The sequence below is a fragment of the Spirillospora sp. CA-142024 genome, from assembly GCF_050942325.1.
In the GTDB taxonomy this organism is placed as follows: domain Bacteria; phylum Actinomycetota; class Actinomycetes; order Streptosporangiales; family Streptosporangiaceae; genus Spirillospora.
Genome location: NZ_CP192077.1, coordinates 2,361,116 through 2,473,798, shown reverse-complemented (window position 1 = coordinate 2,473,798; position 112,683 = coordinate 2,361,116). Strand labels below are relative to the sequence as shown.

At 72.1% G+C, this 112,683-nt stretch carries 106 protein-coding genes (2 of these 106 only partly in view); 37 read left to right on the top strand and 69 right to left on the bottom strand.

Annotation, left to right across the window (positions count from 1 at the left end; genetic code table 11):
* A protein-coding gene (locus tag ACQPZP_RS11935; RefSeq protein WP_433477694.1) for an alpha/beta hydrolase crosses the window boundary here: on the top strand, window positions 1–1,353 show its 3' portion. 189 nt of this gene lie to the left of the window's left edge; only the last 1,353 of its 1,542 coding nucleotides appear in the window; the start codon falls outside the window, past its left edge; the stop codon is at window positions 1,351–1,353.
* Window positions 1,354–1,401: 48 nt separating this feature from the next.
* Here the strand turns inward: ACQPZP_RS11935 and ACQPZP_RS11930 are convergent, their stop codons facing one another.
* The 3 genes from ACQPZP_RS11930 to ACQPZP_RS11920 all read right to left on the bottom strand — a co-directional run bounded on the left by ACQPZP_RS11930 (window position 1,402) and on the right by ACQPZP_RS11920 (window position 4,752).
* Window positions 1,402–1,836 carry a nuclear transport factor 2 family protein gene (locus ACQPZP_RS11930; RefSeq protein ID WP_433477693.1) on the bottom strand — a complete coding sequence of 145 codons (435 nt, stop codon included), beginning with the start codon at window positions 1,834–1,836 and terminating at the stop codon, window positions 1,402–1,404.
* Window positions 1,837–1,880: 44 nt separating this feature from the next.
* On the bottom strand, window positions 1,881–3,329 hold the full coding sequence (locus ACQPZP_RS11925) for a sulfatase family protein (RefSeq protein ID WP_433477692.1): 1,449 nt from the start codon (window positions 3,327–3,329) through the stop codon (window positions 1,881–1,883).
* Window positions 3,330–3,438: 109 nt separating this feature from the next.
* A complete protein-coding gene (locus ACQPZP_RS11920; protein ID WP_433477691.1) occupies window positions 3,439–4,752 on the bottom strand; it encodes an NYN domain-containing protein in 1,314 nt (437 codons plus the stop codon).
* A 425-nt stretch (window positions 4,753–5,177) separates the two neighbouring features.
* On the opposite strand from ACQPZP_RS11920, the gene ACQPZP_RS11915 reads away from it, so the two are divergent.
* On the top strand, window positions 5,178–6,065 hold the full coding sequence (locus ACQPZP_RS11915; protein WP_433477690.1) for an endonuclease/exonuclease/phosphatase family protein: 888 nt from the start codon (window positions 5,178–5,180) through the stop codon (window positions 6,063–6,065).
* On the top strand, window positions 6,062–7,090 hold the full coding sequence (locus ACQPZP_RS11910) for a hypothetical protein (protein WP_433477689.1): 1,029 nt from the start codon (window positions 6,062–6,064) through the stop codon (window positions 7,088–7,090). Before ACQPZP_RS11915 ends, ACQPZP_RS11910 begins: the two co-directional genes overlap by 4 nt.
* On the opposite strand, the gene ACQPZP_RS11905 is transcribed toward ACQPZP_RS11910, so the two are convergent.
* From ACQPZP_RS11905 to ACQPZP_RS11890, 4 genes are read right to left on the bottom strand one after another with little or no spacing between them, the layout of a single operon-like run.
* Complete coding sequence (locus tag ACQPZP_RS11905) at window positions 7,068–7,991, bottom strand: ABC transporter substrate-binding protein (protein ID WP_433477688.1); 924 nt, start codon at window positions 7,989–7,991, stop codon at window positions 7,068–7,070. The genes ACQPZP_RS11910 and ACQPZP_RS11905 overlap by 23 nt on opposite strands.
* A gap of 16 nt (window positions 7,992–8,007) precedes the next feature.
* Complete coding sequence (locus ACQPZP_RS11900; protein ID WP_433477687.1) at window positions 8,008–8,694, bottom strand: ABC transporter permease; 687 nt, start codon at window positions 8,692–8,694, stop codon at window positions 8,008–8,010.
* On the bottom strand, window positions 8,691–9,338 hold the full coding sequence (locus ACQPZP_RS11895; RefSeq protein ID WP_433477686.1) for an ABC transporter permease: 648 nt from the start codon (window positions 9,336–9,338) through the stop codon (window positions 8,691–8,693). Before ACQPZP_RS11895 ends, ACQPZP_RS11900 begins: the two co-directional genes overlap by 4 nt.
* Window positions 9,338–10,507 carry an ABC transporter ATP-binding protein gene (locus tag ACQPZP_RS11890; RefSeq protein ID WP_433477685.1) on the bottom strand — a complete coding sequence of 390 codons (1,170 nt, stop codon included), beginning with the start codon at window positions 10,505–10,507 and terminating at the stop codon, window positions 9,338–9,340. Before ACQPZP_RS11890 ends, ACQPZP_RS11895 begins: the two co-directional genes overlap by 1 nt.
* A 159-nt stretch (window positions 10,508–10,666) precedes the next feature.
* Between ACQPZP_RS11890 and ACQPZP_RS11885 the strand changes: the two genes are divergently transcribed.
* A complete protein-coding gene (locus tag ACQPZP_RS11885) occupies window positions 10,667–12,130 on the top strand; it encodes an aromatic amino acid ammonia-lyase (protein ID WP_433477684.1) in 1,464 nt (487 codons plus the stop codon).
* 22 nt (window positions 12,131–12,152) lie between these two features.
* Here ACQPZP_RS11885 and ACQPZP_RS11880 read toward each other — a convergent pair whose 3' ends face one another.
* Window positions 12,153–13,166 carry a LacI family DNA-binding transcriptional regulator gene (locus tag ACQPZP_RS11880; RefSeq protein WP_433477683.1) on the bottom strand — a complete coding sequence of 338 codons (1,014 nt, stop codon included), beginning with the start codon at window positions 13,164–13,166 and terminating at the stop codon, window positions 12,153–12,155.
* 178 nt (window positions 13,167–13,344) lie between these two features.
* Between ACQPZP_RS11880 and ACQPZP_RS11875 the strand changes: the two genes are divergently transcribed.
* Complete coding sequence (locus ACQPZP_RS11875) at window positions 13,345–13,869, top strand: cysteine dioxygenase (protein WP_433477682.1); 525 nt, start codon at window positions 13,345–13,347, stop codon at window positions 13,867–13,869.
* Window positions 13,870–14,013: 144 nt separating this feature from the next.
* Here ACQPZP_RS11875 and ACQPZP_RS11870 read toward each other — a convergent pair whose 3' ends face one another.
* Window positions 14,014–15,174, bottom strand: coding sequence for a hypothetical protein (locus ACQPZP_RS11870; RefSeq protein ID WP_433477681.1), 1,161 nt, complete (start codon window positions 15,172–15,174; stop codon window positions 14,014–14,016).
* Window positions 15,089–16,240 carry an acyltransferase family protein gene (locus tag ACQPZP_RS11865; protein WP_433477680.1) on the bottom strand — a complete coding sequence of 384 codons (1,152 nt, stop codon included), beginning with the start codon at window positions 16,238–16,240 and terminating at the stop codon, window positions 15,089–15,091. Before ACQPZP_RS11865 ends, ACQPZP_RS11870 begins: the two co-directional genes overlap by 86 nt.
* 190 nt (window positions 16,241–16,430) lie before the next feature.
* Between ACQPZP_RS11865 and ACQPZP_RS11860 the strand changes: the two genes are divergently transcribed.
* A complete protein-coding gene (locus ACQPZP_RS11860) occupies window positions 16,431–17,198 on the top strand; it encodes an SGNH/GDSL hydrolase family protein (RefSeq protein ID WP_433477679.1) in 768 nt (255 codons plus the stop codon).
* 3 nt (window positions 17,199–17,201) lie between these two features.
* On the opposite strand, the gene egtD is transcribed toward ACQPZP_RS11860, so the two are convergent.
* The 4 genes from egtD to egtA are packed head-to-tail and all read right to left on the bottom strand — an operon-like array spanning window position 17,202 to window position 21,447.
* Complete coding sequence (gene egtD / locus ACQPZP_RS11855) at window positions 17,202–18,158, bottom strand: L-histidine N(alpha)-methyltransferase (protein ID WP_433477678.1); 957 nt, start codon at window positions 18,156–18,158, stop codon at window positions 17,202–17,204.
* A gap of 11 nt (window positions 18,159–18,169) precedes the next feature.
* Window positions 18,170–18,916: an ergothioneine biosynthesis protein EgtC gene (gene egtC / locus ACQPZP_RS11850; protein WP_433477677.1), complete on the bottom strand. Its 747-nt coding sequence runs from the start codon at window positions 18,914–18,916 to the stop codon at window positions 18,170–18,172.
* On the bottom strand, window positions 18,917–20,251 hold the full coding sequence (egtB, locus tag ACQPZP_RS11845; RefSeq protein ID WP_433477676.1) for an ergothioneine biosynthesis protein EgtB: 1,335 nt from the start codon (window positions 20,249–20,251) through the stop codon (window positions 18,917–18,919).
* A complete protein-coding gene (egtA, locus tag ACQPZP_RS11840; RefSeq protein ID WP_433477675.1) occupies window positions 20,248–21,447 on the bottom strand; it encodes an ergothioneine biosynthesis glutamate--cysteine ligase EgtA in 1,200 nt (399 codons plus the stop codon). The genes egtB and egtA overlap by 4 nt, the downstream gene beginning before the upstream one ends.
* Before the next feature lie 255 nt (window positions 21,448–21,702).
* Between egtA and ACQPZP_RS11835 the strand changes: the two genes are divergently transcribed.
* Window positions 21,703–22,923: an RNA polymerase sigma factor gene (locus ACQPZP_RS11835; protein ID WP_433477674.1), complete on the top strand. Its 1,221-nt coding sequence runs from the start codon at window positions 21,703–21,705 to the stop codon at window positions 22,921–22,923.
* Window positions 22,924–22,939: 16 nt separating this feature from the next.
* Here the strand turns inward: ACQPZP_RS11835 and ACQPZP_RS11830 are convergent, their stop codons facing one another.
* Window positions 22,940–23,626: a rhomboid-like protein gene (locus ACQPZP_RS11830; RefSeq protein WP_433477673.1), complete on the bottom strand. Its 687-nt coding sequence runs from the start codon at window positions 23,624–23,626 to the stop codon at window positions 22,940–22,942.
* Between the two features lie 24 nt (window positions 23,627–23,650).
* Window positions 23,651–25,270, bottom strand: a complete 1,620-nt coding sequence (locus tag ACQPZP_RS11825) for an MFS transporter (protein WP_433477672.1) — start codon at window positions 25,268–25,270, stop codon at window positions 23,651–23,653.
* A gap of 140 nt (window positions 25,271–25,410) precedes the next feature.
* On the opposite strand from ACQPZP_RS11825, the gene ACQPZP_RS11820 reads away from it, so the two are divergent.
* Both ACQPZP_RS11820 and ACQPZP_RS11815 read left to right on the top strand, forming a co-directional pair.
* A complete protein-coding gene (locus tag ACQPZP_RS11820; protein ID WP_433477671.1) occupies window positions 25,411–26,076 on the top strand; it encodes a TetR family transcriptional regulator in 666 nt (221 codons plus the stop codon).
* A 101-nt stretch (window positions 26,077–26,177) separates the two neighbouring features.
* Window positions 26,178–27,605 (top strand): glutamate decarboxylase, encoded by a 1,428-nt coding sequence (locus tag ACQPZP_RS11815; protein ID WP_433477670.1) that lies wholly within the window; start codon window positions 26,178–26,180, stop codon window positions 27,603–27,605.
* A gap of 59 nt (window positions 27,606–27,664) precedes the next feature.
* On the opposite strand, the gene ACQPZP_RS11810 is transcribed toward ACQPZP_RS11815, so the two are convergent.
* Genes ACQPZP_RS11810 through ACQPZP_RS11800 form a run of 3 tightly spaced genes read right to left on the bottom strand, consistent with a single transcriptional unit; the run spans window position 27,665 to window position 31,567 of the window.
* Window positions 27,665–28,837, bottom strand: a complete 1,173-nt coding sequence (locus ACQPZP_RS11810) for an acyl-CoA dehydrogenase family protein (protein WP_433477669.1) — start codon at window positions 28,835–28,837, stop codon at window positions 27,665–27,667.
* Window positions 28,838–29,944 carry an acyl-CoA dehydrogenase family protein gene (locus ACQPZP_RS11805; protein WP_433477668.1) on the bottom strand — a complete coding sequence of 369 codons (1,107 nt, stop codon included), beginning with the start codon at window positions 29,942–29,944 and terminating at the stop codon, window positions 28,838–28,840.
* Complete coding sequence (locus tag ACQPZP_RS11800) at window positions 29,945–31,567, bottom strand: AMP-binding protein (RefSeq protein WP_433477667.1); 1,623 nt, start codon at window positions 31,565–31,567, stop codon at window positions 29,945–29,947.
* Window positions 31,568–31,806: 239 nt separating this feature from the next.
* Between ACQPZP_RS11800 and ACQPZP_RS11795 the strand changes: the two genes are divergently transcribed.
* Entirely contained in the window at window positions 31,807–32,430 is a 624-nt protein-coding gene (locus ACQPZP_RS11795) for a TetR family transcriptional regulator (RefSeq protein ID WP_433477666.1), read from the top strand.
* Between the two features lie 37 nt (window positions 32,431–32,467).
* On the opposite strand, the gene ACQPZP_RS11790 is transcribed toward ACQPZP_RS11795, so the two are convergent.
* Window positions 32,468–33,463, bottom strand: coding sequence for a CU044_5270 family protein (locus tag ACQPZP_RS11790; protein WP_433477665.1), 996 nt, complete (start codon window positions 33,461–33,463; stop codon window positions 32,468–32,470).
* On the bottom strand, window positions 33,460–34,038 hold the full coding sequence (locus ACQPZP_RS11785; RefSeq protein ID WP_433477664.1) for an RNA polymerase sigma factor: 579 nt from the start codon (window positions 34,036–34,038) through the stop codon (window positions 33,460–33,462). The genes ACQPZP_RS11790 and ACQPZP_RS11785 overlap by 4 nt, the downstream gene beginning before the upstream one ends.
* A gap of 164 nt (window positions 34,039–34,202) precedes the next feature.
* On the opposite strand from ACQPZP_RS11785, the gene ACQPZP_RS11780 reads away from it, so the two are divergent.
* Window positions 34,203–34,436, top strand: coding sequence for a DUF397 domain-containing protein (locus tag ACQPZP_RS11780; protein WP_433467787.1), 234 nt, complete (start codon window positions 34,203–34,205; stop codon window positions 34,434–34,436).
* 80 nt (window positions 34,437–34,516) lie between these two features.
* On the opposite strand, the gene ACQPZP_RS11775 is transcribed toward ACQPZP_RS11780, so the two are convergent.
* The 11 genes from ACQPZP_RS11775 to uraD all read right to left on the bottom strand — a co-directional run bounded on the left by ACQPZP_RS11775 (window position 34,517) and on the right by uraD (window position 45,846).
* Window positions 34,517–35,860 (bottom strand): hypothetical protein, encoded by a 1,344-nt coding sequence (locus tag ACQPZP_RS11775; protein WP_433477663.1) that lies wholly within the window; start codon window positions 35,858–35,860, stop codon window positions 34,517–34,519.
* A 130-nt stretch (window positions 35,861–35,990) separates the two neighbouring features.
* Entirely contained in the window at window positions 35,991–37,007 is a 1,017-nt protein-coding gene (gene alc / locus ACQPZP_RS11770) for an allantoicase (RefSeq protein ID WP_433477662.1), read from the bottom strand.
* Complete coding sequence (gene allB, locus ACQPZP_RS11765) at window positions 37,004–38,323, bottom strand: allantoinase AllB (RefSeq protein ID WP_433477661.1); 1,320 nt, start codon at window positions 38,321–38,323, stop codon at window positions 37,004–37,006. Before allB ends, alc begins: the two co-directional genes overlap by 4 nt.
* On the bottom strand, window positions 38,308–39,111 hold the full coding sequence (locus ACQPZP_RS11760; RefSeq protein WP_433477660.1) for a hydroxypyruvate isomerase family protein: 804 nt from the start codon (window positions 39,109–39,111) through the stop codon (window positions 38,308–38,310). The genes allB and ACQPZP_RS11760 overlap by 16 nt, the downstream gene beginning before the upstream one ends.
* Window positions 39,108–41,420 carry a xanthine dehydrogenase subunit D gene (gene pucD / locus ACQPZP_RS11755; protein ID WP_433477659.1) on the bottom strand — a complete coding sequence of 771 codons (2,313 nt, stop codon included), beginning with the start codon at window positions 41,418–41,420 and terminating at the stop codon, window positions 39,108–39,110. The genes ACQPZP_RS11760 and pucD overlap by 4 nt, the downstream gene beginning before the upstream one ends.
* Window positions 41,421–42,770 carry an 8-oxoguanine deaminase gene (locus ACQPZP_RS11750; RefSeq protein ID WP_433477658.1) on the bottom strand — a complete coding sequence of 450 codons (1,350 nt, stop codon included), beginning with the start codon at window positions 42,768–42,770 and terminating at the stop codon, window positions 41,421–41,423. It abuts the gene before it with no gap.
* On the bottom strand, window positions 42,767–43,252 hold the full coding sequence (locus tag ACQPZP_RS11745; protein ID WP_433477657.1) for a (2Fe-2S)-binding protein: 486 nt from the start codon (window positions 43,250–43,252) through the stop codon (window positions 42,767–42,769). The genes ACQPZP_RS11750 and ACQPZP_RS11745 overlap by 4 nt, the downstream gene beginning before the upstream one ends.
* Complete coding sequence (locus ACQPZP_RS11740) at window positions 43,252–44,130, bottom strand: FAD binding domain-containing protein (RefSeq protein WP_433477656.1); 879 nt, start codon at window positions 44,128–44,130, stop codon at window positions 43,252–43,254. The genes ACQPZP_RS11745 and ACQPZP_RS11740 overlap by 1 nt, the downstream gene beginning before the upstream one ends.
* A gap of 14 nt (window positions 44,131–44,144) precedes the next feature.
* Entirely contained in the window at window positions 44,145–45,005 is an 861-nt protein-coding gene (gene pucL, locus ACQPZP_RS11735; protein ID WP_433477655.1) for a factor-independent urate hydroxylase, read from the bottom strand.
* Window positions 45,006–45,320, bottom strand: coding sequence for a hydroxyisourate hydrolase (gene uraH, locus ACQPZP_RS11730; RefSeq protein WP_433477654.1), 315 nt, complete (start codon window positions 45,318–45,320; stop codon window positions 45,006–45,008).
* 52 nt (window positions 45,321–45,372) lie between these two features.
* Entirely contained in the window at window positions 45,373–45,846 is a 474-nt protein-coding gene (uraD, locus tag ACQPZP_RS11725; protein WP_433477653.1) for a 2-oxo-4-hydroxy-4-carboxy-5-ureidoimidazoline decarboxylase, read from the bottom strand.
* 95 nt (window positions 45,847–45,941) lie between these two features.
* Here uraD and ACQPZP_RS11720 point away from each other — a divergent pair, with 95 nt between their 5' ends.
* On the top strand, window positions 45,942–47,381 hold the full coding sequence (locus tag ACQPZP_RS11720; RefSeq protein WP_433477652.1) for a PucR family transcriptional regulator: 1,440 nt from the start codon (window positions 45,942–45,944) through the stop codon (window positions 47,379–47,381).
* A 6-nt stretch (window positions 47,382–47,387) separates the two neighbouring features.
* On the opposite strand, the gene ACQPZP_RS11715 is transcribed toward ACQPZP_RS11720, so the two are convergent.
* The 7 genes from ACQPZP_RS11715 to ACQPZP_RS11685 all read right to left on the bottom strand — a co-directional run bounded on the left by ACQPZP_RS11715 (window position 47,388) and on the right by ACQPZP_RS11685 (window position 54,485).
* Complete coding sequence (locus tag ACQPZP_RS11715; protein ID WP_433477651.1) at window positions 47,388–48,248, bottom strand: alpha/beta fold hydrolase; 861 nt, start codon at window positions 48,246–48,248, stop codon at window positions 47,388–47,390.
* A 37-nt stretch (window positions 48,249–48,285) separates the two neighbouring features.
* Complete coding sequence (locus tag ACQPZP_RS11710) at window positions 48,286–49,020, bottom strand: Clp protease N-terminal domain-containing protein (RefSeq protein ID WP_433477650.1); 735 nt, start codon at window positions 49,018–49,020, stop codon at window positions 48,286–48,288.
* Window positions 49,021–49,069: 49 nt separating this feature from the next.
* Window positions 49,070–49,996 carry an NAD-dependent epimerase/dehydratase family protein gene (locus tag ACQPZP_RS11705; protein ID WP_433477649.1) on the bottom strand — a complete coding sequence of 309 codons (927 nt, stop codon included), beginning with the start codon at window positions 49,994–49,996 and terminating at the stop codon, window positions 49,070–49,072.
* A complete protein-coding gene (locus ACQPZP_RS11700; RefSeq protein WP_433477648.1) occupies window positions 49,993–51,498 on the bottom strand; it encodes a class I adenylate-forming enzyme family protein in 1,506 nt (501 codons plus the stop codon). The genes ACQPZP_RS11705 and ACQPZP_RS11700 overlap by 4 nt, the downstream gene beginning before the upstream one ends.
* A 79-nt stretch (window positions 51,499–51,577) precedes the next feature.
* Window positions 51,578–52,732, bottom strand: a complete 1,155-nt coding sequence (locus ACQPZP_RS11695; protein WP_433477647.1) for a cytochrome P450 — start codon at window positions 52,730–52,732, stop codon at window positions 51,578–51,580.
* Complete coding sequence (locus tag ACQPZP_RS11690) at window positions 52,729–53,481, bottom strand: glycosyltransferase family 2 protein (RefSeq protein WP_433477646.1); 753 nt, start codon at window positions 53,479–53,481, stop codon at window positions 52,729–52,731. The genes ACQPZP_RS11695 and ACQPZP_RS11690 overlap by 4 nt, the downstream gene beginning before the upstream one ends.
* Before the next feature lie 2 nt (window positions 53,482–53,483).
* Window positions 53,484–54,485 carry a 3-oxoacyl-ACP synthase III family protein gene (locus tag ACQPZP_RS11685; protein ID WP_433477645.1) on the bottom strand — a complete coding sequence of 334 codons (1,002 nt, stop codon included), beginning with the start codon at window positions 54,483–54,485 and terminating at the stop codon, window positions 53,484–53,486.
* Window positions 54,486–54,674: 189 nt separating this feature from the next.
* Here ACQPZP_RS11685 and ACQPZP_RS11680 point away from each other — a divergent pair, with 189 nt between their 5' ends.
* The gene (locus ACQPZP_RS11680) at window positions 54,675–55,859 is read left to right on the top strand and encodes a cytochrome P450 (RefSeq protein WP_433477644.1); all 1,185 of its coding nucleotides are present in this window, start codon (window positions 54,675–54,677) and stop codon (window positions 55,857–55,859) included.
* A 9-nt stretch (window positions 55,860–55,868) separates the two neighbouring features.
* Here ACQPZP_RS11680 and ACQPZP_RS11675 read toward each other — a convergent pair whose 3' ends face one another.
* Window positions 55,869–56,270 (bottom strand): hypothetical protein, encoded by a 402-nt coding sequence (locus tag ACQPZP_RS11675; protein WP_433477643.1) that lies wholly within the window; start codon window positions 56,268–56,270, stop codon window positions 55,869–55,871.
* 146 nt (window positions 56,271–56,416) lie between these two features.
* Here ACQPZP_RS11675 and ACQPZP_RS11670 point away from each other — a divergent pair, with 146 nt between their 5' ends.
* The 8 genes from ACQPZP_RS11670 to ACQPZP_RS11635 all read left to right on the top strand — a co-directional run bounded on the left by ACQPZP_RS11670 (window position 56,417) and on the right by ACQPZP_RS11635 (window position 64,782).
* On the top strand, window positions 56,417–57,577 hold the full coding sequence (locus ACQPZP_RS11670) for a steroid 3-ketoacyl-CoA thiolase (protein ID WP_433477642.1): 1,161 nt from the start codon (window positions 56,417–56,419) through the stop codon (window positions 57,575–57,577).
* Between the two features lie 73 nt (window positions 57,578–57,650).
* A complete protein-coding gene (locus ACQPZP_RS11665) occupies window positions 57,651–58,640 on the top strand; it encodes an MBL fold metallo-hydrolase (protein WP_433477641.1) in 990 nt (329 codons plus the stop codon).
* A gap of 25 nt (window positions 58,641–58,665) precedes the next feature.
* Window positions 58,666–58,833 carry a hypothetical protein gene (locus ACQPZP_RS11660; protein WP_433477640.1) on the top strand — a complete coding sequence of 56 codons (168 nt, stop codon included), beginning with the start codon at window positions 58,666–58,668 and terminating at the stop codon, window positions 58,831–58,833.
* Window positions 58,834–59,017: 184 nt separating this feature from the next.
* A complete protein-coding gene (locus ACQPZP_RS11655; RefSeq protein WP_433467760.1) occupies window positions 59,018–60,289 on the top strand; it encodes a cytochrome P450 in 1,272 nt (423 codons plus the stop codon).
* 36 nt (window positions 60,290–60,325) lie between these two features.
* The gene (locus ACQPZP_RS11650; RefSeq protein WP_433477639.1) at window positions 60,326–61,561 is read left to right on the top strand and encodes a cytochrome P450; all 1,236 of its coding nucleotides are present in this window, start codon (window positions 60,326–60,328) and stop codon (window positions 61,559–61,561) included.
* Window positions 61,562–61,589: 28 nt separating this feature from the next.
* On the top strand, window positions 61,590–62,873 hold the full coding sequence (locus ACQPZP_RS11645) for a glycosyltransferase family 4 protein (protein WP_433477638.1): 1,284 nt from the start codon (window positions 61,590–61,592) through the stop codon (window positions 62,871–62,873).
* 42 nt (window positions 62,874–62,915) lie between these two features.
* Window positions 62,916–63,677 (top strand): class I SAM-dependent methyltransferase, encoded by a 762-nt coding sequence (locus ACQPZP_RS11640; RefSeq protein WP_433469949.1) that lies wholly within the window; start codon window positions 62,916–62,918, stop codon window positions 63,675–63,677.
* A complete protein-coding gene (locus tag ACQPZP_RS11635; RefSeq protein ID WP_433477637.1) occupies window positions 63,667–64,782 on the top strand; it encodes a prenyltransferase in 1,116 nt (371 codons plus the stop codon). The genes ACQPZP_RS11640 and ACQPZP_RS11635 overlap by 11 nt, the downstream gene beginning before the upstream one ends.
* 6 nt (window positions 64,783–64,788) lie before the next feature.
* On the opposite strand, the gene ACQPZP_RS11630 is transcribed toward ACQPZP_RS11635, so the two are convergent.
* The gene (locus ACQPZP_RS11630; RefSeq protein ID WP_433479592.1) at window positions 64,789–65,445 is read right to left on the bottom strand and encodes a class I SAM-dependent methyltransferase; all 657 of its coding nucleotides are present in this window, start codon (window positions 65,443–65,445) and stop codon (window positions 64,789–64,791) included.
* A 275-nt stretch (window positions 65,446–65,720) separates the two neighbouring features.
* Between ACQPZP_RS11630 and ACQPZP_RS11625 the strand changes: the two genes are divergently transcribed.
* From ACQPZP_RS11625 to ACQPZP_RS11615, 3 genes are all read left to right on the top strand, one after another.
* Window positions 65,721–65,912, top strand: coding sequence for a ferredoxin (locus tag ACQPZP_RS11625; protein ID WP_433477636.1), 192 nt, complete (start codon window positions 65,721–65,723; stop codon window positions 65,910–65,912).
* An 84-nt stretch (window positions 65,913–65,996) separates the two neighbouring features.
* Entirely contained in the window at window positions 65,997–67,847 is a 1,851-nt protein-coding gene (locus tag ACQPZP_RS11620) for an endonuclease/exonuclease/phosphatase family protein (protein WP_433479591.1), read from the top strand.
* 130 nt (window positions 67,848–67,977) lie between these two features.
* Window positions 67,978–68,163, top strand: coding sequence for a hypothetical protein (locus tag ACQPZP_RS11615; protein WP_433467754.1), 186 nt, complete (start codon window positions 67,978–67,980; stop codon window positions 68,161–68,163).
* Window positions 68,164–68,388: 225 nt separating this feature from the next.
* Here ACQPZP_RS11615 and ACQPZP_RS11610 read toward each other — a convergent pair whose 3' ends face one another.
* Both ACQPZP_RS11610 and ACQPZP_RS11605 read right to left on the bottom strand, forming a co-directional pair.
* Complete coding sequence (locus ACQPZP_RS11610) at window positions 68,389–70,923, bottom strand: hypothetical protein (RefSeq protein ID WP_433477635.1); 2,535 nt, start codon at window positions 70,921–70,923, stop codon at window positions 68,389–68,391.
* 109 nt (window positions 70,924–71,032) lie between these two features.
* Window positions 71,033–71,599 (bottom strand): DUF1707 SHOCT-like domain-containing protein, encoded by a 567-nt coding sequence (locus ACQPZP_RS11605; RefSeq protein ID WP_433477634.1) that lies wholly within the window; start codon window positions 71,597–71,599, stop codon window positions 71,033–71,035.
* Window positions 71,600–71,805: 206 nt separating this feature from the next.
* On the opposite strand from ACQPZP_RS11605, the gene ACQPZP_RS11600 reads away from it, so the two are divergent.
* Both ACQPZP_RS11600 and ACQPZP_RS11595 read left to right on the top strand, forming a co-directional pair.
* Window positions 71,806–72,390 (top strand): Uma2 family endonuclease, encoded by a 585-nt coding sequence (locus ACQPZP_RS11600; RefSeq protein WP_433477633.1) that lies wholly within the window; start codon window positions 71,806–71,808, stop codon window positions 72,388–72,390.
* 61 nt (window positions 72,391–72,451) lie between these two features.
* On the top strand, window positions 72,452–73,150 hold the full coding sequence (locus ACQPZP_RS11595; protein ID WP_433477632.1) for a cupin domain-containing protein: 699 nt from the start codon (window positions 72,452–72,454) through the stop codon (window positions 73,148–73,150).
* Window positions 73,151–73,160: 10 nt separating this feature from the next.
* Here ACQPZP_RS11595 and ACQPZP_RS11590 read toward each other — a convergent pair whose 3' ends face one another.
* A complete protein-coding gene (locus ACQPZP_RS11590; protein ID WP_433477631.1) occupies window positions 73,161–73,646 on the bottom strand; it encodes a MarR family winged helix-turn-helix transcriptional regulator in 486 nt (161 codons plus the stop codon).
* A gap of 65 nt (window positions 73,647–73,711) precedes the next feature.
* Here ACQPZP_RS11590 and ACQPZP_RS11585 point away from each other — a divergent pair, with 65 nt between their 5' ends.
* Window positions 73,712–74,563 (top strand): LLM class F420-dependent oxidoreductase, encoded by an 852-nt coding sequence (locus tag ACQPZP_RS11585; RefSeq protein WP_433477630.1) that lies wholly within the window; start codon window positions 73,712–73,714, stop codon window positions 74,561–74,563.
* 54 nt (window positions 74,564–74,617) lie between these two features.
* Here ACQPZP_RS11585 and ACQPZP_RS11580 read toward each other — a convergent pair whose 3' ends face one another.
* The 14 genes from ACQPZP_RS11580 to ACQPZP_RS11515 form a co-directional block, all read right to left on the bottom strand.
* Complete coding sequence (locus tag ACQPZP_RS11580) at window positions 74,618–75,622, bottom strand: sugar phosphate isomerase/epimerase family protein (RefSeq protein WP_433479590.1); 1,005 nt, start codon at window positions 75,620–75,622, stop codon at window positions 74,618–74,620.
* Window positions 75,622–76,761 carry a Gfo/Idh/MocA family protein gene (locus ACQPZP_RS11575; protein ID WP_433477629.1) on the bottom strand — a complete coding sequence of 380 codons (1,140 nt, stop codon included), beginning with the start codon at window positions 76,759–76,761 and terminating at the stop codon, window positions 75,622–75,624. Before ACQPZP_RS11575 ends, ACQPZP_RS11580 begins: the two co-directional genes overlap by 1 nt.
* Window positions 76,762–76,836: 75 nt before the next feature.
* Window positions 76,837–77,901 (bottom strand): ABC transporter substrate-binding protein, encoded by a 1,065-nt coding sequence (locus ACQPZP_RS11570; RefSeq protein WP_433477628.1) that lies wholly within the window; start codon window positions 77,899–77,901, stop codon window positions 76,837–76,839.
* Window positions 77,902–78,055: 154 nt separating this feature from the next.
* On the bottom strand, window positions 78,056–79,078 hold the full coding sequence (locus tag ACQPZP_RS11565) for an ABC transporter permease (protein WP_433477627.1): 1,023 nt from the start codon (window positions 79,076–79,078) through the stop codon (window positions 78,056–78,058).
* Between the two features lie 56 nt (window positions 79,079–79,134).
* Window positions 79,135–80,658: a sugar ABC transporter ATP-binding protein gene (locus ACQPZP_RS11560; RefSeq protein WP_433467744.1), complete on the bottom strand. Its 1,524-nt coding sequence runs from the start codon at window positions 80,656–80,658 to the stop codon at window positions 79,135–79,137.
* Between the two features lie 28 nt (window positions 80,659–80,686).
* The gene (locus tag ACQPZP_RS11555; protein ID WP_433477626.1) at window positions 80,687–81,880 is read right to left on the bottom strand and encodes an ROK family protein; all 1,194 of its coding nucleotides are present in this window, start codon (window positions 81,878–81,880) and stop codon (window positions 80,687–80,689) included.
* 215 nt (window positions 81,881–82,095) lie between these two features.
* Window positions 82,096–82,704, bottom strand: coding sequence for a GTP-binding protein (locus ACQPZP_RS11550; RefSeq protein WP_433477625.1), 609 nt, complete (start codon window positions 82,702–82,704; stop codon window positions 82,096–82,098).
* Window positions 82,685–83,080, bottom strand: a complete 396-nt coding sequence (locus tag ACQPZP_RS11545) for a DUF742 domain-containing protein (protein WP_433467741.1) — start codon at window positions 83,078–83,080, stop codon at window positions 82,685–82,687. Before ACQPZP_RS11545 ends, ACQPZP_RS11550 begins: the two co-directional genes overlap by 20 nt.
* Window position 83,081: 1 nt before the next feature.
* Window positions 83,082–83,525, bottom strand: a complete 444-nt coding sequence (locus ACQPZP_RS11540) for a roadblock/LC7 domain-containing protein (RefSeq protein ID WP_433467740.1) — start codon at window positions 83,523–83,525, stop codon at window positions 83,082–83,084.
* A complete protein-coding gene (locus ACQPZP_RS11535) occupies window positions 83,522–86,176 on the bottom strand; it encodes a sensor histidine kinase (RefSeq protein WP_433477624.1) in 2,655 nt (884 codons plus the stop codon). Before ACQPZP_RS11535 ends, ACQPZP_RS11540 begins: the two co-directional genes overlap by 4 nt.
* Window positions 86,177–86,281: 105 nt before the next feature.
* Window positions 86,282–86,923, bottom strand: a complete 642-nt coding sequence (locus ACQPZP_RS11530) for a GTP-binding protein (RefSeq protein WP_433477623.1) — start codon at window positions 86,921–86,923, stop codon at window positions 86,282–86,284.
* Window positions 86,904–87,284, bottom strand: a complete 381-nt coding sequence (locus ACQPZP_RS11525) for a DUF742 domain-containing protein (RefSeq protein ID WP_433477622.1) — start codon at window positions 87,282–87,284, stop codon at window positions 86,904–86,906. The genes ACQPZP_RS11530 and ACQPZP_RS11525 overlap by 20 nt, the downstream gene beginning before the upstream one ends.
* A gap of 3 nt (window positions 87,285–87,287) precedes the next feature.
* The gene (locus ACQPZP_RS11520) at window positions 87,288–87,743 is read right to left on the bottom strand and encodes a roadblock/LC7 domain-containing protein (RefSeq protein ID WP_433467737.1); all 456 of its coding nucleotides are present in this window, start codon (window positions 87,741–87,743) and stop codon (window positions 87,288–87,290) included.
* Complete coding sequence (locus ACQPZP_RS11515; RefSeq protein WP_433477621.1) at window positions 87,740–90,295, bottom strand: sensor histidine kinase; 2,556 nt, start codon at window positions 90,293–90,295, stop codon at window positions 87,740–87,742. Before ACQPZP_RS11515 ends, ACQPZP_RS11520 begins: the two co-directional genes overlap by 4 nt.
* A gap of 352 nt (window positions 90,296–90,647) precedes the next feature.
* Between ACQPZP_RS11515 and ACQPZP_RS11510 the strand changes: the two genes are divergently transcribed.
* Window positions 90,648–91,484, top strand: coding sequence for a sirohydrochlorin chelatase (locus tag ACQPZP_RS11510; protein ID WP_433477620.1), 837 nt, complete (start codon window positions 90,648–90,650; stop codon window positions 91,482–91,484).
* Window positions 91,485–91,512: 28 nt separating this feature from the next.
* Here ACQPZP_RS11510 and ACQPZP_RS11505 read toward each other — a convergent pair whose 3' ends face one another.
* Both ACQPZP_RS11505 and ACQPZP_RS11500 read right to left on the bottom strand, forming a co-directional pair.
* Window positions 91,513–92,310, bottom strand: coding sequence for an enoyl-CoA hydratase/isomerase family protein (locus tag ACQPZP_RS11505; protein WP_433477619.1), 798 nt, complete (start codon window positions 92,308–92,310; stop codon window positions 91,513–91,515).
* Between the two features lie 4 nt (window positions 92,311–92,314).
* Window positions 92,315–93,217, bottom strand: a complete 903-nt coding sequence (locus ACQPZP_RS11500; protein ID WP_433477618.1) for an SDR family oxidoreductase — start codon at window positions 93,215–93,217, stop codon at window positions 92,315–92,317.
* A gap of 243 nt (window positions 93,218–93,460) precedes the next feature.
* Here ACQPZP_RS11500 and ACQPZP_RS11495 point away from each other — a divergent pair, with 243 nt between their 5' ends.
* Window positions 93,461–94,528: an NAD(P)H-dependent amine dehydrogenase family protein gene (locus ACQPZP_RS11495; protein WP_433477617.1), complete on the top strand. Its 1,068-nt coding sequence runs from the start codon at window positions 93,461–93,463 to the stop codon at window positions 94,526–94,528.
* A gap of 112 nt (window positions 94,529–94,640) precedes the next feature.
* On the opposite strand, the gene ACQPZP_RS11490 is transcribed toward ACQPZP_RS11495, so the two are convergent.
* Complete coding sequence (locus tag ACQPZP_RS11490; RefSeq protein WP_433477616.1) at window positions 94,641–95,315, bottom strand: DedA family protein; 675 nt, start codon at window positions 95,313–95,315, stop codon at window positions 94,641–94,643.
* A gap of 151 nt (window positions 95,316–95,466) precedes the next feature.
* On the opposite strand from ACQPZP_RS11490, the gene ACQPZP_RS11485 reads away from it, so the two are divergent.
* From ACQPZP_RS11485 to ACQPZP_RS11460, 6 genes are all read left to right on the top strand, one after another.
* Complete coding sequence (locus tag ACQPZP_RS11485) at window positions 95,467–96,375, top strand: glutathione S-transferase family protein (RefSeq protein ID WP_433477615.1); 909 nt, start codon at window positions 95,467–95,469, stop codon at window positions 96,373–96,375.
* 62 nt (window positions 96,376–96,437) lie between these two features.
* Entirely contained in the window at window positions 96,438–97,109 is a 672-nt protein-coding gene (locus tag ACQPZP_RS11480) for an AIM24 family protein (protein ID WP_433467729.1), read from the top strand.
* 195 nt (window positions 97,110–97,304) lie between these two features.
* Window positions 97,305–101,027, top strand: coding sequence for a multifunctional oxoglutarate decarboxylase/oxoglutarate dehydrogenase thiamine pyrophosphate-binding subunit/dihydrolipoyllysine-residue succinyltransferase subunit (locus ACQPZP_RS11475; RefSeq protein ID WP_433477614.1), 3,723 nt, complete (start codon window positions 97,305–97,307; stop codon window positions 101,025–101,027).
* A 127-nt stretch (window positions 101,028–101,154) separates the two neighbouring features.
* Window positions 101,155–101,334, top strand: a complete 180-nt coding sequence (locus ACQPZP_RS11470; RefSeq protein ID WP_433467727.1) for a DUF6104 family protein — start codon at window positions 101,155–101,157, stop codon at window positions 101,332–101,334.
* Between the two features lie 90 nt (window positions 101,335–101,424).
* Complete coding sequence (locus ACQPZP_RS11465) at window positions 101,425–102,252, top strand: DUF4097 family beta strand repeat-containing protein (RefSeq protein WP_433477613.1); 828 nt, start codon at window positions 101,425–101,427, stop codon at window positions 102,250–102,252.
* Between the two features lie 7 nt (window positions 102,253–102,259).
* Window positions 102,260–102,985, top strand: coding sequence for a PadR family transcriptional regulator (locus ACQPZP_RS11460; RefSeq protein ID WP_433477612.1), 726 nt, complete (start codon window positions 102,260–102,262; stop codon window positions 102,983–102,985).
* Window positions 102,986–103,012: 27 nt separating this feature from the next.
* Here ACQPZP_RS11460 and ACQPZP_RS11455 read toward each other — a convergent pair whose 3' ends face one another.
* The 4 genes from ACQPZP_RS11455 to ACQPZP_RS11440 form a co-directional block, all read right to left on the bottom strand.
* Window positions 103,013–103,981, bottom strand: coding sequence for a zinc-binding dehydrogenase (locus ACQPZP_RS11455; RefSeq protein WP_433477611.1), 969 nt, complete (start codon window positions 103,979–103,981; stop codon window positions 103,013–103,015).
* A gap of 76 nt (window positions 103,982–104,057) precedes the next feature.
* Window positions 104,058–104,810, bottom strand: coding sequence for an amino acid ABC transporter ATP-binding protein (locus ACQPZP_RS11450; RefSeq protein ID WP_433479589.1), 753 nt, complete (start codon window positions 104,808–104,810; stop codon window positions 104,058–104,060).
* Window positions 104,811–104,890: 80 nt separating this feature from the next.
* Window positions 104,891–105,802: an amino acid ABC transporter permease gene (locus ACQPZP_RS11445; protein WP_433477610.1), complete on the bottom strand. Its 912-nt coding sequence runs from the start codon at window positions 105,800–105,802 to the stop codon at window positions 104,891–104,893.
* A 4-nt stretch (window positions 105,803–105,806) separates the two neighbouring features.
* The gene (locus tag ACQPZP_RS11440) at window positions 105,807–106,718 is read right to left on the bottom strand and encodes an ABC transporter substrate-binding protein (RefSeq protein WP_433477609.1); all 912 of its coding nucleotides are present in this window, start codon (window positions 106,716–106,718) and stop codon (window positions 105,807–105,809) included.
* Window positions 106,719–107,089: 371 nt separating this feature from the next.
* Between ACQPZP_RS11440 and ACQPZP_RS11435 the strand changes: the two genes are divergently transcribed.
* Window positions 107,090–108,280 (top strand): NAD(P)-dependent malic enzyme, encoded by a 1,191-nt coding sequence (locus ACQPZP_RS11435; RefSeq protein WP_433477608.1) that lies wholly within the window; start codon window positions 107,090–107,092, stop codon window positions 108,278–108,280.
* Between the two features lie 50 nt (window positions 108,281–108,330).
* Here the strand turns inward: ACQPZP_RS11435 and sodX are convergent, their stop codons facing one another.
* Window positions 108,331–108,729: a nickel-type superoxide dismutase maturation protease gene (sodX, locus tag ACQPZP_RS11430; RefSeq protein WP_433477607.1), complete on the bottom strand. Its 399-nt coding sequence runs from the start codon at window positions 108,727–108,729 to the stop codon at window positions 108,331–108,333.
* 185 nt (window positions 108,730–108,914) lie between these two features.
* On the opposite strand from sodX, the gene sodN reads away from it, so the two are divergent.
* Window positions 108,915–109,316: a superoxide dismutase, Ni gene (gene sodN / locus ACQPZP_RS11425; protein ID WP_433477606.1), complete on the top strand. Its 402-nt coding sequence runs from the start codon at window positions 108,915–108,917 to the stop codon at window positions 109,314–109,316.
* A gap of 155 nt (window positions 109,317–109,471) precedes the next feature.
* Here the strand turns inward: sodN and ACQPZP_RS11420 are convergent, their stop codons facing one another.
* The 3 genes in view from ACQPZP_RS11420 to ACQPZP_RS11410 are tightly spaced (at most 17 nt apart) and all read right to left on the bottom strand, a layout consistent with a single transcriptional unit that may run on beyond the window.
* Window positions 109,472–109,942: an N-acetyltransferase family protein gene (locus ACQPZP_RS11420; RefSeq protein WP_433477605.1), complete on the bottom strand. Its 471-nt coding sequence runs from the start codon at window positions 109,940–109,942 to the stop codon at window positions 109,472–109,474.
* 10 nt (window positions 109,943–109,952) lie between these two features.
* On the bottom strand, window positions 109,953–111,188 hold the full coding sequence (locus ACQPZP_RS11415) for an enolase C-terminal domain-like protein (RefSeq protein ID WP_433467717.1): 1,236 nt from the start codon (window positions 111,186–111,188) through the stop codon (window positions 109,953–109,955).
* Between the two features lie 17 nt (window positions 111,189–111,205).
* Window positions 111,206–112,683 carry the 3' end of a glycoside hydrolase family 38 C-terminal domain-containing protein gene (locus tag ACQPZP_RS11410; RefSeq protein WP_433477604.1) on the bottom strand. The gene runs 1,597 nt beyond the window's last position, so only the last 1,478 of its 3,075 coding nucleotides appear in the window; its start codon lies off the right edge, out of view; its stop codon occupies window positions 111,206–111,208.

The following is a 112,683-nucleotide window of genomic DNA, read 5'->3' as shown; positions in this document are numbered from 1 at the left end:
GACGACGCCGGCGCCAGGTGCGCGGACGTGAGCGTGCCGCTGGACTACGCCGACCCGGACGGCCGCACCATCACCGTCGCGATCTCGCGTCTGGAGGCGTCCGGTACCGCATCCCGGCTCGGCGCGATGCTCCTCAACGGCGGCGGACCCGGCCCGGCCATCGATCTGCCGCCGTACATGCGGCAGTTGATGGGGAAGGCCGGTCAGCGCTACGACCTGGTCGGCATGGACCCGCGGTCGCTGGGACGCAGCGCCGGCGTCGACTGCGGCTGGCCCAGCGCCACCTGGATCAAGGGCCCGGGGGCGACCCGCCGCTCGTTCGAGAGGTCGGTGCGGTTCGCCAAGGACCTGGCGGACCGGTGCGCGCGGACGAACGCGAGCCTGCTGCCCCACATCAGCACCCGCAACATCGCCCGCGACATGGACGTCGTCCGGGGAGCGCTCGGCGAGCGGAAGATGTCCTACAACGGGGCTTCCTACGGCACCTACCTCGGCTCGGTGTACGCGACGATGTTCCCCGGCCGGCTCGACCGCGTCCTCCTGGACAGTTCGCAGGACCCCTACAGCTGGGGGCCGCGCCTGATGGCCGGCACCGAGGACGCCAACGAACGAGCGCTCGCCGACTGGGCCGGATGGGCGGCCGAGCGCGACGACGAGTACGGCCTCGGAGACACCCGGGACGAGGTCCTCGGGCTGGTGGACCGCATCCTCGCGGCGTCCGCCCGCGCACCCCTCGCGATCGGCCCGTACCGGCTGGACGCCTCGATGCTGCCGGTCGTGCTGGTCGACAACCTCGGCACCGACGAGGACCCGGCACGCGCCGGCCTCGCCGAGTCCGTGCGGGTGCTGCGGGAGGCGGCGGCAGGGCGTCCCGCCCAGCCGACCCCGGACCTGGCCGACGAGCTGGCCTACCTGCTGACCGGTGCGGATTCGCGTGACGGCAGCGGCCAGGCCGCCCTCATCTGCGGGGACGTGGCCGCACCCCGCGACCCCGAGCGCTACTGGCGCGACGTCCAGGAGCACCGCCGTACCGCACCGGTCTTCGGAGCGCTCGCCCACAACATCGGCCCCTGCGCCTTCTGGCCGGTGCGGCCCGCCGAGGCTCCGACGAAGGTCGGCGCGGACCTGCCGGCGCTGATGGTGGCCGCGACTGGCGACACGCGGACCACCTACCGGCGAAACCAGATCGTCCACCGCCTCTTGCGCGGCACCCGGATGATCACATTGGACGCCAATGTCCATGCGCCCTACCAGCGCGGATATCCCAACACCTGCGTCCGCGACCGCGTCAACGACTACCTGCTGACCGGCCGCCTCCCGGCCCGCGACCTCACCTGCCCCCCGGAGGGATGATCGCCGCCGCCCTAGGGGCGAGGGGTGGCGTTGCTCACAACACTTGTTCTAAGAACGAGCTGCCGCGCTGTCCGCGTCGGATCGGGGGACGTCCGTGTGGAAAGGGGTGACCTCGGGTAGGGCGGCCTCCCAAAGAGGTACGCCCTCTACCCGTGAGATCCGCCATCCTTGCCGGGTGCGCGTGGCGTGGAGGTGGTAGCGCTCGGCGAAGAGTCGTCCCCGCCCTTCGGGCTGGCCGACGAAGGCGGCGAGCAGGTTGGCGGCGATCGTTGCGGTGTCGCCGTCCACCTCGATGAGGGGGTTGGTGATGAAGCTCTGGGTGAACACACCGGCCGGGCGGATCCTGCGAGCCTTCTCGACGAGGGCGCCGATCCCCTGAACAGCGCCGCTGGCCGTGCTGACCGAGGCGTCTTCGGTGAAGATGGTACGCACCTCCCCGAAGCGCTTCTCGTCCAGCAGGCGCCCGAGATGACGGGCGACCAAGCGCCACCCGCGCCCGCACGGGTACGCCGAACCGGCTGATGGGGTCAGGTGCGGCAGTCGCCGCCGCGGCAGCCGCGGAGGTCGTTGAGCATGTTGTGCAGTCGTTCGAGGCGCTGCGGGGAGAGTTGACCGGCGGTGTTGTCGAGTTCGGCCGGGTCGTTCTTGAGCGCGTAGTACTCCCGCTGGCCGTCGGCGTACTCGACGTAGAGTTCGCCCGCCGTGCGCAGGGCCTCGTAGCTGGGCGGGTTGCCGGCGGCGCGGCCCTGCCGGTCGGGGTCGTCCGGCCGGTTGTTCGGGCCGTGGTGTTCGATGAGCACCGCCTCGCGCTTCGGCGTCGGGTCGCCCTTCAGGGCTGGGACAAGGGACCGGCCGTCCACCGACGCGGGGACGGGCACGCCGCCGAGTTCCTCGAAGGTCGGGCAGAGATCGGTGTTCTGCGTCAACCCGCGGTGGGTGGACCCGGCGGGCACACCCGGCCCGGTCACCATGAGCGGCACCCTGATGTCGGTGTCGAAGGCGGTCTGCTTTCCCTGCGCCAAGCGGTGCTCACCCAGGTGGAACCCGTTGTCGGACGAGAAGATCAGGTACGTGTCGCGGTCGGTGCCGGTCGCCTTGAGCGTCGCCTGGAGACGTCCGATCAGGTCGTCGACCGCCTGGACGGACCGGGCCCGCTTGCGGTACACCGTGTCGATCTTGCGGATCTGTTCCGGCCGGAGGCGCGGGTGCTCCTTGAGCCAGCCCGGCTTGTCGGAGATGTCGGCCTCGTTGAAGGCGGGTCCGCGCGGAGCCCGGAGGCCGGGGAACAGGCCGGCGTCGCGCGGAGCCGGGGTGGCCAGACCGTGCGGGGCGAAGGTCGCGATCTCCATCATGAACGGCCGGCGGTCCTTGGCCGCACGGGTGACGAAGCCCGCCCCCTTGCTCGCCAGGACGTCGGTCAGATAGTCCTCCGGCCGGTTCCCGTACCTAACCTGGCGCCCATTCTCGTTCAGCGTGTAATTGAACTCCGGGTAGCCGTTACCGGCGACGTCCCATTCGTCCCAGCCCGGAGGCACCGGATCGCTCGGCTGATAGCCATTGAGGTATTTCCCCATCATCGCCGTGCGGTATCCGGACTTCCGCAGCGCCGTGGCGAAGGTGGCCTGCTCGTTGCCGCGGCCCCTGAACGTCCGATAGCCGCCGTCCGCGCCCTGATTCGTGAACACACCTGTGTTGTGCGGGTACTTGCCGGTGAAGATGGTGGATCGCGAGGGGCAGCACAGCGAGTCGGTGACGTAATAGTCGCTGAACGTCATTCCCCGCTGTTGCATCTGCTTGACGTGCGGCATGTACTGCACCAGGTTCGACGCGAGGTCGTCGGTGAGCACGAAGATGATGTTCGGACGTTCGGGTGCCCGCACCTGCGATTCCACCTCCTGGCAGGCGGCCAGGGGCAGCGAGGCGAGGGCCGACAGGGCGGCGGCCGCCGGCGCGATCAGCCGGACCGGTCGTCTCATGGGAGCCTCTTCCGTCGACGACGAAGACCAGTGGACCATCCTCGGAAAACTCTCTGGGAGATTCCGAGCCACCGCCTGAGAACGTCCTGAGACCGCCGGAAGGAATCCCTCAGCCGAGCGCGTCCTGGGGGGCTTGGTCTTCGGGGGCCGTTTCGTCCTTTGCGGGGGCTCCCAGCCAGGCCCTGACGGTGGCGATCTCGTCGTCGGAGAGCCCCTCGTCATCGGCCCGGGCGACGACGTTCTTCGTGAAGGCCGTGCCGATCTCCGCCGGGGTGGGCGGCGGCTGCCGGTACAGCGGGCAGCCGCCGTACGAGGTGCCCTGCGCGACGAAGGTGACGCTTCCGCGGCTGATGGGGAACCCCTGGTCACGGAGCCGGTCCCGGGACCAGCGCGTGCATTCGGTCAGGTTGAACTCGTTTGTGCAGGCGTAGTCGGAGAGGGTCTGGTAGATCAGCGGCCACCATTCCTGCGGGAGCCGGGGCAGATTGAGCAGGTCCACCATGCGCTCGACGGGCTCCGGGAGGGTGATGCGCGGCGGAGCGGCGCCGGTGTCCTCGGGCGGAGCATGACGGCTCTGGTCCCACATCCGATGCTGGGACATCTGCAGATCGGGCAGTCTCAAACTGCCCACCGCGCGAGCGAAACTGCCGAAACCGAACCATCGGGTCCTGCTGATCGCGTCGTCCAGTTCGTCGCGCACCTGCTGCGCCACGGTGGCCATGTTCAGGGCTTCGGACGCGTTCTCGTACTCCGTGACGACCATGGACCGGAACGACTCGTACGCGTTCTTCTGGTCGACCGGGACGACGCCGCCGACGGCATCGCCGAACGCGGAGGCCGCGGCGTCGTCGGCGTCATCGTCGACGTCGACCGGCTCGCCCTGGATCAGTGCCAGCAGCCCCTGGTTGCCGAGCGTCCGGTCGGCGATCGAGGTGAACGCCTCCGCCGTGTCCGCGGGTGACACGATCATGGTCCGCCGGTCCGCGCGGCGCAGCCGCTGCAGCAGCGGCGTCATGTCGGAGTCGCCGGAGGCGATCACGAATTCCTCGTAGCCGGGGTCGGCCGACAGGGCGTCGACGGCGTCCACGACGATCCTGATGTCGGCGCCGTTCTTCGTGGCGTTGTAGCGGGGGCAGTCGATCACCTCGAAACCGGCGCGGACGAACGACGTCCGGAACTTGGAGAAGAACAGCCGCGTCGGCTCCCCCGAAGGGTCGCGGTGGCCCACCCATCCGCTCGGATTGAGGTAGCAGCGCAGGATCAGCCAGCGCCGCTCGGCATCGTCCGTCAGCGCCGTTGACAAGTGCCGGAGCCACGTCCCGGGATCGCGCGCGAACCGGATGGCGACCTCCGGGTCCAGCTTGAAAAGCCCGATGAACACATTGTCGAAGTCGAGATAGAGCGCCGTGCGGACATACCTCATGAGCGCAACGTATCAGCAGATCAACGAACAAAGGCTGGGCTGTGCACAAAACAGCATAAGCGCTTCGGGGGACGGCGCGGATCCGGCCGCCCCGAAGTCCTCGTCCTCCACGGTCGCGTCCGGCGCCGTCCGACCCGGCGGGGACGACGCCGCCGAGGATGCGGGCCCGCTCCCCCGGGACGACCGCATCGCACACGACCGGCCCAGGCGGCCGCGCCACTTAATGGCGAGAATGAAGCCTTTCTGAATTCGCCGCAACCGCGAGAGGACAGCGCAATTAATTGCAAAAAATGGACAAGACAGAAAAGACGATCTATGCTCAAAGTCGCAGCAGGATGGGCGGGTGGCGAGATGGTGACGGCACAAGGCGGCCTGCCCCGGCGCTCACCGGCGCCGCGGGCCTCCGGCGGACGGTGATCGGCGGGATGCTCGCACGCGTCCTCCGCCGGCGGTGGTTCTGGCCGGTGGTCGCGGCGGCGGCGATCCTGCTGATCTCCGGGTTCGTCCTGGCCGAGCCGGAGGCGGACGGCGACGGCACGGTCCGCGTGATGACCTACAACCTCCGAGGCGTCAACGACCCGTCGCCCAGGGACTGGAAGACCCGGTTGCCGCTGGTCGAGCGGCTGCTGAACCGGCACGACCCGGACCTGCTGGGCGTGCAGGAGGCGCGGTGGTACCAGGTCCGCGACCTCGCCCGCGCGCTGCCGGACCACGGCTGGATCGGCCTCGGCAGCCAGGGCGGCACCCGCGACCAGTTCCTGGCGATCTTCTACCGCAAGTCGCGGTTCGAGGTCCTGGACTTCGATCACTTCTGGCTCTCCGACACGCCCGCCGTGATCGGCTCGGCCACCTGGGGCAACCGCTACGTCCGGATGGTGACGTGGGCCAAGTTCCGCGACCGCCGCACCGGCACGGTGATGTACCAGGCCAACACGCATCTGGACAACATGTCGGCGACCTCCCGGGTGAAGAGCGCCGGGCTGATCCTCGACCGCGTCCGCAAGTTCCAGGCGGGCGTGCCCGTCGTCCTCACCGGGGACTTCAACTCCGCCGCCGGCGCCTCGCCCGCGTACACGATCCTCACCGGGCCCGGCGCGTTCCGGGACACGTGGACGACGGCCGACCGGCACGGCCCGCAGTACCGCACCGAGAACCACTGGCTGCCCCCGGAACGGGACGGCAAGCGCATCGACTGGATCCTGGCGCGCGGCGCGGTCCGCACGGTCTGGACCGAGATCGACCCGTACCGCGCCCGCGGGATCTACCCGTCCGACCACGATCCCGTGATCGCCCATGTCAAGATCTCCGGATGATCGGTGAGGAGCGGCTCTGCTGGATGAGGGTGTCGGGCTTCCGGGAGGTGCCCGGGTTCGGTGACCTCCCCCACGGCCGGGTGCAGGCCGGCCACCTTCCGCGGGGCGCCCGGGCACGGCTGCTGCGCGGCGGGGTCCTGATCGCCGAGGACCTCCGTGCCGGGGCCCTGGTCAGAGAGAAGATCATCGGGACGCGGCTGGAGGCCCGGGAGAGGGTCGGCGAGTTCCGCCGGGTCGCGGTGGCGACCGGGCACGGCGGGGTCCGTGCGGACGATCACATCGAGGTCTACACACGCGCGGAGCCCGCGGAGGCCGATCGGCACCGGGCCGGGGAGTCCGCCCTGGGGCGCGCGACCGTCCGCGAGACGACCGGGGATCCGCTGGCGGGGCCGGGCGCGCGAGTCGACACGGCCGAGGGAAGGCTGAGAGCGGGCGACCGCGTCCGGATCGTGCGCGGCGGCCGGCCGGTGGCCGAGGCGCTGCGGCTGCTGCTCCTGGCCGACGAGGCCGGGGCGCCGGCGGGCGAGCTGGCAGCGGGCGGACGCGGGTCGCTGTACCTGGGCCATCCCGACCTGCGTCCCGGGGACACCGTCCTGGCCTACGGTGTTCCGGCACCGGAGTGGACGGAGGCGCGAACCCCCACGCTCAGCGTCACGGACATCGCTTCCGCCGGCGCCACGACCCGCGCCGCCGTCCTCCCGATCAGGAGTTACGGGACGCCGTCGAAGGACGGCACCGAAGGGCTGGCGGCCGGTCACAGGGCCCGCGTGCTGCGCGACAAGACCGTCTTGGCCGACGGGCTGACCATCGGCGGCGTCTCCACGCAGGGCTTGTTCGAGCAGGCGATCAGGGCCGACTCCGACTACAAGATGAACGTCGCCATCGACTTCCCCGATCTGCGAGAAGGCGACTGGATCGAGCCCTACCGGGTTCTGCCCGCGCGGGGGGTGACCGCACGCGAAAGCCCGCCGCGAGGAGGGCGGCGGGCTTTCGTGCGGGACGTCAGGCGAGGCCGGACTTCTTGAGCCAGTCCTCGGCGACCTTCTCCTGGTCGTCCTTGTCGATGGAGATGCGCTTCATCATGTCCAGGAGGTCCTGGGTGGTGAGCTTGGCGGAGACGGCGTTCAGGGCCGCCTTCGCCTTGTCGTCCACCGCGGACTTGTTGACGAGCGGCGTGACGTTCTGGGCGCTGAAGACGTGCTCCGGGTCCTCCAGGACGACCAGCTTGTTCTGCTGGATCGTCGGGTCGGTCGTGAACAGGTCCGCCGCCTGGATCTTGTTCTCGGTGAGCAGCTTCACCAGGGTGGCCTGGGCGCCCGCGTCGAACGGCTGGAACTTCTTGAAGTCCAGGCCGTAGACCTTCTTGAGGCCGACGAGCCCCTGCTGGCGGGTCTTGAACTCCGACGGCCCGGCGATCGTGAGGTCCTTGGCGACCGGCTTCAGGTCGGCGATGGACTTCAGGCTGTACTTGGCGGCCGTCTGCGGGTTGACGGTGACGGAGTCCTTGTCCTCGGCCTGCGCGGAGTTCAGGATCTCGACGCCGGCCGGCAGCTTCGCCTTGAGCGCGGCGTTGATCTCTTCGGTGGTCGCGGCGGTGCTGGTCTTGTCGACCGACGTGGTGAGCAGCGCGCCGTTGTACTCGGGGATCACGCTGATGCCGCCCTTGACGACCTGGTCGTAGTAGATCTCGCGGGCGCCGATGTTGAACTTGCGGGTGACCTTGATCCCCTTGGCTTCGAGGGCCTGCGCGTACAGCTCGCCGAGCAGGTTGCTCTCGGGGAAGTTGGCGCCGCCGACGGTGACGGTGCCGTTGCCGCCGCCGCCGGAGAGGGGGTTCGAGTCGTCGCCGGAGTCTCCGCTGCCGCAGGCGGACAGGGTCAGGGCGGCCACGAGGCCGACGACCGCGCCACTGATGAGTCTGTTCATTGTCCTTGTCCTTAGTTCAGGAGGGTCGGGCGGAGCCGAGGAGGCCCGGTGAGATGACGAGGCGGCGCAGCGCCGCGAAGACCAGCTGGACGATCAGTGCCAGCAGCACCACCAGGACGGTGCCTCCGACCACGAGCTGGTAGTCGTTGCGCGCCAGCCCGTCGATGATGTAGCGGCCGAGGCCGCCGAACCCCGGGTAGGCGGCGATGGTGGCGGTGGCGACGACCTGGATCGCGGACGTGCGGAGCCCGAGCAGGATCAGCGGCAGCGCCATCGGCAGCTCGACCCGCCACAGTACGCCCCAGCCGGTCATCCCCATGCCGCGCGCCGCGTCCTTGGCGTCCGCGTCGACCCCGCGGACGCCCTCGAAGGTGTTGACCAGGATCGGCGGCACCGCCAGCGCCACCAGCGCGACGAGGACCGGGGTGATGCTGTACTCGATCACCACGACGAACAGCACCAGCCCGAAGGTCGGGACGGCGCGCGCGATGTTCGCCAGGCTGATCGCGAGGAAGCCGCCCCGGCCGGTGTGCCCGACGACGAGCCCCAGCGCCAGCCCGATGACCGCGGCGCAGAGCAGGGACACGCCGCTGTAGTAGACGTGCTGGAGCAGCCGGTGCGGGATGCCGTCACCGCCGTGCCACTGCGACGACGCCGTCAGCCACGTCCAGAACAGGTCGATCTGGTTCCACAGGTCGTTCATGAGGTCCCCCGGGCTCGGGCCCACGGGGTGAGCAGGCGTTGGACGATGACCAGGATCGCGTCGGTGACCAGGGCCAGCAGGACGATCAGGACGGTGGCGGCGACGATCTGCGTCTGGAACTGCAGCTGGTAGCCGCGGATGATGTCATATCCGAGCCCGCCCTGCCCGATCAGCTGCCCGACGGCGACGAGGCTGATGGACGAGACGGCGGCGACGCGGGTCCCGGCCATGACGATGGGCACGGCGATCGGCAGTTCGACCTGCATGAGCCGCCGCAGCGGCCCGAAGCCCATCGCCGTCGCCGCCTGCCGGACGGGTTCGGACACCGACGCCAGGCCGTCCACGACGTTCGGCACCAGCACCGACAGGCTGTACAGGGTCAGCGGGATCATGACGGTGGAGGCCGTCAGCCCGGTGTACTGGATGAAGATCATGAACAGCGCGAGCGACGGGATCGCGTACATGACGTTCGAGATCGTCAGCGTCGGCGGGTAGAGCCAGCCCCAGCGGCGGCACAGCACGCCGAGCGGCAGCGAGATGACCAGGCCGAACACCACCGGCAGCAGCGCGAGCCGCAGGTGGATGAGGGCGTGCTCGGTGAGCGTGTCGGTGTGTTCGCCGATCCAGCCCCAGTCGATGTCCATCAGCCACCGTCCTTCGACAGGGACGGGGCGTCGTCTTCCGCGTCCGCGCTCTCCGCGTCCGGGCTGTCCGTGTCCGTGCCGTCCTCGTCCCGGGTGCCGTGGGTGGGGACGGCGAGCAGGTCGGTGCCCGCGGCGGTGCCGACCACGGCGCCGGTGCCGTCGACGCCGACCGCCAGGCCGGACGGGGACAGGACCGCCGCGTCCAGCGCGACCCGCACCGAGTCGGTCCCGACCAGGAAGGTGGGGCCGACCGGGCGGAGGCTCGCCTCCCCCAGCGGCCCGGTGACCTGCGCCGGGCGGACCCAGCCCAGCGGGTGCCGATCGTCGCCGACGACGAGCACCCATTCCTGTCCGGCGGCGTCCGAGGCGTCGGCGCTCGCCGGGCGGACCGCGTCGTCGCTCAGCCGCAGCCCGCCCGTTCCCGCGAAGGACAGCGTGCGGATGCCGCGGTTCTGCCCGATGAAGCCGGCGACGAAGTCGTCGGCGGGGTGGGCGAGGAGGTTCTCGGGGCTGTCGAGCTGGACGAGCCTGCCGCCGGTCTGGAACACCGCGATCCGGTCGCCGAGCTTGATGGCCTCGTCGATGTCGTGGGTGACGAACACGATCGTCTTGTGCAACTCGTCCTGGAGGCGGAGGAACTCGTCCTGCAGTTCGGCGCGGACGACGGGGTCGACGGCGCTGAACGGCTCGTCCATCAGCATGACCGGCGGGTCGGCGGCGAGGGCGCGCGCGACGCCGACGCGCTGCTGCTGGCCGCCGGACAGCTGGAACGGGTAGCGCTTCCCCATCGACGGGTCGAGCCCGACCCGTTCCATGAGTTCCGCGGCCCGCTCCCGCGCCTTCTTCTTGTTCCAGGACAGCAGGTACGGAACGGTGGCGATGTTGTCGAGGATGGTGCGGTGCGGGAACAGCCCGGCGTGCTGGATGACGTAGCCGATGCCGCGCCGCAGCTCGGCGGGCTTGCGCTCGCGGACGTCCTGCCCGTCGATGAGCACGCGCCCGGACGTGGGCTCCACCATCCGGTTGATGGTCCGCAGCGCGGTGGTCTTGCCGCCCCCGGAGGTCCCGACGAACACGGTGATGCGGCCTGTGGGGCATTCGAGGCTGACGTCGTCGAGCGCGACGGTGCCTCCGGGATAGCGCTTGGTGACGCCCTCAAAGGTGATCAACGATTCACGTCCTCGCCGGGCGCCCGCGACGCCGATGATCGATTTCGGCCTTCTACCCAACCGTAATGAGTGGGTACCGTCATTTCAGTGCCCCGGCGTGTCCGGAACTTCGGATCTTGAGGATATCTACCGGGAATCTCGGGAAAGTACCGTTGCGGCGTGGAGAACAGCCGAATCGTTATCGATGGGACGAATCTCACGTGTACGCAGGTGGTCCGCGCCGCCCGCGAGGATGTGACGATCGTCATGGCGCCGGACGGCGTCGAGCGGGCGCGCGACGCCTGGCGGGTCGCCCGCGACGTCGCCGGATCGCAGCCGGTGTACGGGCGGACGACCGGCGTCGGCGCCAACCGCGTGGTGGACGTCGAGTGGGAGGACGCCGACGCGCACGGCCTGCGGCTGCTGCGCAGCCACGCGGCCGGGGCCGGTCCGCTGGTCGCGGCGGAGATCGTCCGGGCGATGCTGACCGTCCGGCTGAACCAGATCGCGGCGGGCGGATCGGGCGTGGAACCGGGCGCACTGCAGGCCCTGGCGGACGTTCTCAACCTGGGCCTCCTTCCTCCGGTGCCGGTCTACGGGGCGATCGGCACGGGCGACCTGACGGCGCTGGCGTCGACCGCGCTGTGCCTGCTGGGCGAGCGGTCGTGGCTCGCGGGGCCGGACGGCCTTCAGGAGCGGGGCCCCGGCTACCGGCTCCGCTCCGCCGACGCGCTGGCGTTCATCAGCTCCAACGCGGCCACGCTCGGCGAGGCGGCGCTCGCGGTCGCCGACCTGCGGGAGATGCTCCGCGCGTCGACGGTCGTGGCCGCGCTGTCGCATTTCGCCGTCCGAGGCTCGGAGGAGCCGTACGCGCAGCCGGTCCAGGACGCCTGCCCGCATCCGGGCCAGCAGGAGGCCGCGGCCGCGATGCGCGGACTGCTCGCCTTCGACCAGCCGGCCCCGATGCGCATCCAGGACCCGTACGGGTACCGGGCGTTCCCGCAGGTGCACGGCCCGGCGCTGGAGGCGGCCCGCTATGCCGAGCAGGTCGTGACCCGCGAGATCAACGCCGCCGCAGAGAACCCCCTCGTCGACGTCCCGGCCCGGACGGTCTGGCACAACGGCAACTTCCACACCGCCTACGTCGGGCTCGCCCTGGACGCGGCCCGCGCCGCCCTGTTCCAGACGATGGCGCTCGCCGCCGCCCGCCTCGGAACGCTCGCCGAGCCGTCGTTCACCGGCCTCTACGCGTTCCAGGGCGAGACCGAGGCGTCCTCCGGGATCATGATCCTGGAGTACGTGGCGCATTCGTGCCTCGCGGACGTCCGGCGCCTCGCGACCCCGGCGGCGCTCGGCAGCGCGGTGCTGTCGCGCGGCGTCGAGGAGCACGCGGGGTTCTCCACCCAGTCGGCCCGCGCGACGACCGACGCCGTCGCCGCCTACCGGCTCGGGCTCGGCTGCGAGCTGGTCGCGGCCGTCCGGGCGCTGCGGATGCAGGGGCGGGCGCCGTCCGGCGGGCCGCTCAGGTCGGCGTCCGACATGGCCGCCGCCGTCCTCGACCCGCGGATCGAGGACCGGCCGCTGGACACCGACATCGCCGCCGCCGCGGACCTCCTGCCCGACCTGGCCCGTCTCCACCCTTGACTCCCGGGGGCCCCGCATACGGTCAGCCCGCCGGGACCGTCTCGCCGGTCGAGGCGCGGACGCGAAGGGACGGCTCGCGGACGACACGGCGCTTGCGGGGCTTGCCGTCGATGACGTCCACGACGAGCCGGACGGCGGAGTGCACGATGCCGTCGATGTCCCAGTCGACGGTGGTGAGCGGCGGGGTGAGCAGCGCCGACATCGGATGGTTGTCGTACCCGCAGACGGCGACGTCGCCGGGAACGGCCAGGCCCAGCTCACGGGTGGCGGCGTAGACGCCGTAGGCGATCGAGTCGGCGAAGCAGAACACGGCCGAAGGACGGTCGGGTCCGCCGAGCACCCGCATGGCGACCTCGGTGGACTCGGCGAGCGACTGCGGCACGACGACCACGTCCACCCGCAGGCCCAGCCGCACGGCCTCGGCGTTGACGTACACGTCGGCGGGGCGGTCCGGGGTGCTGGAGAGGGTCGGGGTGAACACGGTGACGCGCTGGTGCCCCAGATCGCGCAGATGCTCCAGGGCGAGCGTGACCCCGCGCCGGTTGTCGAACACGACCTCGCCCTGCGCCTGGCCGCCGTGCAGCGCGTCGCCGATGGAGACGACGGGGATCGCCGCGGCCAGCTCCGACCACAGGGCGGCGGACGGGTCGAGCGGCTGGACGATCAGGCCGTCCACCCGCTGGTCGCGCAGCCGGCGGGCGAGGGCCCGCTCCCGCTCGGGATCGCCGCCCGCGTCCACGATCAGAGCGTACCGGTCGCGGGCGAGCAGCGCCCGGCCGATGCCGACCGCGAGGGACTGCTGCCAGTAGTCCTCCAGCGAGCCGCACAGCAGCCCGACCTGGTCGGTGCGGCCGCTGGCGAGCGCGCGGGCGATCGGATGGGCCTCGTAGCCGAGCTCCTCCGCCGCCGCGCGGACCCGTTCCTGGGTCTCCTCGGAGGTCTGGATACCGCGCAGCGCGTACGACACCGCCGCGGGCGACAGCCCCGTCGCCTGCGCCACTTCCCGGATGGTCGCGCGCTTGCGCTTCTCCGACATCCCTCCAACCCTAGAGGCCGCCGCCGACAAAGCACGGACCGAACTTGACGAACCGGCTTCTGAAGCGGTTCACTGAAACGGTTAACTGATGCGGTTCAGAAGCCTGGCCAGCGGATTCACGCCGAGTTCCGGGCTCAGTGGGCCGCGCGCCACGACAGTTTCGGAGAGGAGCGAACCCGTGTCTTCCGAGGTCCTGCCCCGCGCCGCCGGCTTCGAGAGCCTGCCCGGCCGTCCCCTCGACAAGCGGGAACTGCGGGAACTGGTCGACGACCTGGCCGGGCGGCCGGGACTCTGGCGGCAGCACGTCGCCTTCCCGGAGGGAGAGCGCCACTACGCGTCCCTCTACCGGGACGAGCACGTGGACGTCTGGCTGCTCTGCTGGACGCCCGAGAACGACACCGGCTGGCACGACCACGACGTCTCCTCGGGAGCCGTGCGCGTCGTCGCCGGGTCCATCGAGGAGAACAACCCGCGCATGGGCGGCGAGCCTCTGCGGACCGTCGTCGGAGAGGGACGCTCGTTCTGCTTCGGCCCGGACCACATCCACCGGCTCACCGGGGTGGACGACGCCAGCGTCTCGATCCACGCCTACTCGCCGCCGCTGCAGCGTCTCGGCCAGTACTCCGTCGACGAGTCGGGCCTGATGCGCCGCATGACGGTCGACTACACCGAGGAACTCCAGCCGCCGGAGGAGCCGGCCTGAGGCTGGTGCCTCCGGCGGGCCCGCCCGGGGGCGGCGGGCTCGCCGGAGGGGGCGCGTCCGACCGAAGCCCGCTCACATCGACCGGACGCCCACACTTCCTTCAGCGCGCCCCACCCCAGATGTGTCACACCGGCCCAAATCCCGTCACTCCGGAAGCCGGCGGTCGGTCAGGGCGCACACGGTGATGACGACGGCGAAGCAGGTCGCGGCGCCTCTCAGGAGGCCCGCTTCGTAGTAGGTGTCCGTCACCAGGCTGACTGCGGCGTACCCCGTGACCGCCCCAGCGAGGAACGCCACCGTCGCTTGGACGGCCCAAAGGCCGATCCGCATCGGTTCCAGACCAGCGAGGGCATCTCGCAGACCGCACACGACGGCCACCAGACAGACGAACGATCCGGCGGCTACCGCTATGAGCGGAGTACCGAAGTTGACGCCGTACCGGACCGCCAGCGCGGGGACGAAGAAGAGGAGCAAGGCCCAACGCAACCCGCCGGCGACGGACGAGAGCGCCACCCCCGCTTCTCCAGGGCTCAGCCGTGCTGAGAACCAGCGCGCACCCACGAGAGCGCATGCGGCGACGATCGCACCTGGCAGGCGCCCGCTCAGATGACCGAGGTTGTACAGAAGCGCGGTGTCGTAGACGGTCAACACCAGTTGCCCCAAGGCCCAGACGGACACGGCGAACAGAAGCATCTGTGTGAACGACAAGCGGTCTGGGGCAGGGCCCTCCTGCCTGGCCAGCCAGCGGAGCAGCAGCGGTGTGACCACAGCCGAGATGGCTCGGATCACGATGTCGTCCACCGTGTAGGGGTTGTGCAGGTCCCACTCGACCGTGCAGAAGACGAAGGTGTAGGAGACCGATGCGGTCCACACCAGCCACGAGCTCACGAGACGCCGATACAGATCGCGCGCCAACCATCGCAGCACCGTGACATAGGCCAGGAGGACGACGGGCAACTCAAGGAACGCCTGCACCCGCAGGACCGACGGCGCGAGCAGCTCTGGCATCGGGAAGTGGTTTGCCATGGCGCGCATCGCCGAGCCGTCCGCCAGTGCGAACCAGCCCTCTGGCAGGTACTTCGCAATGAACGAGGCATCGCCGTCGTGTACACGGAGCACGTACACGGTGAAGAGCACCTGGTTCAGGTACACGAGCCCGACGACCAGCCCCAGGAACACTTCTGGACGCGCCCAGGCCCGCGTAGAACCGGGCGAGGAGTCAGGTGCGCGCCGCATCAACCGGGGCGCGATCGCGAGGCTCACTGCCGTTGAGGTCAGTACCGCCCCGTCCACCCCGATCGCCATGGGCGACCAACGTAGACGGTTCCGCAGGCTGCCGCATGGGCTTCAACGACGCCTTGAGGCGGGCGCGCAGCCACGCCGCGCCCGGACGTTCCACCAGCCGATGCACGGCATAGGCGGCAATCAGCGAGGCTCCGACGACCACCGCCAGAGCCGCCCACCTGTCGAGCCCCGGGTAGACCGCGTCCAGCAGCGGTAGCGCGACCTGCGAGTGGACGAGGTACAGCGGATACGTCAGCGCCCCGAGGACGGTCAGCCCGTGCCAGCGCAGCCTCTGCAGGCGGCCCGTCGCGACGAGGATCATCACCGCGAAGATCCCTGTGATGACCGCGCTGACGACGACCTCGTCCGCGCCCCGGAAGACGTGCTCCGCGCGCCAGGCGCCCCAGTGCAGCGCCAGGATGTAGGACGCCGCCACGTATCCCCAGAGCAGCAGCGTCGGCCCGAACCGGTGGATCATGTAGAGCGCCATGCCCGCGATGAAGTAGCAGCTCCAGGTCGGGATCAGCATCACCTGGAGCAGGTCGCTGTCCGCCTCGTCGGCGAAGACACCGCCGAGCATCCAGGCCGCCATGAAGATGAGGCAGGACCGGTAGGTGATCCCGACGCCCGCGAGCACGGCGGCGAGCACGTAGAAGTGCAGTTCGACCCAGAGCGTCCAGTAGACGGCGTCCACGTTCTCCAGGCCGAGTCCGCCCTGCAGCATGGTCAGGTTCGGGATGACCAGGCCGGGAACGCCGTGCCCCATCCGGAACACCGCGTACACGAAGGCGCCGAGCAGCACGCTCACCCAGTACGCGGGCATCAGCCTGACCAGCCGCGAGACCCCGAACTCCCCCGGGCTGCGGCCCCACGCGCTCATCAGGATCACGAACCCGCTGATGACGAAGAACAGGTCGACGCCGAGATAGCCGAACCGGGTGACCGGGGCGATCTCGGGGAACACGTCCCTGGAGGGCGCGGGCCACGGCCCGGCCCCGCCGAACCCCGTGAAGTGGTACAGCACCACCGCCGTCGCCGCCGCGAAGCGCAGCAGGTCGAGTTCGCGCAACCGTTCCCGTCGTGTCACGGCGGAACCGTCCCGTGACGAGGTTTCCCGACCAGAGCCGCAAGGTGAACACCGCATGGAGGAAAGGCCGCCATTGAACATTGCCGGGGCGCGGCCGAACATTGCCCGGGCACGGTCGCGGAGTGCCCGCGGTGGCGGCGGCGGGTCAGTAAGATGCCGGGTGCGTCTCCCGAACAATTGGTGGTTCTCCATGACATCTCGCCGCGCCCGTCGCGGCGCGGCGACTCTGATGCTGTGCCTGGGCCTGGTGGCGGTCGTGACGCTCGCCGGTTGTTCCGTGCTCGCGGGTTCGGTGCACAAGCCGGCCGCGGCGGACGGGCCGGCGAAGAACGACAGGCCTCGCGGCGCCCCGCCCGTGGTGATGTTCCTCGGCGACAGCTACACGGTCGGCGACCGGGGCGTCGAGGCGGAGTCCACCTACGCCTCCGCCACCGCACGGCTGCTCGGCTGGCAGGTCGTCGTCGGCGGCCGGTCCGGCACCGGGTACGTCGTGAAGGGCCGCGGGCCGCACGCGTTCCTCGGCCTGTTCGAGAGCCAGCTCGGCTGGCGCCCGGCGCCGGACATGCTGATCGTGTCCGGCGGCCACAACGACTTCCGGATCCCGCCGGCGCAGGTCGCGGCGGCGGCGCACGTGCTGCTCGAACGCGCCCGGCAGCGCTGGCCCGGCACCCGCCTCGTGGTGCTCGGCCCGCTCTGGGGAACGGGAACGCCGGTGCCGGGCGCGATCGCCGTCCGGGACGCGCTGAAGAACCTGGCCGGCCAGCTCGGCGTCCCGTTCGTCGACCCGATCGGCGAACAGTGGATCACCGGTGACCTGCTGACCGGCCAGGGCAACGCGCCCCGGCTCATCAAGCAGGACCGCACCCATCCGACGCCGGCGGGCCACCTGTACGTGGCGACCCGCCTGGCGGCGGACCTGAAGCGGCTGGGCCTCGCGCACCCCGTCCGGAAGGCCTGAGCGTCAGCCGGACGAGGGCCGTGCGAGGGTGAGGGAGAAGTCGCCCGCCTCGTCCGTCCAGAACTCGGCGAGCTCCATCCCGGCGGCGCCGAGTTCGGCCTCCAGCCGCTCCCGCCGGAACTTGGCGGAGATCTCGGTGCGCATCTCCTCCCCGGCGGCGAACGACACGTCCAGGTCGAGCCCGCCGACGCGGACGTCCTGGGCGCGGACGGACCGCAGCCGCATCTCGATCCACTCCTCGGCCTCGTTCCAGACCGCTACGTGCTCGAACGCGTCCGGGTCGAAGTCCGCGTCCAGCTCCCGGTCGATGACGCGCAGGACGTTGCGGTTGAACTCGGCGGTGACGCCGACCGCGTCGTCGTAGGCGCGGACCAGCCGCCCGGCGTCCTTGACGAGGTCGGCGCCGAGCAGCAGGAAGTCGCCCCCGGTCATGGTGGCGCGCACGCCGCCGAGGAACCCGATGCGTTCGGCGGGCGGCATGTTGCCGATCGTCCCGCCGAGGAAAGCGATGAGGCGCCGCTCACCGCCGGGCAGCAGGTGCAGGTGCTGCTCGTAGTCGGCGACGACGGTCCGGACGGTCAGCCCGGGATGGTCGGCGGCGATCCCGGCCGCGGCGTCCTCCAGGAAGTCTCCGCTGACGTCCACCGGCACGTAGGAGCCCAGCGTTCCGGACAGCGCGTCGAGCAGCAGCCTGGTCTTCTCCCCGGACCCGGCGCCGAGTTCGAGCAGGGTGCGGGCGCCGGTGGCGGCGGCGATGTCGGGCGCCCGCGCGGCGAGGATCTCCCGCTCGCGCCGGGTCGGATAGTACTCCTCCAGCTTGGTGATCTCCTCGAAGAGCGCGCTGCCGCGCTCGTCGTAGAACCACTTGGGCGGCAGGGTCTTGGGCGTGCCGGTGAGCCCCTCCCGGACGTCCCGGCGGAGCGTCTTGGCGAGGTCGTCGGCGGTCAGGAACCGGTCCACGTGGTTCTCCTTCAGAGCGGGTCGATGCGGACGCCGGACGCGAGGCCGGCGGTGACGAGCGAACGGTCGGGGACGCGGCGCCAGCCGGCGTCGTCGTCGAGCGGTTCGGACGCGATCCGGATCGCGTCCCCGTCCTCGCGGACGAACAGGGAGTCGCCCCAGGTGGTGGCGGCCAGGGACGTCCCGTCGGAGGCGAGCAGGTTGTAGCGGCCGGGCGCGAGCGCGGTGATCGCGGCCAGGGCCGCGGCCAGGCCATCGCCGAGCGGCGCGCCCTCCCGCCAGTGCCGGACGGCGAGGGCGAACAGCGGCGCCGAGTCGACGGGCGCGCGGGCGTCGGGCATGTCGGCGACGTCTCCGGCCAGCTCACGGAGCTTGGACTCGACGCCGCCGTAGCCCTCGATCTTCCCGTTGTGGCTGAACAGCCATGGCCCGGCGCGGAACGGCTGGGCGCACGACTCGTCCACGGGGAACCCGGCCGTCGCCGACCGGATCGCCGCGACCGCGCAGGACGCCCTGACCGCCCCGGCGACCTCGCGGAACGACTGGTCCGTCCAGATGGGCTGGGCCCGGCGGAATCGGACCGGTTCCGCGAGCGGAGCGCCGTCCTGGTACCAGCCGACGCCGTACCCGTCGGCGTTGAGGAGGTTTCCCTGAGTCATGCGCGGCGCGTATGCCTGGGTCTCCAGGGAGTACTGCCCGTCGTAGACGAGCGAGTGCAATGTCCGTTCCGGCCCCAGGTAGCCGAGATGACGGCACATTCAGCGGACCTCCCCCGGGGTGCGGGCACAGCGGAACCCGGAGAAGATCTGCCTCCTGATGGGGTAGTCCCAGTTGCGGAACGATCCGCGTATGGCGAGCGGATGCGTCGCCCAGGAGCCGCCCCTCAGCACCTTGTAGTCGGGCCCGAAGAAGACCTCCGAGTACTCCTTGTAGGGGAACGCACGGAAGCCGGGGTATCCGTGGAAGTCCGACGACGTCCACTCCCACACGTCCCCGAGGAGACGCCTCACCCCGTACGCCGACGCACCGGACGCGTAGGAGCCGGTGTTGGACGGACGGAGCGTCCGCTGGCCCAGGTTGGCGCGTCCCTCTTCGTAGACGTCGCCCCAGGGGTAGCGGCGTGACCGCTCGGTGGCCGGGTCCCAGCGGGCGGCCTTCTCCCACTCGGCCTCGGTCGGCAGCCGTTTCCCGGCCCAGCGCGCGTAGGCGTCGGCTTCGTACCAGCACACGTGCTGGACGGGCTCGCCGGGCGGAACGGGTTCGGTCCGCCCGAACCGGCGCCGCACCCACTGTCCGCCTTCCCGGTCCCAGAAGGCAGGGGCGCGCTTGCCACTGCTGTTGCGCCACTTCCATCCGGCGGGGTCCCACCAACGCGGGTCGTCGTAGCCACCGGCTTCGATGAACGCGATGTAGGACGCGTTGGTGACCGGTTCCACGTCGATGTAGTAGGCGGGCAGGTCGACGATGCGCACGGGACGTTCGTTGTCGTACGCCCATGGGTCGTCCGAGGTGCCCATCTGGAACGGCCCGGCCTCGATGAGCACCTCGTCCACGCCGGAGCCCTCACCAGGCTTCTGCAGAGGCTCCGCCAAGGGGTCGAGCAGGGCTGGGGTGCCGCGGCGCAACTGGTGCGTGGCGAGCATGGTCTCGTCGTGCATGTGCTCGTGCTGGACGACCATCCCGTACACGAACCCACCCGACGTGAGCGGATCCGGGGTGTCGAACCGCACCGACGACAACGAGTCGAGCACCTTGGACCGGACCGTGCCGATGTAGGCGTGGGCCTCGTCCGGCGACAGGAGCGGCAGGGTCGGCCGTTCGGCGCGCGGATGCTCGAACGCGTCGTACAGGTCGTCGATCTCCGGACGCATCGCCTCCTGCCCGCCCGCCGTGCGCAGCAGCCACAGTTCCTCGTAGTTGCCGACGTGCGCGAGGTCCCACACGAGCGGCGACATCAGCGGCGACACCTGAGCCGTGAGGTCGTCCCCGGCGAGGACGTCGGTGGTGAGGCCGAAACTACGGTCCCGGACGGCGCCGAGCTCGTCGGCGATGAGTTCCTTCAGCGCGGCCTCGTCGGCGAACGGGACGCTCATGTCCGATCCTCCAGTGCGAAATGTGGGGAGTCGTCGGCGGGGCTGCGTCCTCGCTCGACGTACCGGTGGGCGTAGTCCTCGACCAGCGGGACCAGGCAGGAAGCGCCGAGCCGCGGCAGCGCCTCCAGCGCCGCCGCGAAGCACGCCCGCGCGGCGGCGGCCAGCGACGCGTCGGACAGCCCGCACCGGGCCGCCTCCGCCCACCGGTGCGCCACCGGCTCGGCCGCGGCCTCGGCGGCGCGCGACGCGGCCGGGTCGTCCAGCAGGGCGGTGGCGACGGCGACGGGGACCGGCCAGTACGGGCCGGGCAGCGCGTCGATCATGCGCAGTTCCAGCCAGCCGCGCGGCCGGACGGGCGGGAACAGCGTCGACAGGTGGTAGGTCAGGTCGTCCTCGCCGGGCTCGCCCTTGTCGAGCCACTCCAGGAACGACATGCCCGGGTCGGACACCCACTCGCCCTCCGCCGTGTGGACGAGCATGACCTGGGCGTCGAGCGCGTACCGCGTCCACGCCTCGGCCGGGTCGCCGTCCGCCCCGTCCCGCAGGACGGGCAGGGTGCGGCACGGGTCCAGCTCGGTCCAGATGCCCTGCCGGGACGAGCGCAGCCCGGTGCGGCGGCCGGCCCGCAGCGGCGAGTTGGCGAACGCGGCGACCAGCACCGGCCCGAGCGCGTGCGCGAGCCGCCAGCGGCGGGACGCGTCCGGGGCGTCGGCGCCGATGTCCAGGTTCACCTGGACGGACGCCGTCGAGCACATCATCGCCAGCCCCGCGTCGCGGAAGCCGCCCGCGCGGAAGTAGTCGCGCATGCAGGCGTAGCGGGGATGGTCGGCCTGGAACCGGGGGCGGCGGACCGGGTCGACGCCGTGCCCGTCGAGCGCGAGCCCGTCCGGCGCGAGCACCTCCCGCACGTGGTCGACATCCCGGCCGAGCGCCTTGTAAAGGCCGTCCAGCGTGTCGAACGGGGCGGAGCTGAGCTCCAGCTGCCCGCCCGGCTCGTAGGTGACCTTGCTGCCGCCGGGCGGCGGACCGGCCCGGTCCACGAGGGCCCGCACCCGATCGCCGGAGACGTGCGCGGCCGCATCGGCGGCGTCGACGACGAGCCACTCGGTCTCGGCGCCGACCGTCCCGGGCGGGCCGGTCTTGAAGCAGACACCGCGTATGTGCTGGTAGACGTCGTCCACTGTCAGCCGGGTCACCGTTGACTCCTCAAGTAACTCGATAACAGGTTCGAATCCTTCCCTGCTGAACCGGATCAGGAATCCGCTAATTTTCGTGAACTTCCTTAAATCTCCGTGAACGTCACTGTCCGCATGCGCACCAGCTACCTTCCGTGCCGTTCGGCGTCACGCCCGCCCCCGGACCTCGCACGGGTTGACAGAAGACGCTAGAGTCCCGTCAACCAGCGAAATGCACGATTTGTCGGAAGTCGGACGACCGGACGGGGAGGTCACATGGGCGGGGACCTGGGCTCTCTCTACGACGTGCACGCCGACCGCCTGTACGCGTACTGCTGGTCGCTCGTCGGCGACCGGCTCGCGGCGGCGGCCCTCGCCGACACCTTCAGCGCGGCCGTGCACCAGCCGCCGCGCGGCGACAGCGTGCTCTGGCTCTACTCGCTCTCCCGGACGGCGTGCGCCGAGCACGGCGCGTTCACCGGCGAGCTCGGCGGACGGGGCGAGCCCCTGTTCACCGGCTCCGACCCGCTGCTGCGCGCGGCGTCGGGGCTGCGCTCCGACCACCGGGAGGTGCTGCTGCTGTCGGCGGGCGAGTGGCTCGAAACCCACGACATCGCCCGCGTCCTCGGCCTCGCCCCGGACACCGTCGCGCAGCTGCTCAACGCGGCGCGGACGCGGCTGGAACGGGCGGTCCTCGACGTACTGATGCGGGGAACGACCGAGCCGCAGTTGGAACTCATCTCGGCGTTCGAGAAGGGGCGGCTGCCGCGCCTCCTCGCCAAGCGGGCGCCCTCGCGCGCACCCCGCGAGCTGCGCGACCCGGTCCTCGCCGCGTCCGAGGAGGAGGCGGACCGGCCGCTGCCGACCGTCGCCGCCCCCAGCCCGCTGGTCGTGATCGGCTCGGAGCGGAAGGAACCTCCGAAGCGCGGGCTGTCCGGCGGTGTCTCCAAGGGACTCGGCGCGGCCGCCGGCGTCGCCGCGTCCGCGGCGGCCGTCATCGGGCTGCTGGTGTCCTGGCCGGCGGCCAAGGGCGGCGACGCCGCCTCGCTGGTCCCGACGGCGAGCAAGGGCCAGACTCACCCGGCGTCCACGACCAGCGACGGCGCCCCGCGGGATCCGGCGCCCGGCCTGACGGGCTCCGAACGCGTGGACGGGTCGCCCGGCGCGTCGCAGAACCCGGTCACGAGCGCCAACGGCACTCCGCCGCAGGCGGGCGGCGCCCAGGGCGGCGGTAGCGCCCCGGCGTCCTCGCCCAGCGGGCCCGCGCGGAAGAAGCCGCCGTCGTCGGACACCCCGACGAAGCCGGACCAGCCGTCGACGCCGCCAGAGACCACCACTCCCCCGCAGACTCCGTCGGACCCGGCCACCCCGCCGGACGGCGGTTCCACCGACCCGACGACGCCGCCGACGGACACCCCGTCCGACCCGCCGCCGGACTCGGGGACGCCGAGCCCGACCCCCACGACCAACCCGACCCCGGAGCCGGGGCAGGGCTGACCGGCCCGGTTGGGGCCTACGCGGGCTCGGTGACCGGCGGCTCGGCCACCGGCGCCGGGACGAGCCGGCGCCGGCGCCTGCGTTCGAGGAGCAGGAGCAGCCCGCCGACCAGCGCGCCGGTGAGCATGGCCACCAGGTGCCCGACGGCGGCGACCTCCAGGGTGAGCAGGCCGTCCAGCAGCACCGGCACGAGCGCGCACCACCCGGCGAGCGCGAGCAGGCGGCGGACCCGCCCGCGCCCGTACAGGAAGGCGGCGACGAGCGCCGCGCACAGCACGTAGGACGGCCCGACGTCGGGGATCGTGCGGATCGAGTCCGACAGCAGGCCCGCCTCCAGCCGCACCAGCGCGATCCCCTGGCTGACGAGGGTGCCGAGCACGTGCGAGGCGGCGACGAGGACCACGGCCCGCAGGTTGCCGAACCGCCGGGTGATGGGGAACAGCCCGATCGCCGCCGCGACGAGCAGCACGCCCTGCGACCCCTCGGCGACGAACGCCGACGCGATCATCGTCCCGACCGGGTTGACCGCGAGGTTGGCCAGGTTGGTGCTGGCCCACGCGATCACCGCGTGCCGGCCGCCCGGCGGCAGGATCAGGACCTGCACCGCCCACATGGCCGCGAACAGCCCGAGGAACGTCAGCGGCATCGGGTACGACCGGACGATCCGGCGCAGCTCCGCGGACCACGACCTCGCGCAACCCATCACACCGGCAGCGTAACCGCGGCCCTACGCGGCGGCCGCGCCCTCGACCGGGGAGCTGCCGCGCCGCACCAGCAGCGCCGCGAGGATCGCGACGAGCGCGACCGCCCCGGCCACGGTCAGGGACGTCTGGAAGCCGTCCATGAACGCGAGGTGGCTTCCGGTCGTGATGGCGTCCGCGGCCGGTTTCGGCGTGCCGGGCGGGACGGGCGCCACGCCCTGCGAGACGAGTCCGCCCTGGCCTTCGAGCTGGTGCGCGGCGGTGCCGGGCAGCCCGGCGTCGGTCAGCCGCCCGAACAGCACGTCCCCGACCCTGGTGGACAGCAGCACCCCCAGCACGGACGTGCCGAGCACGCCGCCGACCTGCGCGGCGGTCTGCTGGAGCCCGCCGGCGACGCCCGCGAGGTGGGCGGGCGCGTTGCCGACGATCGCCTCCGTGCCGGCGACGATCACCATGCCGAAGGCCAGCCCGACCAGCACGAACCACGGCCACAGCTGGACGTACGGGGCGTCCACTCCGATGCGCGACAGACCGAACATCGCGGTCGCGGTGAACGCCATCCCGAGGACGAGCGGAACCCGCGGCCCGAACCGGCTGGTCAGCGCGCCCGCCACCGGGGAGGCGACGATGAACACGGCGGTCATCGGCAGCATCCGCACGCCGGCGTCCACCGGGCTCATGCCGTGCACCTGCTGCAGGTAGAGGGTGATGAAGAAGATCGTCCCGAACATCCCGAAGAAGCCGAGGACGATGAGCCCGGTCGCCGCCGACAGCGACACCGACCGGAACAGGCTCAGCGGCAGCAGCGGACGCTCCACCCGCAGCTCGTTCCAGACGAACGCGGCGAACAGCACGACGGACACGGCGAACGACACGAGCGGGACGGCGTCGCCGAACCCGTTCTCGCCGGCCTTGATGAGTCCCCAGACCAGCGCGAACAGCGCACCGGTGAGCAGCGCGACGCCGGGGAGGTCGAACGAGCCGGTCGCCTCCTCGTCCCGCGACTCGCGGATCACCCAAAGGCCCACCAGCAGCGCGACCACGCCGAGCGGGGCGTTCAGGAAGAACACCGACTCCCAGTTGACGTTCTCGACGAGCAGGCCGGCCACGATCGGGCCGCCCGCGATGGAGATGCCGACGGTCGAGCCCCAGATGCCGATCGCGGCGTTGAGCCGCTCGGCCGGGAAGGTGTTGCGCAGGATGGCGAGGCTCGCCGGTTGCAGGAGCGCCCCCGCGAAGCCCTGCACGACCCGCCAGAAGATCACCATGCCGAGCCCGCCGGACAACCCGATGAGCAGCGACGACACGGCGAACCCGACGACGCCGGCGAGGAAGGTCCGCTTGCGGCCGAACCGGTCGGCGATCTTCCCGGCCGGGATCAGCGTCACGGCGAGCGCCAGCAGGTAGGCGTTGGTGACCCACTGGAGACCGGACAGGCTCGCGCCGAGGTCTTTGGCGATCGCGGGGTTGGCGATGGACACGACGGTCGCGTCCAGGCCCACCATCATCACGCCCAGCGCGACCGCGACGAGGGTGAGCCAGGGATGCCCGTGTCCCGGTCTTGCGGGACGTCCGCGCGCCTGGCCGCGCGGCGGGATTCGAACGGCGCCGTGTTCGAGCGTCTCGGCGCCTTGGGAATGAGTCATCGTCGACCTCCGGGTTGACATGGCTTCAAACTGTCACAGCATGACAGTTGTCGTCAACTGCCTCGGGTCGCAACGCGACATGTTTCACATTACGCCATCTCCCGCTCGACGGACGATCGCCGGACGATTACACTTCGTCCATGACCGCGACCGCCCCCGAGACCGGCTCGCCCGGCCCCCAGCCCCCGGGCAGGCGCGAACGCAAGAAGCAGCGCACCCGCGAGGCGCTCGTCGACGCGGCGTTCACCCTCTTCGCCGAGAAGGGGTTCGACGCCACCACCGTCGAGGAGATCGCCGACGCCGTGGACGTCTCGTCCCGCACGTTCTTCCGCTACTTCTCCTCGAAAGAGGACGTCGCGCTCACCTTCCAGGAGGAGCAGATCCGCGCCGTCGTGGCGGCGCTGGCCGAGCGTCCCCCGGACGAGCCGATCATGACCGCGCTGCGGCGCACCGTGGTGGAGATCGCACGTGCCTGCGAGGCCGGCGAACTGGGCTTCGACCCCGAGCGCTTCGAGTGCATGCTGACGATGACCAGCGAGAGCCCGGCGCTCCTGGCGGGCAGCCTGGAGCACGCGCAGAAGAAGCAGGCGCTGCTCACCGAGATCGTCGCGGGGCGGATGGGCCTGGATCCGGCCACCGACCTGCGCCCGCACGTCGTCGCCGCCGCGACGAGCTGCGCCTTCCAGGCCGCCTCCGACGTCACCCGCCGCCTCGGCGGATCGTTCGGCACGCTGTCGGAGGCGGTCGACCAGGCGTTCGCCATCCTGGAGAGCGGCCTCAACGAACCCGCGCCGCCGGCCGAGTGACCCGGCGCTGACCAGCGCCCTCCCGGTGTGGGAGGGTGCGCGGCGGGTACTCCGTGCGGAGCCGGGGGACGTCCCGTCCCCCGGGCGGAGGAGGCGGCGGCATGGCCTTGAAGCATCCCCGCGGCGCCGATCGCGGCCGCCGCGACCTGCAGATCAACCCGATCTTCAGCCGCGAGCCGCTGACCATCCCCCGGTACGCGCTGCCCGCCGGGGAGCTGGACCCGGGCACCGCCTACCAGGTGGTCCACGACGAGCTGATGCTGGACGGCAACGCGCGGCTGAACCTCGCGACGTTCGTGTCCACGTGGGCGGAGCCGGAGGCGCTGCGGCTGATGGCCGAGTGCGCCGAGAAGAACATGATCGACAAGGACGAGTACCCGCGCACCGCCGAGCTGGAGCTGCGCTGCGTGCACATGCTCGCCCGGCTGTGGCACGCCGAGAACCCGCGCCGGACGGTGGGCTGCTCGACCACCGGATCGAGCGAGGCCGCGATGCTCGGCGGGCTCGCGCTCAAGCGCCGCTGGCGGAAACGGCGGTGGGACGCGGGCGGGCCGGCGGACCGGCCGAACATCGTCATGGGCGTGAACGTGCAGATCTGCTGGGAGAAGTTCGCGAACTACTTCGAGGTCGAGCCCCGGTACGTGCCGATGGAGGGCGACCGCTACCACCTCGGCGCCCGGGAGGCGGCCGAGCTGTGCGACGAGAACACCATCGGGGTCGTCGCCGTCCTCGGGTCCACGTTCGACGGGAGCTACGAACCCGTCGCCGAGATCGCGTCCGCGCTCGACGAGCTGCAGGCCCGGACCGGGCTGGACGTCCCGATCCACGTGGACGGCGCCTCGGGCGCGATGATCGCGCCGTTCCTCGACCCGGACCTGCCGTGGGACTTCCGGCTGCCGCGCGTGGCGTCGATCAACACGTCCGGCCACAAGTACGGCCTGGTCATGCCGGGCGTCGGCTGGGCGCTGTGGCGGGACGAGGACGCCCTGCCGGACGAGCTGGTCTTCCACGTCAACTACCTCGGCGGGGACATGCCGACGTTCGCGCTGAACTTCTCCAGGCCCGGCGCGCAGGTCGTCGCGCAGTACTACACCTTCCTGCGGCTCGGCTTCGAGGGGTACCGCCGCGTCCAGCAGACCTGCCGGGACGTCGCCACCCGGCTGGCCGGCGAGATCGGCCGGCTCGGGCCGTTCGAGACGCTCAACGGCGGCGGCGACCTCCCGGTGTTCGCCTTCCGGGTCCGGGAGGACATCGGCAACTTCACGGTCTTCGACGTCTCCGCCGCCCTGCGCGAGTCCGGCTGGCTGGTGCCCGCCTACACCTTCCCCGAGAACCGCACCGACCTCGCCGTCCTGCGGGTCGTAGTGCGCAACGGGTTCGGGCACGACCTCGCCGAGCTGTTCCTGGACGACCTGCGCCGCGTCGTGCCCCGGCTGCGCTCCCAGAGGGAACCCCAGCGCGACCCCGGCGAGGCATCCGGCTTCGCGCACGGCGCCGAACCCAAGAAGGTGCGGGCCAGGAAGGTCTGAGGATCCGGCCTCGTCGGATCCGTCGCGGCGTCACACCCAGCCGACTCCCTGTCCCGGCATCAGCGGGGAGCCCGGGGCAGGCCGAGGCCGATCATGGCGATGAGCTCGCGCTGGATCTCGTTGACGCCGCCGCCGAAGGTCAGCACGAGCGCGCCCTTCGCCAGCCGGTCGAGCGCCGCCGTGAACCGGGCCGTCTCCGGGTCGCCGGGATCGCCGTACCGGGCGAGGACGTCGCCGACGATCCGGCCGACCTCCTGCATCCGCTCCGAAGAGTAGATCTTGGTGGCGGACGCGTCCGCCGCGCCGAGCCAGCCGAGGTCCTGGTTCGCGGCGACCTGCCAGTTCAGGATCTCGTTGACGCGCAGGTAGGCGTAGACCTGTGCGAGCGCGCGGCGGACGGCGGGCGCCTCGATGAGCGGACGCCCGTCCGGCCCCGCGGTGGTGCGGGCCCAGCGCTCGAACCGGATGTAGGTGTGCCCGATGTTGCCGGCCGGGCCGAGCGTGACCCGCTCGTGGTTGAGCTGGTTGACGATGAGGTCCCAGCCCTTGTTCTCCTCGCCGATCAGCATGTCGGCGGGGACGCGGATGTCCTGGAAGTACGTCGAGTTCGTGTGGTGGGCGCCGTCCATCGTGATGATCGGCGTCCAGGAGAAGCCCGGGTCCTTGCAGTCCACGATGAGCATCGAGATGCCCTTGTGCTTCTTGGCGTCCGGGTCGGTGCGGGCCGCGAGCCACACGTAGTCGGCGTGGTGCGCACCGGAGGTGAAGATCTTCTGGCCGTTGACGACGTAGTGGTCGCCGTCGCGCACGGCGGTGGTGCGCAGGGCCGCGAGGTCGGTGCCCGCGCCCGGCTCGCTGTAGCCGATCGCGAAGTGGCACTCGCCGGCGAGGATGCGCGGGATGAAGAACTCCTTGTGGGCGTCCGACCCGTACTGCAGGATCGTCGGCGCCACGGAGTTCAGCGTGATGAGCGGGTAGGTGACCTCGGCGCGGGCGATCTCGGTGGCGAAGATCGTCTGCTCGACGGGGCCGTAGCCGCGGCCGCCGTACTCCTTCGGCAGCGCGACGCCGAGCATCCCGTCGCGTCCGAGGCGCCTGCAGTGCTCCATGTAGGCGGGGCCGAACGGGTCGGCGAGGATGGCGGCGCGCTGCTCCGCGGTGAGGCAGTTCTCGAAGTACTCGCGCAGTTCGGCGCGGAGTTTCTTCTGTTCGTCGGTCAGGTCGATGAACACTTAAGCCTCCTGTGCGACGAGGGCGCCGAGCGCGTCGAGACGGTCTTCCCCGCCGCCGAGCAGGTGCCCGCAGTGCTTGCCCCAGGCGAAGTAGCGGTGCAGCGGGTAGGTGATGTCCAGGCCGATGCCGCCGTGCAGGTGCTGGCAGGTGTAGAGCGCCTTCATGACGGGATCGCACGCGTTGTAGGCGGCGATGGTCAGGATCTCCTCGGCGTCGGCCGCGCCTTGCGCGAGGCGCCACACGCCCGCCCAGACGGCCACGTCCAGCGCGCGCTTGGCGATGTAGACGTCGCTGATCTGCATCGTGACCGCCTGGAACTGCGCGAGTGCGCGATCGAACTGCTCGCGTGTCCTGGTGTACTCCTTGGTCAGTTCCAGCGCGCCCTCGATGACGCCGGACGCGATGGCGACCGCGCCCGCGACGGCGGATCGGCGCAGGGTGTCCCAGGCGGCGCCGTCCGCGGTGCCGCCGAGGAGGGCGTCCGCGCCGACCCCGGCGTCGTCCAGGGCGACGCGTGAGAGCGGCTCGCTCGTCGCCGACGGCTGACCGGTGATGATCGCGGCGGAGGGCTCGACGAGGAAGACCCCGACGCCCTCACCTTCGACGCGCGCCGGTATCAGGATGCGTGCCGCCTCCCGGGCATAGGGGACGAACGTCTTCACGCCGTTGAGGACGTATCCGTCGCCTTCCCTGCGCGCGGTCGTGGCGATCTCTCCGGCCGGGCCGACCTCGCGGTACGCGCCCGTCAACACCGTCCCGCCCTCGGTGAGCGGGTTCAGCAGGGCGCGCTGCTCAGCAGTGCCGTGCGCCCCGATCGGGACGGCCGCCAGCGCCAGCGACGCGTACACCGGGACGGGCGCGACGCGGACGCCGACCTCCCGCAGGATCACCGCGAGCTCGACCGGGCCGAGCCCGGCGCCGCCCGCGTCCTCCGGCAGGACGATCCCGAGCAGTCCCGCCTGCGCGAGCGCCTTCCACGTGACGGCGTCGTAGGGGGCGTCGCTCTTCTCGAACGCCTCCAACCGCTCCTGTGCGGCCTCACGGGCCAGCACTTCCGCGGCGAGCCCTCTGATCTCTTGCTGGGTCTCGTCGAGGTTGAAGTCCACTCATCCGCTCCCTTCCAGGAGGTGCAGCCGGCCGCGCCGCTCGAACTCGGCCCGCAGCCCGGCCGCGTCCCGCTCGGTCATCGGGCGGTAGGCGAGGTCCCGGCCGGGCCGCCACCACACCGGGTCGTCTGTTCGCCAGCCGTCCTCGACCAGCCGGCGTTTGAGGATCTTGTTGGAGGCGGTCGCGGGCAGCTCCCGCGCCACCCGGACGTACCGCGGGATCCACTTCGGGCCCAGGTCGGCCCTTCCGCGTAGGTAAGCGGCGAACGCCTCGGCGTCGAAGGCGTCGGCGGCGACGGCCAGCATCACCTGGTCGCCGGACGCCGCGTCGGGCACCCCGTAGACGGCGAGCTGCCGGACGCCGGGCAGCTCCGCCAGAACGCGTTCCACCTGGACGGCGCCGAAGTTCTCGCCGTCCACGCGGAGCCTGTCGGCGCTGCGCCCGGCGAAGAAGACGTAGCCGTCCGCGTCGGCGTAGGCGAGGTCGCCGCTCCAGAACATGCCGTCGCGCAGCCGGTCCGGGGCGTCCTCCTTGTAGTAGCCGTCGAACAGGCCGAGGTCGCCGGTCTTGACGAGTTCGCCGATGGCCTCGTCGCCGTTCACCACGCGGCCCGCGCCGTCGAAGGCGGCGGGCGGGCAGGGCCGGCCGGTCGCCGGGTCGAGGATCGCGACGCCTTCGGCGAGTCTCCCGAGCGCGCCCTGCGGGCCGAACGGGTCGGGCGCCAGCGAGATCGCGGTCTCGGTCGAGCCGTAGCCGTCGATGACGAAGCAGCCGAACCGCTCCCCGAAGGTCCTCTGCTCCAGCGGCGCCGCCTCGTTCCCGAACGCGAACTGCACCGGGTTGTCCGCGTCGTCCCCCTTGGCCGGGGTGGCCAGCACGTACGACAGCGCCTTTCCTACATAGTGCAGATAGGTGCAGCCGTGGGCGCGCACGTCGGGCAGGACGGCGGACGCCGAGAACCGGCCGCGCAGCACCAGTTCGGCGCCGGCGGCCAGCGCGGGCGCGTACGCCGCCATGACCGCGCCGGAGTGGAACAGCGGCATCGGGCAGTAGACGACCGACTCCGGGGACAGCATGCGCTCGGCGAGCATCTCCCCCGGCACGACCATCTTCCGGTGGGTGACGCGGACGGCGCGCGGCCGTCCCGACGTCCCGGAAGTGAAGATCAGCATGAGCAGGGTGGCGGGCCCGATGGCCGAGGTGTCCGGAAGCGGGGAGCCGTCGAAGGGGGCGAGCGAATCACGGAAGGCGTCCACGTCCTGGACGGGAAGCCCGAGCGCGGCGGCCTGCTCGGCGTGGCGCGGCTGGGTGAGAACGAGATCACAGTCGGCGCGTTCGGCGTCACCCGCCAGCTCGGCGGCGCTCCGGGTGGGGTTCAGCGCGACCACCACCGCACCCGACAGTGCCGCACCGCCGAGGAGGAACACGATCTCGGGGAGGTTGTCGAGCAGCACGCCCACGTGGAGCGGACGTTCCGGGCCCGCCTTGCTCCGCATCCAGGCCGCGCGGACGGCGCATTCGGCGACGACCTCCCGCCACGTCCAGGCCCGGCCGTCGTCGGCGGAGCGCAGCCCGGGACGGTCGTCGTCCGCCCTCGCCTCCAGCAGTGCCGCGACGCTCACGGGCCCACCTCCCTGCTCCACCCCACGGCGAAAAAGTAGAACAGATTCTAGTCCGTGTCCAGAGGTCTGATCGTCCGCGTGCACGCCCCTGTTCGCCTGGCATGTCAGCATGGATCGGGTGCGCGGCGACGGCCCGCCGGTGGACGGGGATCGGGCGATCAGATAACACGTTCTCGTGAGAGCGGTACGCTGGGCGGGACACGTCGGGCGTCCGAGCCCGCACAGAAGGGATGACGACCGTGACCGCAGAGCCGACAGTGACCGGGGACGAGGCCCGGGGTCAGGCGGCCGGCCAGGGCGCGCGCTCCCGCAGCCAGCACCAGCGGCGCAAGCGTATCGTCCAGGCCGCCGCGGCGCTCGCATCGCGCGGCGGCATCGAGGCGATGCAGATGCGCACCGTCTCCGAACGCGCCGGGGTCGCCCTCGGCACCCTCTACCGCTACTTCCCGTCCAAGATGGACCTGGTCGTCGCCGTCGTCAGCGAGGAGCTCGACCTCCTCGAAGGCAGCATCGAGCGCCGTCCCCCGCGCGCCGGCGCGGCCCCGGAGCGGGCCGTGGAGGTGCTGATGCGCGCCACCCGCGGGCTGATGCGCGAGCCGGAGCTCGCCGAGGCGCTGATCCGGTCGCTGCTGCTGTCGGACGTCAAGACCGACTTCGGCGACCGGATGAGCGAGCTGCTGCTGCGCGCCGCGTCCGGCCCGCCGGAGGAGATCCCCGCCGAGGACCCGCGCCGGCTCGTGGCCCGCGCGCTGTCCGGCATCTGGACCATGGAGATGATCGAGATGCTGCGCGGCAACGCGACCGCCGAGGAGATCCAGGCCCGGCTGGAGATCACCGCCGCCCGGCTGCTCATCGACGGCTGACGAGGGCGGCCGTCCCCCGGCCGCCCTCCGCCGCGGGTCAGGGCCGCTGCCCCGCCTTGTCCACGATGCCCGCCCGGAGGCGGACGGTGAGGTTCTGCAGCTCGCCCTTCTTCACCGACACGTTTCCGTCCAGGCCGCGGCTCGTGTGGTCCTTCAGCGCGACCGACCGTTCGCCGAGGTAGGCGTAGGTGGCCGGATCCAGGAGCAGTTCCTCATGGAGCCAGCCCTCGGCGACGCGCCCGAGCCCCAGTGCCGGACGTCCCGCGGCGTCCACCCGTCCCTTGACGAGCGTGACGCCCGGGATCTGCTCGATCGCCCGGAACACGGCCGCCTCGGTCTTCGGCGGCAGGACGTTGTCCCGCAGGATGGCGCCGAGCATCGCGTACGCGGTCGAGTGCCGCCCTTCCTCGGTGTCGCCGAGCCCGCCCATGTCCTTGTGGATCCGCCGCAGGAGCGCGGACGGGTCGGTCGGCAGCGCCGCCAGGGACGCGTAGTCGGACGGCGGTGTCGTCGGCATCGTCCCGGAGAACACGAGCTTGCCCTTCTCCAGACCGGCCACCTGCGTGCCGTCGGCGCGCTTCCACTCGCGCGTCACCACGGTGTCGCGGGGGTCCGTGGACAGCGAGCCGTTCGGATGGGGGCCGGTTCGCATCCGCTTCTCGACGTAGATCCACTGGTCGGGCCGGGGCGGCGTGAACGGCCGCGTCTCCGCGGCGCGGGCGGCCCGTTCGAGCGCCTGCGACGCGTTGGCCACCGGCCCCGCCGGAACCCCCGGCACCACCGGGCGGGGCCGCCCGTGCTCGTCGGTGCCGCCCCCCGTCTGCACGACGGTCACGCCCACCGCGACGGCGGCGGCGAGCGCGCCCACCACCGCGAGCCGTACACCGAACCGCGGCAGCCGGACGGCCTTCTTCCGCGCGGAGCCGCCGCCGGACGCGCGTTCCAGCAGGGCCGTCCGGGCGGCGGCGCGCGAGGTGTCCGCGGGCGCCTCGGGCTCGGCCCAGGCGTCGCGCAGGATGTCGAGGTCGTTCATGTGTCGTCTCCCAGGGTGGTCGGGTCGGTCTCGCCCAGCGCGGCGCGGATCTTCTTGCGGGCCCGGTGCAGCCGGGACCGCGCCGTCCCGGCCGGTATGCCGAGCGCATCACCCGCCTCCTGGAGGCTGAGCTGCGCCCACGCGACGAGCAGCAGGACGTCCCGGTCGCCGCGCGCCAGCCCGCCGAGCGCCGCCGCCAGCGGGCCCCGTGCCGCCTGCGCGTCGATGCGCCCGGCGACGGCGTCGGCGTGCCCTTCGGCGGCCCCGGACGTCCCGGTCCTGGCGAGCGCCCGGTACTGGCGCACCTCGGCGCGGTGATGCCGGGCGATGAGGTTGGACGCGATCCCGTACAGCCAGGGCCGCGCGTCGTCCCGCGACACGTCGTAGCGCTCGCGGCGGTCGAAGGCGATCAGGAACGTCTCGGCGGCGACGTCGTCGGCGAGCCCCCGGCCGAGCCGCCGCGCCGCGTACCCGTGGATCACCGGGTAGTGCCGGTCGAAGAGCGCGGCGAAGCACTCGGGCTCGTACCGGGACCGCCGGACGATCTCGGCGTCCCCGGCGGTCACCGCGACCATGCCGGTCCTTCTCGGGTCATGTCGTGCCTTTCGGAGTGCGGGTCGTCACTCCTGCTTCACCGATCCCCCGCCGCGCGTTCGCGCGGGACGCGTTCCCGTGTGCCGGAAGCGGGATCCCTACTAGCCTTGGCCTCGACAGGAGACAGGAAGAAGAAGGTGTGCCAGTGACCGAGCAGGAACCGATCCTCAGCGACGGGGTCATCATCGAGTTCATCGATGGAAAGGACGTCCCCGTCCAGCACAAGGACTTCGGTGAGCGGGCCGTCGTCATGCGCGACGCCAAGAACCCCAAGGGCCCGATCCTCTACTTCACCGAGGCCGAGTGGGACGCCTTCATCGCCGGCGTCAAGGACGGCGAGTTCGACGACCTCCTGGAAGACCCCACCGAGGCCCCCTGACCCGAATCACGAACGCCCCCGGCCGCAACCGGGGGCGTTCGCACGCTCCGCCCTACTCCAACACGGTGGATCGAAGTCCGCTATGGACGGGCCGGCTGCACTGTCAGCGGGTTCGGACGGTAGCGGAGGAAGGCGGAGGCGTCCAGGGAGAGGGACCCCGCCTTTTCGTTCAGGGCCTTCGCCGTGGTGTTGGGCCAGTGGCCGGTCTTGACGCGCTGTTCCAGGGTCTGGAGGCTTGCCACGTATTCGGATGCCGTGAAGTTGCAGTGGCCGATGCGGTGGACATAGGCCTGGCGCAGCAGGCGGGTGCGGCCGGCGGCGCGAACCGCCCTGGCGTACTCGTTCTCGTGTTCCACGGGGACGAGCTGGTCGGAGATCGTGTGAATGTTCAGCGTCGGGACGTTGATGCGTCCGGTGGGTTCGGACGTGCGGGTCATCCAGGCGAGCGGTGACGGCTCGACCTGCTTGGCCGCCTTCGTGGTGAGGGTGGCGAGGTCGGCCTTCAGGTTCAGGCCGGCGTCGCGGTAGAGGGACTTCACCTGGCGGAGGTTCGCCGAGCGGGTCAGGAGACGTGAGTAGTTCAGGCCCTTGTTCCACGCGCTGTCGCCGCCTGCGGCCTGGTCGATGGAGTAGCGGCCGCCGAAGATGAAGGTGAGGACGCCCGAGGTGAGCCACTGGTACTGCTGGCGTTCCTGTTCGGCGTAGGCACGGCGGGGCGGTTCGGTGCCGCCGGAGAACCAGGACGACTGGTTGAGGAACGCGGACGCGAGGGCGATGCGGGCGCGGCCGGCGGGGGTGGCCTGGGCATCCCTGACGGCCTGGGTGAGCTGGGCTCCGGTCACGGCTCCCTCGGCGGGCGAGGTGTAGTCGGTGAGCTTGATCCGCTGGGACGGGGCGAGCAGCGCGGCGATCGTGTGGCCCGCGTTGAGCTGGTAGTTGTTGAGGTCGACGCCGCCGCCGACGATGCCGCAGGTGCTGAGCACTCCGTCCACGGCGCGGGTCTCGGCGATCTCGGCGCTGACGAGGCCGCCCATGGACTGGCCGAGGGCGAGCGTGGCGCGGGGACGGCCGATGATCTTCGAGACCGCCTCCTTGGCGGCGATCTGGTCCCCCACCGCGCTGCCGAGCGCCCACATGGAGCCGCCCGGGTCGTAGGACGAGCCGGCGAGCGCGTAGCCGCGGTCGAGGAGGGCCTTTCCGGCGGCGTCGCTCGGGCGGTCGGCGGGGGTGAGGGGGCCGAATCCGTGGCTGAACAGGACGAGCGTCCCGTTCCAGGCCGCCGGCACGTCGGCGATCCAGGTGGCGCCGTCGGGAAGGGTCCCGGTGTAGTGGGCGGGGTCGGCGGACGCATGGGCGACGGTCGGCGTCAGGGCCGCGGGCACCGCCAGGACGGCGGCGAGGGCACCTGCCCGTAGTCGTTTCATGGGTGATCCTCTGGACTCGGATGCCACGAACGTCATGATTTTGTCGAATATTGGTCGCCACGGAGGCTCGGGACCGGCGTGCCGAGTGCTCAGAATGTAGGCAGATTTCTAGCGACCGTCAATACTTTGCCTAATGTTTGGTGTACTCGTCCCAGCGGGCGACGAGGTCCTTCTCGGTGTCCGGGCTCAGGTCGCCGAAGAGGCGGAGGCGCGCGATGCCGCCGTCCGGGTAGATGTCGAGGCGGACGCTGGTGACTTCGGGCGACGAGAGCCGGAAGCGGTGGCGCGTGTCCGGCTGGAGCGGGGTGCGCGGGATGAGGCGCCAGGAGGACGCCCGGTTGTCCGGAGGACGGCGGTCGTCGATGCCGGTGAGCGCGAATTCGGCGGGCGCGTTGAACTTGAGGTTCGTCGTGTCGATCTCGGCCAGCCTGATGACGCCCGGGGCGCCGAGATGGACGAGGGCCCAGTCGTGGCCGTCGTCGCGGCGGCGGGCGGTCTCCCAGCCCTCGGCCTGGGTGCGGGCGGGCCCGGGGAACAGCATGTTGTCGGGCGACGAGTAGAACCGGTTGGAGCAGTCGGCGACGCGGCCGCCGTTCTCCAGGGCTGCGAGGTCGACGGTCATGCTGGTGAGGAAGGCCGGGTTCGGGACGACGTAGCCGTGCACGCGGAGCCGCGCGATGCCGCCGTCGGGGAACATGTTGAGCCTGACGTGGGTGAACACGCGGCCCGGCTCGGCGGCGGCGAAGGCGTGCGCGGAGTCGCCCCTGAGCGGGCTCTTCGGGACGATCTCGGCCCAGTCGGCGTCCGCCAGCTCGGCGGGCGAGGGATGGCCGTCCACGAAGCACGCCTCCACGGAGGCGTGCGGCGGGAAGTTGCCCGTGAACCAGGCGGTGTCGATGACGACGCCGAAGATCCGGCCCGGGAGGCCGAGGCGGACCAGCGCCCAGTCGTGGCCGGGTCCGCGGCGGCGGGCGGTCTCCCAGCCGTCGTAGATCTGCCCCCTCGGCCCGAAGGTCTCCGGTGTGAACGCCGGTTTCCACGGGTTGAGGAGGTTCTCCTTCTCCGCGAACGACTCGTCGCTCGCGGCGATGACCGCGCCGCCGAGCGTGCGGAGGGCCAGGTCCGGCAGCGAGGTGAAGTCGGTCATCGCGTCTCCGATCGGCTGAGCAGGCGTCCGGCCGGAGCGTCCGCGACGAGCGTGCCGCGCAGCCAGGTGGCCTGGACGACACCGGTCAGCGTCCTGCCTTCGTAGGGGGTGACGGGGTGGCGGTGGTGCAGCGCCGCGGGGTCGACCGTGAACGTCTCGTCCGGGGCGAACGCGACGAGGTCGGCGTCGTTGCCGACGACGATGCCGCCCTTACCCGGGACGGCGGCCAGGCGGGCGGGCGCCTCGGACATCCAGCGGACGACCGACGACAGGCCGTGGCCGCGTTCGCGTGCGGCCGTCCAGACGGCGGGCAACCCGAGTTGCAGGGACGAGACGCCGCCCCACGCGGTCGCGAAGTCGCCGCGCTTCAGCTCGGGCGTGCAGGGTGAGTGGTCGGTGACGACGCAGGAGATGACGCCGGAGGCGAGGCCCTGCCAGAGCAGGTCCCGGTTGGCCTCGTCGCGGATGGGCGGGCAGCACTTGAAGGCGGTCGCGGGTGAGCGCGGCTCGGTGGCGTCGGCGGCGCACAGCGTCAGGTAGTGGGGGCAGGTCTCGGCGGTCACGGGCAGGCCGCCGGCCTGGGCCTTCGCCAGGACGTCCAGGCAGTCGGCGGCGGACAGGTGCAGGATGTGGGCGCGCACCCCCGTCTCCTCCGCCAGCCGGACGACCCGCTCGACCGCCGCGCGTTCGGCGGACGGGGGCCGCGACGCCAGGAAGGCCGGGTAGTCGCCGGCGGAGGGCGGGGCCAGCGACGCAGGATCCTCGGCGTGCACGATGACCAGCCCGCCGAACGAGGCGATCTCCCGGAAGGCCGCCCGCATCTCCTCTACTGTCAGCGGCGGGAACTCCGGGACGCCCGAGTCCGACGTGAAGCACTTGAACCCGAAGACGCCGAGGTCGTGCAGTGGGCGCAGCGAGGGCACGTTGCCCGGGACGGCCCCTCCCCAGAACCCGACGTCCACGGCGCACACGTCCTCGGCGGCCCGGCGCTTCGCCGCCAGCGCGGCCGGGTCGACGGTGGGCGGAAGCGAGTTGAGCGGCATGTCGACGAGGGTGGTCACGCCGCCGGCCGCGGCGGCGCGGGTCGCGGTGGCGAACCCCTCCCACTCGGTGCGTCCCGGTTCGTTGACGTGGACGTGCGTGTCGACGAGACCGGGCAGCAGCGCGGCATCACCGAGATCCACCGAGGCGGCGGCCGGGGCGGCGGCGTCATGGGCCGAGATCGCGGTGATCCGGCCGTCCCGGACGGAGACGGCCGCCGGGCGCTCACCGTCCGGCAGTACCGTCCGCCGCGACCGGATCAGGAGGTCGTCCACCGGAACTCCTCCGGCGAGGGGCCCTGCGGCACGTACTCCAGCGAGATCCGTCCGTCGTAGCCGATGTCGTCCAGGGCGGCGAACACGCGGCCGAAGTCGATCCGGCCGGTGCCGGGACGTCCCCGGCCCGGCGCGTCGGCGATCTGGACATGTCCGATGTCGGCGGCGTGCTCCCGCGCGACCCGCTCAAGGTCGTCGCCGTTCGTCGCCAGATGGAACGTGTCGAACAGGAACCGGACGTTCTCCGCGCCCGCCGCCCGGACGCGCTCCACGACGGCGACGGCGTCCGCCGCCGTCTCCAGCGGGTAGGCACCGTTGAGCCCGCGCGCCAGCGGCTCGATCAGGAGGGTCCCGCCGAACCCGCCCACCGCACCGGCTGCGTGGACGAGGTTCCGCGTGGCGGCCCGGTCCTGCTCGGACGCGTCGACGCCGTCGAGCCGCTGCCCGTAGAGCGCGTTGAACGACCGGACGCCCGTCCGCCCGGCGATCCGCTCCACCACCGCCAGGCTCGCCCGGAACTCCTCGGCGCGGGACGGGTCGGACAGCACGCCGCGCTCCCCCGCCGGCATGTCGCCCGCGTACAGGTTGAGCGCGATGAGCCGCACGCCGGCGTCCTCGATCGCCGCGCAGAAGGCGTCCACGTCCGCCGCGGGCGGCACGGGCCGTCCCGGCCACGGCCACCAGAACTCGACCGCGCCGAACCCGGCCGCCCGCGCCGCGGCGGGCCGCTCAAGCGGCGGGAACTCGGTGAACAGGATCGAGCAGTTGACCGCGAACCGCCGCGTCATGGGCCTCCTTGGACGATGTGCTCCGGCCGCACCGGCACCCGCGTGAGCGGCCGGCCCGTCGCGTCCCGGATCGCCGCGACGATGGCGGGCGTGGACGACAGCGTCGGGGGCTCCCCCGCTCCGCGCAACCCGTACGGCGCCTCCGGGTCAGGATTCTCCAGGATCTCCAGCCGCATCGGCGGCATGTCGAGAATGGTGGGGATCAGGTAGTCGGTGAAGGACGGGTTGCGGACCAGCCCGTCCGACACGACGATCTCCTCCATCACGGCGAGGCCGAGGCCCTGCGCGGACCCGCCGTGGATCTGCCCCTCGACCCCGGACCGGTTGATGATCTTCCCGACGTCCTGGACGGCGGCCAGCTCGACGACCTTGACGAGCCCGAGGTCCACGTCCACGTCGACCACGGCGCGGTGCACGCAGAGCGCGAGCTGGGTGTGGCTGCGGCCCTGCCCGGTGACCGGGTCCATCCGGGCCGTGGGCCGGTGGTGGTACTCGCGGGTCTCCTCGATGACGGCGTCCCCGAGGACGTCCTCGATGGTGCCGAGCACGCCGTCCGCCCGCGACATGATCTTCCCGCCGACCACGGCCAGGTCGCCGCGCCCGGTGCGGCGCGCGGCGAGCGCGAGGAGTTCGGCCCGGACCGCCTCGCAGGCCGTCTTCACCGCGCCGCCCGTCATGTACGACTGGCGGGACGCGCTGGACGACCCGGCGTCGCCGACCTGGTTGTCGGCCGGCGCGATCGTGACCTTCTGGACGCCCAGCTCCGTCCGCGCGATCTGCGCCTGGATCGTGACGAGGCCCTGCCCGACCTCCGCCGCTGCGGTGTGCACGAGCGCGGTCGCTTCCCCGCCGATCACCTCCAGCCGGACGCGGGCCGTGGACAGGTCGTCGAAGCCCTCGGAGAAGCAGATGTTCTTCAGCCCGACGCCGTAGCCGACGCCCCGCACGACGCCCTCGCCGTGCGTCGTCTGCGACACCCCGCCCGGCAGGTTCCGGAGGTCGGACCCGTCCGGACCGGCCGGCAGCGGCATGGCCTGCAGCCGGGTGAGCATCTCGGCGAGCGGCGCCGGCGACTCGATGACCTGCTCCGTCGCGAGCCGCGACCCCTGCGTGACGGCGTTGCGGCGGCGGACCTCGACCGGGTCGAGACCGCACGCGGCGCCGAGCCTGTCCATCATCGACTCGTAGGCGAAGCACGCCTGCACGGCACCGAATCCGCGCATCGCGCCGCAGGGCGGGTTGTTCGTGTAGACGCCGTACGCGTCGATCCTGATGTTGGGGATCTCGTACGGCCCGACGCCCAGCGAGGCCGCGTTGCCGACCACGTTCGTCGTGGACGAGGTGTACGCGCCGCCGTCCAGCACGATCTCGACGTCGGCGTACAGGAGCCGTCCGTCGGCGGTGGCGCCGTACTCGTACCGCATCTGCGCGGGATGCCGGTGGACGTGCCCGAAGAACGACTCGTACCGGTTGTACGACATCTTCACGGGCCTGCCGGTGTGCAGGGCGAGCATCCCGGCGTGGATCTGCATCGAGAGGTCCTCGCGCCCGCCGAACGCGCCTCCGACGCCCGCGAGCGTCATGTGGACCTGGTCCTCGCGGAGGCCGAGGCAGGGCGCGATCTGCCTGAGGTCGTTGTGGATCCACTGCGTCGACACGTACAGGTCGATCCCGCCGTCCTCGGACGGGACGGCCAGACCGGACTCGGGCCCGAGGAACGCCTGGTCCTGGATGCCGACCTCGTACTCGCCCGACACGACGACGTCGGCCGCGGCCTTCGCGGCGTCCACGTCCCCGACCCGGACGGGCTGGTACCGGGTGATGCCGCCGCGATCCTGGACCTTCTGCCCCTCCGGGTCGGCGATCACGGCGCGCGGATCCGTGATCGGCTCCAGCACCTCGTACCCGACGGCGATCTTCTCCAGCGCGCGCCGGGCCGTCTCCGGGTGGTCGGCGGCGACCAGCGCGACCGGCTCGCCCTGATGCCTGACCTGGTCGATCGCGAGGACCGGCTGATCATCGGTGTGGTCGATGCCGAACGTCCCGCGGCCCGGCACGTCCTCGTGCGTGAGGACGGCCCGGACTCCGGGCAGCGCGAGCGCCGGCCCGATGTCGAGCGACCGGATCCGCGCCCTGGGATGCGGGCTGCGGAGCGTCGCGCCCCACAGCATCCCGTCCATCCACAGGTCGGACGCGTAGGCGAACTCGCCGGCGACCTTGAGCGTGCCGTCCGGCCGCAGCGGGCTCTCCCCGACCCCGCCGATGCCGGGCGCGGCGACATGACCTGGGCTCTTCACCGGGGACGCCATTCAGAGCACCTCCTCCGCGAGCCGCATGAGACGGCGGTGGGCGTCGGCGCCGCGCCGTCCGGCCTCGTCCTGCGGGACGGTGACGAGCGTGTCGCCGTCCACGACGGTGCGCCCGCCGACGAGGAGGCGCCGCAGCGGCGGCGTCGGCCCGAACGCGAACGCGACAAGGGGGTCGTCGACCGCCGCCTGGAAGCCGTCCACCCGCCAGAGCGCGATGTCGGCGAGTTTGCCCGGTTCGAGGGAGCCGATCTCGTCGTCGCGGCCGAGGCAGCGGGCCCCGCCGAGGGTCGCCATCTCCAGGGCCTGCCGGGCGGTCAGCGCCGTCGGCCCGTACCGGGCGCGCTGCATGTAGATCGCCTGCCGCAGTTCCCCCGCCAGCGGGACGAGTTCCGCCGACGCCGAGCCGTCCACGCCGAGCCCGACCGTCGCGCCCTCTTCCAGCAGATGCGACACGCGGGCGATCCCGGCGCCGAGACGTGCGTTCGAGCTCGGGCAGTGGGCCGTTCCGGTGCCCGTCTCGGCGAGCCGCTTGATGTCGGTGTCGTGCAGGTGGACGCAGTGCGCCAGCCACACGTCCGGGCCGAGCCAGTCGATCGAGTCCATGTACTCGGTCGGCGTCATGCCGAACTGCTCGGCCGTGTGCTCTTCCTCGTCCAGCGTCTCGGCGAGGTGCGTGTGCAGCCGGACGCCCTTCTCGCGCGCCAGCCGCGCCGACTCGACCAGCAGTTCCCGGGTGACGGAGAACGGGGAGCAAGGGGCGACGGCGACGCGCAGCATGGAGCCGGGCGACGGGTCGTGGTAGCGGTCGATCGCGGCCTCGGTCTCGGCGAGGATCGTGTCGAGGTCCTCGACGACCTCGTCCGGCGGCAGCCCGCCCTGCGACTCGCCCCGGTCCATCGATCCGCGGCACGGGTGGAACCGGACGCCGATCTCCCGCGCCGCCTCCACCTCGGCCGCGAACAGGTCGCCGCGTCCCTTCGGGAACAGGTAGTGGTGGTCGGTGGACGTCGTGCAGCCCGACTTGGCCAGCCAGCCGAGCCCGGCCGTCGCCGCCCCCGCCACGACCTCGGCGTCCATCTTCGACCACGGCTTGTAGAGCGTCGTCAGCCACTCGAACAGCGTGCTGTCGGTGGCCAGGCCCTGGCTCGCCCACTGGTAGAGGTGGTGGTGGGTGTTGATCAGGCCGGGCGTGGCGAGGCAGCCCGTTCCGTCGATGCGCTCGGCCTCGCCGCCGGGCCCGGCGCCGGGCCCGACGGCCGTGATCCGGTCGCCGTCGACGACGATGTGGCCGTCCGGGTACTCGTCCCCGGAGACGGTGACGACGTGCGCGTGCTCGATGATGCGCCTCACTTCGCGACCGCCTTCCGCTCCGCCGCGAGGCGCACCGCGTCGAGGATCTTCTCGTAGCCGGTGCAGCGGCACAGGTTCCCCGCGAGCGCCTCGCGGATCTCGGCGTCGGACGGCGCGGGGTTCCGCTCGATCAGATCGTGCGCCTGGACGATCAGCCCCGGCGTGCAGAACCCGCACTGGACCGCGCCCGCCTCCACGAACGCCTCCTGGACGGGGTCGAGCCGCTCGTCGCCGGGCGGGCCCTCCGACAGGCCCTCCACGGTGCGGACCTCCCGCCCCTCCGCCTGCCCCGCCGCGACCAGGCACGCGCAGACCGGCACACCGTCCAGGTAGACCGTGCACGAGCCGCATTCACCCTGTTCGCAGGCGTTCTTCGAGCCCGGCAGGCCCATCCGCTCGCGGAGCATGTAGAGCAGGCTCTCGCCCTCCCAGACGTCGTCCACGGTCTCTCCCGACCCGTTGACGATCAGGTTCACGCGCATCAGGACGCCTCCCTTCCCGTGGTCGCCGCTCGGTGGTCGTTCCATGCCCAGGTCAGCGTCCGGCGTGCCAGCACCGCCAGGGCGTGCCTGCGGTAGTCGCCCGTCCCGCGGACGTCGTCGATCGGCGACGCCGCGTCGCGCACCAGCTCACCGAACCGCTGCGCCGCCGCCGCAGGGAGCGGGCCCCGGCCCTCCCAGTCCAGCTCGCGGGAGATGAACGCCTCCGCCTCGGTGGCACGGCGGGGCGTCGGGGCGGCCGAGCCGAGCCCCGTCCCGACGCGGCGCTCCTCCGGATGCAGGGCGATCGCGAAGGAGCAGACCGCGATCACCATCGCGTTCCGGGTACCGATCTTGGAGAAGTACTGCGGGCCGGACGCGGGGGCCGTCCAGAACGCGCGGATCAGCTCGTCCGGCTCCAGCGCGTTCCGCTTCACGCCGGTGAAGAACTCCGCGGCCGGGATCATCCGGGTGCCGCGCGCCGCCGACTCGGCCTCGATGACGGCGTCCCCGGCCAGCAGCGGCGGATGGGCGTCCCCGGCCGGCGAGGCGGCGCCGAGGTTGCCGCCGGCGGTGCCCCGGTTCCGGATCTGCGGCGACCCGACCGTCCGGGACGCCTGCGCCAGGCCGGGCAGCCGGCCGCCCAGCTCGGTGATCAGCCGCGTGTAGGTGACGCCGGCGCCGACGCGGAGCCGCCCGTCCGCCGTGTCCCATTCGGTGAGCTCGCGGACGCGGGTCAGGTCGAGCAGCGCCTCGGGACGGTGCACGTCGAAGTTGATCTCGACCATCACGTCGGTGCCGCCCTGGACGGGCCGCGCGCCCGGCCGCTCCGCCTTGGCGGCGAGCGCGTCCTCCCAGGTCACCGGTCGCAGGAAGTCCATGTCTCCAGAATCCCTCAGTTCCAGGCGGACGGAGCGTCCGGCGCGTCGTCGGTCAGCACCGTGCCCTCGATGAGCCCGTACGGGCGGTCCGCGGCGAAGTAGACCTCGTCGTCGTTGTCCATGCCGAACGGCTCCAGGTCGACCAGGAAGTGATGCTTGTTGGGCATCGACAGCCTGACCTCGCAGATCTCCGCGCGCTCGGCCAGGACGCGGCGTCCCATCTCGTAGAGCGTCTGCTGGAGCGACAGGCTGTGCGTCTCGGCGAACGCGCGCAGCAGATGGTCGCGGGCGGCGGCGTAGGAGTCGTCCCAGGAGGCGTTCGCGTCCCGGTGCCGCCATTGGGCGGTCACGGCGGTCGCCAGGATGCGGTCATCGGTCGGCGCGAGCGTCGTGTACTCGTCCTGGACGAAGCCGTGGAACTCGCTGCCCGTCGAGTTGAGGACGACCAGGTCGGTGAGGCCGGAGACCACCGACTCCGTCTCGGCGTCGCTGTGGATCAGCGCCGTCCGCACCTCGCCGCCGTCCCGGACGAACGAGTGCCCGCCGGTGATGCGCCGCCACCCGTACTCGCGGATCTCCACCCTGGCGTGCGTGATCGACGGCTGGGAGCCGACGAAGTGGCGCGCGAGCAGCAGGCCGAAGTCCTCGATCGCGTCGATGCCGTGCTTCTTCGCGAACGCGAACACGGTGTTCTTCTGGCTGTCGGTGGGCAGGACGGCCGCGTTGTCGCCGGTCAGGTGCACGTCGTCCATCGCGCCGGAGAGGGCGACGCTGACGTTGAGATCCTTGATCCGGTGCGTGCCGCCGTCCCGCGTCACGCGGACGACGCGCGTCTCCGCCTTGCCGTAGCGGTTGGGCCCGAGCACGATCGCCATCTAGCTCCCCCGGTAGGTCGAGTACGCGAACGGGCTGATCAGCAGCGGGACGTGGTAGTGCCGTCCCGGGTCGTCGATCGTGAACGCCACCGTGACCTCGGGGTAGAAGTCCGACAGTCCCTCGGTCGCGAACGTCAGCCGGTGCACCCCTTCCTGCGGGTGGACGCCCCACTCCTTGATCCGGCCGTCGGCGTCGGTGCGGGCCTCGGCGAGCGTCGTCCAGCCGCCGCCCGGGTCACGCCGGTCGAGCCGGACCGCCACCCCGGCGGCGGGCAGCCCCCTCGCCGCGTCGAGCACGTGCGTCGACAAGCTCATGCCCGCTCCACCTGTGGGGGGGCGACCCCCCACACCCCCCGGTTCGCTTCGCTCATGTCAGCTCCTCCACCAGCTTCACCAAGCGCAGATCGACGATCTTCGCGAGTTCCCGGCGGACGACGTCCCGCTCGGTCTCGACGTCGTTCCCCAGCCTTCCCCGCAGGTCACCGAGCATCTCCGATGCCGAGCGCCCGGACGCGCAGATCAGGAACACGTGCCCGAAACGCTCCTCATAGGCCCGGTTCCCCTCGATCAGGGCGGCCTGAACATCGGCCGCCGCCCCGTCCATCCCGGACTGCTCGCCCCTCGACCAGCCGGCCTCGCGCGTGGCGGCCTCGACCCGCTCCCCGATCCGGGGATGGGCGGCGAGGGCCTCCTCGACGTCGGCCCATTCGAGGTCGTCCAACGCGCGCTCCGAGGCCGCCCGCAGCGCGCCGAGATCCACGTACGACCGTCCGGCGATCGCCGCGACCCATCGGCGGGATGCGCAGCACGCCGCGAGCTCCTCGCTGCCTGGTTCCAGCACGCTTGCAGTACACACAGCCGCCCCGAGGCGGGTCGAGTGACAGGACGTCCGAACTGTGCGCCCTGCCGCGCGGCTCCTTTTGTAGGTTGCTACATATGCTGCTGCGTTCCCTGCTCGCCATGGCGGAGCTCCGGCTGGAGCTCGTCACCGGGGAGGACGAGCTGGACCGGCCGATCCGCTGGGTCGTCACCACCGACCTGCTCGACCCCGGCCGCTACCTGCGCGGGCGGGAACTCGTCCTCACCGGGCTCGTCTGGCGCACCGGCCCCGGCGACTCGGAGACCTTCGTCCGCGCCCTCGCCGGCGCGGGCGTCTCCGGCCTGGCCGCCTGGGACCTCACGCTCGGCGCCATCCCGGAGGACCTCGTCGAGGCGTGCCGCAGGCATCGGCTCCCGCTGTTCAAGGTCCCCGAGGACGTCGCGTTCGCGACCGTGACCGAGGAGGTCGTCCGGCACCTGTCCGGCGCCCGCGCCGCCGACCTGACCGCCGTCCTGGACCGGCACCGCCGGCTGGTCGAGGGCACGGGCCTCGGCGCCGTCGTCGACCTGGTCGGCCACTGCCACGTGCTCTCGCCGACCGGGCGCGTCGTCGCGGGACCGCCGCCGTCCGACCCCGCCGCGCTGGCCCGGGCCTTTCTCACCGCGCCCCGGCTGCCGCACCACGTCCCCGCCCTGGACGTGTCGGTCTTCCCGGTCGGCCCGGACGACGCGCCCCGCGCCGCCGACTGGTTCATCGCGCTCGACGGAGACTTCGCCGGCTGGCCGCCCGAGCGCCACACGCTCGCCGGCGAACTCGCCGCGATCGTCGCCCTGGAACGGGCCCGGCTGCGCGCCGAGGAGCGCTCATCGCAGGAGGTCGTCACCGCCGCCTCCGCCGGGGACGCCGCGGAGCCGGAAGGTCTCCCGTTCCCGGTCGTCGCCGTCGCTGCCTCGTCGCAGGGGGCATTGCGTCCGGGCGAACTGCGCACGGTCCTTTCCGAGGCCGTGCCCGCCTCGCACCCGATGGTCGGGATGCTGGACGACGAGGCCGTCGCGCTCGTCCCCTTCACAGGGGAGGACGTCGCCACCGCCGTCCAGGACGCCCTCGACTTCCTGGCCCCCGGCCTGCCGGCCGGCCGCATCGCCGTCGGGGTCGGCGACACCGCCATGGCGACCGGGCTGCGCGGCGCCATCGAGGAGGCCCGCTACGCCCGCCGTCTCGCCGCCACCCGCACCGCCCCGGTCTGCGTCGTCCGGCACGACGAACTCGCCACGCACGTGCTGCTGCTCGCCAGCGTCCCCGACGACGTCCGCCAGATGTTCAAGGTGCGCCTGCTGGACCCGCTGCACGCCTACGACGAGGTCCACGGCGCCGACCTCGTCCGCACGCTGGAGACGTTCCTGCACAACTCCGGGTCCTGGACGCGCTGCGCCGAACAGCTCCACCTTCACGTCAACTCGGTCCGGTATCGCATCCAGCGCATCCAGGACCTCACCGGCCGCGACCTGTCCCGGCTCGAAGACCGGGTCGACTTCTTCCTGGCCCTCCTGGTCTGATCCGGGTCAGGACGTGTGGCGGAGGATCGCGGGGATCACCGTGTCCCACGTCCGGCGGGGCAGTTCGCTGCCCGTGGCGGGCAGGGTGAGCAGTTCGGCGCCCGGAATCTCGGCGGCCAGGGCCCGGCCGTTGCCCAGCGGGAAGAAGGGGTCGTCCTCGCCGTGGACGACGAGCGTCGGCGCGACGATGCCCGGGAGGCGTTCGCGCCAGCGCTCGCCGCAGTCCAGTGCAGCGAAGACCGTCCCCATCTGGTTCGCCCGGTGCGCCTTGCCCGGGTCCGCGCCCATCGGCGTCCGGTCGTAGATCAGTTCGATGTTCGCGCGGGCCTCGGCCTCGTCGAACGCCGGGCCCGCGAGGTGCCGCGCGTTCTCCACCATGAACGCGACCACGGACTCGCGGTCCGTCCAGTCGACCTTCGCCATGTTCATGAAGTGGGTCATGATTTCGGGCGCGTGTTCGGGCAGGTCCGGGTCGCTGGGCCCGGGCGCCGTCGGCCTGGTGGCGATCAGGGTCAGGGTCGTGGCGCGGCCGGGGTGATCCAGGGCGAGGAGCTGGGCGATCCAGCCGCCGGGCCCGAAACCGGCGACGTGCGCGGACGGCAGGTCGTGTGCGTCGAGGACGCCCGCCGCGTCGGCGACCAGATCACGCAGCGTGTAGCCGGGGGCTTCCGGGTCGGCGGACGCGGACCGGCCCGTATCGCGCAGGTCGTAGCGGATGACGAACCTCCGCAGGGCGGCGAGCCGCCCGCAGAGGTCCCCGGGCCACGTGAGCATCGAGTTGCCGATCAGCAGGATCGGCGCGTCGGCGGCGTCGCCGAAGGTCTCGGCGCACAGTTCCACGTCGCCGGCCTTGATGGTTCTCTCCATGACGAGGTGGACCGCGCCCGGCCCCGGAACTCATCGGTCAGCCGCTCTCCGGCGGGGCGGCGATGGCGGCCAGGGCCTCGGCGATGGACGCCTCGGCGGCCGCCTTCCCGACGCCGGACTCCGACAGGGCGCCCGTGCCGTTCTCGAACTCCAGGAGGGCGAGGAGGAGGTGCTCGGTCCCGATGTAGTTGTGGCCGAGGCGGAGAGCCTCGCGGAACGTGAGTTCGAGGGCCTTCTTGGCGTCCTGGTCGAAGGGGATGAGGTCGGGGATCTCCTCGGCCGAGGGCGGGAGGGCGGCGGTGGCGGCCTGGCGGACGGTGTCCAGCAGGACGTCCTGGGCGAGGATCGCCCTGGCGGCGAGCGCGTCGGGCTGCGAGAGCAGGCCGAGGACGAGGTGGGCCGGGGTGACGTGGGCGTTCCCGGCGGCGCGGGCCTCGCTCATCGACGTCACGACCACCTTGCGGGCGCGCTCGGTGTAGCGGGAGAAGGGCTGCGACGGGTCGAGGTCGAAGCTCTGCCCCTTCGGGACGAAGCGCTTCTGTGCCGCCTGCTTGCTGACGCCCATGCTCTTGCCGATGTCCGTCCAGGAGGCGCCGGAGCGCCGGGCCTGGTCGACGAAGTGGCCGATGAGGTGGTCGGCGACCTCACCGAGGTGCTCGGCGGCGAGGACCGCGCTGGTGAGCTGTTCGAGGGCGTCGGGATGGACCTTCTTGATCGCGTTGATCAGGTCGTCCAGGCGGACCTGGGCGACCGGCTGGGTGGGCTCGGTCATGCGTCAACCATAGGTTGACGATCCAGCATCGTCAACCCTGGGTTGACGATCACCAGTCGGCGGCCCCGGCGAAGGAGGTCGGGTCCGGGTCGTAGCCGAGGACCTCCCTGGCGGCGGTGATGTCGAGGGTGCGTTCCAGCGCGAGGTGACTGATCGCGTAGCGGGTGATGCGCGGGGGTTCGGGGCGGCGGGCCAGGAGGAACAGCCCTTCCGCGACGGCGGCGAGCGGTCGGGCGGCGTGAGCCGGGATGTAGACGGGACGCGCCCGGATCCCGCGCTCGCGGAGGATCTCGCGGAACGCGTCGTCGATCGTGACCGGCGTCGCGTCCGCGATGTTGAAGACGCCCGAGGTCACCGGGCCGGTCGCGGCCAGGACACAGGCCCGGACGAGGTTGCCGATCGATGTGAGGCTGACGCGCTGACGCCCCGTCCCGACGGCGGGCAGGACCGGGCCGCGCACAGCGGACAGGACGCGCGGGAGGAGCGTCGTGTCACCGGGCCCGTAGACGGCGTGCGGTCGCAGGATGATCGCGTCGCGGGCGGCGGCGGCGCGTTCGGCGGCGGCCTTCGAAGCACCGTAGGCGTTCATGTGGCGATCCACCGGGGCCTCGTCCTCGCGGGCCATGACACTCGGGCGAAACGGGTCGTACACGCTGGCCGTGCTCACGTGCACGAACCGGGCACCACGGAAGGTCGCGAGGGCATTGCGGGTGCCGGTGAGGTTGGCGGCGAACAGGTCGGCGGCCGGCCCCCAGTCGGTGACGCTGCCCGCGCAGTGGACGACCGCGTCGACGCCCGGCGGGTCCGGGAGCGGGTCGTGTGCGAGGTCCCACGGCCGGTAGACGGCGCCGCCCAGATGCCCAGGGGCCACAGCCGGACGGCGGCCGAACGCGAACGTCGTGACGTCCGCCGCGGTGAGCGCCCGGCACACCGCTCCGCCGACGAACCCCGAGGCGCCCGTCACCGCGATCCTCACGGCATCACCAGTTCGCGGAGCCGGTCGCGGTCGAGCTTGCGCGTGCGGCCGGAGCGCGGCAGTTCGTCCAGGACGACGATGCGGTCCGGGAGGGCGTCGTGGTCGATGACGTCCGGGAGCGCGCGACGGAGCCTGCCAGGAAGATCGCCAGGCCCGACGACCGCGAGGACGACCTCCTCGTCGCCGGTCCGCGGGTCGGGGACCCCCACGATGGCGGCTTCGGACACGTCCGGAAGGGCGGCGATCGACGGCTCGTACAAGCCCGGGTAGAGGTTGAACTTGCCGCGGATCAGCATGTCCTTCTTGCGGCCGACGAGGACGAGCCGGCCGTCGTCCAGACGCGCGAGGTCGCCGGTCGGCAGTTCGGTGAGGGGCTCGGCACCGAGGTATCCGCGGCAGAGGTTGGGCCCGGAGAGCAGCAGTTCGCCGTCGTCCGCGATCCGGGTGCCGACGCCGGGCAGCGGCGTGCCGAGCAGGTCGCCGGACGCGGTGTGCGCGAGCTTCTCCTCCGCGGACGCGATCGCCACCGGCAGGATCTCCGTCATCGCGTACACGGACAGGACCTCGGCGGACGGGGCCGCCGCGACCGCGCGCCGGAGAATCGCCGGGGGCGCCGGCGCGGCCCCGAGCAGCACGTACCGGACGGACGGCGGCAGCTCGCCGCACTCGTCCAGGATCTCGGCCAGGTGGACGGGGACGCAGAACGTGTGCGTGGCGGCCCGCTCGCGCATCAGCCGGGCGAAGTCGGCGGGTGAGCAGAACAGCGGCGGCATCGACCAGCGGGCGCCGGCGATCAGCGTCGGCAGGCCGAGCATGAGCTGGTCGGTGTGGACGACGTCGCCCGGGCCCAGCGGCAGCCGGGACCGGAACAGATCGAGCGCCGCCGCCAGCGACGCCTGCGTGTGCACGACCGCGCGCGGGTTCGCGGTCGTCCCCGAGGTGAAGATGACGGCGGCGGGAGCGTCCGGGTCGGTATCGTCGCCGGGTTCCGGGGCGTCCCCGCCGATCAGCCGGGTGAACGACAGCGCGTGCCTCGGCACACCGGGCAGCCGGCGGCCGACGTGGATGTGCCGCATCGGGCCCTCGCCCGGAATCTGCAGGTCGGCGAGGTTCGGCAGCAGCAGCCCGCGCTGCCGCGCATAGGCCCGGACGGGCCGCAGCCTGCTCCCCGCGTACAGGATCGACTCGGCGGCCGACCAGCGCGGACGGGCCAGCCGCAGCCGCGCGGTGAACATCTCCGGCCCGGCGCCCGGATCGGCGAAGACGACCACTCCCCCGGCGGCGACCACGCCCAGCGCGAGGACGAGCGACTCCGGCGACGGCCGCACGGAGAACAGCACGCCGTCACCCGCGGCAAGCCCGCCGGACAGCAGCCCGTGCCGGACGGCGAGGACCTGCCGCCGCAGCCCGCCGTAGGTGAGTTCCGCCCCGTCCCCGGAGACCAGGGCGACGGCCCCGGGCGTCCGGGCCGCCTGGTCGAGGAGCCCGCGGACGAGCGTCATGCCTTCCCCCTGTGGGGGGCGACCCCCACACCCCCCGGCAAGGGCTGCCGCATGCCCTCACTCCGCTCGCTGCGTTCGGTCATGCGGCCTCCCCCGAGCGGACGGCCAGGTGGCGGTACGTCGGGATCAGGACGTTCCGGGCGGCCGCCCGGCGAGTGATCGTCAGGGGCCCGGCGCCGAGGAGCGTCCGGGCGACCAGGCGGATCTGCGCCATGGCCAGCGGATATCCGATGCAGAAATGCGGTCCCGCGCCGAACCAGAGGCGGCGCAGCTCGGGCGGGTGCGCGCGGTCCAGGTCGAACGGGCCGTACGCGCGGCAGCAGTTGTGCGTGGCGATCAGGACCCGCTCCCCGGGGCGGATGCCGACGCCCCCGACCGCGGCCGGACGATGCACGCTGCGCAGCATCACCGGCGTGGGCGTGGTGACCCGCATCGCCTCCTCGACGGCCCGGTCGAGCAGCGGGAGGTCGGCGGCGACGCGGCGGATCTGGCCGTGGTCGGAGAGGAGCGCGATCAGCCGGGGCACCAGGGTGGCGACCGTCTCGGTGCCGGTCAGGAAGAACGCCCCGGCGGCGCCCCGCGCCTCGTCCTCGGACAGGCCGAGGGCCCGCATCCGGCCCATGACCGTCGACTCGTCCCCCGCCAGGTAGGACTTCGCCGCGATGTCGCCGAGCGGGTCGAGGACCTCGCGGGCCCGCCGCGCCTGGGACGGCGACAGCCGGCGCGTCCGCAGCGACACCATCGAGACGACGCGCTCCCCCTGCTCGAACAGGTCCCGGTAGACGGCCTCGGTTCCGCCTTCGAGGCCGATCACCTCGCCGATCACCGTCCCGGCCATGACCCGCGCCGCGTCGACCAGGTCGATCGTCGCGCCGCGGCGGAGGCGGCCGGTCAGCCGCTCCAGCGGTCCGGCCAGCACGCGCGCGCACAGCGCCTCGGTATAGGACGGGACGAACAGGTCGGTGAGCCTGCGGCGAAGGGCCCGGTGCGCGTCCCCTTCCATGTTGAGCAGGACGGACGGCCCGAGAACGGGCGTCCAGAGTTCGCCGGGCGAGCCGGGGCCGTCCTTGCGGAACGTCTCCCCGTCCATCAGGACCGCACGCGCCACCGAGGCGTCGTTCACGACCACCCCGACCCCCGGCACCCGCACGACCGGCCCGCGCCGCGCGACCCCGCGCAGCAGCGGGTAGGCGAACGGGTGCGCGGTCAGGTAGAGCCGCTCCTCCCAGTTCACCGGATGTCCACGATGTCGGGCTTGTAGCGGTGGTCGGCGTACCAGCCGAGCGTCCGCACCAGGCCGAACGCGCGCAGCCGCCGCACCGACCCGTACACGACGACGTCCTCGCGCAGCCCGTAGGCGTCGGTGACGTACCGGACGCGGTTGACGAGCGCCCTGTCCTCGTGGACGTCCTCGATGCGCGTGCGCGGGAAGCCGCCCGACCGCTCGTACAGGCCCGCGGTGATCGCGACGTTGCAGCCCGGCATCATCACGTAGGGGCCGAGGAACAGCGGATCCTGGTTGCCGGGACGGAACCGCCCGAACAGCGCGGCGACGTCGATGACGGCCGGCAGCAGGCGCCGCTCCCAGAACTTCAGCGGGAACTCGTCGGTGCGCGGCAGCAGCGGCCCGGACACCATCTCCAGCCCGTCGCCGAACGCGCGCTTCACCGCGGCGACCCAGCCACGGTGCGGCAGGCAGTCGGCGTCGGTGCGGGCGATGTGCGTGGCGCCCGCGGCGATGGCGTGCCGGACGCCGGTGTCGGCGGCGGCCCCGGTCCCCTTCTCCGGCTCGTGGACGATCCGGACGTCGACCGCCGTCGTCTCCGCGGCGAACTCCTTGACGACCCGCGCCGTCCCGTCCGTGCTCCCGTTGTCCACGACCACCAGCGAGAACGCGGTGTCGGTCTGCTCGGCGAGGCGGCGCAGCGTCGCGCCGACCGACCGCTCCTCGTCGAAGGCGGGGATGACGACCCAGAGGCGCATCGTCAGAGCTCCGCGAACATGACGCCGAGGCTGATGCCGCCGGCGAGGCCGATCAGCGCGATGCGGTCGCCGGGGCCGCAGCGTCCCTCGGCGAGGGCGGTGGCGATCTGCAGCGGGAGGCTCGCGGACGCGACGTTGCCGTGGTCCGGCAGCGTGACGACCAGCCGGCCGGGCGGGATGCCGAGGACCGAGCGGAGCACCTCCAGGTACGGCAGCGTCACCTGGTGGACGGCGATGACCGCGAAGTCGTCCCAGGTCAGCCCGGTCTTGGCGAGCGCGGTGGTGAAGATCTCCGGGCCGCCCGCGACGAACGCGTCCTTCAGCCGGCGTCCGTCCCCGCTGAAGTAGGTGAACTCGGGGTCGCGCGGGTGCATCGAGCCGCCGCCCGGGAGCGTCCCGATCCGCCAGGCGCTGGAGACGGCGGCGAAGTCGCGGTAGAAGATCCCGCCGTCCGGGTCGGCCTCGACGAGCATCGCGGCGCCGCCGTCGGAGAGCGTGTAGCCGGCGAACGCGTCGACGAACTGGGCGCGGTCGCGGACGCTCCAGCGGATCGCCCGGGACGGGCTCTCCCCCGTGCAGACCAGGACGCGCTCGTGCTGCCCGGTGCGGATCAGCGCGTCCGCCATCTGGAGCCCGTTCAGGAAGCCGTTGCAGGCGTTCTTGACGTCGAAGACCGGGCAGGACGCGCCGAGCTTGGCGGCGACGATGTGCGCGGTCGCCGGCTCGACGAGGTCCTGCGACGCCGACCCGAAGATCAGGAGGTCGACGCCCGCCGGCTCGACGGCGCGGTCGGCGAGGACGCGGCGGGCGGCGGCGACGGCCAGATCGGACGCCTGCTCGTCGTCGCGCATGACGTGCCGGGCGCGGATCCCGGTCATCCGCTCCACGATCGTGGGGCGCGGCCGGTATCCGGCGCTCTCGGCGGCGACGCGGGCCTCGACCTCGGCGCTGGTGACCGTCCGCTCCGGCAGGTGCGCGGCGACGGCGGTGATGCGGGCTCTCATGGGCTGGGGTCCCCCGGTTCCTCGGGCTCGGTGTGCGGCCAGCCTCGCCGCCCCCGGGCGCTCCCGGTCAGAGAGACCCTACGCATCCGCAGGTGTGCGTTGTACCCGATTCGCCGTGAGTACCGACACTTAGCCCATTTGAGCAGTACCGCGTTTTCGTCCGGATTCACCGGCCGTCAGAATCACCGGGTGACCAGCACGAAGACCAACGACGCGGCCCGGCACGAGGCACGGCTGCTGTGGGCCGCCAACCCCGGCCTGTTCGCCCTCCTGGAGGCCGCGCGCCGCACGGGGCCGATCGCGCGCGTCCCCAGGCTCGGGTGGGTGGTGACCGATCCCGTCCTGGCCCGGCACGTCCTCAACGACCACGTCCGGTTCGGCATGAACGGCGAGGGCGGCGTCGGCCACCTGTGGACGCAGTTGTTCGGAGACGAGATGGCGCAGTTCTTCGGCGGCGCGACGCACGCCGAGATCCGCACCCGCGCCCGCGACCTGTTCACCGAGGACGCCGCCCGGGCCCTCGTGGAGCGTTCCCAGGGGCGGACCCATACCGCCCTCGCGGCCCGCCTCGCCGCCGGGGCGGCCGTGGACGTCGCCGACGCGGCCCGTGTCCTGAGCGGTCGGATGGTCGCCGATCTGCTCGGGCTGTCCGCCGCCCGCTCCGACGGCGCCCACCGGGACCTCTTCGGCGCCGGGGAACGGCTCGCCCGGCTGGCGATGGGCACCACCGCGTCCACCGGCCTCGACCCGGCGGTGATCGCGAAGGCCCGCACGATCGTGGACGAGATCACCGCCGCCGTCCCGCACGCCTACCGGACCGCCGGCACGGACACCCTCCTCGGCCGGTGCCGCGAGATGGACCTCGGGCTGCCGCTCAGCCGCGGTCTGGCGACCCTGCTCGTGATCGCCGGGACGGAGACGGGCGCCACGGGGACCGTCCGGACCGCGGCGCTGCTGCACGACACCGGCTCCCAGCGGGCGCTGCTGGACGACGCGTCCCTCATGGGCAACGCGGTGCGCGAGGGCCTGCGCGTCGCCGCCCCGGCACCGGTGGTCGGACGGCACGTGTCGCGCGACGCGACGGTCGGCGGGCGGCGGCTGCGCGCGGGAGACCGGGTCCTGCTGCTGACCTACCGCGCCACCAACGACGCCGGGCCGTTCGACGTCCACCGCGAGTACGTGCCCGAGACCCGGCAGCTGTGGTTCGGGGGCGGCCGCCACCTCTGCCTCGGCGCCGCCGTCGCGCGGGTTCAGGTGGCCCGGATGCTGGAGACGCTGCTGTCCGGCGGCCGGCCGTACCGGATCGTGTCCCGGCGCGCGGCCCGCCGGGTGCTCGTCCCCGCGTACGCCGAACTGCGGGTCCGGCTCGGCTAGACGGCGCGGCTAGACCTCGGGGACCCCGGTCGGCGGCGCCTGGGTCTTCGGGGTCGCCGGGGTCGGGGCGGGGGCCGGGGAGTGCGTCACGGTCGGGCCGACCGGGCGCGCCGGCTCCTTGTCGCGGGGCGCGGAGTTCCACCACCAGAGCGCGAAGGAGATCGCGAGCAGCAGCAGCACGGCACCGATCACCTGGAACACCGCCATGCGGTGGCTGGGCTCGCGGTACCGGGCGAACCGGCCGCCTCCGGCCCGCCGGGCCCGGCGGGAGGCACGGCGCGCGTCACCGCGCGCCCGGCGCCGTTCGCGCCGGCCCGGGGGGCGGGCCCGCTCGCGCGCTGACGGCTCGGTGAAGACGGCGCTTCTGACGAAGTCCTCGTCGAACACGGGTTCGTCGAAATCTGCGGCCATGGGCACTCCGGCGCGGGGGATCGTCGTGCGCCCAGGCTAGTCGACGTACGCCGCCGAACCCGATCCCTCTCACCGGGACCGCCCGTTTCCGGAAAAGTTAGAACACGTTACAGTCAAAGGCGAATCGTGTTCTAGAAGGAGACCGCATGGGTACCCCGGTGATCGTCGAGGCGGTGCGCACGCCGCTCGGGAAGCGCAACGGCTGGCTGGCCGGCCTGAAGCCGATGGCCGTCCTCGCGCACGCCCTGAACGCCGCCGTCGAACGCTCCGGCATCGACGCCGCCGAGGTGGAACAGGTCTTCGCGGGCTGCGTCACGCAGGCGGGCGAGCAGGGCTCGCACATCGGCCGCTACTCCTGGCTCTACGCCGGGCTGCCCTGGCAGGCCGGCGTCACCACGATCGACGCGCAGTGCGGATCGTCGCAGCAGGCCGTCCACCTCGCCGCGTCCCAGATCGCCGCCGGCGTCGTGGACGTCGCGGTCGGCTGCGGCGTCGAGGTGATGAGCCGCGCCCCGCTCGGCAGCAATGTGCTGCCCGCCGATCCGCGGCCGGACGACTGGTCGATCGACATGCCGAACCAGTTCGAGGCCGCCGAGCGGATCGCCGCCCGACGCGGCCTCACACGCGCCGACCTGGACGCGTTCGGCGCGCGCTCGCAGCAGCTCGCCGCCAAGGCATGGGCGGACGGCCGCTTCGACCGCGAGATCGCCCCCATCACCGCGCCCGTGCTGGACGCCGAGGGCAACGTCACCGGCGAGACCCGCGAGGTCACCCGCGACCAGGGCCTCCGCGAGACGACCGCCGCCGGGCTCGCCAAGCTCAAGCCGGTCCTCGGGCCCGAGGGCCTGCACACCGCGGGCACCTCGTCCCAGATCTCCGACGGCGCCGCCGCCGTCCTGCTGATGTCGGAGGAGAAGGCGAACGCCCTCGGCCTCCGGCCGCGCGCCCGGATCAGGACGCAGGCCCTCGTCGGCGGGGAGCCGTACTACCACCTGGACGGGCCGGTCCAGTCGACCGAGCGCGTCCTGCGGCGGTCCGGCATGACGATGAACGACATCGACATCACCGAGATCAACGAGGCGTTCGCGTCGATCGTGCTGTCCTGGGCGTCGGTCCACAAGCCGGACATGGACCGGGTCAACGTCAACGGCGGCGCCATCGCCGTCGGCCACCCCGTCGGCGCCACCGGCGCGCGGCTGATCACGACCGCGCTGCACGAGCTGGAGCGCCGCGACGCCGGGACGGCCCTCGTCACGATGTGCGCGGGCGGCGCGCTCTCCACCGCCACGATCCTCGAACGGATCTGACAGGCATCCTGGACACGGGCCCCGGTCGTCCGGCCGGGGCCTCCGACCTTGACAGGCGCGAAAGGCGGTCTCGGTGCAGCCGGAACCTGAGGACCTCGGCGGCGGGCTGTGGAGCGTTCCCGTGCCCATCCCGGACAACCCCCTGGCGTACACGCTCGTCTACGCGCTGGAGAGCCCGCGGGGGCCCGTCCTGATCGACGCGGGCTGGCAGCACGAGGACGCCTGGGCCGCCCTCCGCGACGGCCTCGGCACGTTCGGGATCGACGTGCGGGACGTCCGCGGCGTGGTGGTGACGCACTTCCATCCCGACCACTCGGGCCTCGCCGGCCGCGTCCGCGAGGAGTCCGGCGCCTGGATCGCCATGCACCACGCGGACGCCGGCATCGTCCGGCTCTTCCACCAGGTCGGCCACGGCGGCCGCCGCGCGTTCGAGCTGACCGCCCTGCGCCGCGCCGGCGCGGCCGACTCGGACCTGACCGGGCCGGCCCAGCAGACCCGGGTGTCGCCGCCCGCCATCCCGGACCGCGAGCTGTCCGACGGCGACCTCGTCGACCTGCCCGGCCGCCGGCTCCGCGCCGTCTGGACGCCCGGCCACTCCCCCGGCCACATCTGCCTGCACCTGGAGGACGGCGACCGCATCTTCACCGGCGACCACGTCCTGCCCCGCATCACCCCGCACATCGGCCTCTACCCGTACGACACCCCGGACATCGACCCGCTCAGCGACTTCCTCGGCTCCCTCGACAAGGTGTCCGCCATGTCGGCGGACGAGGTCCTGCCGGCGCACCAGTTCCGGTTCAACGGCCTCTCCGCCCGCGCCCGCGAGATCATCGCCCACCACGAGGACCGCCTGGCCGAGGTGGCGGCGCTCCTGTCGTCCAGCCCGATCACCCTGTGGGACCTGACGGCCGGCCTGACCTGGCGGCACCCGTGGGCCGACATGTCCCAGCAGGCCCGCCGCATGGCCGCCGCCGAGGCCGCGGCCCACCTGCGCACCCTCGAAACCCGTGGCACGGCCCGCCGCGACGGCACCGACGATCCCCTCCGCTACGTCCTGCGCTGACGATCCGGAGGGGGCACGCGCGCGAGTGCTGCTGATGGCGGGACGGCGGCCCACCGGCTCCCTGCCGGAGTTCTTCTCGGCCGCGGCACGGTCCTTCGCGGAGGCGGGGCTCGCCGAGCAGGCCGCCTTCAACCGGGGCAGGGCCTCCTCGCCGGGCGGCGGGCTGCTGGTCCCGGGCGCCGCCGCGCTGTAGCACGACCCCGAAACCGGTGAGCTCGACAGGAAGACCGGGGTGCGATGCGGGTCACTCTCACGGGTGGGACTCTTGATGAGACTGGAGTCTCATGTTAGAACGTGTTCTAGGTGCGTGCACCAAGCAAGCGCTCAAACGGCCTGCTCGCCTCGTGTGGTCTCCACCCCGGCACGAAGGATCATCCATGGCACTCGCGACGTCCCCCGTCTCCGCCCACCGGGCCTTCCGAGCTCCCGAGATCGACATCATCGATCCCGGCGTGTACGAGCGCGGCGGCATCCCGCACCGGCAGTTCCAGTGGCTGCGCGACAACGATCCCGTCCACTGGCACCAGGACCCGAACGACGGGGTCCCGGGGTTCTGGGCGGTCACCCGGCACGAGGACGTGGTGGCGGTGTCGCGGCGCGCCGACCCGTACTCCTCGCGCGAGCGGTCGGCGATGTTCGAGGAGTTCTCCGACGAGGACATCGCCCTGTACGGGCAGATGATGCTGTTCCAGGACCCGCCGGACCACACGCGGCTGCGGTCCATGGTGAACAAGGGCTTCACCCCGCGGATGATCGGGCGGCTGCAGGACCACATCCGGCGGATCTGCAACGAGCTGATCGACGAGGCCGCGCCGCTGGGCGAGTGCGACTTCGTCGAGAGGTTCGCGGCGCCGCTGCCGCTGTACACGATCTGCGAGCTGCTGGGCGCCCCGCTGGAGGACCGGGAGAAGATCTTCCACTGGTCGAACAAGCTCGTCGCCTTCAACGACCCCGAGTTCATCGAGGGCCGTGAGGAGTCGACGCTGTGCGCCGCGGAGTTCGCCGAGTGGGGCGGGCAGCTGGCCGCGGCCCGCCAGTCCACGCCGCGCGACGACATCGTGACGAAGCTCCTGCAGCCCGACGCGGACGGCAGCAGGATCACCCTGGAGGAGTTCCAGCTGTTCGTCATCATGCTGTCGATCGCCGGGAACGAGACGACGCGGACGGCCACCGCCGGCGGCATGATCGCCTTCTTCGAGCGGCCCGACCAGTGGGCCCGGCTGCGGGAGGACCGGAGCCTGGTGCCGAAGGCCGTCGAGGAGATCGTCCGCTGGGTCAGCCCGATCAACCAGTTCCGCCGGACGGCCCTCGTCGACACCGAGCTCGGCGGCAAGGAGATCAAGGCGGGCGACAAGGTCGTGCTGTTCTACGGCTCCGCCAACATGGACGAGCGGGTGTTCGAGAACCCGTTCGCCTTCGACGTGGGACGCGACCCGAACCCGCACATCGGCTTCGGCGGCGGAGGCCCGCACTACTGCCTCGGCACCCACCTCGCCCGGATGAACCTGCGGATCATCTTCGAGACGATCCTGGAGCGGATGCCCGACATCCGCCTGGCCGGCGAGCCGCGCCGGCTGCGGTCCAACTTCGTCAACGGCTACAAGGAGATCCCGGTGAGCTTCACGCCCTCGGCTCCCCTGAGAGGCTGACGGCGCCCATCACTCCGGACGAGGAGGTCCGCGGCGATGACCACCACCCCCGACATCGAACTGGTCGACCCCGGCGCGTACGAGCGCGGCGGCGTCCCGCACGAGCAGCTCGCCTGGCTGCGGGAGCACGAACCCGTGCACCGGCACCACGGCGATCCGGAGCGGGACTACCCGCCCTTCTGGGCGGTCACGCGGCACGAGGACGTCGTGCACGTGTCGCGGCATCCGGAGATCTTCTCGTCCTGGCGGCGGCTCGCCCTGTTCGACGAGCCGCCGGAGGAGCACCTCGTCCTGCAGCGGATGATGATGCTCAACCAGGACCCGCCGGAGCACTCGCGCAAACGGAGCATCGTCAACCGCGGCTTCACGCCGCGGGCGATCGGGGCGCTGGAGGCGCACATCCGGGACATCTGCCGGAAGCTCGTGGACGAGACCCTCCAGAGGGGCGAGGAGGCCGACTTCGTCCGGGATCTGGCGGCGCCGCTGCCGCTGTACGTGATCTGCGAACTGCTCGGCGCCCCGCCTGAGGACCGCGAGAAGATCTTCACCTGGTCGAACACGCTCATCGGCGGGGACGACCCGGAGTTCCAGCGGACGCCCGAGGAGGGCCAGGCGGCGGCGACGGAGCTGTACGCCTACGCCAACGTCCTGGCCGCCGACCGGCGGGAGAACCCGCGCGAGGACATCGTCACCAAGCTGCTCCAGCCGGACGCGGGCGGCGAGGTCCTGACCGGGGACGAGTTCGAGCTGTTCGTGATGCTGCTCTCGGTCGCCGGCAACGAGACCACCCGGAACGCGGCGACCGGCGGCATGCTGGCGCTGCTGGAGCACCCCGGGCAGTGGGAGCGGCTGAAGGCCGGCCGGTCCCTGGTGCGGACCGCGGCCGACGAGATCGTCCGCTGGGTCACCCCGGTCAACCTGTTCCGCCGGACGGCGGTCCGGGACACCGAGCTCGGCGGCCGGAAGATCAAGGAGGGCGACAAGGTCGTCGTGTTCTACGCGTCCGCGAACCGCGATGAGGCGGTCTTCGCCGACCCGTACGCCTTCGACGTGGGCCGGGACCCGAACCCGCACCTGGGCTTCGGCGGCGGCGGGCCGCACTTCTGCCTGGGCTCCCATCTCGCCCGACTTGAGCTGAGTGTGCTTTTCGAAACACTTTTGGACGCGATGCCCAATATTGAACTCAGCGGTAACGTACGCAGGCTAAGGTCTTGTTTCATCAACGGCATAAAGGAGATGCCGGTGCTCGTGCGGCCGGCGTCCCTCGACTGACGGGAGTGGTGCGTGGGCAGGGAACGGCGTGGGTGAGGCAGGCGAGACGGGCGGCCCGCTGCGGGTGGCCCTGCTCTCGTACCGGAGCAAGCCGCACTGCGGCGGGCAGGGCGTCTACCTCAGGCATCTGAGCCGGGAGCTGGTCGACCTCGGCCACACGGTGGAGGTCATCTCGGGCCAGCCGTACCCCGAGCTGGACCGCGAGGAGATCACCCTCACCAAGCTCCCGAGCCTCGACCTGTACCGGGACGAGGACCCGTTCCGCACCCCCTCCCTCGGCGAGTTCCGCGACTGGCTCGACGTCCTGGAGTTCGCGCACATGAAGACGGGCGGCTTCCCCGAGCCGCTGACGTTCAGCCTGCGCGCGCTGCGGCTGCTGCGCGGGCGCCGCCGCGACTTCGACGTCGTGCACGACAACCAGGTCCTCGGCCTCGGCAACCTCGGCATCTCCCGGCTCGGGCTGCCCCTGGTCACGAGCATCCACCACCCGATCAGCGTCGACCGCCGGATCGACATCGAGGCCGCGCGCGGGATCAAGCAGAAGCTCGGCAAGCACCGCTGGTACGGGTTCGTCGGCATGCAGTCGCAGGTGTCGCGGCGGATCGGCCCGGTGCTGACGGTGTCGGAGTCCTCCAAGGTCGACATCGTCAAGGACTTCAAGGTCGACCCGCGCGACATCGAGATCCTTCCGCTCGGCGTCGACACCCGGATCTTCCACCCGCGCGGCGAGCGGGTCCCCGGCCGGATCGTCGCGATGGCCAGCGCGGACGCGCCGATCAAGGGCGTGGACGTGCTGCTGCGCGCGGTCGCCAAGGTGGCCACCGAGCGCGACGTGCACGTGATCGTCGTCAGCAGGCCGCAGAAGGACGGCCCGACCGAGAAGCTCGTGCGCGAGCTGGCCCTCGGCGAGCGCGTCCGGTTCGTCGGCGGCATCGGCGACGAGGAGCTGGGCGAGCTGCTCGCGTCCGCGGAGATCGCCGTCGTCCCCTCCCGCTACGAGGGGTTCTCGCTGCCCGCCGTCGAGCACATGGCGTCCGGGACGCCGCTGGTCGCCAGCCGCGCCGGCGCGCTGCCCGAGGTGGCCGGCGACGCCGGGATCCTCGTGCAGCCCGGGGACGTGGAGGAACTCGCCGCGACCCTGCACCGCCTGCACGACTCCGCGGAGGAGCGGGCGAGGGCCGGTGCCGCCGGGCTCGCGCGCGTCCAGGAGCGGTTCGCCTGGCCGGCCGTGGCGCAGGCCACCGTCGCCCACTACAGGGCCGCCATCACCCAGCAGAACTACCGGCGTCTGGCCGCCCGCAAGGGCAAGTGAGGGCACGTCCTCTGGACTCCCCCGTACGGAAGGAGCACGACCCTGCTGACCGTGGATTTCCAGCGGTTCCGCGTCACCCCCGGAGACCGCGTCCTGGACATGGGATGCGGTGCCGGACGGCATGCCTTCGAGCTGTACCGCCGGGGTGCGCACGTCGTGGCCTTCGACCAGGACGCCGGCGAGCTGGCCGGCGTGGAGACGATGTTCGGGGCGATGCGCCTCGAAGGCGAGGTGCCCGCGGACGCGACCGCCGAGACCGTGCAGGGTGACGCGCTCGACCTGCCGTTCCCCGACGACCACTTCGACGCGATCGTCGCGTCCGAGGTGCTGGAGCACATCCCCGACGACATGCGGGCGATGCGCGAGCTGCTGCGCGTCCTCAAGCCGGGCGGGAGGCTGGCGGTCACGGTGCCGAGCTGGCTGCCCGAGCGGGTGTGCTGGGCGCTGTCGGAGGACTACCACACCGCCCCCGGCGGGCACGTGCGCATCTACACCCGCGCCGAGCTGGAGGCCAAGCTGAAGTCGGTCGGCTTCAGGGTCGGCGGCCACCACCACGCGCACGGCCTGCACGCGCCCTACTGGTGGATCAAGTGCGCGGTGGGGGTGGACAACGACGGCAACCCGCTCGCCAAGGCGTACCACCAGATCCTCGTGTGGGACATCATGAAGCGGCCGCTCGCGACCCGGCTGGCGGAACGCGTGATGAACCCGCTGATCGGCAAGAGCGTCGTCGTCTACTTCGCCAAGCCCGCGGCGCCGGGAACGCCGTCGGCCCCGGCCAAGGAGACGGCGGATGCGGTCTGAGACCGCGCCGCCCGCAGTTCCCGGAGTCCTCACGTCGGACGACGTCGTCGCGACGGCGCTGAGCATCGCCGCGCAGCAGGAGGCGTCCGGCGCGATCCCGTGGTTCTCGCCGACGGCGGGCGTGCCCGGCCACGTGGACGCCTGGAACCACATCGAGGCGGCGATGGCGCTGTCGGTCGCCGGGCTCGGCGAGGAGGCCAGGCGCGCGTACGAATGGCTGCGCGGCGCCCAGCGGCCGGACGGGTCGTGGCCCGCGAAGTGGGTGCTGGGCGAGGTCACCGAGCCGGGCGGCGAGTCCAACCACGCCGCCTACGTCGCGGTGGGCGTCTGGCACGAGCTGCTCACCACCGGGGACGCCGGCTTCGCCCGGCACATGTGGCCGGCGGTCCGGCGGGCGATCGACTTCACGCTCGGGCTGCAGACCCGGCGCGGGGAGATCATCTGGATCCGGCACGAGGACGGCGAGCCGTCCGACCACGCGCTGCTCACCGGCTGCTCGTCGATCTACCAGTCGCTGCGCTGCGCGGTCGCGCTGGCCGAGCACCTCGGCGAGCACCAGCCGGACTGGGAGCTGGCGGCCGACCAGCTCGGGCACGTGGTGGCCGCGCACCCGGAGGCGTTCGCCGACAAGAGCCGCTGGTCGATGGACTGGTACTACCCGGTGCTCGGCGGCCCGGTCCGCGGCGCGGACGCGCAGCGCCGGTTCGACGCGGGCTGGGACACGTTCGTCGTGCCGGGCCTCGGCTGCCGCTGCGTGTCCGACCAGCCGTGGGTGACGGCGGCCGAGAGCTGCGAGCTCGTGCTGGCGCTGGACGCGGCGGGCGACCGCGACCGCGCGCTGGAGCTGTTCACGACCATCCAGCACCTCCGGCACGAGGACGGCTCGTACTGGACGGGCTGGCAGTTCGAGAACGAGCGGCACTTCCCCGGGGACCGCTCCACCTACACGGCCGCCGCGGTGATCCTGGCGGCGGACGCGCTAGCGGACGCCTCCCCCGGCTCCCGGCTCTTCAAGGAGATCGCCGGACGGCCGCTCGGGCCGTCGGAGGCGTCCGATCCGCTGGCGTGCGGGTGCGCGCTCGTCGGGGTCGCCAACCGCGTGTGAGCGCGGTCAGGCGGGCTTCAGCGGGTCGCCGCCGCCGACGCGCTCCAGGACGCGCAGCGACCCTTCCACCCGGCGTTCCTCGAACGCGCCGCTCGCCAGCGCCCGCAGGTAGACGTGGTAGGGCGGCTGCCCCCCGTCCCGGGGGTCGGGGAAGACGTCGTGGATCACGAGGGCGCCTCCGGTGGCGACGTGCGGCGCCCAGCCCTCGTAGTCGCCCTGCGCGTGCTCCTCGGCGTGACCGCCGTCGATGAACAGCAGTGCCAGCGGCGTCCGCCAGAAGGCCGACACGGTGCGGGACTGCCCGACGATGGCGACGACCTCGTCCTCCAGTCCGGCGGCGCCGATCGTCTTGCGGAACGTGGGCAGCGTGTCCATCCGGCCCGTGCTCGGGTCGACCATGGCCGGGTCGTGGTGCTCCCAGCCCGCCTGGTTCTCCTCCGAGCCGTGGTGGTGGTCGACCGTGACCAGGACAGTTCCCGCCGCCCTGGCCGCGGCCCCCAGGTAGACGGCGGACTTACCGCAGTAGGTGCCGACCTCCAGCATGGGGCCGACTCCGGCGAGGCGGCTCCCGTAGTCCAGGGCGGTCTCGTACAGCGCGAGGCCTTCGCCTTCCGGCATGAAGCCCTTGGCGGAGCGCGCGGTGCGCAGCAGAGCCGTGGGCATGGGCGTCGCCGCGGCCGAACGGGCGGTCGTCCCCGAGTCGGCGGACGCCTTGGTGTGGGTCATCGATCTCCTCCGATCGGGGCACCATATCCGACATCGCCGTACTGAGATGCAAGTCTCGCCCCGAGTCCTGCCCACTGGGACTGGAACTTTCCGGGCGGGCGGAATGGCCCGAACCTTGTTCGGTAGGTTGGCCGGCGAGGTGGCGCGGCCCGCGACCCCGGCGGGCGCCCCGGCCACCGCACGCTCACCGTGATTCGCGAACGGAGCAGACGATGAGAGTACGGGTCGACCCGCTGGTGTGCGAGGCGAACGCCGTGTGCGTCGGGCTCGCGCCCGAGGTCTTCGATCTCGACGACGACGACGAGCTCCAGCTCCTCAAGCCGGACGTCCCGCCGGAGGAGCAGGACCGCGTCCGGCACGCGGTCCGGTCGTGCCCGAAGGCCGCACTGTCCCTGGAGGAGTGACCCGACTGATCACGCCGCACGCTTCCGCACGCGTATCATCCTTGTCGTTCATTCGGACTCCTAGACGGTGATGGAGCGCGGTTGGTGCACGGTCTGGGGAGGCTCCTGGCCGCGGTGGCGCTGGCCGCGCCCCTTGCCCCGGTCTCCGCGGCGCACGCCGCGCCCCTGTCCACCCGCATCCACGACATCCAGGGCGCCGCGCACGTCTCGCGGCTGAACGGCGCCAAGGTCGCCCGGGTGCCGGGCGTCGTGACGGCGCTCACCGCCAACGGGTTCTGGATGCAGGACCCCCGCCCCGACAGGAGCGAGGCGACGTCCGAGGGCGTCTTCGTCTTCACCCGGACGCGGCCCGAGGCGCTGGTCGGCGACGCGGTCCGGGTGGACGGCAAGGTCAGGGAGTTCCGCCCGGGCGGCGCGTCGTCCGGCGGGCTCACCCGTACCGAGATCGACGCCACCGCGACCGCGGTCGACGCGCACGGCACGCCGCTGCCGCCGCCGGCCGTGCTCGGCCCGCGCGGGCGCCGGGCCCCGGGCAGCGTGGTCGACCGCGGGCAGGGCGACGTGGAGAGGGGCGGCGCGTTCGATCCCCGCCACGACGCCATCGACTTCTACGAGTCCCTCGAAGGCATGCGGGTCCGGATCGACGACGCCGTCGCGGCCGGACCGTCCCGCGACGGCGAGCTGCCCGTGCTGCCCGCATGGGGCGCCGGCGCCCAGGCGCGGACGGCCCGCGGCGGCATCCTCTTCCGCGACGCCGACCCCAACCCCGAGCGGATCATCCTCGACGACGCGCTCGCGCCGCTGCCCGGCATGAACGTCGGCGACCGGCTCCCCGGCGCGAACCACGGCATCCTCGACTACTCCTACGGCGACTACAAGCTGCTGCTCACCGCGACGCCGCGGCGCACCGCGGGCGCCATCACCCGCGAGACCACCACCCGCCCGCAGCGTCCCGGCGAGCTCGCCGTCGCCACCGCCGGGCTGGACGGGCTGAACCCCGACGCGCCGGCCGCGCGGTTCGACGCCGTCGCGCACGACGTCGTGGACGGCCTGCGCTCCCCCGACCTGATCGCGATCGGCGGCCTCGGCGACAACAGCGGCCCGGAGGACGACGGCACCGTCGCCGACGACCAGACCGTCGCGCAGCTCATCACGGCGATCAGCGCGGCGGGCGGGCCCGCCTACGACTGGCGGTCGGTGTATCCGCGCGACAACTCCGACGGCGGCCGGAAGGGCGCCAACGACCGGGTCGGGTTCCTGTTCCGCACCGACCGCGGGCTCGCGTTCGTCGACCGTCCCTCGCTGTCCGGGCCGGTCCCGGACGATCCGCCCGCGCGGCCCGACCCGGCCGTCACCTCGGTCCGGGCCGTCCCGCGCGGCGGCACGGCCGGGCTCACGCTGAGCCCGGGGCGGATCGCGCCGGGCGACGCCGCGTGGGCCGGCACCCGCAAGGCGCTCGCCGGGGAGCTGACCTGGCGGGGCCGCCGCCTCATCGTCATCGCGAACCAGTGGTTCCCGCGCACCGGCGACGACGAGCCCCTGTTCGGACGCCGCCAGCCGCCCTCCCAGCCCACCGAGTGGCGCCGCGACGCGCAGGCCCGCACGGTCGCGACCTTCGTGAACTCGGTCCGGAGGGTGGACGCGAAGGCCCAGGTGATCGTGGCGGGCGACCTCAACGACCGCGGAACGTCGGTCCCCGTCCAGACGCTCGCCCAGAGCGCCGGGCTCACCGACCTGCCCGCGGAGCTCCGCGCGGGCGACCGCTACACGGCGGTCACCGCCGGCAACTCCGAGGACCTCGACCACATCATGCTCAGCGCGTCGCTGAACAGGCGCAGGCACCAGTTCGACGTGGTGCACCGCAGCGCGGAGTTCGCCGACCGCGCCGACGAGCGGGACCCCACCGTCGTCCGCATCGACATGTCGGGGAAGTAGGCACCTCACCGAATTTGGGAGGTGCCAAAAAGATCGTCACGGTAGGTCCCTGAACACCTCCGGTGTTTTCCTCGGACGGGGCCGGGCAACCACCGATCGTCACACCCCCAGCTGGGAGGAGACGTCCCCCATGGCGACTCGATACCGGCCGCACATCAGTCTGGTCGGCCTCATCTACATCATCATCGGCATATTCATCGCGTGGGACCGCGGCTACATCACCGAGGGCCTGCTCCAACGCGTCGTCAGCGCGCTGCTGGCCATCTTCCTCTGGGTCCTCGTCCTGCTCGGCGTGGACTTCCACATCGATTTCTGAACCCCGACCCGGCATGGGCCGTCCCGAACCCCCCGCCCCGGGACGGCCCGTGTCCTGTACGACAGGTCCCCATCGCGCTTCGGCCATAGACCGCACAGCGCCAGAAAAGCTACGTTCCGCCCATGACGAAAAAAGACTGCAGTTGCGGACATGGCGGCGGGTGCTCATGCCCGAAGGGCTGCTCCTGCGGCTGCAACGGCTGACCCCTGGGCCGTTCCCGACGTCCTACTCGGGGGCGGGCGCGCGCCAGAAGGTCGGGGTGTCGGAGTCCGCGCCGGTGGCAAGGATGTCGGGGCCCATCGTGGTCAGGGTGGTGATGCGCTGATCGCCGGGGCCCGCCAGGCCCGGGACGTCGAGGCGACGCCAGGCCGCGCCGTCGGAGGAGGCCAGCACGGCGGCGTCCCCGTTCATCGTGGCGGTCACGACGAAACCCCGCGGGCTCGGCGTGACGGCGGTCGCGACCAGGCCGGGGCCGCCCAGGGTGCGCCGTGTCCAGGTGGCACCGCCGTCGGCGGAGACCAATGCCGTCTTGTCGGCGGCGATCGCCACCAGGCTGTCGCCTCTCGCGGCGACCTGGGTCAGGGGGACGGTGAGGCCGGGCGGGAGCTTGGCGGGCGTCCACCTGAGGCCGTCCCGGGAGGTCCAGGCGGCGGGCGCCCTGCCCTTGCCTCCGACCGCCACGTATCCCGAGCCCGTCGCGGTCACGTCGGCGGGAGCGCCGTCGATGCCCGTGCGCCGCCAGGCGCGCAGGTCCGCGGAACGCCAGGCCGCGCCGGTTCCGACCGCGACGTGGCCGGACGGCCCGCTGGTGACGGCCACCGGAGGCGGGCCGCCGGGGAACGCGGCCTTACGCCAGACCAGACCGTCCTTGGAGGTCATCGCGAGGGGGCCGGAAGACGCGCCCGAGACGCGGCCCACGGCCAGCCAGCCGGGCTCGCCGTGCGCGACGTCGGAGAGCCGGCCGCCGGTCGCGGGGAACCGGGAGCGCGTCCAGGAGCGGCCGTCGGGGGTCGTCCAGATCGCGGCACGGCCGTTGGTGCTGCCGACCGCGACGGAGCGCCCCGGGCCCGCGGCCACCGAGCCGATCGAACGTTCGGGGTGGACGGCGCCCGGAACGGTGCGCAGGTCCACGCCGAGCAGGTAGGCGTCGTCGCCCTGCCGTCCGGACACGGCGAGCCGCTCGCCGGCGACCGTCAGCCCGCTGCTCCGCACCGGTGCGGCGAGGGTTCCGCCCGGCCGCCAGGTGCGGCCGTCGGCGCTGCGCAGCACGGTGTGCGCGCCCTTCGCCGCCTTGACGATGACGGCGAGGCCGGACGGCGTCCCGTCGAAGCGGTCGATGCCGGCGCCGCCGAACTTGCCTGCGACCCGCCACTGCAGGCCGTCCGGCGAGGTGAACAGGAGGCCGAAGCGCTTCGTCCTGCGGTGCTTCTTCCGGCCGGTCGTCTGCTTGCCCTCGCGCACGGTCGCGAACCCGCCGGGGCCCGTCGTGAGCCCCTTGGTCGAGCCGTACGATCCCTGCGCCTGCGGGATGCCGACGTGCGTCCACGTCCGGCCGCCGTCCGCGGAGCGCCAGAGGCCGTCGGCGCCGACGGTCCGGGTGACCTTCTTCTTGCCCCGCTTCTCGGTGATCTTCTTGGAGTACGTCCCGTGGGCCATCACGACGTTCCCCGCGGCCGCCACGCGGTCGAGGCCGGTGATCCCCGGGATGCCGTCGATGCGCTGCCACGCGCGTCCGTCCGCCGAACTCCAGGCGACGGCGCGGCCGCCGGAGGCGCCCACGGCGACGAAGCCCTGGCCGGTGCGGGTCAGGTCGTTCACCCGGTCCGCCGGTGTGAAGCCCGCGGCGGGCGTGCGGCGGGTCCAGGTCCCGGCATCGCCGCTCGTCCACGCCACCACGCCGCCGCCGGACGACCGGCCGAGCGCCACCCAGCGTCCGTTCCCGCCGGAGAGGAGCCGCGGGGTGTCGCCGGACGGCGGCGCCGAACCGTCCGGGCCGCGCAGCTTCGCGAGCGACCAGGCGCGTCCGGTGCCGGCGGAGACGACGAACCGGGTCCGCTCCCGGCCGGGGACGCCGTCGCCCTCGGTGCCCGCGGCGACGATCGTCCCGCCCGCGGAGGCGATGGTCGTGAGGTCCTGGACGAGCCCGTCGGTCGCGGCGGCCGGATCGGGGGCGAACAGCCCGTCCGCGGGGATCGGGCCGGGGATGCCCGGTGTGCCCGGTTCGTCGTCGCCCTGGGCGACCACGAAGATCACCCCGCCGGCGACCACGACGAGCCCGGCCGCGACCGTCCCGCGCACCCGCAGCCGCCGCGTCGGCCCCGTCCGCATCGCCGGCGCCCGGTCCGGCTTCGGCGGCCCGGCGACCAGCACGTCATACGGATCGGGCTTCGCCTTCACGCCCCTCGGCGACCCGGGCGCGGCCTTCGTCCTCGCGGGCTTCGGCTTGGCAGGCTTCGGCTTGGCGGCCTTCGGCTTGGCGGCCTTCGGCTTCGGGGCCGCTTCCGGCGGAGCCTCCGCGCGGACGGCGTTGAGGCTCGTGGCCTTCGGTGCGCGCTCGCGGGGCGGAGCGCCGTGGCCCCAGGTCAGGCCGGCGGCGCGCCAGGCCTCGTAGGCGCGCTGCCAGGGCGACAGGGCGGCGGGCATGTCGGCGAGATCGCCGGCGACCCCGAACGTGAGGCGCCGCCGGACGTCGCGGGAGCCCGCCGGCTCCTCCTCGGCCGTCCGCCGCGCCTCATCCTGCTCCGGGGTCCTCGCCGTCACACGCGCTCCTTCACGGTCCTGTCGGACCACTATCAAATCGCGCCACGGGAGCCCTTGTACGGACATCGCGTGAACGGCGGCCGATGGGGCCGCTGAGCGTTCTATCGCCTCAAGTCCGGCGTATCCGATCTTTTACCTCGATCGCTCCCTTATAGGCATAACCCCGGATGTGCAGGACCGGTGCGCCCGGCGCCCGGTCGCCGTACACCTCCGCCGACACCCCCGCACCGCCGGTCTCCACGCGGACGCCCGTCGGCACGATGATCTGGACGGTGGACTTGTAGGCGAGCACCCACAGGGTCGTGACCTGGCCGTCCAGTTCGGCGTCGCGGAGGTCGAGCAGGCCCGTGCCCTTGTAGACGACCGTCGTGAACCGTTCGGGCGGGCGCCAGCGTCCGGCCCGCTTGACCGAGCCCTTGTAGGCGACCTGGAACCGGCCCGCCGGCCCGTGCCCGGCCGATCCCGGGGCCGCCCGGCCGGACGGCAGGTCGGCGGCCACGGCGTCCAGTTCGCCATGCGTGCGCGCGGCGAGGACCAGGTCGATGCGCTCGTCCAGCTCCGTCTCACTCAGCCGCCCCTCGGCGAAGGCGGTGTGGAGCCGGACGAGCATCTCGTCGCGGTCGCTGTCCGAGGCGCGCAGCGCGGGCGCGGCCTGGTCGTGCTGCTCGACGCTCATCGCATCTCCCCTTCGAGGCGTTCCGCCTCCGCAGCCTGGTCCCTCCACCGCCTGGAGGGTCAAGACGCGATGTATCTTAACTCCCCGCCGCTCGGCTTTCGAGACATTCGGCCGCATCCCGACGCGCGATCATGGCTGCGCCCTTTCCGGACGTCCGTCCACTAGATTCGGATCAGCCCGTTCATCGAGGTGAGGGGGGACGATTCATGGGCGGGACGCCCGGCCGCGCGCACGGCCCGTACACGCTGTACGACCTGGACGAGCTCCCCGAGGAGGGCCGCCGCTACGAGCTCGCCGACGGCTGGCTGCACGAGCTGCCGGGCGACCTCTGGCACGACCACGCGGCCCAGCAGCTCAAGACGATCCTGAAGGACGCGGCCCGCCAGGCCGACGCCGACGTCCACGTCGCCGGCGCCCCGCAGGACGTCACGACCCCGGCCGGCATCCGCAAACCGGACGTCTTCGCCGTGGCCCGCGACGTCGCCCGCGCCGCGCTCGAACGCCGGACCCGGACCTACTACGGCCCCGACCTCATCCTGGTCGCCGAGGTCGTCACGCCGCGCACGGTCAACGAGCAGATCGACCGCGTCCGCAAGGTGGAGGAGTACGCCGCGACGGGCATCCCGCACTACTGGCTGGTCGACCTGGAGCCCCGCCCCGCCATCACCCTGCTGGAACTCCGCGACGACCACTACGAGCTGACCGGCAAGGCCCGCTCCGGCGAGACCGTCACGCTCGACCGCCCCTTCCCCATCGCCTTCGACCCGGCCCGCCTCTCCGAAATGGACTGAGGCGGCACAGGCCGGGCGACGCGAACGTCGGGAGATCGTCCCGACCGTCTAGGCTCGGTGCGTGCTGCTGCTCACGACGCTCGACGCCTGGCAGGCCCAGGCCGGCCCCCGTTTCGTCCTGTCCGAGGCAGGGGCCGTGTGGGCACCGGACGACGAGTCCGGGCCGCTCGCCGTCGCCGACGACGTGTTCAAGGACGGCCAGGTCGTCGCCGTCACCCTGGACCCCGCCCCCGGGGCGATGCCTCCGCGCGGGGTGATCGACCGGACGACGGCGTCCCGCGTCCGCTATGTCCGGCGCGGCCCGGACGGGCGGCACGTCGCGGTGCTGGACCGGCCCGCGACCGCCGAGGCGCTGGATCTGCTGCCGCATCCGGAGGGCGGCTGGTACCGGGAGACGTGGCGGTCGGACGTCGCGTTCACGCCGGACGGCTACCCGGGCGAGCGCGCCGGCGCCACCGGCATCTACTTCCTGCTGCCGCCCGGCGAGGAGTCGATCTGGCACGCTGTGCGGTCCGCGGAGGTCTGGTTGTGGCACAGCGGCGGCCCGCTGACGCTGCTCCTCGGCGGGGGCGGGGACCTTCCGTCCGACACGCCGGAGGCGGTCACGCTCGGTGCGGACCTGGCGGACGGGCAGGTTCCGCAGGCCGTCGTCCCGGCCGGCGTCTGGCAGGCGGCGCACCCGGCCGGGGACGAGGAGGTCCTGGTGAGCTGCGTCGTCTCCCCCGGTTTCGACTTCGCCGACTTCCGCGCCCTGCCCTGACCCCGGCGTGTCAGCGCTTGCGGCGCGGGCGCACCATCTGCTCGGCCCAGAACGGCTGCATGACCCGGCCGATCGCTTTCACGACCGTGCGCAACTCCTCGTCCGACAGCGACCCGAACACGTCCGCGCCCACCTCGTCGGCGAGGGCGCGGGCTCGGCGGTGCAGGTCGAGCCCGTCCTCGGTGATGCGGACGGAGTGGCGCCGCCGGTCGCGCGGGTCGCGGGTGCGCTCGCAGAGCCCCCGCGCCTCCAGGTCGTCGACGAGGCCGACCATCAGCGTGGGGTCGAGCAGCAGGTATCCGGCCATCTCCTGCTGCGACAGCGTGTCGGACGTGCTGAGCATCGCCAGCACCAGGAAGTGCCGTACCCGGATGCCGAGCGGTTTCAGGTCCTCTTCCAGCCGCTGCTCCAGCCACCATCCGCATTTGGACAGCTGGAAGCCGGCCAGGGACGCGAGCCCCTCCGGCAGCCCGTCCCGCATGGAACCCTCCACCATGGCAGCAGGTTATATCCGTTCGATCATCGGTTGACTCGATAGTAGAAAAGTTCGACTATTGAGAAATGTCACCGACTCTTGGGCTCTTCGCCCTCAATCTGCACTCCTGCGCCGAGCCGCGGGTCGCCGCACGCGTCGCCAAGCTGGCCGAGGACCTCGGATACGACTCGGTGTGGGTGGGCGACCACGTCGTCCTGCCGAGCCCGCGCGTCGACCCGTCCCCGGCCGAGCCGGACGCACCCTTCCTGGATCCGCTGGTCGCCCTCGCCCACCTCGCCGCTCACACCCAGCGGATCGCGCTCGGCACCGGGGTCGTCGTCCTGCCGCAGCGGAACCCGCTCGTGCTCGCCAAGCAGCTCGCCAGCGTCGACGTGCTCAGCGGAGGACGGCTCATCTTCGGGGCCGCCGCCGGGTACCTGGAGCCGGAGATGCGCGCGGTCGGGGTCCCGCCGGAGGGGCGGGGGGAACGCGCCGACGAGTACCTGGCGGCCATGCGGTCGCTCTGGTACGACGACAAGCCCGCCTTCCACGGGCGCCACGTGGACTTCGAGGGCGTGGACGCGCATCCGCGTCCCGTCCAGCGCCCGATCCCCGTCGTGACCGGAGGGCACAGCCCGGCGGCGCTCCGCCGGGCCGCGCGGCACGCGGACGGGTGGTACGGGTGGATGCTCGGGCGGCGCGCCGCCGCGGAGCTGATCCCCCGGGTGCGCGCACTCCGCGAAGAGGCGGGCAGGGAGCCCCTGCACATCTCGGTCAGCCCGCCGAGACTCCCGGACGCCGAGTTCGTCCGGGCCTACGCGGACCTGGGGGTGGACCGCTTGATCGTCGTCCCGCCCATGGGCGCCACGGCGTCCGACCTGGAGCGCTTCGTCGAGGACCACGCCCCGCGCAGGCTGGGCGCCCGGCCCGCCGCCTGAGGGAACGGTGCGCCGCCCCCGTGCGTGGCCTCACAGGGGCGGCGCACCGCGGGCTCAGTCGGACGAGAACGCCGCGTCGAAGGAGGCGGTGGGCGGCTCCATCGCGTTGAGGGCGCGGACGAACTCCAGGGCCTCGGGCGCGCCCTGCAGGCGGTCCATGCCGGCGTCCTCCCACTCGACCGAGATCGGACCGGAGTAGCCGATCGAGTTCAGCGCGCGGAAGACGTCCTCCCACGGGACGTCGCCGCGGCCGGTGGAGATGAAGTCCCAGCCGCGCCGCAGGTCGGCCCACGGCAGGTGCGAGGAGAGGCGCCCGCGTCGGCCGTCGCCCGTGCGGACCTTGGTGTCCTTGCAGTCGACGTGGTAGATCCGGTCGCGGAAGTCGAACAGGAAGCCGACCGGGTCGAGCTCCTGCCAGACGAAGTGGGACGGGTCGAAGTTCAGCCCGAACGCGGGACGGTGCCCGATCGCCTCCAGCGTCCGGACGGTCGTCCAGTAGTCGTAGGCGATCTCACTCGGGTGCACCTCGTGCGCGAACCGGACGCCGACCTCGTCGAACACGTCCAGGATCGGGTTCCAGCGGTCGGCGAAGTCGGCGTAGCCGCGCTCCACCATCGCGTCGGGGGTGGGCGGGAACATCGCGACCGTGTGCCAGATCGAGGAGCCGGTGAAGCCGACGACCGTGTCGACGCCGAGCTTCGCGGCGGCCCGCGCGGTGTCCATGATCTCGGCGGCCGCGCGCCGCCGGACGCCCTCGGGCTCCCCGTCGCCCCAGATCCGCTCGGGCAGGATCGCCTGGTGCCGCTCGTCCGGGTGGTCGCAGACGGCCTGCCCGACGAGATGGTTGGAGATCGCCCACACCTTGAGGTCGTGCTTGGCGAGCGTCTCCAGCCTCCGCGGGACGTAGCCGTCGTCGGCGAGGGCCTTGTCGACCTCGAAGTGGTCGCCCCAGCAGGCGATCTCCAGGCCCTCGTAGCCCCAGCCCGAGGCCAGCCGGCAGACCTCCTCGAACGGCAGGTCCGCCCACTGGCCGGTGAACAGGGTGATCGGTCGTGCCATCATGCGCTCCCTTCGACGTCGACCCAGCATCGGGACGCGGCGCTGTCCGCGACCGCGGCGAGGACGCGCTGCACCTGCAGGCCGTCGGCGAACGACGGGCGCGGGTCGGTCCCGTCGGCGATGGCGGTGAGCAGGTCGGCGATCTGGTGGGTGAACGTGTGCTCGTACCCCAGGATGTGACCGGGCGGCCACCACCGTCCGGCGTACGGGTGGACGGGCTCGGTGACCATGATCCGGCGGAAGCCGGCCGTCTCCGCGTCCTCGTTCCGGTCGTGGAACCAGAGTTCGTTGAGCGACTCCAGGTCGAACGACAGCGCCCCGGACGTGCCGCTGACCTCGATCCGCAGCGAGTTCTTGCGTCCCGTCGCGAACCGGGTCGCCTCGAACGTGGCGAGCGCGCCGGCGTCGGTGCGTCCGATGAACAGGGCCGCGTCGTCCACGGTGACCTGGGCCGTGCCGCCGCCCGGCGCCGGGCGTTCCGGGACGAACGTGTCCATCAGCGCCGACACGCCGACGAGCGACTGCCCGGTGATGAACTGCGCGGTGTCGATGATGTGCGCGCCGATGTCGCCGAGCGCCCCCGTCCCGGCCCTGTCACGGTCCATCCGCCAGGTGAACGGGGCCTCCGGGTCGGCCAGCCAGTCCTGGAGGTACTGCGCCCGGATGTGCCGGACGGTGCCGATGCGTCCCTCGTCCACGAACCTGCGCGCGAGGGTGACCGCCGGGACGCGCCGGTAGTTGAACCCGACCATCGACCGGACGCCGCGCCCTCGGGCCCGTTCGGCGGCGGCGGCCATCGCCTCCGCCTCCGCTACGGAGTTGGCGAGGGGCTTCTCGCACAGCACGTGCTTGCCCGCGTCGAGGGCGGCGACCGCGATCTCGGCGTGGCTGTCGCCCGGCGTGCAGATGTCGACGAGCTGGACGTCGTCGCGGCGGAGCAGCTCCTTCCAGTCGGTCTCCACCGACGCCCAGCCGAGCGCCGCGGCGGCGGCGCCGGCGCGCTCGGCGGAACGGCCGGCCAGGGCGGTCATGACGGGTGTCAGCGGCGGCCCGAAGAACGGCCCCACACTGCGCCACGCCTGGGAGTGGGCGCGCCCCATGAACGCGTGCCCGACCATCCCGACTCCGACGGTCGTCATGTTCTGCTCACCTCTCTGTCGTTGCCGGCGCGCCGCCTGGGGGAAGGGAGGCGGACGCGCCGGCGCCCCCGTCGCTCAGGACTCGAAGCCGAGCGGCATGTACGTGGCGACGTTGTCCTTGGTGACCGTCTCGGAAGCCAGGGTGATCGACTGGGGCACCTGCAGCTCGACCAGGTCGGTCATGCCCTTGCCCTGCGCGATCAGCCGGCCCAGCTTGATCGCGGACGCGGCCATCGTCGGCGGGTAGGTGACGGTCGCCTCCAGCACGCCGCCGCCCGACTTGATCTCGCGCATCGCGTTGGCCGACCCGGCGCCGCCGACCATGAAGAACTCCTTGCGGCCGGACTGCTTGATGGCGGCGAGCACGCCGACGCCCTGGTCGTCGTCGTGGTTCCACATCGCGTCGATCTTCTTGTGCGCCTGGAGCAGGTTCGCCGCGACCTGGTTGCCGGACTCGACGGTGAACTTCGCGTCCTGCTTCGCGGTGACGGAGAACCCGTAGGACTTCAGCGCGTCCGCGAAGCCCTTGCTGCGGTCCTGCGTCAGCGGCAGCGTCGCGATGCCCTGGATCTCCACGATGACCGGGTTCGAGGCGCCCTTGTCCTTCAGCTTCCTGCCGATGTGGTGGCCGGCGGAGACGCCCATGCCGTAGTTGTCGCCGCCGATCCACGTCCGGTACGACAGCTTGTCGGGGAAGACGCGGTCGAGGTTGAGGACCGGGATGCCGGCGTCCATCGCCTTGCGGGCGACCTGGTTCAGCTGCTCGCCGTCGTTCGGCAGGATCACCAGCACGTTCACCTTCGCCCGGATCAGCGACTCGACCGCGGAGATCTGCTGGTTGATGTCGTTGGTCGGCTCGACCGGCTTGAACGTCACGTCCTTGTACTTCTTGGCCTGGCCCTCGGCGTTCTTGGCGATCGCCGCGATCCAGCCGTGGTCCGCGGCGGGCGCGGAGAACCCGATGGTGACCTGCTTGCCGGGCTTGTCGTTGTCGCCGCCGAGCGAGCCGGACTGCGCGGCCGGCGTGGAGTCGCTCTTCTCGCTGTTGCCGGTGCAGGCCGCGGCGAGGCTGCCGGCCGCGACGACGGCACCGCCGAACAGGACGCCTCTGCGGCTCGGACGAGGGCTCTGATCACGCATGACGTGCTCCTGGTGAAGGGATGGGTCGTCCCCCGCCGCGCGCTCCCCGGGACGCGCGGCGCCGGACGTGTGGGGTGGTGGACCTGCGGATGTGGACGTGGAGGGGGTGGTGGGCGTGCCGGTGGTGGACGTGGATGGGGTGGACGCCGGAAGGTCAGGTGGGCGAGCGGAGCCCGCGGCGCTGCAGCAGCACGGCGATCACGATGATCACGCCCTTGGCGATCAGCTGGTCGCTGGTCTGCAGGCCGTTCAGGATGAACAGGTTGGTGATGACGGTGAACACCAGCACGCCGAGGATCGACCCCACGACGGTGCCGCGGCCGCCGGTGAGCAGCGTCCCGCCGATGATCACGGCGGCGATCGCGTCGAGCTCGTACAGGTCGCCGTGGGTGCTGGAGCCGGTGGTGGTGCGCGCCATGATGATGATCGCGGCGATGCCGCAGCAGAAGCCGGACAGCGCGTACAGCAGCAGGGTGTGCCGGCGGACGTTGATGCCGGCCAGCCGGGCCGCCTCCGGGTTGCCGCCGACGGCGAACGTCCGGCGGCCGAACGTGGTGCGGTTGAGCAGCAGCCATCCGGCGACCGCGACCGCCGCGAAGATGTACACGACGAGCGGCAGCCCCAGCACCTTGGTGGTGGACAGCGCCTCGACCGCGTCGTTCTCCGGCCGGACGAGCTGGGTCCTGCGGTCCGACATCCGCTGCGCCAGCCCCCGCGCCGCGACGAGCATCGCGAGCGTGGCGATGAACGGGACCAGCCGGCCGTAGGAGATCAGCAGGCCGGACACGATGCCCGACCCCGTCCCCACGAGGATCGCGCACATCGCCATCACGGCGGGGCCGTAGGACTGCGTCGCCACCGTGGTTGCCCACACCGACGCCAGCGCCATCACCGACCCGACGGACAGGTCGATCCCGCCGCCGATGATCACGAACGTCTGGCCGACGGTGATCACGCCGATGGTGGCGGCCAGCGCCAGGATCCCGACCACGTTCCCGGACGTGGCGAAGTTGTCCCGCTCGGTCACCAGGCCGACGACCGCGAGCAGCACCAGCGCGGCGACCAGCCCGAGATGGTGGATCTCGCGGCTCCCCGCCCCGCCGCCCCGCGCGAACGGCCGCCACGGCCCCCCGCCCGGGGACTTCCCGATCGCGAGCGCCCCGCCGCGCTCGCCCACCCCTACGTCTTTCCGGGGGGTCTGAGGGGCCGACCCCCCGGAGTGATACGTGTCGGTCACAGGGCACTCCCTTCCATGATCATGTTGAGCACGGCGCCCTCGTCGAGGTCGCGGGCGTCGCCGGTGTGCACGATGCGGCCCTCCCGGACGACGAGGACCCGGTCGGCGAGCCCGAGCACCTCGGGGACCTCGCTGGACACCAGCAGCACCCCGATCCCGCGTCCGGCCAGTTCGCGGATCACCGCGTACAGCTCGGCGCGGGCGCCGACGTCGACGCCGCGGGTCGGCTCGTCCAGGATCAGCAGCCGCAGCCCGGCCGCGCCGAGCAGCCAGCGCGCGAGCACGACCTTCTGCTGGTTGCCGCCCGACAGCGTCACCACGGGGCGTCTCGGATCGGGCGGGCGGATGTCGAGCGCCTGGATCTGGCGGCGCACGTCGGCGAGTTCGCGGCGGCGGCTGAGCCAGCCGAACGACGCGTACCGGGACAGCCCGGCGACGCTGACGTTCCCGGCGACGGTCTCGTTCATCAGCAGCGCCTGGCTCTTGCGCTCCTCCGGCGCCATGCCCATGCCGCGCCGCACCGCCGCGCCCGTGTCGCCGGGACGGACGGGACGCCCGTCGACGAGCACCCGCCCCCGCGCGGGACGCCGCGCGCCGTAGACGGTCTCCAGGATCTCCGAGCGCCCGGAGCCGACGAGCCCGGCGAGGCCGACGATCTCGCCCGCGCGGACGGTGAGCGACACGTCCTCGAACGCGCCGGGCAGCGTGAGGTTCTCGACCCGGAGCACCTCGGGACGGTCGTCGGCGGGCTCCGGCCGCTCCGGGAACACGTACTCCACGTCGCGTCCCGTCATCAGGGACACGATCTGATCGGTCGAAGTGCTCTGCGCGGGCAGCCCGCCCGCGACGGAACGGCCGTCCTTGAGCACGGTGACCCGGTCGCCGATCTGGCGGATCTCCTCCAGCCGGTGCGAGATGTAGACGACCGCGACGCCGGCGGCGGTCAGCTCGCGGATGATGCGGAAGAGGTTGTCCACCTCGTCGTGGGCGAGCGCGGCGGACGGCTCGTCCATCACGATCAGCCGGGCGTCGTGCGACAGCGCCCGGGCCATGCTGACGACCTGCTTGCCCGCGGCCGGCAGCCGCCCGACCTCGCGCCGCGGCGGGATCTCACCGTGCCCGAGGCGGCCGAGCAGTTCCCGCGCCGCCCGCTCGGCGTCGCCGCGCCGGGTGAAGCCGAAGGTCGCCTTCTCGTGGCCGAGGAAGATGTTCTCGGCGACCGACAGGCCGTCCACCAGGTCGAGTTCCTGGTAGATGGTCGCGATCCCGGCCCGCATCGCGGCGGTGGGACCGGCGAGCCGCACCGGCCGCCCGGCGAAGACGATCTCGCCCGCGTCCGGCTGGTGCGCGCCGGCGAGCACCTTGATCAGCGTCGACTTGCCGGCGCCGTTCTGCCCGAGCAGGCAGTGCACCTCGCCGGGGCGGACGTCGAGGTCGACGCCGTCCAGCGCGCGGACGCCGGGGAACTGCTTGACGATGCCGCGCATCCGCAGCAGCGGTTCGGGTTCGGACGAGCCCATCGGGCCTCCTCGGGGGGCCGAAAAGAGGTCAGGACGCGGAGAAGGAGAAGACGTGGTCGCTGATGAGCCGGGCGCCGCCGACCACGCCGGCCGCGCCGGCGAGCTCGGACAGCACGATCGGGAGGTTGCCGGTCGCGAGCGGCGCGGACCGGCGGTAGACGACACTGCGGATCTCGGCGAGCAGCGCGTGGCCGAGGCCCGCGACGCCGCCCGCGATGATGACGAGGCCGGGGTTGAAGAAGCTGACCAGCCCGGCGAGCACCTGCCCGACGTGCCGGCCGCCCTCCCGGATGATCTGCACGGCGACCGGGTCGCCCGCGGCGGCCGCCTCGCCGACGTGCTCGGCCGACAGCTCCCCGTGGGTCTCCAGCAGCGCCGCGAGCTGCGCCGACTCCCCGGACCGCGCCGCGGTCTCGGCGTCCCGGGCGAGCGCCGCGCCGCCGAAGTAGGCCTCCAGGCACCCCGCGTTGCCGCAGGCGCAGATGGGCCCGTCGTCGTCGACGCGGATGTGCCCGATGTCGCCGGCGCTGCCGGACACGCCCCGGTAGATGGCGCCGTCCACCACGATGCCGCAGCCGATACCGGTGCCGATCTTGACCAGCAGGAAGTCGTCCACCGACCGTGCGAGCCCCGCGTGCAGCTCGCCGAGCGCCATGAGGTTCACGTCGTTGTCGACGAGCACCGGGCAGCCGAGCTCCTGCCCGATCGCGTCCCGCACCGGGAACCGGTCCCAGCCCGGCATGATCGGCGGGACGACCGGCATGCCGTCCCGGAAGCTGACCGGCCCGGGGACGCCGATGCCGGTCCCGTGCACCTGCGGGATCAGGCCCTCGTCGCGCAGCTTGCCGAGCAGGTCCAGCGCCCGGTCGAGCACCACGGTCGCCCCCTGGCGGACGTCGCACTGCTCGCTCACATGGCCGAGCACCTCCAGCGCGCCGTCGGTCACCGCGACGTCGATCGAGGTGGCCCCGATGTCGAACGCCACGAACCGCAGGCTCGGCGACAGCCGGACGATCCCGGACCGCCGGCCGCCGCGCGAGGCGGCCAGCCCCGCGCCCTCCACCAGGCCGAGCTCGACCAGCCGGTCGAGTTCGACGGCCAGTTTCGACCGCGACAGCCGGACGACGTCGCCCAGCTCGGCGCGCGAGCGCGGCCCCTCGTCACGCAGCAGCCGCAGCAGGCGTGCCTGATGCACGTTCTGCGGACGAGCCGACATGCGCATCACGCCGTCCTCTCGGGATCGATCCGGAGCCGTGTGACCCCGGTCTCATGCCGAGACCGTAACCGGCTTTCGCCGTCTTGAGAAGACCTTTTCCCTAGATCATTCGAACTTTCTCCACTCAGAGGACAAAGATGGACGAGCAACGGCCCCGCGCCGCCGCGCGAGAGGCGCGGCGGCGCGGGGCCGTCGGTGAAGACCGGCGGACGCGGGTCCGGTCAGTAACTGACCGGCTGGCGGCCGCTGCTCATGGTTCGCATGATGTGCTCGACCAGGGTGATGAGGACGCGTTTGGCGTCCTCGCGGTCGCGCACGTCGCAGGAGATCACCGGGATGTCGGGGGCCAGGTCGAGGGCGTCGCGGACCTGCTGGGCCGTGTGCTGCCCGGCGCCGTCGAACCGGTTGACCCCGATGATGAACGGGACGCCGCGGCGTTCGAAGTAGTCGACCGAGGCGAAGCAGTCGGCGAGCCGGCGGGTGTCGACGAGGACGACCGCGCCGAGCGCGCCCTTGGCCAGTTCGTCCCACATGAACCAGAACCGGTCCTGGCCCGGAGTGCCGAAGACGAACAGCACCAGGCCGTTGGGCAGGGTGATACGGCCGAAGTCCATCGCCACGGTCGTCGTCGTCTTGTTGGCGACGGCCGTGGTGTCGTCGACTCCGATGCTCTTCTCGGTCAGCGCCTCCTCGGTGCGCAGCGGGCGGATCTCGCTGACCGCGCTGACCAGGGTGGTCTTGCCGACGCCGAAACCACCGGCCACGAGGATCTTGACCGTCAGCGCCGAGTCGCCCTGGTGGGGGCCCGTGTCAGAGCGCACGGATTCCATCGATCACTTCCTTGAGTACGCGCTCGCTGGGGAACTGCGCCACCGGCGCGGGTCGCCGGACCTGTATCAGCGAGTGGTCGAGCAGGTCACCGAGCAGGACACGGACGACCCCGAGGGGAAGTTCCAGATCCGACGCTATCTCGGCGACCGACAACGGGGTGCGGCAAAGCTCCAGGATCATGTCATGTTCGGGCTCCGGCGCCCACGGGTTCACCGGAAGCGCGTGGGCGTCGTCCGCCGCCTCCGGTGGTTCGGCGACGGCGATCAGCGCGACCAGGTCGAACTCCACGCCGTCGTAGTGCGTCCGGCCTCCGGTGAGCGCGTACGGGCGCACGACGGGGCCCGCCGCGTCGTCGTACCAGGCCGTGCCGCCCATGTCACGCTCCGCCGGTCTCGGCTGCGGCCCTCGGGTTCGCCGACAGATGCTGCCCGACCCGGGTGACCAGCATCGCCATCTCGTAGGCGATGATCCCGAGGTCGGCGTCGGCGTCGGCGAGGACCGCCAGGCAGGCGCCCTGCCCGGCGGCGGTGACGAACAGGAACGACGACTCCATCTCCACGATCGTCTGCCGGACGGGGCCGCCGCCGAACGACTCCCCCGCACCGCGCGCGAGGCTCTGGAAGCTCGCGGCCACGGCGGACAGGTGGTCGGACTCCTCGGCGGACAGCCCGCTGGACGCGGCCATCCGCAGCCCGTCGCTCGACAGCACCACCGCGTTCTGCACGGGAGCGACCCGCTGGACGAGGCTGTCCAGCAGCCAGTTCAGCTCACCGCCGGATCCGCCCGGGAACTCCGCGCCGGAGTGCTGGGCATGTGTCATGGGGTGTCGTCCTCCTGGTCACCTGGGTTGCCTGCGGTCTCAACGTCGACGGCGTCCTGCCTGCCGCGCTCCCAGCCGCGCTGCATGGCGGACATCATCGATCGCATCGTCTCGGGCGAGCGGGGCTCGCCGTCCTCCGGTCCCTCGTCTCCCGGAACGGTCCCCGCGTCGCCCTCGGGCGGTGCGGCGTCCGCGGGAACCGCGTCCATCGGGACGGGCGCCGCGAGCGGCATCCCGGCCGGCTCGGGCGCCGGCGGCGGTTCGGGCGGGGCCTCCCCCTGCGCGGCGAGGTGCGCGTCCACACGCTGCTTGAGCTGGGGCGCCAGATGCGTCTGCCGCCTGCGCTTCGGCAGCTCGCCGTCCTTCAGCGGCGGCGTGGGCTCCGGGGGCGCCTCGGCGGACGCGGGTTCGGGCTCCGGCGCGGGCGGCTCGGCGGGTTCGGCGGGACGCGCCGATCCGGCCGAGAGCGGCTCGGCGACGAGCCGCACGACCCCGCCCGAGTCGGTCCGGTCACCTGAGGGAGCACCACCCCCCGAAAGAGCAGGCCTGTCTCCTGTGAGTGGACGACCCCCCACACCCCCCGTAATAGCCGTCTGGTCCGGCTCGATCGCGGGCCGGGTGAACGCCGAAAGTGCCGCGGCCGGGTCGGACACCGTCTGCATCGGCCCGGTGGTGCGGCGCACCGCCGGCGCCTCCGGTTCCGCGTTCTCCACGATGAGCGAGCCCGGGATCAGCGCGATCGCGGTCGTCCCGCCGTACGGGGACGGGCGGAGCGTGACGGTGATGTCGTGCCGCTCGGCGAGCCGTGCGACGACGAACAGCCCGAGCTGGGCGCTGTCGGACGGGTCGAACTCGGGCGGGTTGGCGAGCCGCTCGTTGGCGGCGCGCAGCGCCTCCTCGGTCATGCCGAGCCCGCGGTCCTCGACCTCGATCGCGAAGCCGCTGGCGACCGGCTGCCCGCTGACCCGCACCGGCGACTGCGGCGGCGAGAACGTGGTGGCGTTCTCCACCACCTCGGCGAGCAGGTGGATGACGTCGGCGACGGCGGAGCCGAGCAGCGCGAGGCGCGGCAGCGGCTGCACCCGGACGCGCGGGTAGTCCTCGACCTCGGCGACCGCGCCGCGCACCACGTCCACCAGCGGGACGGGGCGCCGCCAGCCGCGGCCCGCCGTCTTCCCGGCGAGGATGACCAGGCCCTCGGCGTGCCGGCGCATGCGGGTCGCGAGGTGGTCGAGGCGGAACAGGTCGGACAGCTCGGACGGGTCCTCGGTGCGGCGCTCCATCGTGTCGAGCAGGCTGAGCTGGCGGTGCAGCAGCGCCTGGTTGCGGCGCGCGAGGTTGACGAACACCTCGCTGATGCCGCGCCGCGCCGCGACCTCGCCCTCCGCGGCCACCAGCACGGCCTCGCGGGCGCGGTCGAACGAGTCGGCGATCTGCCGGATCTCGGTGATCCGGTACTCGACGCCGGGTTCGGGCTCGGGCTCGGCGGGGTCCCCGGCGCGGATCTGCTCGGCGAGCAGCGGCAGCCGCTTCCGGGTGAAGTCCACGACGCCGCCGGCGAGCGTGCGGCACTCGCGCAGCAGCCGCCGGGAGACCCGGACCGCGATCAGCGTGGACAGCACGATCGCGAGCAGGCCGAGGCCGCCCGCCAGGCCGAGCCGCGCGAACGAGCGGATCGCGATGCCCTGGGCGTGGCCGATGACCTCGTCGAGGGTCTCGTTCTCGAAGTCGTACAGGCGGCCGTTGGCGGTGTCGGCGACGGACCGCCACACCGCCGGGTCGACGGTCGGGGCGCGGGCGCCGCGGGCGGCGCCCTGTCCCGCGCCCGTCTTCGCGCCTGCGGTCTGGCGGGTCGTGCGGGGCGCGTCCGCGCCATGGATCACCTGGTCCTCCAGCTCGCGGAGCTCGATGAACTGCGGCGACGCGATGAGGCGCTGGTAGCTGGCGCGGGACTTGTCCGGCAGGTTCGGCGCGTTGTCGGCGTACAGCATCCGCTGCGCCCCGACGAGCTGCGCGAAATCGCCGCGCTCGGCGGCGGTGATGTGCCCGGCGGCGAGCGCGCCCGTCAGCAGGGCGTCCTCGCGGGCCATGAACTCGCGGGCGCGGCCGACGGCGATGAGAGTGCGGGTGTCGGCGACGATGAGCCCGTCTCCGGGCGTCGCCGAGGTGTAGACGGCGAAGGCCGCGTCGATGATCTCGTCGTACTGGCGGAGCACGTGGCTGCGGTCGGCGACCCGCTCGTCCACGCTGCGGCGGATCGCCTCGAGGTTGCCGGCCTTCTGCACGAGCCCGTCGATCCGCCGGACCGTCGCGGGGAGGATCGAGCCGCGCAGCCCCTTGTCCTGGGCGCCCTGGCGGACCGCCTCGGCGGCCTTGTCGGTGGTCTGCCGCTGCGTCCGCATCGTGCCGAGGTCGGTGCCGCGGGTGCCGCCGAGCTCCGCCGTCGAGAGCCGCCGCTCCTTCTGCACCGCGTCGATGAGCCGCTGCGCGGGCAGCACCGTCTTCTCTTGGAACTTGCGGCTCTGCAGGAGCAGGTGCGCGTCGCCGTAGGTGATGCCGGTGACGAACACCCACAGCGAGGCGATCGCCAGCAGCGGCACGAGGACCAGCAGGGTGATCCTCGCCCGGATGGAGGAGAGACGCGGGCCCATCACGGCTGGCGGACCCTGCTCAATGGCGTCGCCTTCGGCATTGGGGGGCGGTACATGCGGGGGAAACCTCCCGATGCGTGGAGTACGGGGGTGTGCGGGAGCCTACTACGTCGCGGGTTCACGATGACCGGTCATCTGATCACCGTGCGCCACCTCCTCTTCGTCGGGCCAGGTCAGGACGTGCTCCATCAGTGCGACGAGCACCTCCTTGGACGACTCGCGGCGGCGGACGTCGCACAGCACCACCGGGACGTCCGGATCCAGGTCGAGCGCGATCGCGACGTCCTGCGCCCGGTGGGTCCGGACGCCGTCGAAGCAGTTCACGGCCACGACGAACGGCACGCCGCGGCGCTCGAAGTAGTCGATCGCGGGAAAGCAGCTCTTCAGCCGGCGGGTGTCGGCCAGCACGACGGCGCCGATCGCGCCGGAGGCGAGCTCGTCCCACATGAACCAGAAGCGCTCCTGGCCGGGCGTGCCGAACAGGTAGAGCAGCAGCTGGTCCGACAGGGTGATCCGGCCGAAGTCCATGGCGACGGTGGTGGTCTCCTTGGCGCCGATGCCGGACACGTCGTCGACCGCGACGCCGCGGTCGGTCAGCGGCTCCTCGGTGTGCAGCGGCCTGATCTCGCTGATCGAGCCCACCATGGTGGTCTTCCCGGCGCCGAACCCGCCCGCGATGAGGATCTTCGTCGTGACGAGCGGCCGGTCCGCCAGGCCCGGCGGCCCGTCAGAGTGCGCGGAGACCATTGAGCACCTCCCTCAGCACGCCCTTCGGCGGGCGGCGGCCCTCGGCCGGCCGCGCCTCGGCCACCACCGCGACGAGGCCCTCGTCCCGCAGGTCGCCGAGCAGGACCCGGACGACGCCGATGGGCAGGCCGAGGTCCGCCGCGAGGTCGACGACCGGCAGGGGCCGCGCGCAGCCGCGCAGCACACGCGTGTGGTCCGGGCTGTAGCGAAGCCGGTCGCCCGCCGGGACGCCGGTGGCCGCGACCACCGCGATGAGCTCGAAGCCCGCGCCGTCCGGCCGGGTCCGTCCCCGGGTCATCGCGTACGGGCGCACGACCGGACCGGCGTCCCGGTCCAGCCACCGCTCTGCCGACGGGGTCATCGGTCAGAAGCCCCGCGACCCCGGCCCCCCGGCGCCGCCGAAGCCCTGGCCGCCCGGCTCGGCACCGAACCGCGGGCTCGCCTGCAGGTGCTGGCCGACCCGCTTGACCAGCACCGCCATCTCGTAGGCGACGAGGCCGGCGTCGGCCTCCGCCTCGGCCAGCACGGCGAGGCAGGTGCCGTCGCCCGCGGCCGTCACGAACAGCAGCAGCGCGTCCATCTCGATGATCGTCTGCCGGACGTTCCCGCCCGCGAAGTGCCGGCCGGCGCCGCGCGCGAGGCTCTGCACGCCGGAGGCCAGCGCGGACAGGTGCTCGGCGTCCTCCCGGGCGAGCTCGTTGGACGCGGCCACCGCCAGCCCGTCGCGCGAGAGGATCACGGCCTGCCGTACCGTCGTGACCCGCTCGGCGAAGTCGTTGAGCAGCCAGTTCAGCTCACCGGTCACGGTGTTGTGCATCATCGGGTTCCCTCATCCCCCACTTCGGAGGCGCGTCCGCGCCGCCATCCCTGCTGTATCGAAGCCATCAGAGAGCGTGCCTCCTCCGGCGAGCGTGCGATACCCCCGGCCGTGGCTCCGCCGGCCCGAGGCGGCGGCGGGGGCGTGCTGCGCAGTTGCGGGGCCAGGTTCTTCTGCCGGACGCGGCGGGGCAGCCCCGCGTAGGTTCCGGCGGGCTGCCAGTCCTCGGCCGTGTTGCCGTCGTCGTTGCCGTCATCGTTCCCGCCGGTGTTCTCGTAACCGTCCACAGCCACCACCTGCTCTTCCGTCGGCTCGTCCTCCAGCGGAGGTACGGCGTCGTCCGACCAGGGGTTCGGTGCGGAGCGAGGCGGCAGGGCGCGCACCGGCTCGTCCTGGACGGGCCACGGCACGGCGGGTCCGGTGAGCTCCGGCAGCGCGGGCGGCGCCTCCAGGTGGCCGCCGGCCCCCTCCAGGTGCCCTGGAGCGTTCCGCAGCGGGACGACCGCTTCCGGAGCCGGCGCGGGCAGCAGCACGGCCTCGTGCTGTCCGGGGAGGCCGTCGGTCACGGTGTCGAGGGGGGACGCGACGGCGGGCGCGGGGTCCTCGTCCGGTTCGGACCCCGGCGGCGGCATCCCCGCGGCCATCTCCTCGGCCGGCACCACGAGCTCGTGCGGCAGCAGGACGATCGCCGTCACCCCGCCGTACGGGGACCGCTGCAGCGTCACCGAGACGTCGTGCCGGGCGGCCAGCCGCGCGACGACGAACAGGCCGAGCTGGTCGGTGTCGACCAGGTCGTACTCGGGCGGCTCGGCGAGCCGGCGGTTGGCCTCGGCGAGCAGCTCCGGCTTGACGCCGAGGCCGCGGTCCTCGATCTCGACGGCGAAGCCGATGCCGACCCGCTCGGCCATGACCCGCACCTCGGTGTTGGGCGGGGAGAACGCCGCGGCGTTCTCGATCAGTTCGGCCAGCAGGTGGATGACGTCGGCGACGGCCGCGCCGACCAGGCCGTCCTCGGAGTCGCTCAGCACGGTGGCGCGGGTGTAGTCCTCGATCTCCGAGACGGCGGCGCGCAGCACGTCGGTGAACCGCACCGGCCGCCGCCAGCCGCGCCCGGGCGTCGCGCCGGACAGGATGATCAGGCTCTCCGCGTGCCGCCGCATGCGGGTGGTGAGGTGGTCGATCCGGAAGAGGTCCTCCAGGTCGTCGGCCTCGGCGCGGCTCTCCAGGCCGTCCAGCATCGTCAGCTGGCGGTGCAGCAGCGACTGGTTGCGGCGGGCGATGTTGAGGAAGATGCGGCTGACGCCGGCGCGCAGCTCGGCCTGGCCGACGGCCGCGTCGACCGCGGTCCGCTGCACCTGGGCGAACGCCTCGGCGAGCCGGGCGACCTCGGTGGTGCGGCCGGCGTGCAGGGGCGGGGCCTCCGCGGCGACGTCCACGCTCTCGTTGCGGCTCAGCCGGGCGACCACGCCGGGCAGCCGCTCACCGGCCAGTTCCTCGGCGGCCCCCCGCAGCCCGACCAGCTCGCGGACGAACCCGCGCGCGAACCGCAGCGTCAGCAGCACCGAGACGAGGACCGCCAGCAGGCCGAGGCCGCCGACGACGCCGAGCCGGACGTAGGCCGCCCGGCCGAGTTCGTCGGCGTGCTCACCGGCGCGCCTGGAGTTGCTCAGCACCATCGCGTTGACCGACATCACGAGCGGCTGCGCCGTCCGCTGCCACTCGCCGGCCTCCACGGGGAGCCGCCTGCGCGGGTCGGCGTCGGCGATCCGGTCCTCCATCGCCTTGAAGCTCTGGTACCGCGCGGACGCGAAGACCTGGACGGTGCCGGTCCGGTAGATCTCGGGGTCGAGCAGCGAGCGCTGCTTGATCCACTGCCAGCGCTGCTCGCCGACCATCTCCACGAACATCCGGTGCTCGGCCGGGGTCATCCGGCCCTTGGTGATGAACGCGCTCGCGACCAGCGCGCTCTCGCGCTGCAGCAGCTCCATCGCGCGGCCGGCGTGCCGGGTGGACAGCGTCCAGTTGTAGAGCGCGGAGTCGTCGATGACCACGAGGCTGTCGTAGAGCCGGTGCATGTCGTCGACCATCGTGCCGTAGCCGTTGATCGCGGTGAGCCGGTCGACGGACCGCGCGTCGACGGCGGCCCGGAGCCCGCCGAGCCCGCCGAGCGCCCGGAGCACTTCGGTGACGCGGCTCTCCATCTCGGCGTTGGTGGCGCTGCGCGCCGCGCTCGACGTCGCCTTGCGGCGGAAGTTCTCGACGGCCGCGTCGACGCGCGAGCGCTGCGAGACCAGGGCGGCGGGGGTGCCGCCCGGGGTGGACCGCGGCGTGCTGAGGAACATGGCGGACGCCTGGCGCTCCTTGCCCAGCTCCACCAGGACGCCCTGGCCGCTCGGCGCGAACTCGCGGTCGAGCGTGTGGTACCGGCGCTGGGCGAGCGCGTCGCGTCCGGTGACGATCGCGGCGTACCCCCAGAGCGCCACGAGCGAGAGCAGCGGCACGAGCAGCAGCGCGGTGACCTTCGAGCGGATCGAGCGCGTACGGGGGGTTCTCATGTGACCTCGAACGTTCCGGCACGGAGGGTCCCTGGGATCATAAAGGCCGTCTGCGACGGGCCCGCAACCCCTTTGGCGGCTTTCGGACGCATTGCCGCTATTCCTGGCCACCTGCGGCGATGTTCGACGACACGATGATCTTGTCCAATCTGACACAAGGAGATAGCGGCAAATCCGGACAATTTGCTTCAATTCCCCCTGTCCTCAGGGGAGATTGCACCATACTCTGCTTCTTCACCCCACCGCTCACGCCGCGGCCGGCAAGGGAAGGAGATCCGCGATTCCTACAGGCAACGACGACGGCCGGGCCGGGAGGACGGTTCCCGGGCCGGAGGGCGTTACGATGCCCGCCGTGAGTCCCGAAAGCCAGGCATCCGAGGCACTGCCGTCCAGACGGCGCCGCACCCCCCGCGGCGGCCGGCACCGCGGCGACGAGTCCTTCCTGCTGCCTCCCGGATCCCCCACGCTGGTCCTCGCCGTCCCCGGGTCCGCCCGGCAGGCCGGCACCGAGATCGCCGCCGAACTCGCCCGGCTCGTCGAGATCGAGCACACCGGCCAGCCCGCGTACGTCGGGCACCTGGAGGGCGACGAGGCGAGCCTGGGCGGCGTGCTCGCCGGGCTGAGCCACCAGGAGGACGAGCCCACGGCCGTGGTGGTGCCGCTGTCCACCGGCCCCGACCCGGCGATGGACGCCGCCGTCCGGGCCGCCGTCGATGCCGCGCCCGTGCGCGCCGTCGCCGCCGAGCCGCTCGGCCCGCACCCGCTCATCGCCGAGGCGCTGCACGACCGCCTCGCCGACGCGGGCCTCGCCCGCGCCGACCGCATCCGGCTGATGACGATGGTGACCGCCGCGTCCGGCGTCATCGTGGCCACGCCCGGGGACGCGACGGCCGTCCGGCAGGCCGAGGTCACCGGCGTGCTCCTGGCGTCCCGGCTGGCGGCCCCGGTCTTCACCGCGTCGCTGAACGACGAGGCCTCCGTCAAGGCCGCGGCCGACCAGCTGCGCGCGACCGGCGCCACCTCCATCGCGGTCGCTCCGCACCTGATCGGCCCGGAGCCGGAGGCGGCGCTGGTCGCGACCGCCGCCGCGACCGTGGGCGCCGCCCACTCGGCCCCCCTGCACACCCACCCGGCCCTGGCCCGCCTAGCCGCCCTCCGCTACGTCGAGGCGCTGCTTCCCCAGGCGTAGCGGTGCCACCACGGGGACGCCCCCGGGGTCAGCGGTTCTTGAATTCGGGGGGACGTTTCTGCAGGGTGGCCGTCATGCCTTCGGCCAGGTCCTCGCTGAAGAAGGCGAGGGTCTGGACGGCCGTCTCCGCGATGAGCTGGCGGCGCAGGCCGGAGACGTCCAGGGACGCGTTGAGCAGCTCCTTGGTGCGGCGCAGCCCGTACGGGGACTTGGTGAGCAGCTCGTCGGCGAGGGACCGGGCGGCCGCCCCGTCCCCGCCCTCGGCGGTCATCTCGGTGATGAGGCCGAGGGCGTCGGCGCGCGCCGCGTCCAGCCGCTGGGCCCGGTAGGAGATCTCGGCCGCCCTGGCCGGGCCGACCAGCCGGGGCAGCAGCCAGGACAGGCCGCAGTCCCCGGCCGACAGGCCGAGATCGGTGAACGGCACCACGAACCGGGTGGTCGGGTCGGCGACCCGCAGGTCGCAGGCCAGCGCCCAGGACACGCCCATGCCCGCGACGGGTCCGTGCAGCGCCGCGATCACCGGCTGCGGGATCTCCCGCAGCCGCGCGGTGACCTCGCCGCCGCGGGCGATGCCCCGGTAGAGCCGCTGGACGCGGCCCTCGCCGCTCTCGCCGCCCGGGTCGCCCGCCTGGAGGTCCATGCCCGAGCAGAACCCGCGGCCCGCGCCGGTCAGCACGACCACCCGGGTGGACGGGTCGCCCATCAGCCCGTTGAGGACGTCCAGCATCTCCTCGGTCAGGGCGCCGTCGACGGCGTTCAGTCGCTCCGGACGGGACAGGGTGACGGTGAGCACCCCGTCCCGCCGGTCGAGCTCGATCCCGGCCAACGGCTCAGGAGGTGAGCTGCTGGATCAGGGGGCCCATCTGCTCGCCCACGTTCCTGAACACGGTCAGCGGCTCGGCCGCGTTGATGGCCGCCCAGTTGTCCCGCACGTCCTCGACCGACAGCGTCTCCTGCTGCCCGTAGCCCGGCCCCTCCGCCACGAGGATCTTCGCGATGCGGCCGCCGCCGACGGTGTAGACCTCGCCGGAGTCCTCGTTGGACTCGTGCACGAGGTAGGCGACGAGCGGCGTGACCTGGTCGACGCCGAGCCTGCCGGCGAAGTCGGCGGGAAGCAGGTCCTCGGTCATGCGGGTCCACGCGACAGGGGCGATCGCGTTGGCCCTGATGTTGTACTTGGCGCCCTCATGGGCGAGGGTCTTGGTGAACCCGACCAGGCCCATCTTGGCCGTGGCGTAGTTGGCCTGGCCGAAGTTGCCGAACAGGCCCGCCGGCGACGAGGTGTTCACGATCCGGCCGTAGCCCTGCTCGCGCAGGTGCGCCCACGCGGCGCTGGACACCAGGAACGAACCGCGCAGGTGGACGGCGATGACGGCGTCGAACTCGTCCGTGCTCATGTTCTTGAACGACTTGTCGCGCAGGATGCCCGCGTTGTTGATGACGATGTCGACCTTGCCGAACGCGTCCAGCGCGGTCTTGATGATCGCCTGCGCGCCCTCGGGGGTCGCCACGTTGTCGGGGTTCGCGACGGCCTCGCCGCCGTTCTTCCCGATCTCGTCCACGACCTCCTGCGCGGGGCCCGCCGAGGCGCCGACCCCGGACCGGTCGCCGCCGAGGTCGTTCACGACGACCTTGGCGCCGCGCGCGGCGAGCTCCAGCGCGTGCTGCCGGCCGAGGCCGTGGCCCGCCCCGGTCACGACCGCAACGCGGCCGTCGTAGCGCAGTTCCGACATCTGCTGTCTCCTCACATCGCACCGACTACGTCCCCAGGTAATCATCCGGGGGTTACCCAGTGGTACCACTGAACCGAATCACGCTCGGCCGCGACCCCCGGGGTTTCCCGGACTGGACCCCCGAGCGGTCCTGCGTACGATGGGACGTGGGGGGAAGTTGCGTTGAATGCCCCATTTCACGGGGGGTCACCGCGTAGTCTCCTCACTCATCGACGCCGTGAGAGCAACGGAGGTCCCGTCTCGATGAGTCCCGCCGACGCGTCCACGCCGAGCCCTCGCCGCTACCGCGTGGTGCAGTGGGCGACGGGCGCGATGGGCCGCAGCGTGATCCGCGGCGTCCTGGACCGGGACGACATGGAGCTCGCCGGCGTGTGGGTGCACAGCCCGGCCAAGGTGGGCGCGGACGCCGGGACGATCGCGGGCCGCGACCCGATCGGGATCACCGCGACCGGCGACATCGACGAGATCCTCGACCTGGACGCCGACTGCGTCGTCTACGCCCCGAGCCCGGTACGCGACCGGTTCTCCCAGCTGGACACGCTCTGCGCCCTGCTCTCGTCCGGCAAGAACCTGGTCTCCCTGAGCGGGCTGGTCTACCCGCGGGCGCACGGCCCTTTCTTCGTGAACGAGCTGGAGCAGGCGTGCAAGCGGGGCGGCGTCTCGGTGCACGGCAGCGGCGTCAGCCACGGCTTCATGGCGGACGTGATGCCGCTGGTGCTGTCGCGGCTGTCCCGCCGGATCACCCACGTCTACGCCCGGGAGTGCACGGACTTCGCCCGGCACCCGTCGTGGGCGATGATCCACCACATGATCGGCTTCGGCAAGGACGAGGAGGCGTACCTGCGCGCCATGCGGCCGGCCCGCGCCACGATGCGGACGCTCTACGCCGAGAGCCTGCATCTGATCGCCGCCGGGCTCGGTGTCGACCTCGACGAGATCGACCTGGACGTCGACCACCGGCTGGCGGGCACCGACCTCGTCACCACCGCCGGGCCGATCCCGCGCGGCACCGTCGCCGCCTCCCGCTGGACGTTCAGCGGCATCGCGGCCGGCCGCCCCGTGATCACCGTCGAGCTCGTGCACAAGGCGAACGCCGCGCGGATGTCGGACGACTGGGGGCGGCCCGGGTACTCGCTCCGCATCGACGGCCGCCCGTCCCTCACCCTCTACGCGGACGAGGAGTGGGTGTCCGACGAGATCTCCGCGGCGTCCGCGCACGCGCTGAACTCCGTCCCGGCCGTGTGCGCCGCCGACCCCGGCATCCGGACGTACCTGGACCTGCCGATGATCTGCGGCCGCATGCACCTCTGAACCGTGTCCTCCCGAACCGGGCGGGTCTCCTCTGGGGGGACGACCCCCCAGACCCCCCGGAAGGGCTCGCCGGCCCGGCTCCCTGCGCTCCGCTCCGGGAACCGGGCCGGCGTCACGGGGTGGTGCGCGCCGGCTCGCCCTCGGGTTCGGCCTCCGCCGCCTCTGCCTCTGCCTCCTCGCGGGCCTCCCGGCGGTGCTTGCGGACGCTCCACACCGCCAGCCCCACCACGGCCGCCGCCGCGAGCCCGATCGCCAGGCCCCGGCCCGCCTGCTTCGCCGCGTGCTCGAACGCCGTGCCCGCGAAGTAGCCGCCGAGCGTGAACGTGACCACCCACGTCACGCCGCCGATCACGTTGAACACCAGGAACTTCGGATACGGCAGCCGGGAACTGCCCGCGAGCGCCGGCATGAGCGCCCGCAGCAGCGCGGTGAACCGGCCGATGAACACCGCGAACGCGCCGCGGCGGCGGATCAGGTCCTGCGCGCTCGCGACCTTGGCCCGGTGTTTTCGCATCATCCCGACGTCCAGCAGCCGCGGCCCGTACTTGCGGCCGATCTCGTAGCCGACCGAGTCACCGGCGACCGCGGCGACCACCGCGATGACGAGCAGCAGCGGCAGCGACAGCACGTGCTGGCTGGCGAGGACGCCGCCGACCACGATCGCGGTCTCGCCGGGGAACACGAACCCGACGAACAGCGCCGCCTCGGCGAACACCAGCGCCGCGATGATCAGGTAGATCATCGCGGGCGGAAGGCCGTCCACCAGGGCGTTGAATTGTTCGAGCATGGTCCCCCGACACCTCGTCCGGTCGTGGCCCGGCCGTGGGCCGTTTGACACTAGCTACCGACGGTTATGGTAGCCGCGAGGTTCCCGGCCCCGGATCGGTCTCAGGGGTGGGAATCCGGGCCGGCCCCATCGACTTCTGGAGGAGTCCACCATGAGCGTGCAGGAGGTCGAGGGCGGCCGGTTCGTGCGGCAGGCCAACCGGTTCACCGAGCGGATCACGGCCGACGGGTCGAGCGGCCTGCCCGCCGAGCCCGGCAGGTACCGGCTCCTCGTCTCCTACGCATGCCCCTGGGCGCACCGGACGCTGATCGTCCGGCGGCTGCTCGGCCTGGAGGACGCGATCGGCGTCGCGGTCGTCGACCCCATCCGGGACGAGCGCGGCTGGCGGTTCCCCGACCGCGACCCCGTCACCGGCGCCGTCTTCCTCTCCGAGCTGTATCTGGGCAGCGATCCGTCCTTCCAGGGCCGCTACACGGTTCCGTGCATATGGGACACCCAGACGAAGCGCCTCGTCACCAACGACTTCCCGAACATCACCACGATGTTCGAGACGGAGTTCACAGCGCATCACCGCCCCGGCGCGCCCGATCTGTACCCCGAGGCGCTCCGCCCGGAGATCGACGAGCTGAACGCCCTCGTCTACACGACGGTCAACAACGGGGTCTACAAGGCCGGGTTCGCCACGTCGCAGGACGCCTACGAGGAGGCGTTCGACGCCCTCTTCGACACGTTCGGCCGGCTTGAGGAGCGCCTCTCGTCGCGCCGCTATCTGCTCGGCGACGAGATCACCGAGGCCGACGTCCGGCTCTACCCGACGCTCGCCCGCTTCGACGCCGTGTACTACTCGCACTTCAAGTGCAACCTGCGCCGCCTGACCGACCACCCGAACCTGTGGGGCTACGCCCGCGACCTGTACTCGATCCCCGCGTTCGGAGAGACGACGAACTTCGACCACATCAAGCGGCACTACTACGTGACGCAGCGGAACATCAACCCGTCCGGCGTCGTCCCCAAGGGACCGATCGTGGACTGGACGACCCGGCATGACCGGGGACGTTGACGGCTTCTCCCTCGTTATGCTGGCGCATCCTTGGTAATCCGCACGAGAGGCACGACCGCACCATGCGCAGCCAGTTCTTCAACAACCTCGAACAGGGCCAGCAGCTCCCCGGCCACTTCGCACTCCAGAACTCCAAGATGCTCAGGGTCCACCTGAACGGAGACGTCCTCGCCCGGCAGGGCTCCATGGTCGCCTTCCAGGGCCAGATGGAGTTCGACTACGAGGGCGCCGGCGGCATCGGCAAGTTCATGAAGAAGGCCCTGACCGGCGAGGGCGTCCCCCTCATGCGCGTCAAGGGCCAGGGCCTGCTGTTCGCCGCCAACGACGCCGACGACATCCACCTCTTCTACCTGGAGAACGAGGGGATCACCGTCAACGGCAAGAACATCCTCGCCTACGACTCGCACCTGCAGTCCGACATCCAGCGCGTCCAGGGCGCGGGCATCGCCGCGGGCGGCCTGTTCAACACCACCCTCCAGGGCACCGGATGGGTGGCGCTCACCACACATGGCACGCCGGTCATGCTCGACTGCGGCCGCGCCCCGACGTTCGCCGACGGCCAGTCCGCCGTCGCGTGGAGCACCAGCCTGCAGGTCGGCGTCAACCGCACCTTCAAGGCCAGTGCCCTCATCGGACGCGGTAGCGGCGAGGCGATGCAGCTCGCCTACCAGGGGCAGGGCTTCGTCCTCATCCAGGCCAGCGAGGGCCCGACGGTCGCCCCGCACACGCACTGACGGTCGCCCGCACACGCACTGAGGTCGTTGGCCAACACTGCCGAAGCCACGGTCCGGGCTTCGGCAGGTTCGGCCAATCGAGGAGGCCGAAGGCGGCGGGTCCTGCCGTGCTGGCTTGGGCGAAGGGCAAGTGCGAGTAGCCTTGACCACGTCTAAAAACTCACCTGCGAGCTGCGGAAGAGGGCGATCTCCGCCGTGTCGACAGAGTCGTCGCAAACAAGTGCCGACCCCAAGATCACAGATTTCGGTGCCAACGAGTGGCTGGTCGACGAGCTGTACCAGAAGTACCTCGACGACCCGAACTCCGTTGACGAAGCCTGGTGGAACTTCTTCGCGGACTACCAGCCGGACAGCCGGCCGGCACCCGTGACCCCCACCTCCACCCAGGCGCCCACCGATGGCGCGGCCGGGAAGACCGCGAACGGCACCGCGGCCGCTCCGCCGACACCGCAGCGCCCGGCGCCGCCGCCGAAGGCGCCCGCGAAGCCCGCGACCCCGGCGCCGCAGGCGGCCAGGCCGGCCCCGCCGCCCGTGCCGGCGGGCGCGGAGGAGGTCCGGCTGCGCGGCGTCGCGGCCCGGACGGCCACCAACATGGAGGCCAGCCTCGCCGTGCCGACGGCGACCAGCGTGCGCGCCGTCCCGGCGAAGCTGCTGATCGACAACCGCATCGTCATCAACAACCACCTGAAGCGCGGGCGCGGCGGCAAGGTCTCGTTCACGCACCTGATCGGGTACGCGATCGTCAAGGCGCTCGCGGCGATGCCGGAGATGAACGCCGCCTTCACCGAGGTCGACGGCAAGCCGGTGCTGATCAAGCCGGAGCACGTCAACTTCGGGCTGGCCATCGACCTGCCCAAGGGCGACGGCACGCGGCAGCTGGTGGTGCCGAGCATCAAGGCCGCCGAGACGCTGGACTTCCGCCAGTTCTGGGCCGCCTACGAGGAGATCGTCCGCAAGGCCCGGGGCGGCAAGCTCACCCTCGAGGACTTCCAGGGCACCACGATCAGCCTGACGAACCCGGGCACGATCGGGACCGTCCACTCGGTGCCGCGGCTGATGCCCGGCCAGGGGACGATCATCGGCGTCGGCGCGATGGAGTACCCGGCCGAGTTCGCGGGCGCGTCCGGCGAGACGCTGTCGCGCATGGGGATCAGCAAGGTGATGACGCTGACCTCCACCTACGACCACCGGATCATCCAGGGCGCGCAGTCCGGCGACTTCCTGCGCCGCATCCACGAGCTGCTCCTCGGCGAGGACGGCTTCTACGACGAGATCTTCGAGGCGCTGCGCATCCCGTACGAGCCGGTGCGCTGGGTCAAGGACATCTCCGCCACCCACGAGGACGACGTCGCCAAGGTCGCCCGCGTGCACGAGCTGATCCACGCCTACCGGGTCCGCGGCCACCTGATGGCCGACACCGACCCGCTGGAGTACAAGCAGCGCCGCCACCCCGACCTCGACATCCTCAAGCACGGCCTCACCCTGTGGGACCTGGAGCGCGAGTTCGCGACCGGCGGGTTCGGCGGCAAGCCGACGATGAAGCTGCGCGACATCCTCGGCGTGCTGCGGATGGCGTACTGCCGGACGGTCGGCATCGAGTACATGCACATGCAGGACCCGGAGGAGCGCGCCTGGATCCAGAAGCGCGTGGAGGTCCCGCACGACAAGCCGTCGCGCGAGGAGCAACTGCACGTGCTGCGCCGGCTGAACAGCGCCGAGGCGTTCGAGACGTTCCTGCAGACGAAGTTCGTCGGGCAGAAGCGGTTCTCGCTGGAGGGCGGCGAGTCCGTCATCCCGCTGCTGGACGCGGTGATCTCGGCCGCGGCGAAGGAGAGCCTGGACGAGGTCGTCATCGGCATGGCGCACCGCGGCCGGCTGAACGTGCTCGCCAACATCGTCGGCAAGTCCTACGGGCAGATCTTCGGCGAGTTCGAGGGCAACCTCGACCCGCGCAGCGCGCAGGGCTCCGGCGACGTGAAGTACCACCTCGGCGCGTCCGGCGACTTCGTCGCGAGCGACGGCTCCAAGATCCACACCGAGCTGGTAGCGAACCCGTCCCACCTGGAGACGGTCGACCCGGTGCTGGAGGGCGTCGTCCGCGCCAAGCAGGACCTGCTGGACGTGGGCGAGGCCGGCTTCAGCGTGCTGCCCGTGCTGCTGCACGGCGACGCCGCGTTCGCCGGGCAGGGCGTGGTGGCCGAGACCCTGAACCTGTCGCAGCTGCGCGGCTACCGCACCGGCGGCACCGTGCACGTGATCATCAACAACCAGGTGGGCTTCACCACCGCCCCCGAGTACTCGCGGTCCAGCGTCTACTCGACGGACGTGGCCCGGATGATCCAGGCGCCGATCTTCCACGTGAACGGCGACGACCCGGAGGCGTGCTACCGGGTGGCGCAGCTCGCGTTCGAGTACCGGCAGACGTTCAAGAAGGACGTCGTCATCGACATGGTCTGCTACCGGCGGCGGGGCCACAACGAGGGCGAGAACCCCTCGTTCACCCAGCCGCTGATGTACGACCTGATCGACGCCAAGCGGTCCGTCCGCAAGCTGTACACCGAGGCGCTGATCGGCCGCGGCGACATCACGGTGGAGGAGGCCGAGCAGGCGCTCCGCGACTACCAGGAGCAGCTGGAGCGGGCCTTCACCGAGACCCGCGAGGCCGTGAAGAAGCCCCTGGAGCCGGGCTCGGTCGTGAAGCCGGACGTCGAGGAGCGCATCCCGATCGACCACGGCAAGGCCGGCTCGGCCGGGTCGGCGATCCCGCAGGAGACCGTCAAGCGGCTCATCGAGTCCCAGGTCAGCCTGCCGGAGGGCTTCACCCCGCATCCGCGGCTCCAGCCGATCCTGCAGCGCCGCGCCCAGATGATCGAGGACGACGCGATCGACTGGGCGACCGGCGAGCTGCTGGCGATGGGCTCGCTGCTGATCGACGGCCACCCGGTGCGGCTCGTCGGGCAGGACACCCGGCGCGGCACGTTCGGCCAGCGGCACGCGGTGCTCGTCGACCGCAGGACCGGTGAGGAGTACACGCCGCTCAAGCAGTTCGGGCAGGGCGTGTCGAAGTTCTACGTGCACGACTCGCTGCTCAGCGAGTACGCGGCGATGGGCTTCGAGTACGGCTACTCGATGACCCGCCCGGACGCGCTGGTCTGCTGGGAGGCCCAGTTCGGCGACTTCGCCAACGGCGCCCAGTCGATCGTGGACGAGTACATCTCGTCCGGCGAGCAGAAGTGGGGCCAGCACTCCGGTGTCGTGCTGCTGCTGCCGCACGGCTACGAGGGCCAGGGCCCGGACCACTCGTCCGCCCGGATCGAGCGGTACCTGCAGCTGTGCGCGCAGGACAACATGACCGTGGTCTACCCGACCACCCCGGCGAACTACTTCCACCTGCTGCGCTGGCAGGTGCTGTCGGGCCGGAACAAGCCGCTGGTCGTGTTCACGCCGAAGTCGCTGCTGCGGCTGAAGGCGGCCACGTCCCCGGTCGAGGAGATCACCGGCGGCGCGTTCCAGCCGGTCATCCCGGAGAGCGACCCGGCGATCGACCCGGCGGGCGTGCGGCGGGTGCTGCTCACCACCGGCAAGATCTACTACGACGTGGTGAAGGCCCGGCAGGCGGCGGGCGCGACCGACACCGCGGTCGTCCGGATCGAGCGGCTGTACCCGCCGCCGGTCGACGAGATCAAGGCGGAGCTGGCCAAGTATCCGGCGGACGCCGAGGTCGTGTGGGTGCAGGACGAGCCCGCCAACATGGGCGCGTGGCCGTTCATGGCCCTGAAGCTGCCCCACCACATCGAGGGCCTGAGGATGTCGCGGGTGTCGCGTCCGGCGTCCTCGTCCCCGGCGGTGGGCTCGGCGAAGCTGCACCAGGCCGAGACGGAAGCGCTCCTCGCGCGTCTGTTCGGCGAGCAAAAGTAGTACCGGGGGTCTGGGGGGTCGTCCCCCCAGAATGAAAAGTAGTACCGGGAGAGCAGGTACGAGTAACCCGAGGGCTCCGGTGTGCACTGCGCGCCGGGGCCCTCGGCGTCCATGGGGAGAGCACGCCATGTACTTCACCGATCGGGGCATCGAGGAGCTGGCGGACCGGCGCGGCGCCGAGGAGGTCAGCCTGACCTGGCTGGCGGACCGGCTGCGCGAGTTCGTCGATCTGAACCCGGAGTTCGAGACCCCCGTCGAGCGCCTCGCCACCTGGCTCGCCCGCCTCGACGACGAGGAGGACGAGTGACCGGCCGGCCGGGCGCGGCACGTCCCGCCTTCCCAGTAACGCGACATATCGTGTTTACTGGATGAGGAGCCGGACGAAGGGCATGCCGCGATGTCGCGCTGGACGATCGACGAACCCACCACACTCGACTTCGACGGCGTGGTCGCGCTGCGGGTCACGCTGATCGCGGGCAGCGTGTCGGTGCTCGCCTCCGACGAGCGCCCGTCCATGATGGTCGGCGACGTCCAGGGGCCGCCGCTGACCATCACGCACGAGGCGGGCATGCTGACCGTCACCCACGAGAAGCTGTGGGAGGGCATGCTGAGCTGGCTGCGCACCCACAACGTCCGCGCGGCGATCACGGTGACCGTCCCGCACGACTGCCCGGTCACGCTGAACCTGGTGTCGGCGGACGCGGTCGTGACCGGCATGACGTCCCGCACGTCCATCAAGAGCGCCTCGGGCGCCGTGACGCTCGACGCGGTGGCGGGCGCGATCGACGCCAACACCGTGACCGGTGCCATCGAGGCGCAGGGCCTCGACGGGACGGTGTCGTTCACGTCCGTGTCCGGCGACCTGTCGCTGGCTGGCGCGTCCATCGACCGGCTCGCCGCCCGGGCGGTCAGCGGCCGCATCGCCGCCGACCTCGACCTGGCCGGCGAGGGCGGCGTCGACGTCAACACGGTCTCGGGCGAGGTGGCGCTGCGCGTCCCCGGGTCCACCGATGCGGAGGTCACGCTGAACTCTGCGGCCGGGCGGATCGAGACGTCGTTCCCCGAGCTCGGCCGGCAGGAGCGGGCCGTCTCGCGCAGCGTCACCGGCAAGATCGGGGACGGCTCGGGCCGGCTCACGGTCAACACGGTGTCCGGAACGATCACCCTCCTCGGCCGCGACGACGACGCACCGGAGATCACCACCAACCCCCGCATGGAGAAGTGAGGACTACGTGAGCCCCGTTTTCGGGCACGGTCGCCTGCGGCTGTACCTGCTGAAGCTGCTGGAGGAGAGCCCGCGGCACGGCTACGAGGTGATCCGGCTGCTGCAGGACCGGTTCCTCGGGGTCTACTCGCCCTCCCCCGGCACGATCTACCCGCGGCTGGCCCGGCTGGAGTCCGAGGGCCTGGTCACCCACGAGGTGGTCAAGGGCAAGAAGGTGTACTCGCTGACCGACAAGGGCCGCGAGGAGCTGGAGCGCCGGATGGACGAGCTGGCCGAGCTGGAGGAGGAGATCTCCGCCTCGGCACAGGAGTTCGCGCGCGGCGTGCAGGAGGACGTCCGGCAGACCGTCCGGTCGCTGCGCGAGGAGCTGACGCAGGCCGCCCGGACGATGCGCGACCAGGGCAAGACCACGTCGAAGGAGGCGTGGAAGGAGACCACCGAGCGCCAGAAGGACGAGTGGCGCCGGCAGAAGGAGTACTGGCGCGAGCAGAAGCAGGCGTGGAAGGAGGAGTGGCGGCAGAACTGGGACGACGCGTGGAAGACGGCGACCGGCACCCGCGAGGACATCGCCCGCCTCAAGCTGGAGCGCCTGCTCCGCGGGTTCGTCGAGGACGTCCGCAAGGGCGCGAAGAAGGCCCGGCTGGACGACGACGACCTCGCCGCCGCGGAGGCCCTTCTGGACGAGACCCGCGACCGGCTGAAGAACGAGATCTTCCGCGGGGACGAGCCGTGACCGGAGACCCGGCCACGGCTCCCGGCCTCACGGCGTAAAGACGATCTTGCCGAAGAGGTCGCCCTCGTCCATCGCGGCGAAGCCCTCGGGTGCCCGGCTCAGCGGCAGCGTGCGGTCGATCAGCGGCCGGGTGCCCGTCTTGACCAGGAACCGCGCGAGCCGCTCCAGCTGGTCCCGCGTCCCCATGGTGGAGCCGACGACCTGGAGCTGCAGGAAGAACACCCGGTTCAGCTCCGCCGGCGGCACCTGCCCGCTGGTCGCGCCCGACACCACGACGCGCCCGCCGGGCCGCAGCGACTTCAGCGAGTGCGACCATGTCGCCTCCCCGACGGTCTCGATGACGGCGTCCACCCGCTCCGGCAGCCGCGCGCCCGTCTCGAACGCGGCGTCCGCGCCCAGCTCCTCGGCCCGCTTGCGCTTGGCCTCGCTGCGGCTGGTCGCGTAGACGCGGTAGCCGGCCGCGGCCGCCAGCGCGATCGCGGCGCTCGCGACGCCGCCGCCCGCGCCCTGCACCAGCACGGACGCGCCGGGCTGCAGGCCGGCCTTGTCGAACAGCATCCGGTACGCGGTGAGCCATGCGGTCGGCAGGCAGGCCGCCTCGGCGAACGACAGCCCGGCGGGCTTCGGGACGAGGTTGCGGCGCGGCACCGCGACCTTCTCCGCGAGCGTCCCGGGGTGGATCTCCGACAGCAGCGACCGCCTCGGGTCGAGGGTCTCGTCGCCGCCGCCCCGCGCCGGGTCTCCGATGACCGAGTGGACGATGACCTCGTTGCCGTCCTCGTCCACCCCGGCCGCGTCGCAGCCGAGGATCATCGGGAGCCGCTCGGCGGGCAGGCCGACGCCCTTCAGCGACCACAGGTCGTGGTGGTTGAGCGCGGCGGCCTTCACCGTGACGGTCGTCCAGCCGTCCGGTACCTCGGGTTCGGGCCGCTCCCCCAGCGTCAGCCCGTTCAGCGGATTGTCTGCGTCGATCTGTGTGGCCGTGACAGCGAACATGAACGCACACTAACCGTCCCCCGGAACGGCGAGCGGCCCGCCCCCTGGTCCAGGGGGCGGGCCGCTCGCTCCGATGTCACAGGACCTTGGACAGGAAATCCTGCGTGCGGGGGTGCTGCGGGTTGGTCAGCACGTCCCGCGGTGTGCCCTCCTCGACGACGACGCCGCCGTCCATGAAGACCAGCGAGTCGCCGACCTCACGGGCGAAGCCCATCTCGTGGGTGACCACGACCATGGTCATGCCGTCGAGGGCGAGCTGCTTCATGACCTCCAGGACCTCGCCGACCAGCTCGGGGTCGAGCGCTGACGTCGGCTCGTCGAAGAGCATCAGCGCGGGCTCCATGGCCAGCGCCCGCGCGATCGCCACCCGCTGCTGCTGTCCGCCGGACAGCTGCGCCGGGTAGTTCTCCACCTTCTCGCCGAGCCCGACCCGCGTCAGCAGCGCGAGGGCCCGCTCCCTGACCTGCGCCTTGGGCTCCCTCTTCACCCGGCAGGGAGCCTCCATGACGTTCTCCAGCGCCGTCATGTGCGGGAACAGGTTGAACCGCTGGAACACCATGCCGATCTCGCGGCGCTGCGCGGCCACCTCCCGGTCGCGCAGCTCGTAGAGCTTGCCGCCCGACTCCCGGTAGCCGACCAGGTGGCCGTTCACCCAGAGCCGGCCACCGTTGATCTTCTCCAGGTGGTTGATGCAGCGCAGGAACGTCGACTTGCCGGACCCGGACGGCCCGACGACGCACATCACCTCGCCGGGCTTCACCTCCAGGTCGATGCCCTTCAGCACCTCGACGCGCCCGAACGACTTGTGCACCGCCTCGGCCTTGACCATCAGGCCGCCGCTCTCGGCCGCGGCCGCGGGCTCCTCGGGCTCCTTGGAGAGGGAGTCGCTCACGATGTCCTCGTCTCCGCTCACTGGCCACCTCCTCCGAAGCGGAAGCGGAGCCGCTGTCTGGCCTCGCCCCCCTTGGTGGTGCCCCTGCTGTAGTGCCGCTCCAGGTAGTACTGCCCGACCATCATGACCGAGGAGATGAGCAGGTACCACAGACAGGCCATCACCAGCATCGGGATGATCTTGTAAGTGCTGGCGTAGATGGTCTGCGCGGTGAAGGTGAGCTCGGAGTACGGTACGGCCGCGACCAGCGAGGTGTTCTTCAGCATCGAGATCGCCTCGTTGCCGGTCGGCGGGACGATGACGCGCATCGCCTGCGGCAGCACGATCCGCCGCATCGTCTGCATCCGGGACATGCCGAGCGCGCTCGCCGCCTCCTGCTGTCCCTCGTCCACGGACAGGATCCCGGCGCGGACGATCTCGGCCATGTAGGCGGCCTCGTTGAGGATCAGTCCGAGCGATGCCGCGATCGCGGCGTTCACGAGTTCCTGCGTCTTCCACGTCTCGAACTCGGGGCCGAAGGGGATGCCGATCCCGACCGTCGGGAAGAGCGTGCCGATCGCGCCCCAGATGAGCAGCTGCGTGTAGAGCGGGGTGCCGCGGAAGAACCAGAGGTACACCCACGCCGCGCCGCTCAGCAGCGGGTTCGCCGAGAGGCGCATCAGCGCGAGCACGATGCCGAGCACCACACCGCCGAGCATGGCGGCCAGGGTGAGCCACACCGTGTTGCGGACGCCCCTGAGCACCGCGTCGGAGAACAGGTACTTCCACTGCTCCGACCATTCGAGCGCCTTGCTGGTCAGCAAGAAGTGCACGAACATCGCGAGCAGCACGATGATCACGGCCGCGCCGAGCCACCGGCCCGGGTGCCGGACCGGGACGGCCTTGATCGTCTCAGGCCGTCCCTTCCCTACGCCGTTGTCGACCGCCATGCGATCAGCCCTGCGCGGCGTTGATCGCCGGCTGGGTGACGGCGCCGCTCTCCACGCCGTTCTCCTCCAAGATCTTCTTGTAGGTGCCGTCGGCGATCAGTGCCTGGAGCGCCCCGAGCACGGCGTCCTTGAACTGGCCGGAGTTCTTGCCGATCGCGTAGCCGTACGGGGCCGTGTCGTAGACCTGCCCGAGGATCTGCAGCTTGCCGGTCTTCTTGACCGCGCCGCCGACGATCGGCGAGTCGGCCGCCATCGCGTCCACCTTGCCGGCGACCAGGTCGTTGTTGACCTCGGTCTGCTGCTTGCGGACGACCGGCTTGATGGCCGGCTTGCCCGCGTCGGTGCACTTCTTGCTGCGCGCCTGGAGGTCTTCGACCTGAACGGTGCCCTGCTGGACGCCGATGCTCTTGCCGCAGGCGTCGTCGGGGTTGACGCCCTTCGGGTTGCCCTTGAGGGCCGCCCACGCCGTCCCCGCCGAGTAGTAGGTGATGAAGTCGACGGCCTTCTCGCGCTCCTTGTTGTCGGTGAAGGAGGAGACGCCGGCCTCGTACTTGCCGGACTGGACACCGGGGATGATCGTGTCGAAGCCGGCGTTGTGGAACTCGGTCTTCAGGCCGAGCTTGGCCGCGACGGCGGTGAAGAGGTCGACGTCCCACCCGACGATCTTCTGCGAGGCCGGGTCGACGGACTCGTTGGGCGGGTACGAGGCGTCCGTCCCGATGGAGAGCTTGCCATCGCTCTTGATCGCGGCCGGGACCATGGCCGCGAGCTTGCTGTCCACACTGGTCTTCGCCGCAGCGGAGCTGCCCGAGTCGCCAGAGTCGTTGCTGTCGCCGCATGCCGACAGCGCGAGCGCGCCCGTCAGCACGAGCGCGCTCGCCGCGATGACGCGGCGGCGCAGAGAAACGCGGGTCACTGGTCCCCCTCTAGATGGTTTCGCCGGATCCGCGTAGATCCGAAGGTCAGGTGCATATTTTGGCGTACAACGTCCCGAATCCGCATAAAGGATGCGAAACAATTACGCAACGAGGGGGCTCCGGCCCGGCTGGCCTGACCTGGGTGTTTCCCACACATTTCACACGAAACACATTCGACCCGCAACGCCTGGGCAGGGTCAAGTGACGGTCACCACCACCCCGTCCGCCGGGCACGCGGCACCCCGTGTGGCACAATCGGACAACGGGTGACCCCCGTACGTCGCGAGATGACCACCAGGTGACGGGCCACCACACCACCACCACCGCGGCGGCATCGCAAGAAAGCCAACTTTCACTGACAGGGGTCGCTGTGGCTGCTGAGCCCATTCATACCGAACCGCCCTCACTGGAGGACGATCCGGCCTTCCCGCTGCACCGCGGCGGCAAGCTGGAGATGCGGTCGACCATCCCGGTCCGCAACAAGGACGATCTTTCGCTGGCCTACACGCCGGGCGTCGCCCGGGTGTGCACCGCGATCGCCGACAACCCCGAACTGGCCTACGACTACACCTGGACGTCCAAGGTCGTCGCCGTCGTCACCGACGGCACCGCCGTGCTCGGGCTCGGCGACATCGGCCCCGCCGCCTCCATGCCGGTCATGGAGGGCAAGTCCCTGCTGTTCAAGGAGTTCGCGGACGTCGACTCCGTGCCGATCGCGCTGAGCTGCACGGATGTCGACGAGATCGTCGACACGGTGATCCGGATGGCGCCGAGCTTCGGCGGCATCAACCTGGAGGACATCAGCGCGCCCCGCTGCTTCGAGATCGAGGACCGGCTGCGCGCCGCGCTCGACATCCCCGTCTTCCATGACGACCAGCACGGCACCGCGATCGTGGCGCTCGCCGCCCTCACCAACGCCGCCCGCTTCATCGGCAAGCCGCTGTCGGAGCTGCGCGCGGTCGTGGCCGGGGCGGGCGCGTCCGGCATCGCGGTCTCGCAGATCCTGATCGAGGCCGGCATCGGCGACATCGCGCTGTCCGACAGCAAGGGCCTCATCCACGAGGGGCGGGACGGCCTGAACCCGGTCAAGGAGCGCATCGCCGCGATCACCAACCGGTCGCATCTGAAGGGCTCCACGGAGGAGGCGCTGCGCGGCGCCGACGTGTTCATCGGCCTGTCCGGCAGCACCGTCCACGAGTCGTGCGTCGCGACGATGTCGGAGAACGCGATCGTCTTCGCGCTCTCCAACCCCACCCCGGAGGTCCACCCGGAGATCGCCCGGCGGCATGCCACGGTGGTCGCGACCGGCCGCAGCGACTTCCCGAACCAGATCAACAACGTGCTGGCGTTCCCCGGCATCTTCCGCGGCGCGCTGGACGTCCGCGCCCACTCGATCACCGAGGGCATGAAGCTGGCGGCGGCGAACGCCCTCGCCGGCATCGTCGGCGACGACCTGACCGCCGACTACGTCGTCCCCGGCCCGTTCGACGATCGCGTCGCCCCGGCGGTCAGCGCCGCCGTCGCCGCCCAGGCCCGCAAGGAAGGCGTCGCCCGCATCTGATCATCGGCGGCCCGTGTTCCACACCCCGGAACACGGGCCGCGGCGGCTCGTCAGACGCCGCGTTTGAAGAGTGCCGGCGGAAGGGGCCAGTAGCGGGCCACGACGCGGCCCACCACGAGGGCGTCGGGAACGGGCCCGAAGTCCCAGCTGTCACGGTTGCCGGGGGCACGCTGGTTGTCGCTCTCCAACCACCAGCCGCCCTCGGCGCGATAGGCCGCACGCTTGACGATCAGGAGTTCGGCACGCTCCGGATGCCGCGCGACGAGGAGGTCGCCGGGCGCGGGGCGGACCCCGGTGCGGACGATGAGCCAGTCCCCCGGCCGCAGACCCGGCAGCATCGAGTCCCCCGTGACCTCCACGGTCCGCGGCTTCGGCACTGCGGACAGCGCGAAAACGGCCACGCCGGCAAGGGCCCACGGCACCGGGTGGCGCGGCCTCCGGATCCGCATGATCCTCCTCGTTCGCCCGCATACTTCGACGGGCGGCGGTCACAAACACTGCTGGAAGGGTTCCGGGCCGGGTGCGGTCCGGGTCTTAGGCCGAAATACCGAGCGCCCTGCCCGGACGGGCCCAGGGCTACAACGGTAATGTCGGTGACCTGAGCATGATCCGCAACGAGGGAAGGGATTCGCAGGTGTTGCTCAAGCTTCTGCGCCCGAAGACCATGGTGTCTGCGCACTGCGACCTGCCGTGCGGCGTCTACGACCCGGCGCAGGCCCGGATCGAGGCCGAGTCGGTCAAGGCGATCTGTGAGAAGTACGCGGCGAACGAGGACCCGGAGTTCCGCTCCCGGGCGATCTTGATCAAGGAACAGCGCTCCCAGCTGGTCAAGGAGCACCTGTGGGTGCTGTGGACCGACTACTTCAAGCCGCCGCACTTCGAGAAGTACCCCCAGCTCCACCAGCTGTTCAACGAGGCGACCAAGCTCGCCGGCGCCACCGGCACCAAGGGCAGCATGGACCCCAAGGTCGCCGACGACCTGCTGGGCAAAATCGCGGAGATCGACAAGATCTTCTGGGAGACCAAGCAGGCCTGACCGGCCCGAACGCCGAGGCCCAGCCCGAACGGGCTGGGCCTCTGCTCTGTCAAGATCAACCCCGCGTGCGCGGGGAGCACGATTCGTAAAAGCCCATGGCAGGGTCTTCCAAGGACCATCCCCGCATCAGCGGGGAGCACACACCGTCCTCAGCGTCAGGAGCGGGCGGCTTTGGTGAGGGCGTCGCCGGTGAGGCGGTAGACCATCCACTCGTCCTGGGGGCGGGCGCCCATCGACTTGTAGAAGCCGATGGCCGGTTCGTTCCACGTCAGCACCGACCATTCGACGCGTTCGTAGCCTCGGTCGTCGGCGATGCGGGTGAGCTCGGTGAGGAGGAGCTTGCCGTAGCCGTGGCCGCGGACGTCCGGCTCGACGAACAGGTCCTCCAGGTAGATGCCGTGTGTACCATTCCACGTCGAGAACGTGAGGAACCACACGGCGAAGCCCACGACGCGGCCTTCGTGCTCGGCGACGAGCGCGAAGACCTTGGGGTCGTCGCCGAAGAGACGGTCGAGCAGCTGGTCCTCGGTGGCCTTCACCTCGTGCAGGGCACGCTCGTAGTCGGCGAGCTCGCGGATCAGCCGCAGTACGGCCGGGACATCGTCGGGGGTCGCGTAACGAATCACAGGGGGCAGGTTATTCGAGCGATGCAAGTGGGACGTCCGGGTCGGCCCACCGGTCGTTGGGGACGATCGGGTACCAGCCGGGGCGCCCCGGGTCGCGGTCGTAGGGGTAGCCGCCGAGTTCCTTGTACAGCTCGGCGTACTCGGCGAGCTTGTCACGATCCAACCGGACACCGAGGCCGGGACCGGTGGGAACGGGAATCCGGCCGCCGGTGTACCGCATCAGCCCGCCCTCGATCACGTCGTCGGCGAGGTGGTGGTAGTGCGCGTCGGCGGCGTAGGTGAGGTTGGGCAGGACGGCGCCGAGGTGCAGCATCGTGGCGAGCTGGATGCCGAGTTCGCCGGAGGAGTGCACGGCCACGCCGATCTGGAAGGTCTCGCACACGCCGGCCGCCTTCACGCAGGGCCGGATCCCTCCCCAGAAAGTGGTGTCGAGCAGGACGACGTCGGCGCTGCGGCGCAGCACGTTGGCGGCGAGCTGCTCGAAGTTGACGACGACGGTGTTCGTGGCGAGCGGGATGTTCACGCGTTCGCGGACGAGCCGGAGCCCCTCCAGGCCGAGGACGGGGTCTTCGAGGTAGTCGTTGGGCAGGTCCTCGATCGCCTTCCCGAACCGCAGGCCCTCCTCCAGGCTGAGGACGGAGTTCGGGTCGTAGCGGAACCGGTCGCCGGGGAACGCCTCCGCGAGCGCCTTGTAGCACTCCAGCTCGTGGCCTGGCGGGAACACGCCGCCCTTGAGCTTGTGGACGCCGAAGCCGTGCTGCGCCTTGAGGGCGCGGGCGTGCTCCACGAGCTGCTCGGGCGTGCGGACCTCCGTCGATCCGCCGGCGCCCGGGTAGCGGTAGAAGAGGTAGGACGCGAACGGGACCGAGTCGCGGATGCGGCCGCCGAGCAGGTCGTACACCGGGACGCCGAGATGCTGCCCGACGAGGTCCAGGCAGGCGAACTCGATGGCGGCGAGCATCTGGGTGCGGTTGTTGTAGAGGCTCGCGGTCGGATTGGCGATCTTGAAACGGAGGGTCTCCAGCTCGAACGGGTCGTGCCCCTCCAGATGCGGGGCGAGCGCCTGGAACGCGGCCTCCGCACTCTGCCCGCCGCCGCCCATCTCGCCGAGCCCGACCAGGCCGTTGTCGGCCTCGACCTCCACGATCGTCCGCACGAAACGGCCCCAGTGCGCGCCGTTGCTGTGCAGCAGCGGCGCCTCCAGCGGCACCGTGACCGTGGTGGCGCGGATATCTGTGATCTTCATGTGTCCCCGATTCGTCCTCATCGCCGAACGGTGACGGTGACGACGCCGCACGCGGGCACCCGTACCGTCATCGTGCCGTCCCGGACGGGCAGCTCCGCCGGGTCACGCTCCGATCCGCCGCTCAGCAGGGCGCCGGTGGCGCCCGGCACGTGCAGGCTCGTCTCCACCGCGGCGGCGGCGAGCGACTGGAGCCGGACGGCCAGCCCGTCGCCGTCGCGGGCGCGGCCCACCGAGGTCACGAGGACGTCCGGGTCGTCCACGCGCAGGAACGTCCCGGACTCCGTCGCGGGCGCGTCGCCGGTGGCGAGGGTGGCGACGAACTGGTCGGTGATCCCGGATGCCGTGCGGGCGCCGAGCCTGCGTCCCGACCCGGCGGGGCCGGACGCGAACGCGTACCGGAAGGTGGTCTCGCCCTGCTGCTGGGACGGGAAGTTGGTGTCCCAGATGTTGTTGAGCGCCCACGAGTAGACGGTGCCGTCCTCGTTGTCGAGCGTCGGCGGGAACGGCGCGTACGGCATGTGGATGGAGCCGAACTGGACGAGCGGCGCCTCCAGCGTCGCCCACGCGACGGTCAGCTCGGGGTCCTCGAACGCGACCCAGTGCCGGATCGGGCGCATGTGCTCCGCCGACCCCGGGACGCTCGGGACGGCGGTTCCGCCGACGCCGCCGGTCAGCTCCCAGGCGGCGGGCGGACCGTCCACGGCGAACGGGAACGCGAAGAACACCGCCTCCTTGGCCGCGGTCGGCTGCTTGCCGAGCTGGTACCGGACGTCCACGCGCGGCACGCCCGCGTACAGGTCGATCGTCGTGCGCAGCCAGTCGACGCCCTTGCCGTGGAGTTCGACGACGAGCCGCTCACCGGCAGGGGTGCGCTCGCAGGTGGTGACGGTCGCGTGCGTGGCGACGGCCCTGTCTCCGAGCATCGTCTTGTCATGGACGAGCATGTGCCCGGACATGTGGTTGAAGTGCGGCGCGGTCGCGTACCGGTCGTAGACGTACTGCCCGAACCCGGCGACGGCGTCGGCGTTCACCAGTTCGCGGCCGGTGACCTTGTCGAAGACCGAGCCGATGTGGCCTTCCTTGAGGTCGTAGGTGACGCGGTAGAACTCGTTCTCGATCGTGCCTTCGGTGCCGAGGTCGACGGGCTCCGGGGTCTCCGTCCCGGCCCGGACGACGTCGACGCGCACGTGCCCGTGGCCGGGGACGTCGGGCAGGACGGCCTCAAGGTGGCGGCCGATGGGACGGGTGGGCCACTCGTCCGGGTCGACCTCCTCCTCGCGGTGCGGGACGGGCTCGCCGGTGCGGGCGTCCACGAGCGTGATCGGGACGTCCACGGAGACGATGTCGCGGGGCAGGAACGCGCGGGCGACGTCGGTGCGGGCGGCGGTGCCCGGGTTGACCACGAGGAACGAGGCGAGCGCGTCCGGCGCCGCCCCGAAGGTCGCGCCGAGGCGCCGCGCGCCGGCCTGCAGCAGGTCGAGGGCGTCGTCGTGGG

Coding starts and splice junctions, on each gene's coding strand:
- ACQPZP_RS11925 (WP_433477692.1), bottom strand. CDS start 3,329: ATGAGACGACCGGTCCGGCTGATCGCGCCGGCGGCCGCCGCCCTGTCG.
- ACQPZP_RS11920 (WP_433477691.1), bottom strand. CDS start 4,752: ATGAGGTATGTCCGCACGGCGCTCTATCTCGACTTCGACAATGTGTTC.
- ACQPZP_RS11915 (WP_433477690.1), top strand. CDS start 5,178: ATGCTCGCACGCGTCCTCCGCCGGCGGTGGTTCTGGCCGGTGGTCGCG.
- ACQPZP_RS11910 (WP_433477689.1), top strand. CDS start 6,062: ATGATCGGTGAGGAGCGGCTCTGCTGGATGAGGGTGTCGGGCTTCCGG.
- ACQPZP_RS11905 (WP_433477688.1), bottom strand. CDS start 7,991: ATGAACAGACTCATCAGTGGCGCGGTCGTCGGCCTCGTGGCCGCCCTG.
- ACQPZP_RS11900 (WP_433477687.1), bottom strand. CDS start 8,694: ATGAACGACCTGTGGAACCAGATCGACCTGTTCTGGACGTGGCTGACG.
- ACQPZP_RS11895 (WP_433477686.1), bottom strand. CDS start 9,338: ATGGACATCGACTGGGGCTGGATCGGCGAACACACCGACACGCTCACC.
- ACQPZP_RS11880 (WP_433477683.1), bottom strand. CDS start 13,166: ATGTCGGAGAAGCGCAAGCGCGCGACCATCCGGGAAGTGGCGCAGGCG.
- ACQPZP_RS11870 (WP_433477681.1), bottom strand. CDS start 15,174: ATGGCGATCGGGGTGGACGGGGCGGTACTGACCTCAACGGCAGTGAGC.
- ACQPZP_RS11860 (WP_433477679.1), top strand. CDS start 16,431: ATGACATCTCGCCGCGCCCGTCGCGGCGCGGCGACTCTGATGCTGTGC.
- egtC (WP_433477677.1), bottom strand. CDS start 18,916: ATGTGCCGTCATCTCGGCTACCTGGGGCCGGAACGGACATTGCACTCG.
- egtB (WP_433477676.1), bottom strand. CDS start 20,251: ATGAGCGTCCCGTTCGCCGACGAGGCCGCGCTGAAGGAACTCATCGCC.
- ACQPZP_RS11835 (WP_433477674.1), top strand. CDS start 21,703: ATGGGCGGGGACCTGGGCTCTCTCTACGACGTGCACGCCGACCGCCTG.
- ACQPZP_RS11830 (WP_433477673.1), bottom strand. CDS start 23,626: ATGGGTTGCGCGAGGTCGTGGTCCGCGGAGCTGCGCCGGATCGTCCGG.
- ACQPZP_RS11825 (WP_433477672.1), bottom strand. CDS start 25,270: ATGACTCATTCCCAAGGCGCCGAGACGCTCGAACACGGCGCCGTTCGA.
- ACQPZP_RS11820 (WP_433477671.1), top strand. CDS start 25,411: ATGACCGCGACCGCCCCCGAGACCGGCTCGCCCGGCCCCCAGCCCCCG.
- ACQPZP_RS11815 (WP_433477670.1), top strand. CDS start 26,178: ATGGCCTTGAAGCATCCCCGCGGCGCCGATCGCGGCCGCCGCGACCTG.
- ACQPZP_RS11790 (WP_433477665.1), bottom strand. CDS start 33,463: ATGAACGACCTCGACATCCTGCGCGACGCCTGGGCCGAGCCCGAGGCG.
- ACQPZP_RS11785 (WP_433477664.1), bottom strand. CDS start 34,038: ATGGTCGCGGTGACCGCCGGGGACGCCGAGATCGTCCGGCGGTCCCGG.
- ACQPZP_RS11775 (WP_433477663.1), bottom strand. CDS start 35,860: ATGAAACGACTACGGGCAGGTGCCCTCGCCGCCGTCCTGGCGGTGCCC.
- alc (WP_433477662.1), bottom strand. CDS start 37,007: ATGACCGACTTCACCTCGCTGCCGGACCTGGCCCTCCGCACGCTCGGC.
- ACQPZP_RS11760 (WP_433477660.1), bottom strand. CDS start 39,111: ATGACGCGGCGGTTCGCGGTCAACTGCTCGATCCTGTTCACCGAGTTC.
- pucD (WP_433477659.1), bottom strand. CDS start 41,420: ATGGCGTCCCCGGTGAAGAGCCCAGGTCATGTCGCCGCGCCCGGCATC.
- ACQPZP_RS11745 (WP_433477657.1), bottom strand. CDS start 43,252: ATGCGCGTGAACCTGATCGTCAACGGGTCGGGAGAGACCGTGGACGAC.
- ACQPZP_RS11740 (WP_433477656.1), bottom strand. CDS start 44,130: ATGGACTTCCTGCGACCGGTGACCTGGGAGGACGCGCTCGCCGCCAAG.
- pucL (WP_433477655.1), bottom strand. CDS start 45,005: ATGGCGATCGTGCTCGGGCCCAACCGCTACGGCAAGGCGGAGACGCGC.
- uraH (WP_433477654.1), bottom strand. CDS start 45,320: ATGAGCTTGTCGACGCACGTGCTCGACGCGGCGAGGGGGCTGCCCGCC.
- ACQPZP_RS11720 (WP_433477652.1), top strand. CDS start 45,942: ATGCTGCTGCGTTCCCTGCTCGCCATGGCGGAGCTCCGGCTGGAGCTC.
- ACQPZP_RS11715 (WP_433477651.1), bottom strand. CDS start 48,248: ATGGAGAGAACCATCAAGGCCGGCGACGTGGAACTGTGCGCCGAGACC.
- ACQPZP_RS11710 (WP_433477650.1), bottom strand. CDS start 49,020: ATGACCGAGCCCACCCAGCCGGTCGCCCAGGTCCGCCTGGACGACCTG.
- ACQPZP_RS11700 (WP_433477648.1), bottom strand. CDS start 51,498: ATGACGCTCGTCCGCGGGCTCCTCGACCAGGCGGCCCGGACGCCCGGG.
- ACQPZP_RS11690 (WP_433477646.1), bottom strand. CDS start 53,481: ATGCGCCTCTGGGTCGTCATCCCCGCCTTCGACGAGGAGCGGTCGGTC.
- ACQPZP_RS11685 (WP_433477645.1), bottom strand. CDS start 54,485: ATGAGAGCCCGCATCACCGCCGTCGCCGCGCACCTGCCGGAGCGGACG.
- ACQPZP_RS11675 (WP_433477643.1), bottom strand. CDS start 56,270: ATGGCCGCAGATTTCGACGAACCCGTGTTCGACGAGGACTTCGTCAGA.
- ACQPZP_RS11670 (WP_433477642.1), top strand. CDS start 56,417: ATGGGTACCCCGGTGATCGTCGAGGCGGTGCGCACGCCGCTCGGGAAG.
- ACQPZP_RS11655 (WP_433467760.1), top strand. CDS start 59,018: ATGGCACTCGCGACGTCCCCCGTCTCCGCCCACCGGGCCTTCCGAGCT.
- ACQPZP_RS11650 (WP_433477639.1), top strand. CDS start 60,326: ATGACCACCACCCCCGACATCGAACTGGTCGACCCCGGCGCGTACGAG.
- ACQPZP_RS11635 (WP_433477637.1), top strand. CDS start 63,667: ATGCGGTCTGAGACCGCGCCGCCCGCAGTTCCCGGAGTCCTCACGTCG.
- ACQPZP_RS11630 (WP_433479592.1), bottom strand. CDS start 65,445: ATGCCCACGGCTCTGCTGCGCACCGCGCGCTCCGCCAAGGGCTTCATG.
- ACQPZP_RS11625 (WP_433477636.1), top strand. CDS start 65,721: ATGAGAGTACGGGTCGACCCGCTGGTGTGCGAGGCGAACGCCGTGTGC.
- ACQPZP_RS11615 (WP_433467754.1), top strand. CDS start 67,978: ATGGCGACTCGATACCGGCCGCACATCAGTCTGGTCGGCCTCATCTAC.
- ACQPZP_RS11605 (WP_433477634.1), bottom strand. CDS start 71,599: ATGAGCGTCGAGCAGCACGACCAGGCCGCGCCCGCGCTGCGCGCCTCG.
- ACQPZP_RS11600 (WP_433477633.1), top strand. CDS start 71,806: ATGGGCGGGACGCCCGGCCGCGCGCACGGCCCGTACACGCTGTACGAC.
- ACQPZP_RS11590 (WP_433477631.1), bottom strand. CDS start 73,646: ATGGTGGAGGGTTCCATGCGGGACGGGCTGCCGGAGGGGCTCGCGTCC.
- ACQPZP_RS11585 (WP_433477630.1), top strand. CDS start 73,712: ATGTCACCGACTCTTGGGCTCTTCGCCCTCAATCTGCACTCCTGCGCC.
- ACQPZP_RS11580 (WP_433479590.1), bottom strand. CDS start 75,622: ATGGCACGACCGATCACCCTGTTCACCGGCCAGTGGGCGGACCTGCCG.
- ACQPZP_RS11575 (WP_433477629.1), bottom strand. CDS start 76,761: ATGACGACCGTCGGAGTCGGGATGGTCGGGCACGCGTTCATGGGGCGC.
- ACQPZP_RS11570 (WP_433477628.1), bottom strand. CDS start 77,901: ATGCGTGATCAGAGCCCTCGTCCGAGCCGCAGAGGCGTCCTGTTCGGC.
- ACQPZP_RS11560 (WP_433467744.1), bottom strand. CDS start 80,658: ATGGGCTCGTCCGAACCCGAACCGCTGCTGCGGATGCGCGGCATCGTC.
- ACQPZP_RS11555 (WP_433477626.1), bottom strand. CDS start 81,880: ATGCGCATGTCGGCTCGTCCGCAGAACGTGCATCAGGCACGCCTGCTG.
- ACQPZP_RS11550 (WP_433477625.1), bottom strand. CDS start 82,704: ATGGAATCCGTGCGCTCTGACACGGGCCCCCACCAGGGCGACTCGGCG.
- ACQPZP_RS11545 (WP_433467741.1), bottom strand. CDS start 83,080: ATGGGCGGCACGGCCTGGTACGACGACGCGGCGGGCCCCGTCGTGCGC.
- ACQPZP_RS11540 (WP_433467740.1), bottom strand. CDS start 83,525: ATGACACATGCCCAGCACTCCGGCGCGGAGTTCCCGGGCGGATCCGGC.
- ACQPZP_RS11535 (WP_433477624.1), bottom strand. CDS start 86,176: ATGGGCCCGCGTCTCTCCTCCATCCGGGCGAGGATCACCCTGCTGGTC.
- ACQPZP_RS11530 (WP_433477623.1), bottom strand. CDS start 86,923: ATGGTCTCCGCGCACTCTGACGGGCCGCCGGGCCTGGCGGACCGGCCG.
- ACQPZP_RS11525 (WP_433477622.1), bottom strand. CDS start 87,284: ATGACCCCGTCGGCAGAGCGGTGGCTGGACCGGGACGCCGGTCCGGTC.
- ACQPZP_RS11520 (WP_433467737.1), bottom strand. CDS start 87,743: ATGATGCACAACACCGTGACCGGTGAGCTGAACTGGCTGCTCAACGAC.
- ACQPZP_RS11515 (WP_433477621.1), bottom strand. CDS start 90,295: ATGAGAACCCCCCGTACGCGCTCGATCCGCTCGAAGGTCACCGCGCTG.
- ACQPZP_RS11500 (WP_433477618.1), bottom strand. CDS start 93,217: ATGTCGGAACTGCGCTACGACGGCCGCGTTGCGGTCGTGACCGGGGCG.
- ACQPZP_RS11495 (WP_433477617.1), top strand. CDS start 93,461: ATGAGTCCCGCCGACGCGTCCACGCCGAGCCCTCGCCGCTACCGCGTG.
- ACQPZP_RS11490 (WP_433477616.1), bottom strand. CDS start 95,315: ATGCTCGAACAATTCAACGCCCTGGTGGACGGCCTTCCGCCCGCGATG.
- ACQPZP_RS11485 (WP_433477615.1), top strand. CDS start 95,467: ATGAGCGTGCAGGAGGTCGAGGGCGGCCGGTTCGTGCGGCAGGCCAAC.
- ACQPZP_RS11480 (WP_433467729.1), top strand. CDS start 96,438: ATGCGCAGCCAGTTCTTCAACAACCTCGAACAGGGCCAGCAGCTCCCC.
- ACQPZP_RS11470 (WP_433467727.1), top strand. CDS start 101,155: ATGTACTTCACCGATCGGGGCATCGAGGAGCTGGCGGACCGGCGCGGC.
- ACQPZP_RS11465 (WP_433477613.1), top strand. CDS start 101,425: ATGTCGCGCTGGACGATCGACGAACCCACCACACTCGACTTCGACGGC.
- ACQPZP_RS11455 (WP_433477611.1), bottom strand. CDS start 103,981: ATGTTCGCTGTCACGGCCACACAGATCGACGCAGACAATCCGCTGAAC.
- ACQPZP_RS11450 (WP_433479589.1), bottom strand. CDS start 104,810: ATGGTCAAGGCCGAGGCGGTGCACAAGTCGTTCGGGCGCGTCGAGGTG.
- ACQPZP_RS11445 (WP_433477610.1), bottom strand. CDS start 105,802: ATGGCGGTCGACAACGGCGTAGGGAAGGGACGGCCTGAGACGATCAAG.
- sodX (WP_433477607.1), bottom strand. CDS start 108,729: ATGCGGATCCGGAGGCCGCGCCACCCGGTGCCGTGGGCCCTTGCCGGC.
- ACQPZP_RS11415 (WP_433467717.1), bottom strand. CDS start 111,188: ATGAAGATCACAGATATCCGCGCCACCACGGTCACGGTGCCGCTGGAG.